We start from the raw sequence: 115,343 nt of genomic DNA on the forward strand, positions 1-115,343 counted from the left end.
TTCTTCGGAGGCGCCGCCGGCATTGTGGCCCTCACGCGGCGCGAGGTCTCCAATGTGGTGCCTGGTGTGGCCATTGCTACCGCACTCATGCCGCCGCTCTGTACGGCCGGCTTCGGTCTTGCGTCGCGCAACCTGAGCTACTTCGGTGGCGCGTTCTATCTCTTCTCCATCAACGCCGTGTTCATCGCGTTCGCCACCTTGTCGGTGGTGAAGCTGTTGCGCCTGCCTTCGCGTGGGGTGGTCGATGACGCGGTACGCCGACGCACCCGGCTCGCCATTGGGGTGGCCGTCACGGCCATGCTGGTTCCCAGCACCTGGCTGGCCTACCGTCTCGTGCAGCAGGAGTTTTTTGCGGCCGCCGCCGGCCGCCTCGTGCGCGATCTGTCGGCCAATCAGTCCATCGTGCTGCTGGCCAGTGATATCGACGCGCGCAGCCGCACGCTCTCACTGACGCTCGGGGGCACGCCGCCACCAGACGACTTTGCCGAGCTCTTGGCGGCGCGGCTCTCGGGACCCACGTCCGGCGCCGCCACGGTGCGCATTCGTCAGGTGGGTGGCGATCAGCTCGACATGGCCTCGCTGCGTCGCGACCTGCAGCGCGACCTGCAGCGCGATCTGTTCAGCAGCACGACACAGGAGTTGCAGCAGCGGGTTCGTGAACTGCAACTCGAGGCCTCCACTGCGCGCACCGCGCAAATTGCACGGGCGCAGTTGCTCACCGAACTCCAGGCGGAGTTTCCGGAGGCGGTGTCGGTGACCGTGGCGCAGGGCGACCAACGTATACCGGGCGATTCACTCTCGGTACCGGTACTCGTGGTGCACTTGCAGGTCTCGCGCGCGGTCACCGCCACCGACGAGCGCCGCTTGCGCGCGCGCCTCACGTCGCGTTTCGCGCCAACGCGCGTCGAACTCGTGATCACGCGTCAGCGCTGACTTCCAGCGCCAAGCGATTGCGCCACACCATCGTCGACCTGCTGCGCTAACTCCCCGCGTAGATGTACCGGCAGCCGCGATCCTGCGCCTGCTGCAGTGTCACAACCATCGACGGGACCACCTCGACGCCGGGCAGCAACCCGGCACGCACCCGTTCGGCAAACGCCGTGCGCGCCGTGGCGTCATCGCGCTGGGGCGACGGGAGGAAGCGCTGCCCCGAGGCCCGAATGGAGTTGCCGCAGGCCAGCAGAATCACGCCACGTTGGGTCAGCGACGCCACCAGCGCGCGTTGCGGATTGCTCGCGCCCGGTGCAGCCATGACTTCGCCAACCGTGCGGTATTCGGACCACAAGGCGTCGCCGAAGAACCAGCCGATCGAGCGCCCGTTGAGGCCCACCACGACGCTGCAATCCGACTCGGCCACCCCATACGTCGTGCGTTGCGTGTCGAGAAAGGTTTGTGCCCAACGCAGCGCCAGGCCCTCGGTGGGCAGGTGCGAATGAAACACCACCCGATGACGGCCCGTGAGCCGCGCGACCCAGGGATCATCACGCCGTGTGCCGGGCAGTTCGGAATCCACCGATGAGGCGTCGGCCCGCGACGCACCGAGGCCCAGCGCCGCAGACAGCGCGGCAAGTCTTGAGAGAAAGGCGCGTCGGTCACGCATGTAGCCCCCTGCGACGTGAGTGAATGGTGTGCGGACTGACGGAGAGCAACGGCGAACGACGTCGATCAGCGGGTGCTTGCGCGTGGTTCGACGCGACGGGGCAGCAGCGGCCGCGTCGCTGGCACGGGCCGACCGGCAGCTTCTGCGGCGCTCGTCGGATACGCGACGTCGGCCGGCGCATCACCCTTTGGCCAGTCACGCTCCATTCCGGGATGATCCTGACGCGGCTGCGTGAGCACAAAGGCGGCGATGTCCGCCGCTTCCTGCTCCGTCAGTGTATCCGAGCGGTCGTAGGGCATGTTGTGGCGCAGGAAGGTCGCCAGCGTGAACTGGCGAGCCATCGCTGCCCCAACGGAGTAGCTGTCTGCTCCCCAGACCGCCGGTGCCACGGCCACCACGCCTTCGCCATTGGCGCCATGACAACGCGCGCATTGTTCGGCGTAGCCGCGCTGACCTTCAGCCGCCCGCCCGTCGCGTGTCACAGGCACGTGGTCCGCCGGACGGGAGCGATCGCGCAGCGTCGCCATGTAGGCCACCATATCGCGCATGTCCTGCCCGTCTTCCGCAATCATCTGGCCGGCAAGACTGCGTGCGATGCATTCGTTGATGCGCTGCTCGATGGATTCGGAAAGGCCGGGCCGCGCGCGGTACTGCGGATACCGCGCCAGTGTACCGAGCCACGGCAGCGCACTCTCGCGGGTTCCGTTGTCGAGATGGCAACTCGTGCAGCGCAGCGCGTTGCCGCTGTGTGTGGGCAGCGAGTCACGGAATGCGTTCAGCAAGGCCAGCCCGCGCTCCGCATTGCCAGCGACGACGTTGCGTGCCGATTCTTCGCGTCGGGTGTCGGCCTTTGAGCCACAGCCGGACAGGCCGATCCACACGGCGAAGACCAGTGCCGTACTCAGATAGCGACTGCCGGACATCCCACGTGCCATGCGCATGCTGAAAGCAAAATCATCGACCGTCAGACGACAATGGCTGCCGATGCACAGTGCATCGGCAGCCATCACATCTGGCGTGGCGCCACGCCGGAGGTTGCTGGTGACGAACCGTCAGCCCGCTCCACCCGAGACGGCCCGCGGTTCCTGCCGCTTGGCACTCGCCACGAGGTAGTCACGGTTCATCCGCTTGATCACGTCGATGCTGATTTCCTTCGGGCAGGCCTCCTGGCACTCTCCCGCCAGGGTGCAGTGACCGAAGCCTTCGAGATCCATCTGCTCCACCATCGCCAGCACGCGCTTCTCGCGCTCCGGCTGCCCCTGCGGCAAAAGACCCAGGTGCGTGATCTTGGCGCCTGTGAACAACGAGGCCGACGCGTTCGGGCAGGCCGCCACGCAGGCACCGCAGCCGATGCATGCCGCGGCGTCCATGGCTTCCTCCACGATGTCCTTGCCGATGAGAATCTCATTGGCATCGCGCGCACCACCGGTGCTGGCCGAGATGTAGCCGCCGGCCTGGATGATGCGATCAAACGCGCCGCGGTTGACCACGAGGTCCTTCACGATGGGGAACGGCGACGCGCGCCACGGCTCCACCGTGATGATGTCGCCGTCCTTGAAGGCCCGCATGTGCAACTGACAGGTCGCGGCGCCCTTCCACGGACCGTGCGCCTGACCATTGATCATCATCGCGCACGAGCCGCAGATGCCCTCGCGGCAGTCATGCGCGAAGGCCACCGGTTCCTTGCCGGTCTCGGTGAGCTGCTCGTTGAGCATGTCGAACATCTCGAGAAAGGACATGTCCGGGCTCACGCCCTCGAGGACATAGGTCTCGAGCTTGCCGGGCGCCTGAGCCGCCGGCTGACGCCACACGTTGAGCGTGATCTTCATTACTTGTAGCTCCGCGTGGAAAGCTTCACGTTCTCGTACTCCAGAGGTTCCTTGTTGAGGATCGGGTCCTTGCCCTCACCGGCAAACTCCCACGCCGCCACGTACGCGTATTCGTCGTCGTTGCGCTTCGCTTCGCCCTCTTCCTGGTACTCCGTGCGGAAGTGCCCGCCGCAGGACTCCTCGCGGTGCAGCGCGTCTCGGCACATGAGCTCTCCGAGCTCAATGAAATCCGCCACGCGTCCCGCCTTCTCCAGCGACTGATTGAGCGACTCGGCGCTGCCCGGCACGTTCAGGTTCTGCCAGTACTCTTCCTTGAGCGTCTGGATGAGCCCGATGGCCTTGGTGAGGCCTTCGCGATCTCGTGCCATGCCGCAGTACTCCCACATGATCTTGCCGAGCTCCTTGTGGAAGGAGTCCACGGTGCGCTTGCCGTTCATGCCGAGGAACTGGGCCTGACGCGCCCGCACCGCCTCTTCGGCTGCGCGGAACTCGGCGTGCGACGTGTCCACCGGCTCGAGCTTCGTGCTCGCCACGTAGTCGCCGATGGTGTACGGCAACACGAAGTAGCCGTCGGCGAGACCCTGCATGAGTGCCGAGGCACCAAGACGATTGGCGCCGTGGTCGGAGAAGTTGGCTTCGCCGGCCACGTGCAGGCCGGGAATGGTGCTCATGAGGTTGTAATCCACCCACAGGCCGCCCATGGTGTAATGCACGGCGGGGTAGATGCGCATCGGCTGCTTGTACGGATTTTCGTCCGTGATGCGCTGATACATGTCGAACAGATTGCCGTAGCGTTCGGCAATGGTCTTTTCGCCCAAGCGCTTGATGGAATCGGCGAAGTCGAGATACACGCCGAGCCCACCCGGACCCACACCACGGCCATCGTCGCAGGCTTCCTTGGCCGCGCGCGACGCGATGTCACGCGGCGCGAGGTTGCCGAAGCTCGGATACTTGCGCTCGAGGTAGTAGTCGCGTTCCGACTCGGGAATCTGCGACGGCGCGCGCGTGTCACCCTTCTTCTTGGGCACCCAGATGCGACCGTCGTTGCGCAGCGACTCCGACATCAGCGTCAGCTTCGACTGATGCTCGCCGTGCACCGGAATGCACGTGGGGTGAATCTGCGTGTAGCAGGGGTTGGCGAAGGCCGCGCCCTTCTTGTGCGCGCGCCACGAGGCCGTGACGTTGGAGTACTTGGCGTTCGTGCTCAGGAAGAACACGTTGCCATAGCCACCCGTGGCCAGCACCACCGCATCGGCGGCGTGCGACGTGATCTTGCCCGTCAGCAGGTTGCGCGTGACGATGCCGCGCGCGTGGCCGTTGATGACCACCACCTCGAGCATTTCCTCGAAGGTGTGCATCTGCACCTTCTTGAGGCCGATCTGCCGCTCGAGGGCCTGGTAGGCGCCCAGCAGCAGCTGCTGGCCGGTCTGCCCACGGGCGTAGAACGTACGCGACACCTGCGCTCCACCGAAGGAGCGGTTGGCCAGCAGACCGCCGTACTCACGCGCGAAGGGCACGCCCTGCGCGACACACTGGTCGATGATGTTCACCGACACCTGCGCGAGGCGATACACGTTGGCCTCGCGGGCACGGAAGTCGCCGCCCTTGATGGTGTCGTAGAACAGGCGCTTGATGGAGTCGCCGTCGTTCTGGTAGTTCTTGGCGGCGTTGATGCCACCCTGCGCCGCGATGGAGTGCGCGCGACGCGGCGAGTCATGGTACACGAAGCAGGACACGTTGTAGCCCAGCTCCGCCATCGTGGCGGCCGCCGAGGCGCCCGCGAGTCCGGCGCCAACGACGATCACGGAATGCTTCCGCTTGTTGGCCGGGTTCACCAGCTTCATCTCGAAGCGGTGCTTGTCCCACTTCTGCTCCAGCGGACCGGAGGGAATCTTGGAATTCAGGTCGAGCATGTCAGTGCGTCTCCGCCGCGGCCGTGTGCGAGTCCGCAGCGCCTTCCACCAGCGCCGGGGCCTCCGGGAACATGCCGGCCAGCGTGGCCAGCGGAATGATGGCAAAGCCACCGGCCACGATGATGGCCAGCAGCAGCGCGACGCGGCGCTTGAGCGGTGAAGCCGACGGACGTGCCACACCCAGCGTGCGCAGCACCGCCCAGCCGCCGTGGTAGAGGTGCAGTCCCAGCGCCGCCATGGCCAGCAGGTAGAATCCCGCCACCAGCGGGCTGGCCAGACCGATGCGCAGGTTGTTGTACGGATCGAGATGCGTGAACTGCGGGTGCACCGTCCCCAGCGTCATGTGCAGGATGTGAAACACGATGAACACCAGCAGCAGCACGCCGCCCCAGCGAATGGTTTTCGCCGCGAGCGTGGTGACCTGCGGATTCTTGACCGCATACCCCTGAGGGCGGGCGGCGCGCGACTGCATGGTCAGCTGATACGCGGCCAGCGCATGCAGCGCCACGGCCGCCAGCAGGCCCAGGCGCACCGCCCAGAGCAGCGGCATGCTGGTGCGCAGGAGGAGCGCGTAGTCATGCATCGCCCCCTGCCCCTTGAACATCAGGAAGTTGCCGGACATGTGGCCGAGCACGAAGAGGATGCCAACGATCCCCGTCACGGCCATCACGATCTTCTTGCCGATCGTGCTCTGCCAGAAACGCGTGAGTGCGTACATAAGCGGGATGTGATGAAGAAACCGGCGCCGGCACCGAAGTGCGGGCGCCGGTTCACCGGATCAGAGAGAGAGCGCAGCCATGGGTTCGCGCACCGCCTGCGCAGACTTCTCGAGCGCAGCACGCTCGTCGGCGGTGAGCTCGATCTCGAGTACCTTCTCGAGACCGTTGCGACCGAGCTTGCAGGGCACGCCGAGGAAGAGGCCCGACATGCCGTACTCGCCTTCCAGCCACGCGGCGCAGGGGAGGATGCGCTTGCGGTCGTGCACGATGGCGTCCACCATCTCCACCGCCCCCGACGACGGCGCATAGTACGCCGAGCCGGTCTTGAGGTACTTCACGATTTCGGCGCCGCCGTCGCGCGCCCGCTGCACGATGGCCGCGAGCTGCTCCTCACCCATCAGCTGACGGATGGGGATGCCGCTGATCGTGGTGTATGACACGAGCGGAACCATCGTGTCGCCATGGCCACCCAGCACCATGGCCTGAATGTCACGCACCGACACGTCGAGCGCCTCGGCGATGAACGAACGGTAGCGCGCCGTATCCAGCACGCCCGCCATGCCAATCACGCGCTCGCGCGGGAAGCCGGTCACGTGCTTGGCCACATGGCACATCACGTCGAGCGGGTTCGACACCACGATGACGATGGCGTTCGGCGAGGTAGCCTTGATCTGCTCCGCCACCGACTTCACGATGCCGGCGTTCGTGTTCAGCAGGTCGTCACGCGTCATGCCCGGCTTGCGCGCGATGCCGGCCGTGATGACGACGATGTCCGAGCCCGCCGTTTCCTCGTAGCCATTGGTGCCGATGACGCGGGTATCGAAGCCTTCCACCGGCGCCGATTCCCACTGGTCGAGGCCTTTCCCCTGAGGGATGCCCTCGACCACGTCGACCATCACCACCGTGCGACCGAGCGACTTCTCGGCGATGCGCTGCGCCGTCGTGGCGCCCACGTTGCCCGCGCCAACGACCGTGATCTTGTTGACCATGTTCTGCCGGATCTCCGAACGGCTCTCGAAGCGAAAACCTGCGCTGTGAAGGATCTGATCCGCGCGGGGCGACGACCGAAAACCCCTTAGCCGGTTACTTGGCCCCGCGTGTCCAGTAGGAGTGTCAGGTGCTCAACTTAGGGTGTGTCCACGCACCGAGCAACACGCGAGTGGGACTAACCGCCCACCTGACTGAGCGCCTTCAATCCGCCGACGCGCATCTGCAGCAGTTCGTGCGCCAGCGGCTTCTCTGCCAGTGCTTTGGTAAACAGCGGCGCCAACGGCTCACCGGCGCGTAGCGCGTCGCGCAGCAGCACTTCGTGGTCGCCGAACAGGCAGGTCCGCAGACGACCGTCCGCGGTGAGGCGCACACGATTGCAGCGCTCACAGTAGGTGTGCGTCATGGGGGTGATGACCCCCACGCTGCCGGGCGCCCCCGGATAGCGGTGATACACGGCCGGCCCGTTGCCGCGCGCGGGCCCGGCAAACGGTTCAAGCGGCCCCGCCGCCGCGAGGCGCGTCAGAATTTCCTCCGACGGCACCACGTGGTCCCAGGTGAGTTCGCGCAATTCGCCCACCGGCATCAGCTCAATGAACCGCACATGCCAGGGATACGCGCGTGTGAGCGCGGCAAAGTCGGCGACCTCGTCGTCATTGATGCCGCGCATGACCACGACATTGATCTTGATGGGGGCGAGCCCCGCCGCCTGAGCGGCGCTGGCAGCGCGCACCAGATCGAAGCCGAGATCACGGCGCGCAATCTCCACCACGCGCTCCGGCCTGAGGGAGTCGGCGCTGATGTTCACGCGGTCGAGTCCCGCGGCCGCCAGGGCGGGCGCCATGTCGGGCAAGCGCACGCCGTTGGTCGACAGGGCGATGTCCTCGATGCCGGGCACGGCACGAAGTTGCGCGACCAACTCCGGCAGATCGGGACGGATGGTGGGTTCGCCGCCGGTAATGCGCAGCCGGCGCAGCCCCAGTGGCGCCAACTCCCGCACGATGGCGGTGATTTCTTCGTAGCGCAGGATGTCCTGCTTGGGCAGCCACGGCAGACCTTCGAGCGGCATGCAGTAGCGGCACCGGAAGTTGCAGCGATCGGTGACGGAGATGCGCAGATACTCGATGCGACGACCGTGCTGATCCTGCATCAGGCGCTCACACGCGCGGCCGTGGGATCCACCCACGTCCAGTCGCCTTCCACGTAGTGCTCGCGCTTCCAGATCGGCACACGCTGCTTGAGCGTTTCGATGATGCGACGCGCCCCATCACAGGCCGGCCCCCGATGGGCATGCGCCGCCACGATGGCCACGCTGACCTCACCCAGTGCCAAGGTGCCGATGCGATGCTCCACACACACCCGCAGACCCGGTGTTTCGGCGCAGGCTTCGGCCGCCACGGCGGCAAGCTCCGATGCCGCCATGGCTTCGTAGGCCTCGTACTCCATGCCGGTCACGCGCCGCCCATCGTTCACGTCGCGCACCGTGCCCAGAAAAATGGACACCGCGCCAACCCCGTCGTGCTGGGCCCGAGCGATCAGCGCGGACAGATCAATGGGCGCCGTGACGATGGCGCAATGCAGCACGCTGCTGAGCAGCACGCCGCTCTTCTGCACGCCGCCGACCTCAGCCACCGGCAACGGGCGGAATAACCGCCACCTCATCCTGCGGGTTGATCATCGTCTCAGCGCCCACCCACTGCCGGTTGACCGCCACCAACGGCGTGGCCGGCAGACGCTCGCCACCGGGAAGACCGCGCATGGCCTCCACCAGCGAGGCGACCGGCAAGGGCGCGGACACGGGCACCTCGAGTCGACGCGAACCGAAGGCGTCGGCATAGGACGCGAAGAGAAGGACCGGAACGCTCATGATACAAACAAGATAGCGCGTGGACGCGAAGGGAGTTCCCGAAAGCAGGGTCCGGGAACAACAACGCCCTGCACCGCGAAGACGATGCAGGGCGTGCGAAGCGGGACGGCTCAGCTGTCGTGCAGATCGTCGCCGTCGTCTTCGAGCATGGAGGCGTCTACACCGGCCACCATGGCGCGCAGTTCCTTGCTGGGCTTGAACACCGGTACCGGACGCGCGGACACTTCGACTGGCGAACCCGTGCGCGGGTTGCGCGCCATGCGTGTCTTGCGCTGCCGGATCTTGAAGGTGCCGAACCCGCGCACCTCAATGTTCTTCTGCTCCTGCAACGCTTCCTTGATCGCATCGAGGAAGGCGTCGACGACGCGCGCACAGTCCTTCTTGGAGATGGTCGGTCCGGCGGTCCGGGCAATGCGAGCCGTGACGTTCTCGACCAGGTCGGCTTTGGTCATGAGGCGGGCGTGGAGAATCAGGGCAGAAACGCGGCGAGCACCCAGCAGTCGCTGTGTGCCCGCGAAGCGAACGTATGGCCTTAGTGCTTATCAGTCAAGCGTTTGGACCATCTCACCCACGACGATTTCTCAGGGCAGTCAGAAACTGGTCGAACAGGGGAACCGCATCGTGCGGGCCCGGCGCGGCCTCCGGGTGGTACTGGACCCCGAAGATTGGCAGGCTGCGGTGCTTGAGTCCCTCAACAGTCTGATCGTTGAGGTTGATGTGGGTCACCGCCAGCTCTGGAGCCCCTTCCACGCCATCAGGCGACCCCGCCACGGCAAACCCATGGTTCTGGGAGGTGATGAGCACCTTGCCCGTCTCCAGGTCCTTGACGGGCTGGTTCCCGCCCCGGTGTCCGTAGGGCATTTTGACCGTGTGGCCCCCAAACGTGAGGCCCAGCAGCTGGTGCCCGAGGCAGATGCCAAAAATGGGCAGCTTCTGCTCAGCCAGCGCCCGGATCGTGGGCAGCGCGTACGTCACCGCCGCCGGATCGCCGGGGCCGTTTGAGAGAAATACGCCATCGGGGTTCATGGCCAGCACGGCGTCGGCCGACGTCTCCGACGGTACCACCGTGACCCGGATGCCATGGGCATCGAACAGGCGCAGGATGTTGCGCTTGATGCCGTAGTCGAACGCCACCACGTGATAGGGGGCTTCCGAATGGCCGAACGGATACGGCTCCCGGGTGGAGACCACCGTGGCCAGATCGAGCCCTTCCATGCTCGGACAGGCGTCGAGGGCTGCCAGCGCCTCGCGGGTGGGTGTCTCACCGGCCGCAATGACGCCGCGCATGACACCCGCGCTGCGCAGGTGCTTGGTGAGGCGACGCGTGTCCACCTCGGTCAGCGCCGGCACGTTGCCGGCTTCCAACCAGTCACGCAAACTGCCGGTGGCGCGCCAGTTGGAGTACGTGGGCGAGAGCTCTCGGCAGACAACGCCCGCCACCTGTGGCTGCGCCGACTCCGGGTCTTCGGCGTTGACGCCGTAATTGCCGATCTGCGGCGCCGTCATGACCACGATCTGTCCGCGGTACGAAGGGTCCGTGAAGACCTCCTGGTACCCGGACATGTTGGTGGTGAACACCACTTCGGCCACGGACGGCGCCGTGGGACCGACCAATCGGCCGGAAAAAAGGGTTCCGTCCTCGAGGAGGAGGAACCCCTTGGGCAGCGACGTGATCACCGGCGTTACGGCTGCGGCGGTGTGGTCGGCTGGCCCGCCGGCTGGCCGGCTGGCTGGCCGGCTGGCTGCGTCAGGGGCGACGCGGGCGCGGCACCACTTGCCGGAGCCGACGGAGCGGCCGGCGCTGCGGCCGGTGCGGCCAGCTTGTCGAGCACCGACTTGGGCGCCGCCGAACGCGACGACATCATCTGCAGGATGAACGCGAGGCCCAGGAAAATGCCACCGCACCACCAGCTGGCCTTGGTCAGCAGGTTGCCGGCCTGACGCGTGCCGATGAGGGAGTCCGCCGACGAGCTCGCGCCGCCGAAGCTGGCAGCCAGCCCACCACCCTTGCCCGCCTGCAGGAGCACGGCGGCGGCCAGGACGAAGGCGTCGAGAATGAGGAGGGTCAGCAGAAACGTGTACATGTCGCGGGTGCGCGGGTCGCCGAGGCGACGTCGGTGAAACGAATCGAGGCTCCGGTCGCTGTGCCGGAGCCCCGAAAAATCATCAATCGACGCGGTAGGTGCAAGTGCTTGGCGGCCCATACTTTGGCCGCGTTTGCCAAATGCCACCTCAGGCGCGCACGATGCTGGCCCAACTGTCGGCATCCAGCGAGGCGCCGCCCACCAGCAGCCCATCCACGTCAGGCGCCGCCAGCAGCTGCGCCGCGTTGCCGCGGTTCACACTGCCGCCGTACAGAATCGGGATGCCGGCCGCCACCTTGTCGCCCACCCGTGAGGCCAGCGCCCGGCGCAGCACGCCATGAATCTCGCTTGCGTCATCGGGCGTGGCCGTCCGCCCCGTGCCAATGGCCCATACCGGCTCATAGGCCAGCATGATGGCTGCCACCTGGGCGTCGTCGAGCTCTGCGAGACCGGCCGTGAGTTGGCGCTCCACCACGGCCGCCGTGCGGCCCGCTTCCCGTTCGTCCAGCGTTTCACCCACACAAAGCATGGGGATCAGACGCGCCTGGGCAATGAGCGCCATCTTGCGCGTGGTCATGACGTCGGTTTCGCCAAACACGTGACGCCGCTCGGAGTGACCCACCAGCACCACGCGAGCGCCGATGTCGCGCGCCATCAGCACGGAGTTCTCACCCGTGAAGGCGCCCTGCGCTTCACTGTGCACGTTCTGCACGCCCACCCACAGGTCGGGACGATCCTTGAGTCCGTCCATGACCGTCGTCACGGTCAGCGCCGAGGGAAAGAAGATGACCGTGCGATCGTTCTGCTTGGGTGACTGCGCAAGGAAGCGCTGCAGAAACGCGCGCGCGTCTGTCGGCCCGTGATTGAGCTTCCAGTTGGCCGCGATGACCGGCTTGAGATACATGGCGAGGTGAGAAGCGGGTGGCGGAATATGTGAGGACTGGCTCAGCGCGAATCGAGTGCGCTGACGCCAGGGAGATCCTTGCCTTCGAGAAACTCGAGTGACGCGCCGCCGCCGGTGGACACGTGCGACATCTGCGACTCGAGCCCGGCCTCCGCCACAGCGGCGGCCGAGTCACCGCCACCGATGATGGTGGTGGCGCCATTGGCGGTCGCGGCGGCCATGGCGAGCGCCACCGCGCGGGTGCCGGCATCAAACGGGGGCTTCTCGAACACACCCATCGGTCCGTTCCACAGCACGGTGCGCGCGCCGGTCACCAGCGCGCGATAGGTGTCCGCGCTGGCCGGTCCGATGTCGAACATGGCCTGGCCCGCAGGAATGGCCTGACGCGACACGTGCGACGCGGCGGCGCCGGCGTCCATGGCCGGTGCAATCGTGGCATCCACCGGCAGCACGAGCTTGTCGCCGGCGCGCGACAACAGATCGCGCGCCATGTCGAGACGGTCGGGTTCCACCAGCGAATTGCCGGTCTCGAACCCCATGGCCTTGAAGAACGTGCAGGCCATGGCGCCGCCAATCAGCAGTTTGTCCACCTTGGGCAGCAGCGCCTCCACCACATCGATCTTGCCGCTGATCTTGGATCCGCCCAGAATGGCCACAAAGGGTCGCGCGGGATTGGCGAGCGCGCCGCCCAGATACGCGAGCTCCTTCTCCATGAGCAAACCGGCCACGGCCGGTCGGCAATAGCGCGCCACCCCGGCCGTGCTCGCGTGCGCACGATGCGCGGCGCCAAAGGCGTCGTTCACGTACACGTCACCCAACTCCGCGAGCTGGCGCGAGAGTGCGTCGTCGTTCTTCTCTTCACCAGGCAGGAAGCGCGTATTCTCGAGCAGCAGCACTTCCCCCGCGGCCAGCGCCTTCGTGGCCGCGACGGCCGCCGCGCCCACGGTCTCGCCCAGGAAGTGCACGGGCCGTGGCAGGAGTTCACGCAGGCGTGCGGCGACCGGCGCCAGCGAATACTTCGCCTCCGGCGCGCCCTTCGGACGCCCGAAATGCGCCAGCAGGATCACGCGCGCACCGGCGTCGAGCAACTGCGTGATGGTGGGCAGGGCGGCCGTAATGCGCGTGTCATCGCTCACCCGCCCGGCGTCATCGAGCGGCACGTTGAAATCGACGCGCACGAGGGCACGCTTGCCCTGCAGCTCGGCGGGGGTGAGATCGCGAATGGTTTTGGTAGCGGTGGACATCGTATTTCCTGCAACCGTGCGTGAAGGCGGAATCCGAAACAGCTCACGCAGAGGCGCGGAGGAAGAAGAGGTCGCAGAGAAGTGTGCCCTACACTCTGCGTTCTCTCTTCCTCTGCGTCTCTGCGTGAGCTGTTCTACCCTGTCAGTGAATTAGAGCCGCGCGCCGACGTAACGCAGCAAGTCCACGCAGCGCGAGGAGTAGCCCCACTCGTTGTCATACCAGCCGCTGATCTTCACCAGCGTGCCGTTGATGACGATCGTGCTCAGCGCATCGAGCGTGCAGGAGTGCGGATCGCCGATGTAATCCACCGACACGAGCGGCACTTCGCTGTAGCCCATGATGCCGGCCAGACCGTTCTCCGACGCCGCCTTGAACGCCGCGTTGACTTCTTCCTTCGTCACCGGACGCTCCACGACGCACGTCAGGTCGGTGAGCGACACGTCGGGCGTCGGCACACGCACCGCCACGCCATCGATCTTGCCCTTCACTTCGGGGAGTACGAGCGCCGTGGCCTTGGCCGCGCCCGTCGACGTCGGGATCATGCTCACCGCGGCCGCGCGCGCGCGGCGCAGATCCTTGTGCGGCAGGTCGAGGATGGACTGGTCGTTGGTGTAGCTGTGGATCGTGACCATGGAGCCGTGCACGAAACCGAAGCTGTCACGAATGACCTTCACCATCGGCGCCAGGCAGTTCGTGGTGCACGAGGCGTTGGAGATGATGTGATGCGACGACGGATCGTACTTGTCGCTGTTCACCCCCATCACCACCGTGATGTCTTCGTTGGTGGCCGGCGCCGAGATGATGACCTTCTTGGCGCCGCCTTCGATGTGCTTGACCGCGTCCTTGGCATCGGTGAAGCGACCGGTCGACTCGAGCACGATGTCGACGCCGAGGTCCTTCCAGGGCAGCTTGGCCGGATCACGTTCGGCGAGAATCTTGACCTTGTCGCCGTCGATGGTGATGCCATCGGCCTCGGCACTCACCTGCCCATCGAACTTCCCGTGCACCGAGTCGTACTTGAAGAGGTGCGCGAGCGTCTTGGTGTCGGTGAGGTCGTTGATCGCGACGAAGTCGATGTCCGCGACGCCCTGCAGCTTGGCGGCCCGAAGCACCTGACGGCCGATGCGGCCGAAGCCGTTGATGCCAACGCGAATGCCCATGTCGTGTCGAATCCGGGTAAAGGAGCGAAGTCAGGAAGCGGTGCGGTCGCCGGGATCCGGCGCCCGTCCGAAGGTCACAGCACTGACGATGCGGGCGCCGCCCGCCACGAGCGCTTCGGCAGCCGCATTGAGGGTCGCGGCGGTCGTGACGACATCGTCCACCAGCACGAGGTGCGCGCCCCGCAGTTGCGCCAGCCGGCCCTGAGGCACGGCGAACGCCCGTGAAACGTTCACCGCCCGCTCCGATGGTGTCAACCGCACCTGCGATTGGGTATCGCGCATTCGCACCAGCACATCCGACCACACCGGGCAGTGCCACATTGGGGCGATCGCGTCGGCCAGACACTGGGCCTGATTGTAGCCACGCTCCCGCAGCCGGGTACGGGACAGGGGGATGGGCACCAGCGCTGCCCGTTCACTCAGCACGTCGTCCGGCCAGGACAAACGCGCCATGCGACGCCCCATGGCGACCGCCACGCCACGCCAGCCCTGATACTTGAGCGCGTGCACGAGCGCCGGCCCGCTACCGTCGTCCATGCGCGTGACGGAGCGCACGGCCCGTATGGCGGGGTGCAAGTGCGGGCACCAGGCGCATGGGGCCGCGCGCTTCGGGCCTGACATGCCCGAGGGCGCGATGCCTGAGGGCGCGGAGCCCGAGGGTGCCTCCTGCGCCAGGGGCACGGCCAGTGAATAGCGGGGATGTCCACAGCGCGCGCACAGCGGCAACGCCAGCGGCACGATGCGGGAGAGGCAGCTCCCGCACACGATACCGTCCGATCCGGGCTCGTGCGGCGCCCGGCAAATGGCACAGGCGGCTGGCAGCAACAGCTGCAGCAGGCCCGCGAGCATCACCGCGAAGGCGCGGCCGCAGCGGGTTGAATCGAACGCGGCTCGTTGAGACTGGGGGCCGGCACACACAACGCGCGCCACATGACATCCCGCGGAGCGCGTTCCCCTGTCCACACCTCAAACGCCGCCGCCCCCTGCTCCACCAGCATGCGCAATCCGTCTTCCGCGCGCTTTCCAGCCGCTTGCGCCGCACGAATCCAGTCGGTGCCGAGCGCAGTGTATACCAGATCGAACAGTGCCGTCATCGGCCCCACCGAACTGAGCGGCAGCGGATGATCTGGACCCTGAAGGCCGATGGGCGTACAGTTCACGACCAGCGCGGCTTCCGCGAGCACCCTTTGCAAGGGGCCGCGGGCCACGCCCGCCGATTGTGGGAGGGCATCATGCGCGTGCACCGTACCGTTGCATGCCAGCCGGGCAAGCAGTGCCTCGGCGCGTGCGCCGTCCCGCACCACCACGTGGATATCGCGCACACCGCGCTGCGACAGCGCGTACAGCACGGCCGCTGCACTGCCGCCGGCGCCCAGCACAACGGCCGGACCAGAGACACCGTCCGGACACAACGCCATAATGCTCGCGTCGGCACCGGCCACATCGGTATTGTGTCCAACGAGATCGTCGCCGTCCCACCAGAACGTGTTCACGGCACCGGTGCGCTCCGCGGGTGGCGTGAGCTGCGTGGCCAGCTGCGCCACCGCTTCCTTGTGCGGGATGGTGACGTTGCCCACGATGCGATGTGCCTGCAGCAAGTCGAAAGCCGACCGGAGTGACGCTGGCGGCACATCGAGCCGCTCATAGCGCTGCTTGGCCCCGATGGCCTCGAGCGCCGCATTCTGAAAAACTGGCGAGAGCGAGTGCGCCACCGGATGTCCCAGAATCACAAAGCCATTCCACGGCAGTTCGCGTAACATGCAAGGCTCCGAGGGCCGTCAGGGAGCGAGCCTGGACCGCTCGGCCACCGCCTTGTCGAGCACGGCACGAATCTCCTGTTCGAGTTCGGCCGCCGTGGCTCGATACACCGACAGGTCGCCGCCAAACGGATCACTCACCGGACGCGGATTGGTGCCGGCATATCCCGTGAGCAGGTGACTGCGCCCTTCGCCGCCCAGGGCTTCTGCGCGCTCGAGATGATGCGGACCCATGGTGAGGATGAGGTCGGCTCCCGCCACCAGTTCCGGGGACAACTGGCGCGCACGGTGCTGGCTCAGGTCCATGCCCTGCTCCATCGCCACGAGCAGCGCACCATCGGACGCCGGGGCATCGGGCCACGCGCTGGTGCCGGCGCTGCCCACTGTCACGGACGACAGACCACGATCGGCGATGAGCCGTCGTGCGATGGCCTCGGCCATCGGGCTGCGACAGGTGTTGCCGGTGCAAACGAACAACAGGTGCATCAGGATTCACTCCGGTGGACCGGCGAGAACAAACCGAGAACAACAGTTGGCATGCGGGCCCCTCCGCGTGCACGGGCCACGACGCCGACGGTGATGCGAATAACATGGCGGCAAAGGACCAGCCATCCAACCGACGGGCGCCAATTCGTGGTGCCGGTCCCGTCAGCTATAGCCAGCTGCGGCACCAGGCGTTCGCCCATGCCACATCAGTGATCACCCACCAGGTCGGGTACCACGTCACGCAGCGTGGCCGCGGACAGCACACCGGGACGGATGACACGTGGCCGGCGTCCGGTGCAGTCGACCACCGTGGATGGCGGTGAAGGGGCGAGTCCTCCGCCATCGAGGACGTGCAGCACGCCGCGGTGGATGGCGTCCGGCCACTGCGCGAGAATTTCGCTGGCCTGGGTGGCAGGGGGAACGCCCGGTCGATTGGCACTGGTGCTGGTGATGGGCTCTCCGTACGCGGCCAGCAATCGCTGCAGGCCCTCATGCGGCGTCCAACGCACCGCCACGCCGCCCTCGGGACCACGCAGGCGCGCGGGCACGCGTCGGTCGCCGCCTGGCAGGACGAGGGTAAGTGGTCCGGGCCAGAAGCGCGCGGCGAGATGCGCGGCGTAGGTGGGCAGATGCAGGTCGAGACGGGCAATCTGACTGGGATGCGCGATGAGCAGCAGAAAGGGTTTGCCTGGCGGACGCCCCTTCAGCTGCACGAGGGTCTCCACCGAGTCGTGATCGACGGCCGTGCCGAAGCCGTACACCGTTTCGGTGGGATAGGCCAGCACGCCGCGTTCGCTGAGATGCAGGATGGCCGGACGAATGGCCGCCTCCACCTCCGCCGGCGACCAGAACGGCGTCGAACGCAGACTGTGCATGCTCATCTCCGCGACTCCGAGACGATACCAGCGCGTGTCAGCACCCTGTCATTCATCGCGCAGCAGGCTGAGCGCGTCGGCGCGCGCAAAGTCCACCTCTTCGGTGATCTTGAGTCCGCGCTCGCTGCCGCGCACCACCACCACCGGCAATCCCAGGCGTTCGCAGAGGGCCGCGTCATCCGTGGCGCCAATGTGATCACGACGCGCCGCCACGTGCGCTTCTTCGATCATGCGACGCGGGAAGGCCTGCGGCGTTTGTGCACGCCAGAGTCGCGTGCGATCCACCGTGCGCAGAATGCGGCCGGTCTCATCCACTTCCTTGAGCGTATCCACCACCGGCAGGGCGGCCACGGCACCATGCCCTTCGCGCGCCGCCGCAATCACGCGATCGATGGTCGCGTCGGTCACCAGCGGCCGTGCCGCATCGTGCACCACCGCGATGGTGACTTCTTCGGGCAGGTCCTCCAGCCCATTCACCACGCTCTCATGACGCTCGCGTCCACCGACACTGACCAGCAACCGATCGACGTCACACTGAAACAGCCAGGGCGGCGGATCCGCCGCGTACGCCTTGGGCAGCACCACCACCACGACCGCCACATCAGGTCGGGCCATGAAGGCCTGCACGCTGTGCAACAGCGCCGGCTTGCCCGCCACCCAGCGGAATTGCTTGAGTTCCGTGCTGCCCGTGCGACTGCCCGACCCACCTGCCACGATCACCACCCCCACATCGCGCACGGTGTCACCGCCAGCACGTGCCGTCTCCGGACGTGATGCCACCACCGGAGGCGGAATGATGCGTCGCGGGGGCTGAGGACGCGCTGCGCCGCTCTCGCCCTGCGTGTTGGACTCGCCGGATGAATCAGTCGTGCTCATGAATCGCTTGCCGCGTTGGTGGTCGTGTTCGTTGCCGCGTAGGCTGACGTGCAGCGTCGCCAGTCATTCCGCGCCCTTGCCCAGCGTGCGCTCGAGCACGTCGCGCAGGGTGCGCACGCCGATCAGCCGCATGTCGCCTGGCACACGGCGCGGCAGCGCCCGATCGGAGAGATAGGCGGTGGTCATGCCCAGCTTGGCCGCTTCGGCCAGACGACGCTCGACCTGCGACACCGGACGCACTTCCCCACCAAGCCCCAGCTCGCCCAGAAAGATCGCCTGTGCCGGAAGTGGACGGTCCACGACACTCGACGCGAGTGCCGCCACCACCGCGAGATCAACGCTGGGTTCCTGCACCCGCATGCCGCCCACCACGTTGCAGAACACATCGAGCTGCGCGCACGAGAACCCGCCGCGCTTGTCGAGCACGGCCAGCAGCAGCGCCAATCGGCGGCTGTCGATACCGTTGGCTACACGTTGCGGCGTGCCAAAGCCCGCCCGCGCCGCCAAGGCCTGCACTTCCACCAGCACGGGACGCGTGCCTTCCATCAGCGCACACACCGCGCTGCCGCTGGCGACATCCCGGCGATCGCCGAGGAAGAGTGCGGAGGGGTTCTCGACGGGCACGAGCCCCGACTCGAGCATCCGGAACACGCCGATCTCGTCCACGCTGCCAAAGCGATTCTTGGTGGCGCGCAGCACACGATGATCGAGCGTACCGTCCCCTTCGAAATACAGGACCGTGTCGACGATATGTTCGAGTGTCTTTGGGCCGGCGATGCCACCACCCTTGGTCACGTGTCCAATCACGAACACGGTGGTGTTGCTGTCCTTTGCAAAGCGCATCAGACGGGCGGCACACTCGCGGACCTGCCCCACATTGCCCGGCGCGCCTTCCAGCAGTTCCGTATGCACCGTCTGAATGGAGTCCACGATGAGCACCTGCGGCCGGCGGCCATCGGCTCCCGCCACTTCAGCAGACGCGATGATCGTTTCCAGCGACGTCTCCGTCAGCAGCGACACCGCGGCCGCGTCTTCGGCCAGCCGTTCCGCACGCAGGCGCACCTGCAGTGCGCTCTCTTCGCCCGATACGTAGAGCGTGGCCAGCCCCGCCTGCTCCAGGCGCGCCGCCACCTGCAGCAGCAGTGTGCTCTTGCCGATGCCGGGCTCACCACCCACCAGCACCATGCTGCCCGGCACGATGCCGCCGCCGAGCACAAAGTCGAACTCGTCGAGGCCGGTTCGCCAGCGCGGTGTGGCCGTGGTGGAGACGCGGCCGAGCGCCACGGTGGGCGCGGCAACGCCTCCGGCCTGCCTGGCCGCGGTGCGCTTGCTCGTGACCACCGGCGACACCACTTCCTCCGCCAGGGTGTTCCACGCGCCGCAGCCTTCGCAGCGTCCCGCCCACTTGGGTGATTCCGCCCCGCACTCCGTGCAGCGATACACCGACCGCGACTTGCCGCCAGCCTTGGCCATCAGAAGGGCGTGCCGCTGAAGTCGTCGTCATCACCGCCCTTCACGAGCTTGGGGCCACCATACCCGCCTCCACCACCTCCTCCATACCCACCGCCGCCATACTCCGGCGGTGGCTCACGATTGGAGAAGTTGTCGAAGCGCGTGTACTGCTTGTGGAAGAACAGTCGCGCACTGCCAATGGGACCATTGCGCTGCTTGCCGATGATGATCTCGGCACGTCCCTCCAGCGACGGATCCTTGAGGCGACCGTTCTCGTCGCGCTCTGCATACACTTCCTGACGGAAGATGAACATGATGACGTCGGCGTCCTGCTCGATGGCGCCCGACTCACGCAGGTCGGAGAGCTGCGGGCGACCCTTGTCGTCACCGGTCCGCTGTTCCGGTGCACGCGACAACTGCGAGAGCGCCACCACCGGCACACCAAGTTCCTTGGCCAGCGCCTTGAGTCCTCGCGAGATCTGCGAGACCTCCTGCTGACGGTTCTCCACGCCGGCCGGTCCCGTCATGAGCTGCAGGTAGTCCACGATGATGAGGCCGAGGTCGTGTTCGGCCTTGAGACGGCGCGACTTGGCGCGCATGTCGAGCAACGTGATGCCCGGCGTATCGTCGATGAAGATGGGCGCATGGCTCAGAATACCAGCGGCCTGCGCCAGACGTGGCATCGATTCGTCGAGCGCCCTACCACCTTTACGCAACGCCTGCGCATCGATCAGCGCTTCCGCCGCCAGCATACGCTGCACCAGCGACTCCTTGCTCATTTCGAGCGAGAAGAAGGCCACCGGCACCTTGGCCGTGATGGCCGCGTGCTGCGCGATGTTGAGCGTGAACGCCGTCTTGCCCATGGACGGTCGCGCGGCCACGATGATGAGGTCGGCCGGCTGGAAGCCCGAGGTCATGTGGTCGAGCTCGGTGAAGCCCGTCGGCACGCCGGTAATGGCCTGATCGCGCTGCGCCAGGAGTTCGAGCTTCTCCATGGCCGGCCAGAGCAGTTCCTTGATGCGCGCGAATCCGCTCTTCTCCTTGCTCTGTCCCAGCGAGAAGATGCGCGATTCCGCGTTGTCCAGCAGATCCGTGGCGGTCGTGCGTCCCTCGAAGGCCTCCTGCACGATCTCGGTGCTGACCTCGATGAGTCGACGCAGCAGCGCCTTCTCCTTCACGATGCGTGCGTGGTACTCCACGTTGGCCACGGTCGGCACCGCATCGAGCAGGAAGGCGAGATACTCGCGTCCGCCCGCATGCTCCAACTCACCACGCCGTTCGAGCTCATCGGCCAGCGTGAGCGGATCCACCACGCTGCCACGCTCGGTAATGGCCACCATGGCGCGAAACAGACGACGATGTCCCTCGCGGTAGAACATCGAGTCATCGACATGCTCGGCCGCGCGCATGATGGCGTCGGCGTCCAGCAGCATGGCGCCCAGCACGGCCTGCTCCGCTTCCTCGGACCAGGGCGGACGGCGTTCCTTGTACGGATCGCGTGATGGGGCGGTGGCAACCACCGGTGCGGCACCGGTGGCGGTGACGGCAAGACTGGTCATGAACGACTCACTCGAACGATCGCTGCGGTTCGGCGGCGCGTGCGGCGTCGAGCACACGACGCGCCAACTTGACGTCTTCCCACGTGGGACGCTTCCACGCTTCATTGCGCAGCAGCGCCGCGGGATGATAGGTGACGATGAGTGGCACGCCGTGGAAGCGATGAATGCGCCCACGCAGCGCGCCAATGGCGGTGCCGGTCTGCAGCAGGGTCTGCGCCGCGAAGCGTCCCAGCGCGAGAATGACGCGCGGACGCACCAGCTCGATCTGCCGCAGCAGATAGGGCTGACACGCGAGCACCTCGTCGGGATTCGGGTCGCGATTTCCCGGCGGACGATGCTTGAGCACGTTGTGGATGAACACGTCGTCGCGCCCCAACTGAATGGCCGCCAGAATCTTGGTGAGCAACTGACCCGCCTCACCCACGAACGGACGCCCCTGCATGTCCTCGTTGGCGCCCGGCGCTTCGCCGACGCATAGCAACTCGGCTCGGGGATGTCCCTCGCCCGGTACCGGATTGCGCGCGGTCTTGTGCAGTCCACAGCGCTGGCATGCCGCGATATGCTGCGCAACGGCCTCGAGGGACGGCAACGCGGACACGTCGGGTGATAGGTCCTGCACACGCGCAGCGCCGGCCTCGAGACCGGCGGGCACACCCAGTGCCGCCAGCCAATCCGGCAGAACCGCAGGCACGCCGGACAGACTCGCGGCGGAGGCCGCGGGGGATACCGGGGCCGGTGAGCTCGTACGCGCCGGGGTGGGCTGAGCCGGCAAGGACGCAGCGCCCGCATCCCCATCCGGGCGTCTCGTGCCCGCCTGTCTCAGCGTCTCACGCCAGTCCGTGCTGGACTGCGCATCGAAGCGCGCATCGGGAGCGGGTGGCGGCGGCGGCGGTGGTGCTGATTGCGCGGCAATGTCCGCATCGTCTGGAGCGGAAGGCGCCACCGGTGCAGCCGGCCGCGAGACGCGAGGCGGCTCGTCTCCCGCAGGCGCAGTGCCCCGGTTACTCCGCACCGATGCATTGGCCGCTCCCCCCCCGCGAACCCCCAACAGGCGCATCGCGTCTTCGACGGACAGCCCATCAAGCACAAACTCGGATTCACCGAGTTCGCGACGTTGCTCCAGGTATCGACGAAGGCGATCTCGGGCGTCCACGCGTGGCGACAATCACGAAGGGAGGTGGGGGCGACACACAGGGGGGAAGAAACGGCGCCGCGCCGGGACCGAAGTCGCGGCGCGGCGCGAGTGCCGAACACTCGGCTCGCGGCAACCAGCACCTTGGCGCTGGTCGCCGCAGCCGCCGGTCAGGCCGAGCGACGCCGCGGCACGACCTTGTAGTCGATCTCCCCGGACGACAGCTCCTCGAGGGCGCGCGTGGTGAGCTTCTTCTCGTGCAGCGAACGATCACGGGGGAACTCGTTCAGCACCCGCGCAAACTTGGCCGCGATGAGCACGCTGAGGTACTTGTTGGCCGCGTGCTTGGTAACGTCGGTCGGTGTGAAAACCTGCATCAGTCGCCCTGGCTGAAGTCGTGAATTTCCTGCTCGAGTTGTGCGATCAGTGCCTCCACCTGCGCCTCCACGGCATGCACCCGATCGTGGCGCAGTCCTTCGGCGTCGATGATCGCACTCACCTGCTCCACGGCCCGCTCGAGATCGTCGTTCACCACCACGTAGTGATAGCGACCGACTTCTCCCAACTCGGCCCGCGCGTTGCGCAAACGCACCAGCAACTTCTCCCGATCCTCACTCTTGCGCGCGGTCAGGCGGGACTTGAGTACCTCACCCGACGGCGGCAGGACAAAGATCAGCACCGTGTCGGGAAACGCCGCGTGGAACTGCCGCGCACCCTGCACATCGATGTCCATCAACACGTGGCGGCCCGTTCCCAGCACCCGCTCGACCTCCGAGCGCAGGGTGCCGTAGTGCTGACCGTGCACCTCCGCCCACTCGGCGAAGTCGCCGCGCGATACGCCATCGAGGAAGGCGTCGCGCGACAGGAACCGGTAGTCCCGGCCGTCCACCTCGCCCTCGCGTGGTGCACGCGTCGTGCAACTCACAGAATAACCCAAATCACTCCGCCGCTCCAGCAGACGACGAGCGATCGTGGTTTTCCCACCGCCACTTGGGGCGGACAAAATGACCGGAAAAGAGCTCACTCGAGGTTCTCGACCTGTTCGCGGATGCGTTCCAACTCCTCCTTGAGCCCCACGACCTCATGGAGAATGGCCGCATCTGCAGCCTTGCTGCCCGTCGTGTTCACCTCGCGCAGCATTTCCTGCAACAGAAATCCCAGACGCTTGCCCACCGGTTCGCCGGCCTGGTCCTCCAGTGTGGCGCGAAACGCGGTCACATGCGATCGGAAGCGGTCCAACTCCTCGGCCACATCCATCCGGTCCGCCAGAATCGCAATCTCCTGCGCCAGTCGGGCCTCATCGACCTGCAAGCCGTCGGTCAACTCCTTGACCGCCAGACGCAGACGGTCGCGGTGAGCGATGAGGCGCTCCGGGGCCCGCTCGGCGATGCGTTGCATGGCCTGCTCCATGAGGGCCAGGCGCTCGTGCAGCACCGCCGCAAGGCGCAGCCCTTCCTCGCTGCGGGACCTGGCCAACCCATCAAGCGCCCGGTCGACAATGGCCAGCAACTCCGCGGACGTGCCGCTGGTGTCGTCTTCACGCGGCGCGGCGAGCACGTCGGGCATGCGCAACACCGTGGCGAGGTCCACTCCACCACTCAAGGCATGGCGCGTGAGCAGGGTGCGCAACTGATCAACGGCCGCGGCAAAGCGGGCTTCGTCGACACCGAGCGCGCTTTCCGTCGTGCGTTCACTGCGCGCGGTCAGCGTGACATGACCGCGGCTCACCTTGAGCCGCATGGCTTCGCGCACGTCCGCTTCCCATCGGCCAAAGGCTCCGGGCAGCTTGATGCTCGGTGAGAAGAAGCGGTGGTTCACCGTGCGCACGTCCACGTGCACGCGCAGGGCGCCCACGGTGCCTTCGGCCTGGCCGTAGCCGGTCATGGAGCGAATCATCGCTGCAAGCTAGGCAGGCCGGGTCAATTCCAGAACTCCCAGCGCACGCCATACATCTGCACGGCCGACGGCATGGTGATGCCGCGGATCTGCTCGTACTGGCCGCCTGTCAGGTTGCGGTACTGGTAGAACAGGATGGCGCGTTGAATGCGGAGCTCCAGCATCCCGGTGACCACCTGGGCCGGCTCGGTGACGCGCAGATCGAGGCCTTCGTCGTTTTCGCCGTAGAAGAACGGCACCCCGCCACGTCGATCGTAAATGAGTCGCGTGTTGACGCTGAACTCACCCTTGGGGAAGCGGCTCAGCCAGTCGCTGATGAGTGCCAACTCCACGCGCACGTGCGTTTGCGGCGTGGTGAACTGGGCCTTGTCCCAGCGAATGGTCTGCACGTCGAGGCGCAGATCCTTGTACAAGCGGCCACGCGCGTTGACCAGCACACCGGTTGATGCGGCGTTGGCCAGCACCCGGGCCGGCGCACCCACGAGCACCAGATTGTCGAATTGCGTGGCGTCTTCGCGCACCAGACCGCCACCCACCCACAACTGGCCAATCCGCACAGCGCCCTCGGCGCGCAGTGCGCTGGACTGTGGTCGGCCCGTGGTGTCGTCGGGCGATCGCGTGCTGTGCGCCGCCGAAAGCTGCAGCCACGGGAATGGCCGGGCACGCAGCCGGAGGTCGGTGCGATCGGTGCTGTCGCGCCCATTGCGCTCCGCATACGCCGAAGCGTCGAAGATGCGCCAGGTGGCACCTACGCGCAGCGCGGGCGCATGCCGCAGTGCACCGTCCATGGGGCGCGCACGATGCGTGTATGACGCGTTCCACCATGAAGCGCGGTACCCAACCGCCACCAGGTGCTGCGTCTGTGAGCGTAGCGTGTCCAGCGAGACCACAGTGGTGTCGGTCTCCGTTGAATCGGCGCCGTCCTCCCCTCCTGCCGATCCGTCATCCGACGACGTGGCGCCACTATCGCCCTGCATGCGCACGCGCAGCGCACCGCTGACGGCCTGCGCCCAGAAGCCCCGCAACGTGTCGCCGTAACCCACGCGCACATAGCCTTCGCGGCGCTGGCCCTTGTAGGACGGCAGACTGTCGAAGTCTTCGCGCGGTGTGTGCGAGTCGCGTTCGCGCGCCACGTTGCTGCCGTAGGCGTCCACGCTCCACTTGTTGCGCGCCCATCCGAAACGACCGCTGAACGACTGCACACTGCCGTCGCTTCGCAACTGTGTGGTCTGTCCGGCTGGTGCGCCAAATGCGGAGACGCGACCGGTCTGCGTGGCGACCTGCTGCCCGCCCAGTTGCAGCATGAGACCGTTGCGCCAGCGTCGGGCAAACAGCCCGCGGAAGCCGTTGGTGTTGAGGTCACCCGTGAAGATGTCGACGCGGGTGAACGGCGTCGTTTTCACGACTGAGGCCGTGCGCATCCACACGCGCACTTCACTGGGCGCGCGCTCGATCACGATCTCGTCGTACGCCCACAGCTGGATGTCGGTGAGATCCACCGCACCGCCATTGCGCACGTCGATGGCATCGACTTCCAGGCCATCGATGAAGAGACGAACGCGACGGGCATCGCCCAGGTAGGTGGCCACGTGCAGGCCGGCCATCCAGCCACTGCGAAAGGTGCTGACACCCGGCACACGATCGAGCAGATCGGCGAGGTTTACCGCCCCACTCGACAGAATCTCGCGCCCTGTGAAGCGCAGACGCTCCTCGGTCTCGCGCATCGGCGTTTCGTAACGCGTCAACGGCGACTTGATGGAGTCCGCAAGAATGGCCTGCCGCACACTGTCGGTGCGTGCGAGGATGCGCGCGCGCACGATGGAATCGGCCACCGCCGCACTGTCAGCCGGTGGACGCGGGGGCGTCTGCCCCTGCGCATGGGCCGTACTTCGGGCAGCGCCGGCCATCGTCACCAGAGCGACGAGAGCCAGCGCGCGGGTCCGCCATGACGTCAAGACACCCGGGCCCGGACGAATTCAACAAAGGTGCCCACCGGCGTACCGGTTGGGCCCCGCGGAATCCAACCCAGATCGGCCTGCGAGTAGGCCGTGCCGGCCACGTCGAGATGCACCCAGGGGAATCCGTCCACGAACTCCTGCAGGAACAGCGCCGCCGTGATGGAGCCGGCGGCGCGGCCACCCGTGTTCTTCACATCGGCCACGTCGGACTTGATCTGCTCGCGGTAGTCATCCCACATGGGTAGCGCCCAACCCGGCTCACCAGCGGCCTCACCGGCCGCCAGGACTTCGTCCACCACTGCCTGCTCCGGCCCGAATACCCCCACGGCATTGTGGCCCAGGCCAATCACGATGGCCCCGGTGAGTGTGGCCGCGTCGATGGCCACCGCCGGATTGAAGCGCCGGGCGTACACGAGCAGGTCGGCCAGGACGAGACGGCCCTCTGCGTCGGTGTTGATGATTTCGATGGTCTTGCCGTTGGACGCACGCACCACGTCGCCCGGCTTCACCGCTTCTCCGCTTGGCATGTTGGTGGTAGACCCCACAATGCCCACCACGTTCACCGGCAGCTGCATCCGACCGATGGCTTCCATGGCGCCCATCACACCGCCAGCGCCCGACATGTCGAACTTCATCCACTCCATCTCGGGAGCGGGCTTGATGGAGATGCCGCCCGTGTCGAAGCACAGCCCCTTGCCGATGAGCACGACCGGCTGCTGATCGGCCGGGCCACCGCGGTGCTCCAGCACCACGAGGCGCGGCTCCTGCGACGTACCCTGCGCGACCGACAGGAACGAGCCCATGCCCGCGTCGGCCATGTCGGATCGGCCCATGACCGTGAGATGCATGCCGTGTCGCGAGGCAATGTCGCGGCCGACTTCCACGAACGTTTCCGGTGTGCAGTAATTGCCCGGCATCTGTCCGAGCCTCTTGGCCAGGTCCTGTCCGGCGGCCAGCGCCTCGCCGGCGGCCAGGGCGCGGCGCGCGTCGTCGGTATCAGCGGTCAGCAGCACCACGCGCTCCACGCGAGCGCGCCGATCCTTTTCCGCCGGTGGCGTGAGCAACTCTGCGTACTGCCAGGACCCGGCGGCGGCGCCAATGGCCAGGCCTTCAATGGCGGCCACGTCACCTTCACTACCGGGTATCCAGCAAGTCATCTCGGGCACGCCCAACTTGTTGACCGCACGCGCGGCCACGGCGGCTGCGCGGCGCGCCACGCTTCGGCTCAGCGGCGCCGCACCGCGTCCCACCAGCAGCACGCGCTGCACCCCCGTGTCGCCGCCGGCAAGCAGCAGCGTTTCATCCCGTCCGCCGCGAAAGTCCCGACGCGTCAGACTGCGCGACAGCGTGCCATGCAGCTGGGTATCAAGTGGCTCGAGGACGGACTGCCACGACGCGTTCCACGACACATCGGATGGCAGCACAATCGCCAGCAGCGATGTCTCGAGCGACGCCGCAGCGGCGTGGGTAAGCGAGAAGGAAAGCGGCATGACGGAGCCAGAGTCGAAAATTCGGAGACGCCGGCACCAGCCGGCGCGCAGGAAACGCGGAAGCTAATGCACAAGGCCCGGCACCGCAGCGCGGTACCGGGCCTTGAGAAGCTGGGGCGGGTGGACTCGAACCACCAACCGTCCGATTAACAGTCGGATGCTCTGCCATTGAGCTACACCCCATCAGAAACCGATGCAGTCCACCAACCGGACGCGCATGGGTTTGCCGCTGTAACGCACCACCCTGCGCAAGCGTTGGTCACCCTCGGTGACTCGTCTCACACATGGCCCCCCAACGGCATGCCCAGAGTGGGGGTCGAACCCACAAGACCTTGCGGTCGGAGGATTTTGAGTCCTCTGCGTCTGCCAATTCCGCCATCCGGGCTCGCGCCAGGTACGGCGCACCACCAAGTGTACACGAACGGGGCAGCGCCCGCTACCGCCGGCCTGCCCCGTTCCGTTCAGTCCATGCTCAGCGTTCGCCAGGCGGCCGTTGATAGCCCCGACGTCGACTGCTGCTGGTATCGCGGCGGTCCCGTTCGTCCTTGCCGTCACCCATGCGACTGTGCTGCATCTCCTGCATGCTCCAGCGCAGTTGTTCCTGCAGGGCAAAGTACCGGGCACGCTGCACCGCGGTGAGAAAGCGCGAGAGCTCCTTGAGTTCCTGCTCCGAAACTTCAAGACGACGGCGCTCCAGCACCGGTACCTGATCGAGCAGCTCCGCCACGCGGGCTTCGTTGGCCTTGTCGCCAGCCATGAGCTCGCGACGCAGCGCCAGACGAATGCGGATTTCTTCGCCACGGAGCGTGCGCCGTTCCTGCTCGGTACGCGAGGCCACTTCACGCAGCCGGCTGTGCTGTTCGTCGGTCAGTTGCAGACGCACCCGCACCAGTGAATCGAGACGCTCACGAAACTGGCGCTCGAGCTCCTGTGCACGCTGCGCCCCGCTGTACCCTGAACGACGCGGCGTGCTTCCGGGAGGTCCTCCGGGCGGTCCGCCCTGCGCCGCAAGCGCCGGTGCCATCAACAGCAGCCCACCGAGGGACGCACCAACGAGCCGGTGCCACATCGTCGTCTTCATCGCGGGCCCCCGCCGAGGGCATTGGCAAGCCCGGACGGCATCGGCTCCGAGTTGGGCGCGCCATCCCAGGCTTCAAGCCGGTCGAGCATGCGCTGCAATTCTTCGTCGGTGTAGTTGCCCAGGTCTCCGTACGACACGGACACATCCGGCGCCGGCAGATCGACCGACGGCTGCGCCACGGCCAGCGACTCGCTGTCCGGCAAGGCGGAGATCGTCATGAGGCTCTCGGCGGCCACCACCGTGCCGGAGCCGTCGAAGGCCCGCACGCCCTGCCGCGCCACGATGACAGACGCCGCGCCAGCCAGCAGCACACCCAGGACGGCGGCGATGCGCAGCGAGGGCACGCGTTCCATCAAACCACGGGCACCACTCACACGGCGTGGGCGAACCGACGGCGTCCGCATGGACGGCGCCGTGCTGATGTCGCGAACCATCGGATCGGCAACCGGATCGACCGCTCGCGGCGGCGCCGGCAAGGCGGCCACGATGCGTGCCACGTCAGGCATGGCCACCACCGGACGCACGCGCTGCACGACCCGCAGTAGCTCCAGATCGTCCGCGCAGGGCGTACACGACGCCACATGCTCGGCCAGCTGCGCCATCTGCGTTTCGTTCAGCAACTCCGCCGCGTAATCGGGGAGCAGGTCCTGCAGCTCGGGGCTGCGACACTCAGTCATCGAGAAACTCCTTTACCGCCCGCATCGCGTTGTGGTAGTGCACCCGGGCCGACCCCTCGCTGGTGTCGAGGATCTCGGCGATATCCCGGTAACTCCGGCCTTCCTGCACGCGCAGCAGGAACACCTCCCGTTGCAGCCGGGTCAGGCGCGAGAGCGCCTGGGTCACCCGTTGCGACAGTTCATCCGCCATCAGCGAGTCGAGAGCGTCGAAGCCCGTCACGGCATCGGCGTCCTGCAACTCCACAGTGCCCGACCGCCTTGCCTCACCGCGTCGCCGGTCGATGATCAACCGGCGTTCGATGGTGAAAAGCCAGGTGCGCAGCGAGCTGTCCGACCGAAACTGGTCCAGCGCAGCAAACGCCCGCACAAACGTGTCCTGCACCACTTCGTCGATCTCATCGCGCACCCCCAGCTTGGCGGCGAAGCGCGCCAACGCCTCAGCGTGCCGCTCCACGAGGAGCGTCGCCGCGCGCTGGTCGCCAGCCTTCCACTGTTCGATGAGCATGCCGTCAAGCCGGGCATCCTCCTGTTGGGTGGCGTCGATCATACCTTGCTGATGGTTGGACGCTGCGGGATCGCCAATGTTAACCTGTGGTCCCAAACCCTGAACACTGGTGACGGACCGATGACGGCCCAGTGCTTGACCGGGCGGGCGGTGAAGCGGAGCTTCGCCTCATGGACAGCACAGAACAGGCCAGAGATGGGTCGTTGATGCCCCCGCGCCACCGCCCTCGTATCGTGGCCCATCGCGGAGCCTCGCGGGACGCCACGGAGAATACCCTGCGCGCCTTTGCGCTGGCCCTTGACCAGGGGGCCGACGGCATCGAACTGGACGTGCACGCCACCCGCGACGGCGTCTGTGTGGTGCACCACGACGCCCAACTGCCTGCCTCAAACGGACGACGGGATGCCATCGCCGACCTGACCTGGACCGAACTCGCCGACCGCCGACTGTCGTCAGGGGATCCTGTGCCCACGTTGGCCGCCGTGTTCGACCTGGTCGGGGCGCGCGCCACCATGTACGTGGAAGTGAAGGGACGAGGCATCGAGGCCCTGGTGGCGTCCGTGCTGGATGCCTATCCGCAGGTGGACAGCGCGGTGCACGCCTTCGACCATCGCATCCCGGTGGCGCTCAAGGCGCGGCGCCCGTCCACACCCATTGGCCTGCTCAGTACGTCCTACCCGCTGTCGCTGGATGGGGTGTTGGCCGGCAGCGCTGCCCGCACGCTGTGGCAGCACGTGGACCAGATCGACGAGGCCCTGGTTCACGCCGTCCACGCCCGCGGTCTCGAGCTCATGGCTTGGACGGCAAACGACATCCCCCACGCGCGCCTGTTGGCGGCGTGGGGGGTGGACGGTCTGTGTACGGACCTGCCGGGCGCTATGCGTGCGGCGTTGGCGGGCTAGCCTCGGCCCCGGCCGACGGCGGGGGCGCCGTGGGGCCTGTGGACGCCGGTGACGGGGCGCTGGGATCGGCCGGCGGCGGCGGCGGGCTGCCCGGCGAGGCCCCCGCGCTGGCCGCGGCCTTGGCGTTCGCCAGATCCGTTTCGAGACGCCGCGCCTCGTTGTCCTTCTGGCGGAGGGCGTCCATGAGCCGGGCCCGCGCGTCCGCCTCAAGTTCCCCGCCTGCCTCGAGGGCGCGGAATACCGCATACCCCAGGGCCTCGGCCGCCTTGTCCGCCTGCTCACGCACGCGATAGGCGTCGACGCGCAGCTTCCCCTCGTCGAACACGTCCTGCGCGGCCTTGCCGGCCTTGTCGATGCCCTGCTTGACCTTGTCCCACAGTGCCATGGTATCCGTCCTTGCTGGTGGAGTGGCGTGTGGAGACCCTACGGTTACCGGCCTCCGGAAGTTGCGGGCCCAACGCAAAAGAGCGCCCCCTTGCGGGGACGCTCCATGCACGCCGGTGAGCCGGGAGGCTTACGCCTCGACCGTCTGCTCGGAGTCTTCTTCGACGTACTCCACGGGGAGCACGTTGACCTTGTAGGCCTTCTTGCTCTTGTGTGCGAACTGCACCACGCCGTCCACCAGCGAGTAGATGGTGTAGTCCGTGCCCATGCCCACGTTGGCGCCCGGGTGCCACTTGGTGCCGCACTGACGCAGGATGATGTTGCCAGCCGTCACGAACTCACCGCCGTACTTCTTGATTCCCCGGTACTTCGGATTGGAATCGCGGCCGTTGCGTGAGGAGCCGACGCCTTTCTTATGTGCCATGACGAATACTCCGGAAAGGCAGCGCACCGCGAGGCGCGCCGCCGATGCTCAGCCGAGGGTGATGTCCTTGATGCGGACTTCCGTGAACTTCTGCCGGTGGCCCTGCTTGCGGGCGTAGTTCTTCCGGCGCTTGAACTTGAAGACGATGATCTTGTCTTCGAGGCCGTGCTTCACGATCTCCGCCGTGACCTTGGCGCCGGAGAGCGTGGGCACGCCCAGGCGGACCTGCGAGCCGTCGGAGCCGAGCAGCACGTCGTTGAATTCGACGGCGGTGCCCGCCTCGCCAAGCAGCGAGGGGATCCGAAGGGTCTTGCCCGGCTCGGCACGGTACTGCTTGCCGCCGGTGCGGATGATCGCGTAGCTCATGGGTGATTCCAGGTAGATGCGTTCCAAACGTAGCCTAGAAGCTTACCGGAACACGGTTTAGGTGTCAACTGGCTGAAGGCAGCCGAGTCGGGGAATATTGCGGGGAACGTGATGGGGCGTTTGCCCAGGCTGAAGTCTTTGCGACTCAGGCCAGGGCGTACTGCTGGGTGATGTCCCGCTGGGCGCCCCGCACCACGAGTTTGATCTCGTCGGGCTTGAGCAGCGGATCGTCGCGCAATTCGAGCGGGAACCCGGCCAGTTTTTCCAGCCGCTTCACGAACTCGTGTTCCTGCTCCAGCACGTGGAGCGCCACCTCCGGGTGCAGCCGGAGGGTGACCGACTCCTTCCGCCCCTCGGCCGCCATGCGCCGCACGGCCCGCTCGGTGCGCCGCACGATGGTCTCGGGCGTGAACACGCGTCCGGTGCCGCTGCAGGTCGGACAGGCCTCGGTCATGCTCTGGTAGTGGCTCTGGCGCACCCGCTGGCGCGTCATCTCCACCAACCCCAGTTCGGAGACGGCAAAGGCTTTGGTGCGTGCGCGGTCGCGACCCAGGTGGGTGCGGAGCTCGTGCAGCACCTTGTCGCGGTTGGCCTGCGTCTCCATGTCGATGAAGTCGCAGACAATGATGCCGCCCACATCGCGCAGCCGCAGCTGCCGCGCAATTTCCCGGGCGGCTTCGGTGTTGGTCTTGAAGATGGTCTTCTCGGGGTCACGTTTGCCCGTGTATCGCCCCGAGTTCACATCGATGGAGACCAGCGCTTCCGTTTGCTCGATGATGATATAGCCGCCGCTCGGCAGATCGCAGCGGCGCTTGAACAAGTCACGGATTTCGGTCTCGATGCCTTCCTTGTCGAACAGGGGCACCGTGGCTTCATACAACTTGACCCGCTCCACCAGCTCGGGCGCGATGCCCTGCAGGTATTCGGTGATCTCGTTGTACACCTGCTTGGAATCGACCGAGACGCGCTCCACCTTGGCGCTGAACAGGTCGCGCACGAGGCCGCGCGTGACGTTCGTTTCGCGGTGCACGAGGGCCGGCGCGCGCAGGAACTGGGTTTTGCGCTTGATGCGCTTCCAGTTGTTCATGAGCGTGTTGAGTTCACGCTCGAACGTTTCCTTGGTGGCGTCTTCCGACACCGTACGCACGATGACGCCGCCGGCGTCGTCGGGCAGCATTTCCCCGACCATGGCGCGCAGGCGCTGACGCTCGCCCCGCTCGTCGATCTTGCGGCTCACGCCCACCTTGGACGCAAAGGGCATGTACACCAGGAAGCGACCGGCCAGCGAAACCTGGGCCGTGACCCGGGGCCCCTTGGTTGAGATCGGCTCCTTGGTGATCTGCACCAGGATGTCCTGGCCGCGCTTGAGCAGGTCCTGAATGGGACGAACCTCTCGGCGCCCGCGGCGACCACCGCCGCCGCTGTCGTCCGACGAATCCTCGTCGTCGTCATCGTCGTCGGAGACCTGTTCGTTCTCCACGACCACGTCGGCCGCGTGCAGAAACGCGGACTTTTCGGTACCGATGTTGACGAAGGCGGCTTGAATACCGGGCAGCACGGCTTCGACCTTCCCGAGATAGACATCGCCCACCATGCGGCGGGCATCGGGCCGATCGACCAGCAACTCCACCAGTTGGCCGTCCTCGAGAATGGCGACCCGCGTTTCGCGCGGTGTCGCATTCACCAGGAGTTCTCGCTTCATTGACGCATACCACGTTCGCAGGGCGCCTGGCGACTCCAGGCACCGAGGCCGCGGTGCAACACGGTGAACCTACGGGATGGCCCGCGCGCGCCGGAGGAGGGGGCCGCGGCACGGACAAACGTCACAGGGCTCCCCCACCAGACCGACCGATCGGACGGACACCTCGCGCCCGCCAACGCGGCCATCCAGCGCGTCGGACTGACCGACCGCAGCAGGAGGCGCAGAACACGGGAATGAACACGGGCATCCGCGATCGACGCACACGAGGTGTGTCGGGCGGTGAGACGCGTACGTGGGTCGGTCGGCGGCGCGCTGGCCCCGGCCGGCCCTCCGCACAAACGCAAACGGCCCGCGAGTCGCGCGGGCCGCCGGCGCCTGAAGCGACGGCTAAAGGAACGGCGTAAGCTACCGTGGGGTGAGGGTTTCCCGCAATGTGGCTGAAGTCGATACTCAAAACTCCTCACCCAAACGCAAAACCCGGAACTGATCAGTCCCGGGTTCTGCGTTCAGGTCGCGAGTCCCGAGTACCTCAGGCCGCCAATCCCTTCAGCAGGTGCCGCGCGATGACCAGACGCTGGATCTCGCTCGTGCCCTCGCCGATTTCACAGATCTTCGCGTCGCGCATGTAGCGCTCCACCGGGTAGTCCTTCGTGTACCCGTAGCCGCCATGGATCTGGATGGCCTTGATGGTGGCGCGCATGGCCAACTCCGAGCAGAACAGCTTGGCCATGGCCGCTTCCTTGCCGAACGGCTTCCCGTTCTGCGACAGCCAGGCGGCATGGTACATGAGGTGACGGCCCGCCTCGATTTCCGTGGCGATGTCACTCAGCTGGAACTGTACGCCCTGGAAGCTCGCAATGGCCGAGCCGAACTGCTTGCGCACGCTGGCGTACTTGAGCGACTCATCGAGCGCCCCCTGGGCGATGCCCAGCGACAGCGCCGCGATGCCGATGCGACCGGCATCGAGCGTCTTCATGAAGTTGATGAAGCCCAGGCCTTCGGTGCCCAGCAAGTTCTCTTCGGGCACTTCCACGTTGTCAAACAGCAGTTCACGGGTGTCCGACGCACGCCAGCCGAGCTTGTCTTCCTTCTTGCCGGCCTTGAAGCCCGGCATGTTGGGCAGCGTGTCGTCATGACCCACACCGAGCACGCGGCAGGCGTCGACGTCCACCGATTCCTTGGTGAGAATGAAGCTCGAGATGCCTTTCGTGCCCGCCGAAGGGTCAGTCACGGCCGTGACCACGAAGACCTCACCAACGCCCGCGTGCGTGATGAAACGCTTGCTGCCGTTGAGGATGTAACGGTCGCCCTTCTTCACGGCCGTGGTACGCGTACCGCCGGCGTCGCTGCCTGCCGCTTCCTCGGTGAGGCCGAAGCCGCCGAGCACCTTGCCGCTGGCCAGGAGTGGCACATAGCGCTCGAGCTGCGACTTCGTACCGAAGTTGACGATGGGCGAGGTGCCCAGCGTGGTGTGGGCGCTGATGGTGATCGAGTGCGACGCGCAGACCTTGGCCAGCTCTTCGATGGCGATCATGAAGCTGATCGTATCGAAGCCGGCGCCGCCAAGCTCTTCGGACCACGGCACACCAAGCAGACCAAGCTCGCCCATCTTCTTCACGTTCTCCCAGGGGAACGTCGAGGCTTCGTCATGCTGCGCCGCGACCGGCGCCACATGCTCGCGCGCGAAGGCGCTGACCATGTCACGAACAGCGAGATGCTGCTCGGAGAAGTACAAACTGTCGTCCATTGCCGACGGTGGGTTCAGGGCAGGTAAAGGAGGGCAACTGCAGGTGGGACCGGTGCCCGCACGTGGCACGCGTCCCCCGCAAGGCTACGCACGAGGCCGGGTGCGCGTTCGCGCGGGCCGTGAACTCTCAAGGGCCGCGGGCGCATTGCTCGTTCCCAGACAGCGATCACAGGCACCGCACGAGGCGCGGGCCTCAGGGTCTCCGAAATAGCGCAGGACGAACGCTCTTCGGCAATAGCGGGTTTGCGCATACCGCTGCATGGCATCGAGTCGACCGAGGTCGGCCTGACGCCGACGCTCCAGCAGCGCCCAGTCCACCGGAATGGTCTGCCCGGTCTGGACTCGTGGATCGATGCGCATGCCACCGCCCGTTGCCGTCCACGTGACGAACTGCTGCGACTCGAGTCGCTCCAGGACCGGGACCAGACCCATCGCACCGCCAAGTCCAGGCGGCAAACCGTCGAGATCCACACTCGCACCAGTCTCCAGACGTTTGCCCACCGCGCGCCAAAGCGCGCGCAGCACTTCCCGATCAAACTCGCGCTCTCCCACCAGTTCGCGCGTGATGCGCGCTGGTGTGGCCAGGAGCCGCACGAACACGCGGCCCGGCGCTGGCGGTTCGATGGTGCACAGGCCATGCGCCATCAGCACTCTGAGCGCGGCGCCCACTTTGCGGTCGCCCACCTTGGGCGGCACGCGCTGCACGAGGTCTTCCAGCGTGAGCGGCGCGAAGCCCGTCGGATCGGCCGCCTGCTGCATCTGCTTCCACACCAGTTCCACCACGCTGCGCTCGGGATGTGCGTTGGCGATGAAGAACTCGTGCGTGAATCGATCGGGATAGCTGTGCAGCAACACACAGGTACTCTGCTTGCCGTCGCGCCCTGCCCGCCCGGCTTCCTGGTAGTACGCTTCCAGCGTACCCGGCATGGCGTGATGCACGACCAGACGCACATCGGGTTTGTCGATGCCCATGCCGAAGGCACTGGTCGCGACGATGACCCGCGCGCGTTCATTCATGAAGGCGTCCTGCGCGCGCTGACGCAGACTGTCGTCGAGGCCCGCGTGATAGGCGGTGGCGCGAATGCGACCGCGCACCAGAGTGGCCGTCACGCGCTCCACCGCCTTGCGGGTGGGCGCATACACAATGGCCGGCCCCTCGGCCTCGCGCAGCCACTGCACCGCCGTGCTGTCCTTGTCGTGCTGCGTGCGCGTGGGCACCACGTGATACGTGAGATTGGTGCGGTCGAAGCCGGCCACCACCACCTCGGGTTCGCGCAGTGCCAACTGCTTGACAATGTCCTGTCGCACATCCGGTGTGGCCGTCGCGGTCAGCGCCACCGTCTGCGGTCCACCCAGCCCGTCGCGAATGCGACCGATGCGCCGGTAGCTGGGCCGGAAGTCATGACCCCACTCACTGATGCAGTGCGCTTCATCCACAGCCAGCAGGGCCACACCAATGTCGGCCAGGCGCTGCATCGTGCGGCCCGCGTCCATGCGCTCCGGCGCCAGATACAGCAGCTTGAGTGAGCCATCGCGCGCCCGCGCCATGCGATCGGACACTTCGTTGCTGCTCAGCGTGCTGTTGATGTAGGCCGCACTGAGTCCGCGTCGCTCGAGCGCCTCCACCTGATCTTTCATGAGGCTGATGAGTGGACTGACCACAATGGTCAGCCCCTCGCGCATGAGCGCCGGCACCTGATAACACAGGCTCTTACCGCCGCCGGTGGGCAGCACCACCAGCGCGTCGCGACCCGACAACACCGCCTGCACCGCACGAACCTGCGGCGGACGGAACTCCGGATAGCCGAAATGCTGCCGCAGCGTGGCGCGCGCCTGATCGAACGCGGCGGACACGTCAGTCTGCGGTATGGAAGTGCGCGAAGCGGACATGCCGCATGCTAAGCACGGGACACGAACGATGCGACATCAATTTGACGCATGCGCCGCGACGTGCCGGTTGTGACGCGAAGGTCGCGAACCGAAGGTCGCGAACCGAAGGTCGCGAACCGAAGGTTGCGACGCCCGCGCGTCACACCGCCCGCGCAAAATGTCCGCGCGTAAACTCGCCGTTGAGCAGGGTCCGCACGGCCATGGCGTCGGCCGACTCGCCAGCCGCCAGCGCATCGAGCTGCTGGCGATAGCCCCGTACGATGGCCTCTATGGGGTCGCCCGGCACGTTGAACAGCAAGTGATAGCCACGCACGCCCTGCGCCCACAGCGCGGGGAGATGCTCACTGCCATCGATGGGGCGCGAATGCAGCAGACGGTTGCGGCAGTTGCTGTCGGTGGCCACCGCGAACGTGTAGCCTGCCGGATCGGTGAGGGACACGTTCGTGTGCTTCTGCACGCAGAGGTCGCGGCAGGTGGTCGGCTCACGCTCGAAGGCCGCACTTAGCACACAGTGCTCAATGGTCATGCCCTCGGTGCGACCATACACCAATACATCGAACCCGCGCCCCTGCCATGGACTCATCACGTCGAGCATTTCGGCCGTGGTGAGCTCAATGGACGCCGTGAGCCTTTGCGCCCCGAGTTCGAACAGCCAGGCGGCCGTGTGCTGATTGAACACGTTGGTAGCGTAGTCTCCAACTACGTGCACGCCCGCCTCGGCCAACTCGGCCAGCAGCCCGACGTGGCCCGTAAGCACCGGCAATCCCAGAGCCAGCCACTTGTCGAGGCGCTTGCGTTCTTCCGGGCGCACGATGGTGGGCGTGCGCAAACGAAGCCCGACGCCCTGCGCCGCCAGTTCATCGCGCAGCGCGGTGACCCGCGTAACCGGGGGCATCGGGTGCCGGAGAAACGGATCGAGCACCACCTCCGTCGCGCCGCCTGCCGCGGCGGCGCGCGCACCGTCGAGATCGTACACAATCGCACGCAGCGCGAGTGGCTCGTCCGCGCGTTCGCTCGCAGCCATCCCGCCCTTCTCGTAAACGGTTACGGCCTCAATGCGCGCCACCTGCTCGGCAATTTGTGATTCGCGAACGGCTTGCTCACTCATGGCCGCCCAACTGCGCTGCTCAAGCAACTGCTCGGTGGCCTGCTGACGCAGCTGGTTGAGCTCACTCACCGGAAGAAAGAGTCCGGCGGCGAGCCCGCTGATGTCCACACTCCCCAGCTTGAACGGCGTCTCGCCGAGGCGGCCGAATTGCTCGCGCAACTGGGTCATGTCGAGCGCGCGCTTGCTGGCCGGTGCCAGCGCCACATCGCCACGCACCGTGACTTCATGCTCGCCGCACTGCCACACCGTCTTGAGCGGCCCACCGGCATGTCCGAAGCAGCGCACATCCACGCGCGTGAGGCCCACGCGCGTTGGAAGCGGTACCGCCGCGTAGCTGGCCTGCGCCGCCGCAAGCAGCGTGGCGTCGCTCGTGCGCACCACCCGCCAGCCTTCGGACACGCGCACCACCCGCGGCCCACTGCGCACATGGACTGCCTGACGGAATACACCGGCACGCGAAGACAGGGTGCGCACCTGCTGTACACTGCCCCCGAGCGACGCTGCAGACCCCTCCTCCGGCGCTTCGAAACCGACGCCGTCGCCAACCGCGAGAGCGCGGGACACTTCGACAATGAGATCCTGTCCCTCCTGCCCCACCACCATGCCAAGTGGCAGACCACGATTGTCGGGCTGCGTGCGCGTGATGTACTCCCGACCCTGACGCCCGCCGTACATGCCGCCGGTGTTGCCGCGGCTGAAGATCTGCACCAGCGGTTCCACAGCATCCGGCGACGGCGCCTGTCCCCGTTCTCCCCGCGCGATGGCGTCGAGCCACCCGCGATAGGCCTTGGTTACGGTGGCCACGTACTCGGGCTTCTTCTTGCGACCTTCCACCTTGAGGCAGCCGACACCGAGATCTGCAATGGCTTCCAGGTGATCGTGCGCCGCCAGATCCTTGGTGCTAATGAGGTAGCCGCGGTCGAGCGTGGCGCCGGTGATCTCATCGTTCAGCGTGTAATCCTTGCGACACGACTGGGCACAGGACCCGCGATTGGCTGAGCGCTCGCTGATCATGCCAGACATGAAGCACTGACCGGAGTACGAGATGCACAGCGCGCCGTGCACGAATGTCTCGAGACTGAGGTCGGGCACTTCCGTGCGGATGGCCCGGATGTCCTCCAGGGTATTCTCCCGCGCCAACACCACGCGCTCAACGCCGAGCCGCTGCATGACGCGTGCACCGGCCACGTCATGAATGGTCATCTGCGTGGAACCGTGCACCTCAAGCTGCGGATACACGCGTTGGATGAGCCGCACCACGCCAAGATCCTGCACAATGGCCGCATCGATGCCGCGGTCCACGCACTCGCCGAGATAGCGCAGGGCTTCGACGAGCTCGTGGGGCTTGATCAGCACATTGAACGTGAGGTACACGCGCACGCCGCGCCCGTGGGCAATGGCGCAGGCCTGTTCCAGCTCGTCGAGGGACAGCTGCGCGCCCTCGTCGCGCGCGTTGTACATGGACGCGCCGAGGTACACGGCATTGGCGCCATTGGCCACGGCGGCCCGTACGGCGTCCAGCGTGCCGGCGGGGGCGAGAAGTTCGGGAACCTGCGACGAGCGGGGCATTCGGAAAATCTAACCACCCCCGAGCGAAGACCGAAGATTTCGCGAGTCTCAATTCCGATTGCGAGAGCCGAATTGACCCTGCACTTTGCAGAAGTCGGACGGCTCCGCGGGTTTCCAGCGCGGGCGGAACGGGTTCACGTCAATGGAGGAGTACATGGCGGTTACGCTCTACCGGATGCGCAGCGGCAAGGTGCACAGCTTCAACCGTATGGCGTACGGGATCGAGAATACCAGTCTCATTCCCGCGACACCGGCCGCGGATGGCAGCAAGCGACGCTATCTGTTCAGTGAGGACGGCGTTGGCATCTACCCGGTGCTCATTCGCGGTGATTCTTCAAAGGAGATCGTGGCCTGGCTGGCGCAAGCCAAGGGGGTGCGGTTCACGATCAAGGGCCGTGAGATCGTCGAGGATGAGGACGATTTTGATGCCATGCTGACGCGGGAGCTGGAGGAGAAAACCGGCGCCTACAGCTACAAGGCCACGAACACCATGGAAGGGTTCACCATCTGCTGCAAATGGCACATGCATCGCACCACCAGCAAGGCCATCGAGATTCACGACGGCGGCATGGACGCCTTCAAGAGCATGGCGTTGTTCACCGGCGGCATGCTCGGTGGGGGCATCAGCAATCTCGTCAGCCCCGCGTCGTCCGGTGTGCCGTCGAACGCCAAGGTGGGCATCGAAGTCACCAAAGGCCTCGTGGGCTCGGCGCCTGATGTCTATGACATCGGCAGCACGCTCAAGGGCGGCGGTGGTGGCAAGTCGGACGTCGGCTTCATGGTGTCGTACTTGCCGCTCAAGGGGGGTACCAACACCGGCAAGAGCAGCATCGCGGCGCGGAGTCTCGCGCGCATTGCCGACCGCATCTGGCCCGGCTGAACGCGGCCTTCGCCAGGTACGGCACCAGGTACATTGCCAGGTTCATCACAGCACAGCAGCGCGCCCCGGGGACCAGCAAGGTTCCCGGGGCGCGCTGTCTTGTGGTGCATCGTTTCCGGTGGCTGACCGGAATGTGTGGCCGGAACGTGTCAGGACACGCGTCAGGAGCGGTTGAGACGCCGGAGGAATCGCAGACCCAGCGCAATGAGCACCAGCGCGATGCCCAGCCAGCGCAGCCACTCCTGCCCCGTGCGCTGAGCCATGGTGAAGGCCACCACGCCCCCCACAATGAGCACGAGCCGAAGACGGAGAATCACCGCGCGATCAGCCCGCGTAGGCCGGAAGGCCGGCCGCCGATGCTTCCGCATCGGGAACGGTGATCACCAGGCGCAACAACGCCGTGGAGTACACCTTGCCCTGTGCATCGGTCTTGAGTGACAGCGTGCCACCGCCATCGAGCGCACCATGCAGCAGAAAGTTGAGCGCCCCGAGATTGGGCAACTCGAAGCGCACCACGTCACCCGTGATCTGGCCGGCGAAGTGCGCGGCCACGGCATCACGCGTCACGTAGCGATCGAGGATGGGATACCACGCCGGCTTGAGGGCAATGAGGCCCACGTTGGCGGTGTCTCCCTTGTCGCCGCTGCGGGCGTGGGCGATGTCCAGCAATCGAACCTGCATGCTCACTCCACGATGGTGACAGCGGTGGACACGGCGCGCTTGTCGAGCAGCGCGGGCCAGTAGGCCACGATTTCTTCAACCTTGGGGCGACCACCGGCAAAGCCGGTCACACTCGGCGGACCGTTGAGCACGAGTGGCGCAATCTCGCGCGTAAAGCGCTCGACGGCCGCGCGGTCGCTGCCACGCACGCCAATGCGATACTGCACTTCCGGCGCCTCACGTCCATCACCCGCCAACGGACCATGCGTGGCCGTGGCACCAACGAACTCGCTCAACACCTGATCGAACTTGAGACCGAGGTTGTCGAGACGCTCACGCAGTACGCGGTCGGCCAGCTGCGCCTTCTCCATGGCGTCGGGCCAGGAGTACACCAGCGTGCCCACGGCCTTGTAGCCCGAGCGATAGGCAATGGACACCTTGAGGAAGGGCGTCGGCGGCCCACCGGTGATACCGTGCACCCGCACCCGATTCTCACCGGCGTCTTCGAGACGGATGCTGGTGAAATCGGCCACCACGTCGGGCGTGATGTACGCGTTCGGATCGCCCATTTCGTACACCAGCTGCTCCGTCACGCTGGGCACACTCACGCGGCCGCCGGTGTTGGCGTGCTTGGTGATGACAAACGTGCCATCGGCCTGCGCCTCGGCAATGGGATAGCCGACGTTGGCCAGATCGGGGATGTTGCGCCAGTCGTGCAGGCAGTTGCCGCCCGAGCACTGCGCGCCACACTCGAGAATGTGGCCGGCCACAATTCCTGCCGCGAGCCGGTTCCAGTCGTCGGCGGCCCACCCGAACTCGTGACGCAGCGGCGCCATGGTGAGCGCGGTGTCGGTGCTGCGACCGGTGACCACGACGTTGGCGCCCTGCTGCAGCGCCTCCACGATTGGCGTAGAGCCGATGTACGCGTTGGCCGAGAGCACGCGGTCACGGATGTTCGCGAGCGGCTCGTTGGTGTCCATGTTGCGCAGCTCGTGACCCGCCGCGAGCAGCTCATCGAGGCGATCGAGAATGTCGTCGCCGGTGACCACGCCGATGCGAATCTTGCCACGCACGCCATGCTTGCTGGCCGCTTCGAGGACGGCGTCGGCGCAGGCCATCGGGTTCACCCCACCAGCGTTGGCAATGACCTTCACGCCGCGCTCGGCCACGGCCGGAAACACACTCTCCATCGCGCCAATGAAGTCCCGCGCGTATCCCATGCGGGGATCGCGCTCCTTCTGCTTCTGCACGATGGACATGGTGACTTCCGCGAGGTAGTCCAGCATCAGGTAGTCCACCTGACCGCCTTCCACCTGACGGCGGGGGGCTTCCAGCCAGTCCCCCCAGAATCCCTGTCCGCTGGCCACGCGCACGACGCGCGACCCGTTCTGTTGCGACTCCGACATCACGAAGCTCCGAAGGTGGGCATGGGCGGCAGCACAAAGGCGCCAAGGTGCGGTCCGTGATTCTGGCTGGCCGCGCGCAGCGCGAGCGCCAACAGATCCCGCGTATCTTCCGGGTACACGATGGCGTCGACAAAGCCGCGCGCCGCCGCGTACCGCGCATCGAGCTGGGTTTCGTAGTCCGCGCGCATCTGTTCAACCGCTTCCAGCACTTCCGGCGCCGGCGTGGTACCGGCCTTCTTGGCCGCGTCGAGCGCCGGACCGTGCACGGCCTGTACAGCGGCTTCGCCTTCCATCACGGCCATGCGACCCGTGGGCCACGACAGGATGAAGTCGGGATCGAAGCCCTGCCCGGCCATGGCATAGTAGCCCGCGCCGCTGGCGTGGTTGACCGTGAGCACGATTTTGGGGACGCGGGCGCAGGCCATGGCCTCCACGAAATGTGCGCCCGCGCGAATGATGCCTTCGTGCTCCGCGTCCGGCCCGACCATGAAGCCCGACACGTCCTGCACAAAGAGCAACGGGATGCCCTGCTTGTCGCAGCGCTCGATGAAGTAGGCCACCTTCTCGGCGCTTTCGGCGTAGATGATGCCGCCGAAACGCGGACGTTCACCGGGCCGTCCCTTGATGAGGCCACGCTGATTGGCGATCACGCCAACGGGGATGCCTTCGATGCGCGCATCGCCGCAGATCATCTCCTTGGCGAGGTTGGGCTGGAACTCGTCAAGTTTGCCCTCGTCGAGCACCGCGCGCAGCAGCGCGTGCATGTCGTAGGACATGCGGTGATCGGCGGGCAGCAGGTCATAGAGTGACGTGGGCGGTTCGGCAGGCGGGCGCCACGCCGAGGCCACCGCGCGCGACGGCGCGGGCAGTCGGGACACCAGCTCACGCAGCTTGTCGAGGCAGGCCGGATCGTCGTCGAGCGCATAGTGCGCCACACCCGAGACTTCGGTGTGTGTCACGGCGCCGCCGAGCGTTTCGCCATCCACGGTCTGCCCCGTGGCGCCCTTCACAAGATTCGGGCCGCCGAGGCCCATGAAGGACGTGCCCTTCACCATCAGGATGACATCGCTGAGCGCCGGCAGATATGCACCGCCCGCCACACACTGTCCCATCACGGCCGCGAACTGCGGAATGCGCAGATACCGGCGCATGATGGAGTTGTAGTAGAAAATGCGGGCCGCGCCGTACTGTCCCGGAAACACGCCGCCCTGATAGGGCAGATTCACGCCCGCCGAGTCGACGAGGTAAATGATCGGGATGCGGCAGCGCATCGCCACTTCCTGGGCGCGCAGCGTCTTCGTGATGGTCTCGGGCCACCACGAACCGGCCTTCACGGTGGCATCGTTGGCCACCACGACCACTTCCCGACCTTCAACCACGGCAATGCCCGTGATGACGCCGGCGCCAGGCGCCTGCCCATCATACTTGTCGTGGGCCACCAGCAGGCCGATCTCGAGGAAGGGCGTGTTGGGATCGCGCAAACGGTCCACACGCTCGCGCGCCGTCAGTTTGCCGCGCTTGTGCTCCTTCGCAATCTTGTCCGGTCCCCCACCCAAACGCAGGCGGGCCTCCAACTCGCGGATTTCGTCGGCGAGTTCACGCAGGCGACCGCTCATGCGTCCTGCTGCTGGCGCGACGCGAACCACTCACGGATGTAGTCCACGAGTTCCTGCGTGCTGGTACCGGGGCCGAAGAGGCGCGCCACCCCCTGCGCCTGCAACTGGTCCATGTCCTCCTTCGGGATGATACCGCCGCCCGTGAGCAGGATGTCGTCGCGTCCTTCCTCCACGAGCAGGTCGCGTACCCGAGGGAACAGCGTCATGTGCGCGCCGGAGAGAATCGACAGGCCCACGACATCTACGTCTTCCTGAACGGCGGCCGTGGCGATCATCTCGGGGGTCTGGTGCAAGCCGGTATAGATCACTTCCATGCCGGCGTCGCGGAGCGCGGCGGCCACGACCTTGGCGCCACGATCGTGTCCATCAAGGCCGGGCTTGGCGACCAGCACGCGAATTGGTCGAGTCATCGGATCGGAGGAGCAGGAGGAAAAAGTCGGCGCCCGGCGGCCTGGGCCACTCCGGGACAGCCTTGAACTTACCTAGTGGTCTTTACGCGCCACCAGCATCATCTCGCTGGATCGGCGGGTGAGCGGCTTGGCGCTCCAGGCGTCGTAGGCGGCTTCCACCACCAGCCCCACGTCCCGGAGGCGATGCGCCAGCTCGGACGCCGTGTACAGGCGAATGCGGTGCGAGCGCTCACCATGTCCCTTGGGGCCACGCCAGGTGGACGTGATGTCGAGGAAACCCGAGAGCGGATCGAAGCGACGCTCCTGACCGAACACCGTGCCGTCGGCCGAGGACCACCAGTCGCGCGAGAGGAACTTGGCCATCACGCCGTCACGCGCCCCGCCGTGCCACACCAGCATTCCGCCCGGCTTGAGCACCCGGGCAAACTCTTCGAGCACCGTGAGGTCATCGTTCGGATCGTCAAAAAATCCGAACGAGGTAAAGAGGTTGACCACGGCATCGAAGCGGCCGCTCCAGCGCGCCGGGAGACGGCGCATGTCCCCCTGGGTGTACCGCAACTGCTTCCCGGTTCCCCGGCGCCGTGCAACCTCCAGCAGGTCCTCGGAGTAGTCGAGGCCGTCCACATCAAAGCCGGCTTCCGCCAGGAGATGCGCGTGACGACCCTGCCCGCAGGGACAATCGAGCACCCGCGCGCCTGACGGCAGCGCGAGCACGTCGATGAGGCGTGCGACCTCATGGCGGTCCTGCACGAGATCGAACAGCGGCTCGTACTCGTGCAGGTACTGCGCGTCGAACTGCGTCGCCCACCACGGCGCCGCGGCGGTTGCCCCGCCAGCCTTGGCTTTGCGAGCCGGGCTCAGAAGAACACCGGTTCGCGATAGGCGCCGAACACATCCTCGAGGGCGGCGCGAATCTCGTACAGCGTGCAGTAGGAGCGCGCGCAGTCGAGAATGCGCGGTACCACGTTCTCGCTGCCACGCGCAGCCTGACGCAGTGCGTCGAGATTGCGCTCGCAAAGGGCGTTGTCGCGTCCGGCACGCATGGCTGCCATCTTGGCGCGCTGCTCGGTCTCCGCCTCCTCACCGATGCGGAGAATCGGAATGGTGAGTTCCTCTTCCTCGGTGACGAATTCGTTGACACCCACCACCAGCTTGCGGCGCTGCTCGATTTCCCACTGCTGCCGCGCTGCACTTTCGGCGATACGCTTCTGGAACCAGCCGTCTTCGAGGCCCTTCACCACACCGCCGATGTCGGCAATCTGTGCGAAGAGGTCTTCGGCTTCACGCTCCAACTGATCGGTGAGCGCTTCCACGTAGTACGAGCCGCCGAGCGGATCCATGACATTCGGCACGCCCGTCTCGTACGCGAGAATCTGCTGCGTGCGCAGCGCCACCTGCACCGCCGCCTCGGTGGGCAGCGACAATGTTTCGTCCATCGAGTTGGTGTGCAGCGACTGCGTGCCACCCAGCACGGCGGCCAGCGCCTGATAGGCCACGCGCACCGTGTTGTTCATGGGCTGCTGCGCCGTGAGCGTCACACCCGCGGTCTGCGAGTGGAAGCGCATCATCCACGAGCGCGGATTCTTGGCGCCGTAGCGCTCCTTGAGGTGACGCGCCCAGATGCGACGCGCGGCGCGCAGCTTGGCAATTTCCTCGAAGAAGTCGTTGTGGATGTCCCAGAAGAACGAAAGGCGCGGCGCAAAGTCATCGACATCGAGGCCTCGCGCGATGCCACGCTCCACGTAGGTGAAGCCGTCCGCCAGCGTGAACGCGAGTTCCTGCGCAGCCGTCGAACCGGCCTCGCGAATGTGGTAGCCCGAGATCGAGATGGTGTTCCAGTTGGGCGCGTGCTGCGCACACCACTCGAAGCCGTCCACGATCAGACGCAGCGCCGGCTCGATGGGGAAGCACCACGCGTGCTGCGCCATGTACTCCTTGAGGATGTCATTCTGCACCGTCCCCTGGAGCTTGTCCGCACTCACACCCTGCTTCTCGGCCGCCGCGATGTAGAAGCACAGCAGAATGATTGCGGGCCCGTTGATCGTCATGCTGGTGGACACCTTGTCGAGCGGAATGCCCTCGAACAGGGTCTCCATGTCCGCCAACGACGAAATGGCCACGCCACACTTGCCGACCTCGCCTTCCGAGCGCGGATGGTCGCTGTCGTAGCCCATCAGCGTCGGGAAGTCGAAGGCCACCGACAACCCGGTCTGGCCCTGCGAGAGCAGGAACTTGTAGCGCTGGTTGGTTTCGCGGGCCGTGCCGAAGCCGGCAAACTGGCGCATGGTCCAGAGCTTGCCGCGATACCCGGTGGGGTGAATGCCGCGGGTGAACGGCCACTGCCCCGGCACCTCGAAGGCGCTACCGGCCGAGTCGGCCAGGTCGAGCGCCGTGTAAAGCGGCGGCACTTCGACGGCCGAGTTCGTGAAGGCCACATCGCGCTTGCGTCCGCCGTCATACTGCTGTCGCCAGCGGGTCACCTCGGCGCGCAGGGACTCGAGCTCGTCCTGCTGCTGTCGCACTACGTCTTCGAGTTCGCGAATCGTCGTCATGCGCTCATCCGTGCTGTAGCGGCGCAAAGCTCGCGCCGGTGAGTAGCTCTTCACTGCGCGCCCGCAAGGCATCCGCCACTGCGAACGGAACCAACGTCCCTGCTTCCAGCCCATCGAGCTGGTCATCGATCCACGCCAGCGTCCCGGCATCGCGCCAGAGGCGTTGACGCACCTGCTGCTCCACCACTTCCATGACGCGTTCCCGCAGGCGGGCTCGCCGACGTGAGCGCAGCTCGCCGCTGCGTTCAAGATAGCGGAAATGCCGATCGAGAGCGTCCGCGATCTCCGTGATGCCTTCCTGCTGTGCAGCAATGCTGCGCAGCACCGGCGGCGTCCAGTGATCGGTGGGCTCCCCCTGCGCCGCGGCCCGGGCTGCACGGGCCGGATTCATGGCGTCGCGCAGCGCATCCCGGTCCGGGGCGCTCCGTAGGTCTACGCCGTGGTGCGCCGGGACGTTCTGCAGCGCCGCCCCCGCGCGAAGCCCGAGCATGAGCTCGATATCGTTGCGCAGCCGATCCGCACCCGGCCGGTCCGCCTTGTTCACAGTGTATACGTCGGCGATTTCCATGACCCCGGCCTTGAGGGTCTGAATGGAGTCACCCGACTCCGGAACCAGCACCACCAGCGTGGAGTCGGCGGCGCGGGCCACATCAAGTTCGCTCTGACCCACGCCCACCGTCTCGATGAGGATGACGTCCATGCCAAAGCCATCGAGCACGTCGCAGACCTCACGCGTGGCCGTGGCCAGGCCGCCCAGCGAGCCGCGCGTGGCCATGGAGCGAATGAAAACGCCCGGATCGAGCGCCACTTCCTCCATGCGGATGCGATCGCCCAGCAGCGCGCCGCCGGTGAATGGTGAGGTGGGGTCGACGGCCACAATGCCGACGCGCTTGCCCTGCTCGCGGTAGAGACGCGCGAGTCGCGTGGTGAGCGTGCTCTTGCCCGCGCCTGGCGGTCCGGTAATGCCGATGCGACGCGCGCGACCCAGCAAGGCGTGCTGGGCGGCCAGCACCTGCTCAAAGCCAGGGCGATGGTTCTCGACAATGCTCACGGCGCGTGCAAGCGCGGCCGGCTTGCCAGCACGGAACTGTTCCAGCAGGCGGCCCAGCGCCGATTCCGTGGACGCGGCGGTGGTGCTACTCGCTGCTGTCGTCATGCTCATCCCGAATGTCTCCGACCAGCTCTTCCAGGAGGTCCTCCAGTGTCACCAACCCGATGACCGTCGCCTCCTCACGAACAATCGCCAATTGGCGCCGCGAGCGCAGCAGCTCGAAGAGCAGATCTTTCGCCGGCTTGTCACCCGTGGTGAATGGCACCGGTCGCACCACAGGCCACGACTCACCCCGCCGACGAAACACGTCGAACACGTGGATCATGCCCACCACCTGGTCGGGCTGCTCGCGGTACACGGGCACGCGGCTGTAGCCGGCCGTCGCCACCTCACGCGCCACTTCGGCCGCACTGAGGCCGTCGCGCAGCATGAACATGTCCTTGCGTGGTGTCATGACGTCGCGCACGACCTTGTCGCCGAACTGCACCACGCCGGAAATGATCGCGAGCTCTTCGGTGTTGCCGATGTCGGCGAACGCCCCGTCCCGCAGCAGCTCCTCGAGGCCATCGCGCATGTCGGCTTCACTGCCCACCGGCACCGGTCGGGCCACCTTGCCGCGCACCGCGTGCGAGATGACGTGAAACGGCGTGAGCATGAGATCCACGACGCGCAGAATGGGGACCGTGACGGGCACGAGCGATGCCGCCCATCGGCGCGCCAACGCACGGGGCAGCGCCTGCCCCAGCACGAGCAGCAAGAGCAAAAAGAGCAGCACGCGCGCGAGAAACCCCCAGGCCTGCAGCCCGTAGGCCATGGCCAGCCACGCGCCGGTTGCAAATACCACCAGCATCATGGCGGTACCTGCGGCATGCACCAGTCGCATCGGGCGTTCGAGGTAGCGCGCCATCACGCCCACCCCACCAGTGCGGTGCTCGATCCAGTGCCGGAGCCAGAGGCGACTCACGGCGCGCACGGACGAGGCGGACAGCGTAAGCAGCGCCACCAGCGACACGGCAAGCGCCAGCACGAGCGCCGTCATGCTCCACGCTCCGTGTTCTCGCCGCTGTCGTCCGGTCGCTCCATCCGCTCGAGAAACACCCGCTCGATCTTTCGACGCACCACCCGCTCCACGATCACGCGGAAGGGGCCGATGGTCAGTGTCTCACCGGCGCGAGGCACCCGGCCGAGCAGCTCCAGCACCAGGCCGCCCACGGTGGACACATCGTCGCGCGTGAAGTCGTGCTGCAACGCGTCCGACAAGTCGTCAAGCGTGAGTCGACCCGTCACCCAGTAGCGCTGATCATCCTCGTTTTCAATCAGACGTTCTTCATCGTCGTATTCGTCGCGAATCTCGCCGACGAGCTCTTCGAGCACATCTTCGATGGTCACCAGCCCGGCCGTGCCACCATACTCGTCGGCCACGATGGCAATGTGCCGGCCCGCCTGTCGGAACTCGCGCAGCAGATCGGCGATGCGCTTGGAGGCCGGAATGAACACGGGGGGACGCATGAGCGTCGGCCACCCGCCCTCGGGCTCTTCATCGGCCAGCACAGACGGCAGCAGATCCTTGACGTACAGGATACCAACGATCTCATCGATGGTTTCTTCGTATACCGGCACACGCGAGTGCTGGATGCTGCGTACCCGATCCACCATCTCGGACCACGGCGTCTCGCGCTCGATGCCCAGCATGTCCACCCGCGGCACCATCACTTCTTCCGCGGTGGTCTCGCCAAACTCGAAGACGCCAAGCAGGAGATCGCGCTCGTCGCCGCTCACGTCGGGCTCGCTGGTGACCACATCGCGGAATTGTGCGGCGGCTTCATCGCGTCGCTCCTGCGTGGCCTCCGCTTCGGTCACGACCTCGGCAACGAGCCGGTCCACCCAGTTCCCCAGTGCCACCACGGGCGCAAAGAGGCGCTCGATGAGCGCCGTGAAGCCGCGCAGTCGTGTGGCGGCATTGTCGCCCATGGCGTCGCCGGCCACACGCGCCACGCTCTCCGCCACCAGCACCGTCAGCAGGCCCAGCCCCACCAGCGCCACGCCCTTGGTTGCACTGGCTTCGTCGGCAAGGTCGAGTGCCACTGCCAATCCGCAGCCCGCAGCCAGGTGACCCAGCACACGGGCAAAGGCCAGGGCCCGGTGCGTCTGCTCACGACCCGACACGGCGCGACTCACGCCCGGAGACGGCGGGTCATAGTTGCTGCGATCGGGTACCGCCGACGGCAGCGGAGACTCGGCAAACAGCGCGCCATCCGCGACCGCCGCCAACGCGGCGAGGGTGGCACCCGCTGCTGCCAGTCCCCACGCGAGACTACTCATGCGCCAGGGGTCGGCGTGATCCAGAAGCGTTGCAGCAATTGCTCCTGGCGTCGCCACATTGGCGACGAGGTCCGGCGTTCGTCTTCCGGGTGTTCGAATCCGCAGGCGTGCAGCGTACCGTGCACCACAAGGCGCGCGAGTTCTTCACGTACGCCTACGCCATGGCTCTTGGCCTGCGCGCGCGCGACATCCGGGCAGATGTAGATGTCGCCCGTGACGCCGTTCACCGGGTCGGTGCCCAGCGCAAACGTGATGACATCGGTGGGACCTGAATGCCCGAGGTGCCGCTTGTTGAGCGTCGCCATGCGCCGCGACGTGACGAAGGTGACGGACAACATGGCCTTCGGTACACGCAGCGCACGAAGCACCGACAGGGACAGCGCCTCGAGACGCGCGGTAGCCACCGGCAGTCGCACACCGTCGAGGCTGATGTCCACCACCCGTGTCGGCGGTGCCGCGCGCCGAACCGCCGGGCTCATCCGCCCCCCGCGGCGTCTTCGTTGTACGCGCGGATGATGTCTCGCACCAGCCGGTGTCGTACGACGTCGGCCTCATTGAAATAGTGAAACGCGATGCCCTCGATGCCATGAAGGATGCGCTCCACCTGCATGAGCCCCGAGTCTTCGCGTCGGGGCAGGTCCACCTGCGTCTTGTCGCCGGTGATGACGATCTTGGAATTCACACCAAGACGCGTGAGGAACATCTTCATCTGCATGCCGGTGGCGTTCTGCGCTTCGTCCAGGATGACGAAGGAGTCGCCGAGCGTGCGGCCGCGCATGAACGCCAGTGGAGCCACTTCGATGGTGCGCGACTCGATGAGCTTCTGAATGCGCTCGAAGGGAATGAGGTCGTCGAGTGCGTCGTAGAGCGGCCGCAGATACGGGTCGACCTTGGCCTGCATATCACCCGGCAGAAAGCCCAGGCTCTCACCGGCCTCCACCGCGGGACGAGCCAGCACGATGCGCCGCACGCGCTTGCGCATGAGGGCGTCAACAGCTGCTGCCACGGCAAGATAGGTCTTGCCGGTACCAGCAGGTCCGATACCAACCACGATGTCGTGCTCGGCAATCTTGCGCAGATACTCGGCCTGCCCCGGCGTCTTGGCCTGCACACCGCGCCGCGCTCCCGGCAACACGAGCGCACCGGACACGGCACCCGGCGTATCGGCCGGCCGCTCGCTGAGCGCGAGACGCAGCACGTCATCAGCGCTGACCGTGTGCCCGTCACGCACGAGGGTCACGAGGGCGGCCGCGACGGCTTCCGCCTTGGCCACCGCGTCGGCTTCGCCGGTGAGCGAGAGATGATCACCGCGCAGGGCCACGCGTGCACCGGTGGCGCGACCCAGCTCCACGAGATTGCCATCGTTGACCCCGGCCAGCATCTGCAGGTCGGCGCCCTCCACCGTTACGCGGGCCGTGGTGATGTCGCCGCGCTCCCCCCGTGGGTCACTCACGCTGTCGTCTCCGCTGCCGACCTTTCCGATGCTTCGCGCACGGCAATGTGCAGTTCGGCCAGGTCGTCGGCCGGCACCGCGACCGGCGCGCCTTCGAACAGCGAACGCGCGGCCGTGGTCTTCGGGAACGCAATCACGTCGCGCAGCGACGGAGCGCCGGAGAGCAGCATGGCGATACGGTCAAACCCGAACGCGATGCCACCGTGCGGCGGAGCACCGGCGCGCAGACCCTCGAGCAGGAAGCCAAAGCGCCGCTCCTGCTCGGCCACGTCGCCAATACCCAGCAGCCCGAACATGCGGGACTGCACGGCCGGATCACTGGTGCGGATGCTGCCGCCACCCAGCTCGGTGCCGTTCAACACCACGTCATAGGCCAAGGCGCGCCAGCGCGCGGGCTCGTCGGGGTGCGCCGCCATGTCCTCGGGATGCGGCGCCGTGAACGGGTGATGCACCGCGGCCAGCGCGCCGCTGTCCGGATCCTGCTCGAACATCGGGAAGTCCATCACGATGAGGAATCGCTGCGCCGTCTCGTCAACCAGTTCGAGGCGGCGCGCGCATTCCTGACGCACGCGATCGAGCGCGGGGCTGCTGATGCGATCAGGGGCCGCAACAAACAACGCGAGATCGCCATCGGCCAGGCCGAGTGCCGTCTTTGCGTCATCGGTGAGGAACTTGGCCACGGGTCCGTCATAGGCACCATCGGCGCGGCGCAGACGAAGCAGGCCCCCTGCCCCGGCGCCCTTGGCGAGCGCTTCCAGTTCGTCCACCTGCTTGCGACTCCACGCCGCGCCGCCGGGCACGATCAACCCGCGGACGCGATGGCCAGCGGCCAGCGCCGTACGCGTCACGGCAAAATCGAGCGGGGCAAAAATGGCGCTGACATCGCGCAGCCTGAGGTCGTAGCGCAGGTCCGGACGGTCGCAGCCGTAATACTCCATCGCATCGGCATAGCTCATGCGCTCGAAATGCGCGGGAATTTCATGCCCGGCCTCGCGCCACAAGGACCCAATGAGCCCCTCGGCCAGCGCCAGAATGTCTTCCCGCTCCACGAACGAGGCTTCGATGTCGATCTGTGTAAACTCCGGCTGACGATCGGCTCGCAGGTCCTCATCGCGGAAGCAGCGTGCGATCTGGAAGTAGCGATCGTAGCCGCAGCACATGAACAGCTGCTTGTAGATCTGCGGCGACTGCGGCAGCGCGTAGAACTCACCCGGATGCACGCGGCTCGGTACGAGATAGTCGCGCGCACCCTCCGGTGTGGGCTTGGTGAGAATGGGCGTTTCGAGTTCGAGATATCCCCGGTCGCTCAGATAGCGCCGCGTCACCTGCATGAGGCGATGCCGCAGCACGAGGTTGGCCTGCAGCTCCGGACGACGCAGGTCGAGGTAGCGATGTCTGAGGCGCAGCTCCTCGGCCGGCATCTTTTCGCCGCGTCCGCGGGCCACCGGCAGCGCCGGGGTCACAGCGGGTCCAACGATGCGCAGCGCCGTCACGCGTACCTCGATCTCACCCGTCGGCATCTCGGGATTGACACGATCGGTCTCGCGTGCGATCACCTGCCCTTCGATCAGCACCACTGACTCGACGCCAACGGCTGCGGCCTGCGCCTGCACCTCGGCCGAGGTCCAGGCCGGTCCAAACGCCAACTGCACCAATCCGGTCCGATCGCGCAGGTCGATGAATACCAGCCCTCCGAGATCGCGACTGCGATGCACCCATCCTCCCAAGCGGACCGTGCGCCCCACATCACTGCGACGCAGCAGGCCGCAGGGATCCGAACGCAGCGAGGTGGCAAGGACGGAAGGCTCCGAGGCGGACGACATCGAGACGAGTACTCCGGATGTGGAATGGGTGGGGCAGAAAACGGCGACCAGGCAGACGCCCGGACCAGCCTGGTCCCGAGACGTCTCTGCAAGACGCAAACGATGGAAGCTACTCGGCTTACAGCATCGTTGGTAGCAGAGCGCAGCGATCGAGCGCGTGTGACCGGGCCGCCCCAAACCGGCCGCTTTCGCTTGACCGGTGCTCCGGGCGGCGTTTAGGATCCGCCATGCGCCGCGTGCTCGTAGGCGGGCTTGCTGCGTTGCTGTGGTCGTCTGTTGGCCGCGCGCAGGGAGTACCCGCGCGTGATCTGTGGGAATTTCCGCTGGGGGCTCTGTTTGAGCCGCCGGCCTTGGCTGTCGAGCCCGGCGCCGGGCTGTGGAACCCGGCCACCATGTCCCTGTCGGCCGATGCGCGCTTCAAATTCGGCGTGGCTTCGCTGTCGGCGGGTGCGGCACAAAGCGTCGATGGCCAGTTGCTCAGCGGGGCGTGGCGTCGCCCTTCGGGGGTGACCTGGGGGCTGTCGGTGGCGCGCGCTGCCGTGGCTGGGCTCGTTCGCACCGATTCCGACCCGCAGAGCCTCGGTGACATTCCCTACCAGACCACGCTGGTGAGCCTGTCTGCTGCCCGGCAGATTGTGCCCCACCTCACGGCTGGTGTCGCCGTGCGCTGGCGCCACGGTCGGGCCGACCAGGTTGGCGGCGATGCCGTCGCGGCGGATGTTGGCGCGGTGCTGCATGACCTGCCGTTCCGCCACGCCCGCGTAGCGGCCTCCAGCTTTCTCTGGCGCCCGGGACGGGAAATCACCGACCGCCCGGCCGTGTTGTTGGCGGCAGATTTCCGCGTAGTGGGCCCGAGCGACACGCGCGAGCTGCGCCTCGGTGTCGCGCAGCAGGCCGTCAATCGCGGAGCGCGGGAACGGGGGCCCTTCGTGTCGGCCCGGCTCGATCGGCTTGAGGCTCGCGCTCAGTTTCTGCGTGTGTCCGCCGGGGCGCGGACCATCTCCCGTGTGCGCTCAGGTCTGGCGCTGCACTATGCGCGCTATACCGTCGGTGTGGCGCGGGAGGAAGGACTCTCCGGCCTCGGACCGGTGTATCAGTTCACGCTCAGTTCGCTGGTCCGCTAGCCACGTTCTGCCAGGCTCCCGTGTCTGCCCCGTCGGCTCGCGCCGTGAGGCAACCGCCCATTCTACGCGTCATGACCACCTCTGCGATCGTTTCCGACTCCCGTCCCGATTTGCTCGACCTCGAGCCTGACGCCGCGCTATCGGTGTTGCGCGCGTGGTTCGCCGAGCGCGGCGAGCCGGCCTATCGCGCCACGCAGGTGCTGGGTCGATTGTGGCAGAAACCGGTGGCGGCGTTTGCCGAGATGAGCGAGCTGCCCATGGCACTGCGTGATGCACTCGACGCGTCGTTCCGGCTGACCAATCTCGAACTGGCCACGCAGCAAACGTCCAAGGACGGAACGCGCAAGTTTCTCTTCCGACTTGAAGACGGGCAGTTCATCGAAACCGTGGCCATCCCCGATGGCGACCGCCTCACCTTCTGCATCTCGTCGCAGGCTGGCTGCGCGCTGCAGTGCGCGTTCTGTGCCACGGGCGCCATGGGGTTTCAGCGCAATCTCCGTCCCTCGGAGATTGCCGGTCAGGTGCGGGCGCTGCGCATGCTGGAACCGCCGCTCATTCCAACGAACATCGTGTTCATGGGCATGGGCGAGCCCTTGATGAACTGGAAGGCGGTGAGTCCCACGCTCACGTTGCTCAACGATCCCCGGGCATTGGGCATCGGCGCGCGTCACATCACCATCTCCACGGTGGGTGTGCTGCCTGGCATTCAGGCGCTTGCCGAACGTCCGGAACAGTTTCGACTTGCCATCTCCATCCATGCGCCCAGCGATGAGCTCCGTCGCTCGCTCATGCCGGTCAACATCAAGTATCCGCTCGCGGACGTGATTGATGCCGCCAAGGCTTTTGACCGCCGCGTGACCTTCGAGTACGTCATGCTGGGTGGCGTGAACGATCAGCCGGAGCACGCCGCGCAGCTCGGGCAACTCGCGCGCGAGTGCCGGGCTTTCGTGAACCTCATTCCGCTGCACCCGGGTGGGAGCATGGGCTTCGTGCCCACGGCGCAGCCCGTCATCGCGTCGTTCGCACGTGCGCTGCGTGATCGTGGTGTGGAGACGGCGGTGCGCCGAAGCCGCGGCCTCGACATCGCCGCGGCTTGTGGTCAACTACGGACGGAGCGTGTCGGCCGGCGGCTGCCAGTCACGCCCCAGCACGACGGTGAGGTCCACGTAGCGCAGTGAGTCAACGGACGCCGCAGTCACGCGTCCGACCCCGAGGGCGCGCTGCAGCCTGACACCAAGTGTGCTGTCGCGTCCATGCACCACGACCTCACTGCTGTCGCGTGTCGGGCCGCGGTCGCTGTCGAAGTCCACGACATCGTAGCCCATGCTGCGCAGATAGAACGTGGCCCGCCGCGCGAGACCACGCACCCCGGTGGCGTTGAGCACGCGCACCGTGACCCGCTGATCGCGCGGGGCCATGGCCAGGGTATCGGGCTCTGCCGGCGTGAGCACAGGCTGACCACTCGCGTCGAGCGCGGGCAGCGCGCGACCGCGAGATGTGCTCCACCAGGCAGCCAGCGAGCCCAACACCACCACCGCGACCAAACCTGCGGCCGCCCAGCGTTTGGCCCCCGCGCTCAGCACACGCTGTTCCACAGCGCCACGGTTGGCGCGTGCAAGGTCTTGCCTTCGCGCAGCGTCCACTCGAGACGCAGACGCACCACCTGGCGAAAGGTGTCATCAAAGGCGCTCGCCACACGGTCCGCCAGATACGCGCGATCGGCCTGCATGAACGCGCGGCCGGGCTCGAGGAAATCGGCCATGTACAGCGCACGTCCCGTACGGGTCCACTCGGCATGCCCCACAGTGTGCCAGCGTACGGCGCTCAGCACCGCAGCACGCGACTCCCCCTCGCGCGCGAGTTGATCGGCCGCCGCCGGCCCATGCAGCAGGCCCACGGGACTCGCCGCATCGCCGGTGGCGCGGCGCAGCACCTCTTCCGTCGCATCCCGGAGCGCATCGTGCCAGCGCCCCGCGTCAAGCCACGCCTGGTGCTCATCGGCGGGCAGTGACATCTCGCGGCTCCAGCGTTCGAGCAGCGCGACCACCCGCGCGATGTGCGCGTGACGTTTCGGGGAGACCACCGCCCAGTCTGGCAGTGCGACGTCGGACATCAGCGGTTCAGTCAGTCCCCGTGAGATCACGACGCGTGCGGCAGTTCATCCATCGCCGCCCGCATCGATGCGGCCAGCGCGATGGCCGAGTCCACGGACTCACCCGCGGCGCGCACCAGCGCACTGCCCACCACCACCCCATCGCCGAGTCGCGCCGCCTCGCGCGCCTGTTCCGGCGTGGAGATGCCGAAGCCGATGCACAGCGGCAACGTGGTGGACGCGCGCAGACGCGCCACCGTTTCCGGCAGGTCGTCCGCCAGCGCTGCGCGTTCGCCTGTCACGCCGAGTCGGCTGATGAGATACACAAACCCACCGCCGTGCCGGCCGATTTCTTCCATGCGGGGCGCGGGTGTCGTTGGCGCCACCAGTCGCACAAAGTCGAGGCCACTGGCACCGAACCACGCCTCGCGCGACGGGTCAGCGCCGACAGGCAGATCGGTGACCAGCACGCCGTCCACGCCGGCTTCGCGCGCACGTTGCAGCACGCCGTCGCCGCCCGCCAACAGCGGATTGAGATAGCTGAACAGCACCACAGGAATGTCCAGCGCCGCTTCGCGAATGAGATCGAAGGTGCCGGCCAACGTCATGCCCTGATCGAGCGCGATCTGCGAACTGCGCTGAATGACCGGACCGTCGGCCATGGGATCCGAGAACGGCACGCCGACTTCCAGCACATCCGCGCCAGCTGCGGCGAGTCCAAGCCAGAGACGAATGCTTTCCGATGGCGACGGATGGCCGGCGGTGACATAACAGACGAGGGCCTTGCGGCCCGACGCGGCCAGCGAGGCAAAGCGCGCCTGAAGCCGCGAGGTCACGGGCGAAGTGGCAGTGGTCACGAGAGGGGAGGCAGAGGACACGGTTCAGATTTCCGGCAGGGTGTGCTGACTGATGGTGCCGACATCCTTGTCGCCGCGCCCACTCAGACAGAGCAGTACCGGTTCATCCTCCTTCCAACGTCCGGCTTCGCGCTCAATCCATGCCATCGCGTGCGCCGTCTCGAGTGCCGGAATGATGCCCTCCAGTCGGCTCAGCAGCGCGACACCACGCAGCGCTTCGTCGTCGGTGACCGAGACATACTCCGCGCGGCCGCTGTCGTGCAGCCAGGCGTGCTCCGGTCCGACGCCCGGATAGTCGAGGCCCGCAGAAATCGAATGGGCCGGATGCACCTGCCCATTGGCATCCTGCAGCAGATAGCTCAGTGAACCATGCAGCACGCCAGGCGCCCCCTTGCTGATGGACGCGCTGTGTCGATCCGTGCTCAAGCCTTCACCCGCGGCCTCCACACCCACGAGATGCACGGAGGCATCGTCGACAAACCCGGCAAACATGCCCATGGCGTTGGAGCCTCCACCCACACAGGCCACGACCGTATGCGGCAGACGCCCCGCCTTCTCCAGCATCTGCGCACGCGCCTCGATGCCGATAACCGACTGGAACTCCCGCACCATGCGCGGATACGGCGCCGGGCCGACCACCGAGCCGATGATGTAGTGGCTGTCGTTGACGGTGGTCACCCAATCGCGAATGGCTTCCGTGGTGGCGTCCTTGAGGGTCCGCGTACCCGACGTGACGGGGATGACCGTGGCTCCCATGAGTCGCATGCGGAAGACGTTGAGCGCCTGGCGCTGCATGTCTTCTTCGCCCATGTACACCACACACTCGAGACCGAAGCGCGCGCAGATCGTGGCCGTCGCCACGCCATGCTGGCCGGCGCCGGTTTCGGCGATGATGCGCCGCTTGCCCATGCGACGGGCGAGCAGCGCCTGCCCCACGGTGTTGTTGATCTTGTGCGCGCCCGTGTGATTGAGGTCCTCACGCTTGAGCCACACCGGCGCACCAACGCGCGCACTCAGGCGCGGCGCGTAGGTAAGCTGCGTGGGGCGACCCACGTATTCGCGTAGCAGGTGATCCAGCTCCTGCTGAAAGGTGGCGTCGCGTCGCGCCGCTTCGAACGCAGCTTCCAGCGTATCGAGTGCGGGAATCAGCGTCTCTGGCACGTAGCGCCCGCCGTAGGGTCCGAATCGCCCGGTGTCAGACACCGTCGCGGCCATCGTCATGGTGCAGTCTCCGCAGCGCCGTGCGCTGCCTGAACGAAATGATGCACGAGCGTCGCGTCTTTTTCACCGGGCGCGCGCTCCACACCGGAAGATACGTCAACCACGGTGGGGGACAGCAATTGGACCGCGGCCGCGACGTTGCGCGGATTGAGGCCGCCGGCCAGCACCAGGGTGGCGGCAGGATGCCGTTCGCGCCACGCCCCGACCGCATCGGCCAGTCCGGACCAGTCCAGCGCCACACCCGTGCCACCCAACTGGCCCACAACCAACGCGTCCAGCACCAGCGCGCCGGCCTCAGCGGTCCACTCGTCAACGTCTGTCGGCAGACTGCTGCCCGACACACGCGCTACGGGCCACACGGTGCACGCAGTTTCCCTCTGCAACCAGGCAATCTGTTCGACACTGGGCGCATGATGCAGTTGCACGATGTCGAGATCCAGCGCAGCGGCCATACGCACGATGTCGGCGTCCGTCTGTTGACCGAACACTGCGGCCCGCTGGATGCCAGCACGACGCGGGCCGAGCACGGCGGCCGCCTGCTCGAGGCTCACGAGACGCGGTCCACCGGCGAGAATGGTGCCGAGATAGGCGGCCCCGGCCGCCTCAGCCACAGCGGCGTCGTCCGGCCGCACGAGACCGCAGATCTTCACCGCCACGCGGTGTGCGGTCACGGCGCGGCCGGTCGGGCGCGACGCGGAATGCTGGCGAGTGCCCGCACGTCGTCGCTGGGCGATGCGGAGGCGGAGATGGCACTACCCACGAGCAGCGCATCGGCACCCGCATCCGCGGCGGGCTGGGCGTCGGCCGGCGAGCGCATGCCGCTTTCCGCCACGGCCACGATGTGCGGCGGCATTTGGCGAATGACACGCGGCGCGGTGGCGGGGTCGATGACCAGGGTCTCGAGATTGCGGTTGTTGACACCGATGACCGGCGCGTGCACCGCCAGCGCGCGTTCCAGTTCGGCCTCGTCCCGCACTTCCACGAGCAGGGCGAGCCCGGCCTCCTGCGCCGCCTCCACGAGACGGGGCAGCAGATCCGGGCTCAGGGAGCGCACAATGAGCAGGGCGGCCGATGCGCCCGACGCCCGTGCTTCCCAGAGCTGCACGGGATGCACGAGAAAGTCCTTGCGAATGACCGGCACCGGCACCGCCTGCGACACCGACTGCAGGTCCGCCAGCGTGCCCCCGAAGCGCGTCGGTTCGGTGAGCACGGAAATGGCCGCGGCTCCACCGGCGACGTAAGCCGAAGCCTGAGCGGCGGCATCGAGGCCAGGCGCGATGTCTCCCTTGCTGGGAGACGCCCGCTTGACCTCGGCAATGACGGCGAGGCAGTCCCGGCGCAGCGCGCTGGCGAAGGCCTTGGCCGGGGGCAGGTCGCGCGAGGCGGCGCGCAGCTCCGGGAGGGTGGAGGCCACGAGGGCGGCGCGCTCATGGGCGGCCTCGGTCAGGCTCCCCAGCGTCCCGGTCGGGGGTGTCCATACGGCTGACGAAACAAATCCTTGCACTTCGGCCTGTCTTCGGTTAACGTGGCGGATGGCGGTCTTCGGCCTGTTTTCGGGACGCGACCTGTCTCTCACACTCTGGAGTGACCATGCCGCTTACCAAGCGCCAGCGGGAAATCCTGTCGTTCCTGTCGGAGTACAACGAGGTCAACGGGTTTGCGCCGAGCTTCGAGGAGATTGCCTCGCGCTTCAACTATAACTCGCTGGCCACGGTGCACGAGCATCTCACGAACCTCGAGCGCAAGGGCTACATCAAGCGCTCGTACAACGAGAGCCGTGCCATCGAGATTCTCCCCTCGGAGGTGTACCAGCGGTCAGTGGAGTTGCCGCTGCTGGGTTCCGTAGCGGCCGGTGCGCCCATCGAGGCCATCCATGCCGGAGAAACCATGGCGGTGCCCGATGGGTTCCTGCGCAAGAGCGGCAGTCACTATGTGCTGCGCGTGCGGGGGGACTCCATGATCGAGGAGCACATTCGCGACGGCGACTTTGTCGTCATCAACGACAAGCAGGCAGCCGACAACGGCGAGATGGTCATTGCCCTCGTCGATGGCGGTGGCGCCACGGTCAAGCGCTACTACCGCGAGCGTGATGGGCGCATTCGCCTGCAGCCGGCCAACGAAGCCATGCAGCCGCTGTTTGTGCACGAAGACGACGTACGCATCCAGGGCATCGTCGTGGGTGTGCTGCGGCGCTACTGAGCGGCGGTGCGTCGACGCCGGAGCGCAACGGCGGCGTTACGGCGTTACGGCGTTATGGCGCGGCGTGAGGCGGTGCGCAGCCGCTCCAGAGCGGCATAGCCCACCCCGTTGCGCAGCGCGGTGCGGGTGTGCGCCACCGCATCGCCATAGGTCAGGTCATCGCGGCTCACATACAGCGCAGCGGCCGCGTTGAGCAACACGGCAGCCTGGGCGCCGGGCAATCCGCCCCCCTGCAACACCGCTTCAATGGTGCGCGCGTTGTCTTCCGGTGCCGCGCCATCCAGGTCGGACGAGGGCAAGGCGAAAAGGCCATAGTCGGCCGGTTCAATCTGCCAGTCGGCGGTGTGCCCATCGCGGACCTCGCGCACCGAGGTCACACCAAGCGGCGAGATCTCATCGAGCCCCGGTTCGCCGTGCACCACCATGGCGCGGTGTGACCCCAATCGGGCCAGCGTGTCCGCCAGCAGCGGCAACCGCGCGGGCTCGGCGACGCCCACCACCTGACGTCCGGCGCGAGCCGGGTTGGCCAGCGGCCCCACCACATTCATCACCGTGGGGACGGCCAGCTCACGGCGAATCGGCCCCACGTGACGCAACGCGGGATGCATGAGCGGCGCAAACATGAACACAATGCCCGCCTCCTCGAACGTGCGCTGCATGGCCTGCGGAGTCATGTCCACGACCACCCCCAGCGCCTCCAGCACATCGGCGCTGCCAGAGCGCGAGGTGAACGAACGGTTGCCGTGCTTGGCCACGGGCACACCCATCCCGGCGGCCAGCAAGGCCGCGGCCGTGGATATGTTGAAGGTGGTCAATGTCCCACCGCCCGTACCGCAGGTGTCCACGAGTTGCTCAGGCGACGCCAGAGGCAACACCACCATGGCATCGCGCAGCGCCTGCACGACACCGGCAATCTCCTCGGCCGTTTCCCCCTTCACACGCAGCGCCATCAACAGGCCCGCGACCTGCGCCGGCGTGCCCTCGCCGCGCATGATCACACCAAAGGCCTGACGCAGCGCATCCGAGTCCACCGGCTGGTGCAATGCCAGCCGGCGAATGACGTGCAGCAACGCATCAGCGGACATCCAGTGTCTCCAACAGGCGTTCAGACAAACCGTTCCGCGACGCAATGAGCGAAATCACCAGGCCCAGCAAACGCACCCGTTCCACGTCTTCTTCCGTGTAAATGCCGCGCTGCGCGCGATTGGTGAGATTCAACACGCCAACCAGTTCGTCATGATACACGAGCGGGAAACTGATGAAGCTGCCCGTCGTGAAATATTGATCGCGCAATAGCGGATGCTGCGCCGCTTCGCGGACATCCTGCACCAGCAGCGGTTCACGCGCGGCCGCGACGCGGCCGGCCACGCCTTCGCCAATGCGGATGCGCATGCCCTCCACCACGTTGGGCGCAATGCCGCGGGCTGCCGCGAGATACAGGTGATCAGGCTCCGGCGCGCGCAACATGAGCGAGCAGCGCTGAGCCTGCATGTCGTCACCAACCAGCGACAGCAGACCATCCACCAGGGCCCGGGCTTCATGCGCCTGTGCGTCCAGCGTCAGCGCCCGGTCCACCAGGTACAAGGTGCGCGTGCGCTGACGCAGCGCCTCACTGCGACGGTGCAGCTCAATGTGCGCCTGTTCGAGTTGCGAGACCGCCGCACCGAGCTGCTGCTCCGCCAGTTCGGCCTTGCGCGTGGAGCGACGTGCCTCTTCCACGGCGCGCGCGGCGTCGGCCTGGAGCGCAATGGCTTCGGCGGGGTTCAGGGCCACGACATCGCGCGGCGTGTTGCGTACGACGCGCAACTCGGCCTCGAGTGCCGAGAGTTTGCGCACGTACTCGCCGTGCACGCGCTGCGTGATGTCTTCGAGCGTCTTGACGGCTTCGAGTCGCGCATCCCGCTCGGCCAATCGCACGAAGGCCAGATCAAACAGGGCCAGCGCGGGCGCAAGGCGCTCTGTGGTGCGGGTGCCAAAGATCTTCCGCGGTTCGTACAGCGCCAGCACCGCACCGAGTTGGCCTTCCACCTTCATGCCCCGGACCGCGAGCACGCCCCCTTCGAGCTGGGTGGAGAACCCACAGAGCCGCGCATAGTCCGCCGACCGGTCGGTCACGTCTACAAACGGTCCGCCTGCCAGAATGCGCTGACGCACCGGCTCCGGCAGGTGATCGAAGGTCGTCTCCATGGCCGTGCGCACCACCCGCGCTCCAACGGGGGCCAGGCGCTCCGCAAGCATGTCGCGGCGCGCATTGTACTGAATAAGCGCAAGCGATGCGCCGCGGTCGAGCTCGAGCAGGCATTCCCCCATGGCAACGAGGGCGTGCTCGAGATCGGGCGCGGCGGCCAGGGCGTGGGCGAGGGAGGCGAGAGAGCGAGGCGGCATGACGATTTCGTAAGACGTGGACAAAACGTCGAAGGCGCGTGGGACGCAATGCCTGCCGGGTTCTCAACCATCAGCCGCCCGCCGGTCCGGCGAGTTGAATGGGCCCCCCTGAATGCCTAGCTTCCCCCGGGCATGGACCTGCGATCGATCCTTCTGGTAACCCAATACGACGGCGTTCGCTTCGCCGGCTGGCAGCGTCAACCCGACGCCCGAACGGTCCAGGGGGACATGGAAGCTGTGCTCCGCCGACTCTGTGGCGACCAGCCCATTTCGGCGGTCGGCGCCGGCCGCACAGACGCCGGGGTCCATGCCCACGGCCAGGGCGTTGGGGTGCGGGTCCCGGCCCGCTGGACCCCTGAGTCCCTGCGCCGGGCCCTCAATGCCCTGCTGCCGGACGACATCTGGGTGGCGGACGCCCATGAAATGACCGCGGATTTTCATCCGCGACGCAGCGCAACCGCCCGCCGATATGGTTATCTTGTGGGGACGGATGAGGGAGCCCGGTCTCCCTTTCGCCGACGCTACGAGTGGGCCGTGCGCCAGCCGCTCGATGCCGCGGCGCTGGCCGACGAAGCGGCCAGCCTGATGGGGGAGCACACGTTCCGGGCGTTTGCCGTGGCCAATACGGCGCCAATCGACGATCACCATCGCTGCGTGATTCAACACGCCGCCTGGGTGCCTCGCGATGGCGGCTGGGTGTTCGAAGTGGCGGCGAACCGGTTTCTCCATCACATGGTACGATTTCTCGTGGGCACCATGATCGACGTGGCGCAGGGGCGCCGACCGCGCGGTACCATCGCGCGGCTGCTTGTGACACCTGACAATCACGAGACCTCCGCACCCGCCCCGGCACACGGGCTGTCGCTGCGGCAGGTGGTGTATCCGGCCTCATGCTACGTGGTGCCGCCGGCATGAGGTCGCGCGCCACTCTGGTGGGCGCCATGGCACTGGTGCTGCTTGGCTGCGAAGGCGCCAACCCGTCGCGCTCGGAAGCGCAAAGTCGCACCCTGCCCCAGGCCCCGCCGCGTCCCGCGGGCCCCGTGCCAGCCGCCAGTGTCGACGCCTCGCGGCGCACGGCCATCACCACCGCCGTGGAGCGCGTGGCGCCGGCCGTGGTCACGGTGCAAACGGAAACCGTCGAACGCTACCCCGTCGACTTCCTCGAGTATTTCATGGGCGGGCGCACTGGCGAGCGACGCAACGCCGGCATCGGCTCCGGGTTCATCGTGCGCGGCGACGGCATCATTGTCACCAATGCGCACGTGGTCGCCGGCGCATCACGGGTATCGGTGGCCATGCGCGACGGGACGCGCTACGAGGCCGAGGTGGTGGGCCTCGATGAATCCAACGACCTGGCCGTCGTGCGCATCAAGGCCAGTGCGCTGCCCACCGCCCCGCTTGGTCGCTCGTCAGACCTCATTGTCGGTGAGTGGACCATCGCCATCGGCAATCCGTTCGGTTTTGTTCTGGGCAACACCGAACCCAGTGTGTCGGTGGGTGTGGTAAGCGGCGTGGGTCGCAATCTTGCGGGTCGCGGTGACGCGGGCGGCGCATCGCTCGACATGATTCAGACCGATGCCGCCATCAACCCCGGCAACTCCGGCGGACCACTGGTCAACGCCTCCGGCGAAGTCATTGGTGTGAACAGCTCCATCTACACGCCGAGCGGCGGCTCGGTGGGTCTCGGTTTTGCCATCCCCATTGATCGCACCAAGCGCATCGTCGAGGATCTGCTCGAACACGGTGCCGTGCGTCAGCCCTGGGTGGGCATTCGCCTGCAGACGCCGCAGGTGCAGACGGCGCGTGAAGTCGCGTCCGTGGGTGCGGTGGTGGCGCGCGTGGTGCCTGGGTCACCCGCCGAGAAAGCCGGCGTGCAGGTAGGCGACCAGTTGGTGGGCGCCGGTACACGGCCTGTGCGCAATCCCTTCGAGTGGGAAGCGCGCCTGCTCGATCTGCGAGTGGGTGAGCAACTGCCCATCACCGTGCGGCGCGGTTCACGCGACCTCCGGCTCACGCTCACGGTGGCCGACGCGCCCGAAGTCACGGCACGCAAGGTCACCGTTTTGCAGGAGCTGCAGTTGGTCACGCTCACCGATGCCATTCGGCAGGAGCGTGGCGTGGCGTCCAACATGGGCGCCCTCGTGTACCGCAGCTCCGACCGCATTCGCGAGGAGATCGGCCTGCAGGAAGGTGACGTGATCGCTCAGGTGGGTCAGACACGCATCAACTCCGCCGAAGCCGCATCCGCGGCCATCGAGCGCTACGGTGCGCGTGGCCCCGTGTTTCTCGTCTTCGAACGCAATCGCCGGTTCTATCAGACCTCTTTCTACCTGCGATGACGGATTCCACGCTCGTCAGCGCGCTGCATTCTTCAGCCCAGTCCCGTGTCCGCACCTGACCGTACGTCGTACCAGTCGCCGCTCGCTGATCGTTATGCCTCGCGGGCCATGCTTACGCTCTGGGGCCCGCAAACCCGCTATGGTCTGTGGCGGCGCCTGTGGTTGGCGCTGGCCGAGTCACAGCGGGCGCTGGGCATCGACATTCCGGAGGCGGCCATTGCCGACATGCGCGCGCACCTCGACGACATCGACTTCGATGCGGTGGCCGAGTACGAGCGCAAGTTCCGGCACGACGTCATGGCGCATGTGCACGCCTTCGGCGATGTGGCGCCGGCGGCACGCAAGTTCATCCATCTTGGAGCGACGAGCTGCTACGTCACGGACAACGCCGAGCTGATTCTCATGCGTCGCGGTCTGGCGCTGTTGCGCGAGAAGCTGCTCGACACACTGGCCGCACTCGACGGGTTTGCACGTGAGTGGCGCAACGAGCCGGCCTTGGGATACACGCATTTGCAGCCGGCGCAGCTCACCACGGTGGGCAAGCGCGCCACGTTGTGGATGCAGGACATTCTGCTGGACCTGGCCGACCTCGAGTACCGCATGGAGACCCTGCCTTTCCGCGGCGTGAAGGGTACCACGGGTACGCAGGCCAGTTTTCTCACCCTGTTCGAGGGCGACCACGCCAAGGTGCGCGAGCTCGACCGAATGGTGTGCGAGAAGATGGAATTCGCCGCCAGCATTCCGGTGAGCGGCCAGACCTACTCGCGCAAGGTGGATGCGCAGGTGCTGGGTGTGGTGGCCGGCGTGGCCGCCACGGCCTCCAAGTTCTCCGGCGACATCCGCATGCTGCAGGCCTTCGGCGAAATCGAAGAGCCATTCGAGAAGAATCAGATCGGTTCGTCGGCCATGGCCTACAAGCGCAATCCCATGCGCTCCGAGCGCATTGCGGCGCTGGCGCGCTTTGTGTTGTCGCTCGAGCCCAACGCCAACCAGACGCATGCGGTGCAGTACTTCGAGCGCACGCTCGACGACTCGGCCAACCGCCGTCTCGCCATCCCGGAGTCCTTTCTCGCCACCGACGCCATTCTGGTGCTGATGCAGAATGTGGTGCGTGGCCTCGAGGTGCATCCGGCGCGCATTCGCCGCCGTGTCGATGACGAGTTGCCCTTCATGGCCACCGAAGAACTCATTGTGCGCTTCGTGCGCGCCGGCGGCGACCGTCAGGAAGCGCATGAGATCATCCGTGGACACAGCATTGCCGCGGCGCGCGCCGTGAAGGACGGCGCTCCGCGTAACGACATGCTGGAGCGTCTCGCCGCCGACCCGGCGTTCGGTGTGCCGCTCGAGGATCTGCAGGCCGTCGCCGAACCCTCGCGTTTCGTGGGCCGTTCAACGGAACAGGTGGATGAGTTCCTCGCCGAACATGTCGCACCGTGGCTGGCCAAGCCGCGCACGCCTCTGGAAGTCGAGGAGGTGCGAGTATGAGCGCCAGCGCGCTGACTCACACGGATCTTCCGCTCGAACTGGTGCGACGCGGCAAGGTACGCGATGTATACGCGGTCGATGCCGACCGGCTCCTGCTCGTGACTACCGATCGCATTTCGGCGTTCGATGTCGTCATGCATGAGGCCATCCCGTACAAGGGCGTGGTGCTCACGCAACTGACGGCGTGGTGGCTGGGTCAGCTCACCGGCAAGATTGCGCATCACCTCATTACGGCGGACACCGACGCCATCGTGCGTGAGGTCCCGGCGCTCGCGCCGCACCGCGAGGCCCTGGCCGGGCGCGCCATGCTCACCTGGCGCGCCGATGTGGTCCCTATCGAGTGTGTCATTCGCGGCTACATCACCGGCTCGGCGTGGAAGGAGTACAAGGCCACGGGGACATTGGCCGGTGAGGCCCTGGCTGCGGGCCTGCGCGAGAGCGATCGGCTCGACCCGCCCATCTTCAGTCCGGCCACCAAGGCCGAGACGGGGCACGACGAGAACATCACCGTGAGTACGGTGGTGCAGCAGGTGGGGGCCGACACGGCGGCCGAGCTCGAACGGCTGGCGCGGCTGGTGTACACGTTTGGCCGTGACACTGCCGAACCACGTGGAATCATCGTGGCCGATACCAAGTTCGAATTCGGCTGGCGCAACGGTTCGCTGCTGCTCATCGATGAAGTCCTGACGCCGGACAGCTCGCGATTCTGGCCGGCCGACCAGTACCAGCCCGGTCGTGGGCAGCCGAGCTTTGACAAGCAGCCGCTGCGCGACTGGCTGGACGTCGAGCGTCAGGCCGGACGGTGGAATGGCGAGGCGCCGCCCCCCACACTGCCGCCGCAGGTCATCGACGCCACCAGTCTGCGCTATCGCGACGCGTTTGCCCGACTCACCGGCGCACCGCTCGACTACCACCGCCTCGGCCTACCGGTCCCCGCGTGAACGCGCTCTCCGCGTCCCTGCCTCTGGTGGCCCTTGTGGGCCTGGCCACCCTCGCGCTCTTCGCGGGGGCGTTGTGGCGGCGGTCGTGGATTCTCTGGTTGCTGGCCTATGCCGGCGCCATCCTTACCCTGCTGGTGGCCTGGCCATGATGGACGACGTCAAACCCCGTCGCCGCCTCCGTCCGCGGCAGGCAGCCGCCATCGCGCTGCCCAACGGATTCACGCTCGCCAATCTGTTCTTCGGCATCTTCGCCATCGTGTCGGCGTCACGCGGCAACTTCGATGCGGCGGCACGCTTCATCGTGTTTGGTGCGATCGCCGATTCCCTGGATGGGCGGATTGCGCGTGCCACCAAGACGGGCTCGCGTTTCGGCGAAGAGCTCGATTCGCTGGTCGATGCCATTTCGTTTGGCACCGCGCCGGCGCTGATCATGTACTTCGCGGTGTTCCAGAGCTCGCGGTGGGAGTGGATCTTCTGCTTCTTCTTCACCGCCTGCGCCGTCATGCGACTGGCGCGGTTCAACGTGGAGCAGGCCGGCCGGAAGACCACGCACTTCATGGGCTTGCCGAGCCCCGCTGCGGGCATGACGCTGGCCACGTATTACTGGTTCAGTCAGACCCCGCTGTATACCGAAACGCTGATCGGTGACCTGCCCTGGCATCAGATGCTGCGCTGGGTCATGCTCGGCCTCGGCATGCTGATGATCAGCAATGTGCAGTACGCCAAGGTACCCACGGTCAACTTCCGCACCATCAAGGGCATTCTCGGCTTTCTGCTCGTGGTGGGCACCTTCATTGGCGTGATCTTTCTGCCCAAGAAGTTCTTCTTCCCGGCGCTGATGGGCTATGTGCTCTTCGGCATCGGGCGCACCGTGTTTCTCGGTCTGCTCGACCGTCTGCCTGGCCGCGAGGATGCGGAAGAGGACGACGAGGAGGAGCCACAGGGGCCGAGCACACCCCGCCGTCGCCGTCGGCGTCGGCGTTCCCAACGTCCCCCTTCCGGTCGTGAGACCGGTTCTGAGGAGTCTTCCGCATGAGCCGTTTCCGTTGCGCCATCCACATCGTTCCGCGGCGCGGCATCCTCGATCCGCAGGGCAAGGCCGTCGCTGATGCTCTGCACTCGCTGGGCTTCGCCGCCGTTGGCGATGTGCGTGTTGGTCGCTACGTGATCGTGGAGACGGAAGCTGCCTCGGCCGACGAGGCGCGTCAGGCCGTGCGCACCATGTGCGACAAGCTGCTCGCCAACCCCGTCACGGAAGATTACGACATCGCCAGCGTGGAGCCCGCGTGAAGGCCGGTATCGTTCGCTTCCCGGGTTCGAATTGCGACGAGGACGCCTTCCACGCGGTAGCCGACCTGCTCGGCCAGAAGGCGGTCTATCTGTGGCACAAGGACCACGATCTGCAGGGCGTGGACCTCGTCATCCTGCCGGGTGGCTTCAGCTACGGTGACTATCTGCGTGCCGGAGCCATCGCGCGCTTCAGCCCCATCATGCAGGAAGTGGTGGCGCACGCAAAGCGCGGTGGTCTCGTGCTCGGCATCTGCAACGGTTTCCAGATTGCCTGCGAAGCCGGTCTTCTGCCTGGTGCGCTGCTCCGCAACGACTCCCTGCGTTTCGTGAGCGCGCCGGTCACGCTGCGCGTGGAGAGCATCGCCACACGCTTCACGGCGCAGTATCACGTGGGGCAGCTGGTACGCATTCCGGTGGCGCATGGTGACGGTCGCTACACGGCCGACGGCGACACGCTCGCGCGACTCGAGGGCGAGGGCCAGGTGGTCTTCCGTTACGTCGACGAACACGGCGAGGCCACACCGGCGTCCAATCCCAATGGGTCGCTGCGCAACATTGCGGGCATCGTCAGCGCCGAGGGCAACGTGCTGGGCATGATGCCGCACCCCGAGCGGGCCATGGAAAATCTGCTCGGCAGCACCGACGGTCTGCCGCTCTTTCAGTCCATCCTCGACACACTGCAGGGAGGCGTGTCGGCATGAGTCAGTCTTCGACCACGTCTCCAGCCCCAACATCTGTGTCCCAGGTTGCGCCCCGCCCCGGCGATCCGGCCATCACGCCGGCGCTGGTGGCCGAACATGGCATCACCGAGTTCGAGTACGAGCGTCTCGTGAACATGCTGGGCCGCACGCCCACGTTCACCGAAATCGGCGTCGTGAGTGCGCTGTGGAGCGAGCATTGCTCCTACAAGCACTCGCGGCCCATGCTCAAGACGCTGCCCACCAAGGCGCCCTGGGTGCTGCAGGGCCCCGGCGAGAACGCCGGGGTGATTTCCGTGGGCGATGGTTGGGCGGTGGCCTTCAAGATCGAATCGCACAATCATCCCTCGGCGGTTGAGCCGTATCAGGGTGCGGCAACCGGCGTCGGTGGCATTCTGCGCGACGTGTTCACCATGGGCGCGCGCCCCATCGCCCTGCTCAACTCGCTGCGCTTTGGTCCGCTCACGAGCCCGCGTGTGCGCTGGCTGTTCGCCGGTGTGGTCAAGGGCATCGGCGACTACGGCAATTGCGTGGGCGTGCCGACCGTGGGTGGTGAGGTCGTGTTCGACCCATCCTACGAGGGCAATCCGCTCGTTAACGCGATGTGTGTGGGCCTCATGCGCGAGGACGAACTCATGCGCGCGGTGGCCAGCGGTGTTGGCAATCCCATCATGGCGGTGGGTGCGCGTACGGGACGTGACGGCATTCATGGCGCATCGTTCGCCTCGGAGGACCTCTCGGAGGCCAGCGACGCCAAGCGCCCCATGGTCCAGGTGGGCGATCCGTTCACTGAGAAGCTGCTGCTCGAAGCGTCGCTGGAACTCATTCGCAGCGGTCACATCGTGGCCATTCAGGACATGGGTGCCGCTGGCCTCACGTCGTCTTCGGCTGAGATGGCCGAACGCGGGGATGTGGGCGTCACGATTGATGTCACCAAGGTGCCCGTGCGTGAACAGGGCATGACGCCGTACGAGATTCTGCTGTCGGAGTCCCAGGAGCGCATGCTCGTGGTGGCCAAGCAGGGCCACGAGGACGAAGTGCGCAAGATTCTCGCCAAGTGGGATCTCGAAGCGGCCGTGATTGGAGAAGTCATCGCGGAGCCCGTATATCGCGTCACCGAAGGTGATCGTGTGGTGGCGGAATTCCCCGGTTCGCGCCTCGTGACCGAGTGTCCGCAGTATGTGCTCGAGCCGCGTGAGAGCGAAGCGCTCAAGGCGGCGCGCGCGCAGGATCCGCACGAGGTCACGCCACTGGACGAGGAGCGTGACCACACCTGGACGCTGGAGCGTCTGTTGGCGTCGCCCACCATTGCGAGCAAGCGCTGGGTGTGGCAGCAGTATGATTCCACCGTGCGCACCAGCACGGTGCGTGGCCCCGGCAGTGATGCGGCGGTGGTGCGTCTGCGTGGGACGGACAAGGCCATTGCGCTCTGCATTGACGGAAACGGCCGGCATGTGGCGCTCTCGCCGCGCAACGGTGGGCGTGCGGCGGTGTGTGAAGCCGCACGCAACGTGGCCTGCACCGGCGCCCGCCCCAAGGCCATCACCAACAATCTCAACTTCGGCAACCCCAAGAAGCCCGAGGTGTACTACCAGCTGAGCGAAGCCATCGCCGGCATGGGTGAGGCGTGCACGGTGCTCGAGACGCCGGTCACCGGTGGCAACGTCTCGCTCTACAACGAGAATCCGCAGGGCGCCATCCACCCCACGCCAACCATCGGCATGGTGGGCCTCGTCGAGTCGCTGGCGCACGTCACGCCGTCGGCCTTCCAGCAGGTGGGTGACGAGATCGTGCTGCTCGGCGAGTGCACGGATGAACTGGGCGCCAGTGAGTATCTGCTCACGGTGCATGGGCTCACCATCGGTGCACCGCCGGTGTGCGATCCCGCCGTCGAGCGTCGGCTCATCGACGCGCTGCTCGAGTCCATCCATGCCGGGGTCGTGCGCTCTGCGCACGATTGCAGCGACGGTGGTCTTGCGGTGGCGCTGGCGGAATGCGCCATGCTCGATCGTTCGCGGCAGTTCGGTTTCTCGGTGGATCTCTCGCCGTGGGCCCTGTTGCCGCATCGTGCGGTGCTCTTCGGTGAAGCACATGGCCGCGTCGTGCTCTCCACGGCGGACAGCGCGGCGGTGCTGCGCATCGCGGCGCAGCACGGCGTGCCGGCCCGCGTCATCGGCCGCGTCACCACCGCCGATGCCGGCGCGCAGTTCACCATTTCCGACGACACCTTCCGCGCGCCGGTGGCCTGGTTGGCCAAGGCGTTTCACGAGGCCATTCCGCAGGCCATGGACGGCGAGACGCCGGCCGAGCATGCAGTGTCGGCCTCGCACGCGCCGGCCACCGACTGAGCAGGAGCTACACACACATGTGCGGAATTTTCGGGATCTATGGCCACCGCGATGCGGCGGCTCTCACACAGTTGGGTCTCTATTCGCTGCAGCATCGCGGGCAGGAATCGGCAGGAATCGTGGCCGTGGACGACTCCTCGGGCGCTCGCGTCGTGCGCGCCATGGGCCTCGTCTCGGAGGGCTTTGACGACGAGGAGATGGAGTCGCTACAGGGCCCCATCGCCATCGGCCATACGCGCTACAGCACCGCCGGCGCGTCGGCCATTGAGAACGCGCAGCCCATTCTGGCCCGTGTTCGGCGTGGACACATCGCGCTGGCGCACAACGGCAATCTCACCAACGCCGTCGAGTTGCGGCGCGACCTCGAGGATGGTGGCGCCATCTTTGCCAGCACCATGGACTCCGAGGCCATCGTGCATCGCATCGCCCGCGCCACGGGTGACACGCCGGAAGCGCGCGTCGCGGAAGCCCTGCATGGTGTGGAGGGCGCGTACTGCCTGCTCGTCGTCATTGATGAAACGGTAATCGTGGCACGCGATCCGCATGGCTGGCGTCCGCTCGTCATGGGACGCCTTGCAGACGCCTGGGTGTTTGCCTCGGAAACCTGCGCGCTCGATATCGTGGGCGCGGTCGTGGAGCGTGAAGTGCAGCCGGGTGAGATCATCGCGGTCGATCGGCACGGCGTCCGTTCGCTCAAGATGTCGGAAACGTCGCCGGTCACGCGCTGCGTGTTCGAGCATGTGTACTTCGCGCGGCCCGACAGCAAGGTGTTTGGCGGGTCGGTCGATCGCTCGCGTCGCGCGCTCGGTCGTCAGCTCGCGCGCGAGTGCCCGGCTCCTACGGCCGATGTGGTGTTCGCCGTACCCGACTCCTCCAACTCGGCCGCTCTCGGCTTTGCCGAGGAGTCGCGCCTGCCCTACGAACTCGCGCTCATTCGCAACCACTACGTGGGGCGCACTTTCATCCAGCCCACCCAGGCCGGTCGCAACGCCAAGGTGAAGGTCAAGTACAACCCGGTGCGCGAGATCATCGAGGGCAAGAGTGTGGTCATGGTGGACGACTCCATCGTGCGCGGTACCACCACACGCGGCCTGGTGTCCCTGGTGCGTGCCGCCGGGGCCCGCGAGGTCCACATGCGGGTTTCCAGTGCGCCAATCATCAGTCCGTGCTACTATGGCATCGACACGCCGCGCCGCGAAGAGCTCATTGCGGCGCAGATGACGCACGAGGAACTCACCCGCCATCTGGGCGTTGATTCCCTCGGATACCTCTCGATCGACGGCATGCTTTCGGCCATGCCGGAAGGGCCAAAGGGGTATTGTCATGCGTGTTTCTCGGGGCAATACCCTACCGCCACGCCGGCGGAGCCCGAGTTGTTGCGCGCCGGTAGTGCCGCGGGACTCCCCAGAGGTCGCTGACCTCACCCATTCACCCTGACGTCTGCGAGTGTCCCTGATGCAACGCTCTGTCTACTCCTTCGGCAATGGCAGGGCAGACGGCACACGGGACATGAAAAAAACACTGGGAGGCAAGGGCGCCAATCTCGCCGAGATGACAAATCTCGGGGTGCCCGTGCCTCCCGGTTTTACGATTGCCGCCGACCAATGCATGACCTACCTGGCCAACAGCCAGGTGACTGAAGAGCTGCGGCAGGAAGTGGCCACGGCGCTCTCGCAGCTTGAAGAGGCCTCCGGCAAGCGCTTTGGCGATGCGTCCAATCCCCTGCTGGTCAGCGTGCGGTCTGGCGCGGCCGTGAGCATGCCCGGCATGATGGAGACCATTCTCAACCTCGGGCTCAACGACGCGACCGTGGCTGGGCTGGCGGCGGCGAGCAGCAACCCGCGCTTCGCCTGGGACTCGTACCGGCGCTTTGTGCAGATGTACAGCGATGTGGTCATGGGCGTCCCCATCCATCGCTTTGAGCAACTGCTGGCCACCAAGCGTCTGGTGACGGGCGCCGCGTCTGACGCCGAGTTGTCGGCCGAGGCGCTGCAGTCGCTGGTGGGCGAGTATCACCAGCTCGTACACGCGGTCACCGGCCAGCCCTTCCCACACGATCCGCAGGTGCAGCTCTGGGGGGCCATCGAGGCGGTCTGGCAGTCGTGGACGCTCAAGAAGGCCGTGGACTATCGGCGTGTGAACAGCATTGCCCACGATCTGGGCACGGCCGTCAACATCGTGTCCATGGTGTTTGGCAACATGGGCGACGATTCCGGCACAGGCGTGGCGTTCACGCGTGATCCGAGCACCGGGGAGCATCGCTTTTACGGCGAGTTTCTCGTCAACGCGCAGGGTGAAGATGTGGTGGCCGGCATTCGCACGCCGCTGCCCATTGAAGAGATGGCGCAGCGACTGCCTGGGGCGTACGAGCAGTTGCTCGAAACGCAGCATCGCCTCGAGCAGCATTTCCGCGACATGCAGGACATCGAATTCACCGTCGAACGTGGCAAGCTGTATCTGCTGCAGACGCGCACGGGCAAACGCACCACCCCGGCGGCGCTGCGCATTGCACTCGACATGGTGGACGAGGGGCTGATCACGCCACGCGACGCCGTGAAGCGCATTCAGCCCGCCCAGCTCGATCAGGTGCTGCATCGTGTCATTGCCGCGACGGCACACGCCACGCCCATTGCGGTGGGGCTGCCGGCCAGCCCCGGTGCGGCCAGCGGCATGGCGGTGTTCGATCCCGACGTGGCCGAGCAGCGCGCACAGCGCGGCGAACAGGTGGTGCTGGTGCGTGAGGAAACTACGCCGGAGGACTTTCACGGCATCGTGGCAGCACGCGCGGTGCTGACGGCGCGTGGCGGCATGACGAGCCACGCCGCCGTGGTCGCGCGTGGCATGGGGAAGTGCGCCATCGTGGGCTGCGCGGCCCTCGAGATTTCGCACGAGCAGCGCAGCATGAAGGTGGGCGACGTGACGGTCACCGAAGGCGAGTGGCTGACGCTCGATGGCGGGACCGGCCGCGTGTTCCTCGGCGATCTGCCCACGCAGCCCAGCGAAGTCATGCGCGTCATCAACGGTGCGGTGGCACCCGAGGACGCTCCGTCGTATCAGCGCTTTCACCGCCTGATGACCTGGGCCGACGAGGACCGGCGACTGCGCGTGCGCGCCAATGCCGACACGCCGCGTGATGCGCGGGTGGCGCGCAATTTCGGCGCGGAAGGCATTGGCCTCTGCCGCACCGAACACATGTTCTTCGAGGGCGATCGTATCACCGCCATGCGCGAAATGATTGTCGCCCGCGATGAAGGCGGACGGCGACGCGCGCTCGACAAGTTGCTGCCCATGCAGCGTGCCGACTTCGAAGGCATCTTCCAGGCCATGGACGGATTGCCGGTCACCATCCGCCTGCTCGATCCGCCACTGCACGAGTTCCTGCCGCATGGCGGCGAAGAGTCGTCGTTGCTGGCCGCGTCGCTCGGTCTCTCGCGGCAGGAGCTGCAGCGTGTGGTGTCGGCACTGCGCGAAACCAATCCCATGCTTGGGCACCGTGGCTGCCGACTCGGCATCGTCTTCCCGGAGATCACCGAGATGCAGGCGCGTGCCATTTTCGAGGCGGCGGTGCGTGCGCAGCGCCGTGGTATCGATGTGCGACCGGAGATCATGGTGCCATTGGTGTCCGATGTGTCGGAACTCCGACACCAGCGCGCGATTATCGAGCGCGCCGCGGAACAGGTCATGGGCGTCATGGGCGATCAGGTGCAGTACCTGGTGGGCACCATGATCGAGTTGCCGCGCGCGGCGCTCACGGCCGACGAAATTGCCACCGAGGCCGACTTCTTCTCCTTCGGTACCAACGACCTCACGCAGACGACCTTTGGTCTGTCACGTGATGACGCCGGGCGCTTCCTGCCCCACTATCTCGACCGCGGTCTGCTGCCCGATGACCCCTTCCAGGTGCTCGACGTCAAGGGGGTGGGCAAGCTCATCCGCATGGCGGTGCGAGACGGACGGGATACCACGCCGGGGCTCAAGGTCGGCATCTGTGGTGAACACGGCGGCGATCCGCGTAGCGTGACGTTCTGTCATGAATCGGGTTTCGACTACGTGTCGTGCTCGCCATTTCGCGTACCGGTGGCCCGATTGGCGGCTGCGCACGCGGCGCTGGCATCCTAGCGCGTCGTGCGCTATCGTCGCGCCATGACACTCCCCATTCTTTCGCTCCCCATGTCCGAACCGTCGCTTCGCGGAGTGGTCCGCCGCAGAGCCGCGGTATGCGTGCTCGGCGCCCTGCTCCTTCCGGCAGGTGCCGCGCTCCACGCGCAGACCACTCAGGCCAGCGCCCCCACAACCGCCGCAGCATCAATGCCGGCGCCGCCACCGGCCGCGCGTCCGGCCGACGTGGGCTCACTCGACGCCATTCTGGCCGCGCTCTATGACGTGATCTCCGGTCCAGCGGGACAGAAGCGCGACTGGGATCGTTTCCGCTCGCTGTTCATACCCGGTGCACGGCTCATACCCACCGGCGGCCCGGCCGGCCAACCGGCGCGGGCGGTGGTCTGGAGCCCGGATGAGTACGTCCAGCGCGCCGGGACCAATCTTGAGCGTGACGGATTCTTCGAACGCGAGATCGGACGTTCGGTGGACACGTTCGGCCGAATCACACAGGTGTTCAGCGTCTACGATTCCAAGCGCACCCTGGCCGACCCCAAGCCGTTTCAGCGCGGCATCAACAGCATTCAGCTGTTGAACGACGGGACGCGCTGGTGGGTGGTCTCCATCTACTGGGATTCGGAGCGACCGGACAATCCCATTCCGGAGCGCTATCTCAAGAAGTGAAAAACACGAAGGGCCCGGATTGCTCCGGGCCCTTCGTGCTGAGTGGAGGTGAGGGGAATCGAACCCCTGTCCGAGACTAGATCCACCCCAGATTCTACGTGCGTATCCTGTTGCTTGAGGTCTCCATCGGCTGGCCAACAGGAAGCCCACCTCAGGACAAGCCTTCTAGAGTTTCGCCTCGGCGCGGAAGGCGCACACCGAGGCTAGCCCAGATTTGCGATACTCACGTGCCGCCCCGGGCGGGCTGCCGCGTGAGCACTGCTACGTAACCCGAAGGTTAGGCAGCGAGCGCGAGGTTGTTGTTCGCGATTGTGGTTTTCCCGAGTGTTTTACCAGGTGCTCGAGTACCTGGGCACGCTACCAGAGATTCACCAACCCCGTCGAAGCCAGTCACCCCCGGTTCGAACGGTCCAGCCACTACACCACGCCGTACACTACACCGGCCAGCAGGGTTCCGGCAACCAGCCAACCCTCAGGCCGCGTCAGGCCGCTTCAGGCCGCCTCGCAGGTCAGGTCGGACACATCCGGGTCCCGCGCGGGCACGCCGCGGGCCGCGTACTCGTCGTAGAACGCGAGGTACTCCGTGAAAATGCGCTCGACCTCGGCAAAGTCGCGCACCTGATGCAGGCGGGCACGCAGATCGGCCGAATTGGGCAGTCCCTTCACGTACCAGCCCAGGTGCTTGCGGAACTCGAGGGCGGCGCCCACGGCGTCCACCTCATACGACTGCACCATGCGCGCGTGATCCAACGCCACCGCAAAGCGCTCGGCCACCGGCGGTGTCTCCGGCATGGGTTGACCGTCGAACAGCGCACGCGCCTGCCGGAAGATCCACGGCTGGCCGTACGACCCGCGTCCGATCATGATGCCGTCCGCGCCCGTGTGGTCCAGCATGCGTTTGGCATCCTGCGGCGTCTTGATGTCGCCGTTGCCCAGGACCGGGATGTCGAGCGCCTGCGCCACCATGGCGATCTCGTCCCAATTCGCGCTGCCACTGTACATCTGCGTACGGGTACGGGCGTGCAGCGCAAAGACCCGCGCGCCGGCGTCCTGCATGCGGAGGGCGATGCCCACCGGATCGCGCATCTCCTCGTTCCAGCCGCTGCGCGTCTTGACCGTGACGGGCAATGGTGTGGCCTTGGACACGGCGCGGATGATGTCCTCCACCAGGTCCAGATCCTTGAGGCAGCCGGACCCGCCGTTGCGACGCACCACCTTCTTGACCGGGCAACCGAAGTTGATGTCGACGAAGTCCGGTGCGAACAGGTCGGTGACCATGGCGGCCGCGTCAGCCATGGCCTTGGGGTCGGCCCCGAAGATCTGCACGCCGATGGGCCGCTCTTCGGGCGCGAAGCGCAGCTTGCTGATGGTGGCCTGGTTCTCCCGGCGGATGCCTTCTGCCGACAGGAACTCCGTCACGACCACGTCCGCCCCGTGCTGGTGACACAGGCGACGGAACGGGGACTCTGATATCCCGGCCATCGGGGCCAGGTATAAAGGAGTCCGATTGGGGACGGAAAACGGGAACGTCTTGCGGGCCATGGAGTTGAAGCTACCACAGCCGGTTGGGACGGGCAACGCGTGCCGGGCGGGACTGTTTGACTCAGGGCGTCCGTGTGTTACCATACGAGGCTATGGAACTGCGCGAGTTCTTCTCCGAAGACGCTGTCCAGCTTGAGCTGCAAGGCACGAGCAAGGACGAAATTCTCAAGGAACTCATCGGGCTGCTCAAGCTCGATGAGAAGTCCGAGGGCATGCTGTTCAAGATGCTCAAGCGACGCGAAAACCTCGGCTCTACGGGGATCGGTCGTGGCATCGCGATCCCGCATTGCCGGTCGCTGGTCGTCAACCGCCTGCGTGTGGCCTTTGGTCGCAAGCGCGATGGCGTGGACTTCAAGGCCATCGACGACAAGCCGGTCAACTTCTTCTTCCTCATCGTCGCGCCGCCGCTCGAGGTCTCCAACCAGTACCTCCCGGTGCTAGGCAAGATCGCGCAGTTCAGCAAGGAGAGCGATGTGCCGGGACGCTTGCTCGAGTTGAACGACCCGGCGCAGTTCATGGCGTTGCTCGAAGAGAAGCGCGTCTAACGCCAGCACTCCACATTGGTGAGTCGGTACGACGCGGCGTTCACGATCCTACGTGGACGCCGCGTCGAGTATGCGCCGTATCGTTCCCAGTAGTTCACTGGCACTGAATGGCTTGGCGACCAGCGCGAGCTCACGCGCCGCGACCCCGCGCATGACGGCATCGTCGTCCGCGAATCCGCTCATGAAGACCACGCGCATGTCCGGATAACGCTGCTCGACACGCGCTACGAGCTCAGGACCTGACACCTCGGGCATGACGACATCGCTGAGCAGCAGATGTGGTGGCGCGTCCATGGACACGAGCGCGGCCTCGGCCTCGGCGGCACCAGACGCGGACGACACCTGATAGCCGGCCCGTGCCAATAGGGCCACGGTGGCTGAGCGCACGGCCGGATCATCCTCGACCACCAGAATGTGTTCACGCCCGCGCATGGACGCCGCGGGCTGATTGACGCGCGACTCACGCGCAATCGCCTGCGCAGCCACCGGGAAGGTCAGATGAAACGTCGTGCCGGCCCCGGGGGCGCTGGTGACTCGAATGTCGCCGCGGGATCCGGTCACGATGCTGTACACCATGGCCAGACCGAGTCCGGTTCCGCGGTCGCGCGATTTGGTGGTGAAGAACGGCTCGAAGATGCGCGGCAGCACGTCGGCAGCAATGCCCTGCCCACTGTCTGACACGTCGAGTGTCACCCGATCATCGCCGCGTTGACGCGTGGTGAACGTCAGGCGACCGCCCTGCGGCATCGCGTCGCGGGCATTGGCGGCCAGGTTGAGAATGACCTGCTCGAAGCGTTCGGGGGAGAACATCACGGCGGGAAGGTCGGGCGCACCATCGATCTCGACCGTCACCGCATCACCAACCAGTCGGGCCACGAGATGCTCGAGCTCGCGCAGTTCCGCGTTGATGTCGAGCGGTTCTTCCTGCACGACCTGGCGCCGGCTGAACACCAGAATCTGTCGCGTGAGATGCGACGCGCGCTGCGCCGCGGCAAGAATCTCGGAGGCTTCTCGTCGTTCCCCGTCATCCAAGGCCGCGGCATCACGCAACAGCTCGGCATTGGTGGCAATGGCCGACAGATAGTTGTTGAAGTCGTGGGCAATGCCGCCGGCAAATGCGCCGAGCGCTTCGAGCTGCTTCGCCTGCTGCAGTGCTGCGCGAGACTGGTCGAGTGCCACCTCCGCGCGCAGACGATCAGTAACGTCGAGCAGCACGCCCATGGCCAACGTCTGGTCTTGACGTTCCAGTCGTCCGATTTCGAGCTCCATGGTACGTATGTCACCGCGCGCATCAGGTACCTGCCAGGCTCCGGCGCGCAGCGTGCTGGATTCAAGCGGCAAGGGCAGCGCGGCAAACCGATCATGCTCCCCTTCGACAAACAGATCGAGAATGCGTGTGCGTCCCTCCACCTCGACTCGTTCGCCGAAGAAACTGCGCGCCGCATCATTCATCTGCTCGAGTCGTCCGTCGACCAGTCGCCAGATCACGGTGGGCAGGGGACTGGTGGCAAACAGTTGCCGATATCGCGCTTCACTGCGGGCCAGTGCCTGCTCACGGTCCGCAACGGCGTCCGCCATGGCGTTCATTGCGCGGCCAAGCTCTGCAACTTCCGTGACGCCGTGCACCGTGGCGCGACGACCTGACTCGCCTTGCGCGAGTGCCGTCGCTACCGAGGTCACCTCTTCAATGGGGCCCGCAATGCGCGATGCGAACACCAAGGCCAGCGCCGACATGCCGCCGATGAGGAGGAGACCAAGCAGCAGATCCACACGCAACCGCCGCTGCACTTGCGCCAGCGTGGCCGTAACCGGCACACCAACATAGGCCATGGCGGCAAGCGTTCGCATGGGTTGCTGCGCCACGATGCGATTCGTACCATCGAGTGAACGAAGCTCCCAAAGCGTGGAGGGCAGCTTGGGATCGTCCTTGAACGCCGTGGATTCCGCGAAGTTGCGGTCGATCCAGTGTTCGAGATCGAGACTGCGCAGGAACACGCGCCCGTCTGCGCGCAGCACGGTCAGGACCGAATTGGGTGGCAGGTCCCGCATGAATCGCATGGCCGCCATAGAATCCACGCGAAGGCCGGCCCCCACATAACCCAGCAGGGTGTTCGTACCGGCCTCCCGCACCGGCTGCATGAAGGGAATGACCCACTGCGCTCTGGAATCGATAGTCGAGCGCACCGGCTGGCTGATGGTGAACTGCTTCGATTGCTCGACATCGCGAAAGAAGTCCGTGGTCGCAAGCGACGCCGCACGTCGGAACTGCGTGAGTGGCACCAGCGATCCGCGTACGTTGCCCTGCACGTCCGACAGCCAGATGTTGCTGAACCCACTCGAGGCGTCACGAAAGAGCGCGAGGATGAGCGAGTCGCTGCGCGTCGTCTGATCGCGCGGATCGAGAACGCGCGAGGCACCGGCGAGCAGCAGCCGGGCGCGGGTCACGTCGTCATCGAGCAGCTGCGTGGCGCGAATGGCTGCCTGCCTGCCCTGCTCCGCCAGATCACGCCGCTCACGTTGCGCGCGCTCGAAGGCCCGTACCACTGCCAGAACGGCCAGGGGAACAGTGAGGGCCACCGCCAGCAGTGCAAGCTGCCGACGGATGCCGGGGCGAAAGGGGCTCGAGAAGCCAGGCATGCCGCTCGTACGCTAGGGCTTCATGTGGGGAGCGTCCAGAGGGAATTGCAGTCCCGCCCCATTATCCGGTGTCGACCCTGCCCCGTTCTTGGCGGGCGCCCGCCCTGCGCGTGCCTTAGTGGTCTACCACCACACGGCGAATGGGCGCTCGAAGACGCAGCCAGACGCGGGCGCTCTGCAACAGCGCCGCCGCCGCCAGACCAGCCACCAGGCCGATCCAGAGCCCGCGCTCCCGGTAGCCGGTGTGGAAGCCCAGGACATAGCCCAGCGGCACGCCGATGCCCCAGAAGGCCACCATGTGCAGGACAGCCGGAATGCGGGTGTCACCCACGCCACGCAACACTCCACTGGTGACGGCCTGGAGTCCGTCGAAGATCTGGAACCAGCCAGCGAGTGGAATGAGGGCCACCGCCACTGCCACCGTTGCCGACTCGGTGGTGTACCGGGTGGCCAGCCACTCCGGGGCAAGGATGAACACGATCGCGCTGATGCACATGAAGCCCACACCGCACACAATGGCGGCGACGGCATCGCTGCGCGCCGAGGACAGATCGCCGCGGCCGATGGCGCGACCCACCACGGCTGCTGCCGCCCCGCTGATACCAAGGGGCACCATGAACGTCATGGCCGCCATGCTGAGCGCAATCTCGTGGCCTGCGAGGGCCGCCGTGCCCATCCAGCCCATGAACAGGGCCGTGAGCCCGAACGCAAAGCTCTCGAAGAACCACTGCGTTCCGATTGGCGCCCCAATGCGAAGCATGCGCCGCATCGGGGCTGCATCCCACACTGCGGCGCGCCATGGCCTGAGGGTCGGACGGAGCAGCGGCCAGGCCAGCCAGCCGAGCACGATGCACATCACCCACATGGATATGGCCGTGGCGTAGCCCGCACCCTCCACTCCAAGGGCCGGAAATCCCCCACGGCCCTCGATGAGCAGCCAGTTGGCCAAGGCATTGACCAGATTGGCGACCAGTGCCGCAGCAATAATGGGGCGCGTTGGCCCCATGGCCTGCAGCGTCTGGCGAAACACATTGAACACAAAGAACGGCACGGCGCCCAGCAAGCGCCGACGCGCGTAGACGGCCGTTTCGCTCACCACCTCGGGCGGTTGGCGCAGTGAACTCAGCACCCACTCGCCAGGCAACAGCGCGAGCATCACCACCACGGCCACTGCGCTGGCCATGAGGAGACCGCGCTGCACGCCACGCGCCACGGCCTCGGAGTCCCCGGCCCCAACAGCCTGCGCCACCACCGGATCGAGTGCGAAAAGCAGGCCGATGCCGAAGACGCTGACATTGAAGAAATAGAAGTTCCCCAAGGCCACGGCGGCGATGGCCGCGCCGCCGAGGCGACCAACCATGAGCGTATCCACGAGGCCCATGGCCTGGATGCCCACGTTGATGAGCACGATGGGCGCGGCCACCTGCGCCATGTCACGCAGGTCCTGCTGCCACCCGCGCGCGCGTCCCGTCGTGCTCATGGCCTGCCGCGATTCATCGCGATGGTTTCGCCCCGGTGTTCTGCTTCGCGTTCAGCACCAGCTCACGCACCTCACGCAACAGACGCGGTGCGTCATAGGGAATGCCATCCTTGATGGTCCAGGCCACACCGCCACCCGGCCCTGCCGCCGCATCGGCACGCGGCGGATAGAAGACCTTGAGGTCCTCCAGTGGGTTGCCGTTCACGACCACGAGGTCCGCCAGATAGCCCGGGCGAACACGGCCGAGCCGCTGTCCCTCTCCGAGAATCGCGGCGTTGTTGGCGGTGACGTGCTGCAGCACCTTGAGCGGCTGGAATCCCGCTTCCTGATGCAACTCGAGTTCGCGAATGAGACCGAAGCCGTAAATCTGATAGATGAAGCCTGCGTCCTCCCCTGCCCCGATTACTCCGCCAAGTCGCTCGAAGTCACGCACGGCCTGAAACCAGATCCGGTAGTTCTCTTTCCAGTAGGCTTCATCGGTGCTGCTCCAGTTGGCGAAGTACGACCCGTGGTTGGCCGGGTCCGGCTTGAAGAACTTCTCCAACGTTGGATGCAGATACTCGGCGTACCACGGCTGCGTTTCGGCGCGCTGGAGGTCGCGGCTGGCCTCGTAGATGTCGAGGGTGGGGTTCCACGCCACGCCGCCCTTCACCATGGCCTTGAGCACATCCTGCAGGCGCGCCGGATCGGCTTCACGCCAGAGGCGACCCGCCAGACGAAAGCGCATGCCCTCGTCGGCATAGTTGAAGTTGGACGGGAAGTGCTGCACGCCATCGGGAATCGCGGCATCCGGCACACCGTACCAATGCTCGATGGACGTGAGGCCGTGCGCGGCCGCATCCAGCGCATTGGTTTCGTCCACGGCCATGTGATGCGCCACACGCAGGCCCTGCTTGCGCGCTTCGTCGAGCACCGCACCATACACGTCCTTGTCCATGCCAAACAGCTTGAGACCGTCCACACCCTGCGCCTTGAGATCGCGCACGCGCTGCCGCGCGTCGGCCTCGTTCTGCGGTACCGGCATGTAGGCGTAGCGCGCATACACGTAGAAGCGCGGCGCCATGACCTCCCCGTTCAGACTGCGCGCCCTGAGCGCCAGCGTCTTTGGCGTTTCGCTGGACACATCACGCACCGTGGTCACGCCCATGCCCAGCCACAACTTGAACTGATAGTCGAGAGGCTGCGCGATACCGCCGCGCTCGTCCTGCACGTGACCGTGCAGGTTGATGAGGCCCGGCACCACGTACTTGCCGCGCGCGTCGATTTCGACGTCGGCGGGTGGACGGCGCGCCGTCCCGCTTTGCATGGCCACCGGATCGAGACTCACGATCTGCACGATCCGATTGCCTTCAATGATGATGTCCTTGGGCCCCTCGGCCGGGGTGCCGTTGCCTTCCACCACCATGGCGCCGCGAATGGCCAGACGGCGCGGACGGACGCCGTGCGTCGGTGCCGTACCTTGCGCGGCCGTCTGCGCCTCAAGCACACTCGTGAGCGGTCCAGCCACGCTGAGTGCGACGAGCAACGGCAGGACGGACACGCGGCACCAACTCATGCCGACGGATGGGACGCAACGGCGCAGGCTCATCGGATCACTCCCACTCGATGGTGGCGGGGGGCTTGGAGCTGACGTCATACACCACACGATTGACGCCGTCCACTTCGTTGATGATGCGACTGGAGATTCGGCCCAGTACTTCGTGCGGGAAGGCATACCAATCGGCCGTCATGCCGTCGGTGCTCGTCACGGCGCGCAACGCAATCACGTGCTCGTACGTGCGACCATCGCCCATCACGCCAACCGAACGCACGGGGAGAAATACGGCAAACGCCTGCCAGATATCGGGGTACAATCCCGCCGCGCGGATCTCCTCGAGGTAGATGGCATCGGCGCGGCGCAGCATGTCGAGTGCCGCCGGCGTGACTTCACCCAGCACACGAATGGCGAGCCCGGGGCCCGGGAACGGATGACGGCCCACCATTTCCTCGGGCAGCCCCAGCTCGCGTCCCACGTTGCGCACTTCGTCCTTGAACAGTTCACGCAGCGGTTCGATGAGCGCGAACTTCATGTCCTTGGGCAGACCACCGACGTTGTGATGGGTCTTGATGGTGGCCGAGGGACCACCCTTGGCGCTGACCGACTCGATGACATCGGGATAGAGCGTGCCCTGCACCAGAAACGCCGCATCCTTGCCGGCTTCGGCCGATGCGCTTTCGAACACACGAATGAAGTGCTCGCCAATGATCTTGCGCTTGCGCTCGGGCTCGCCCACACCGGCCAGCGCGGAAAGGAAGCGCTCTTCGGCGCGCACCGTGATGAGCCGGATGCCAAGATGCGCGCCCATGGTGCGCTCCACCTGTTCACGCTCATGCAGGCGCAGCAGGCCCGTATCCACGAAGATGCAGGTGAGCTGATCGCCGATGGCCTTGTGCACGAGAGCCGCCGCCACACTGGAGTCCACACCGCCGGACAGACCACAAATCACCTGTCGGTCGCCCACCAGCTCGCGGATGCGCGCGACTTCCTGATCAATGAAATGCCCCGGCGTCCAGTCCGGCGTGCAGTGACATACCGTGAACAGGAAGTTCTCGATGATTTCCGCACCACGTGCGCTGTGGTGCACCTCGGCGTGAAACTGCACCGCATGAATCGGCTTGGTGGCATGACGGAATCCCGCACAGGTGCTGCCGCTATGCGCTGTGGCCACGTAGCCAGGCGGCACCGTCTCCACATGATCGCCGTGGCTCATCCACACGGTGGTCTTTTCGCCCGCGGTGAAGCCCGCAAACATGCCGGCGGCTTCGTCGATCGTGACCTCGGCCCGTCCATATTCCCGGCGGCCGCCCCCGACCACCGCGCCACCCTCGAGATGGGCAATGAGCTGCATGCCGTAGCACACCCCGAGCACGGGCGCGATGTCGAGCAGCTCGCGCGGGACCGTCGGCGCGTCGGCGTCAGTCACGGAACTCGGGCCACCCGAGAGAATGATGCCGGTCGGCTTCCACGCGCGAATCCAGTCGAGAGACTTGGTCGGCGGGTGAATCTCCGAATACACGCGGGCTTCACGGACGCGGCGCGCAATGAGCTGCGTGAACTGTGAGCCGCAGTCGAGAATGAGGATGCGGCTGTCGGTTGCGTGCGCCATCAGGACTTCCACTCCGGTCCGGTGAGCTTGAGGAATTCCACCGCCTTGGTCTCGAGATCGAGAATGGCGCCGGTGGGCGCGCCGTGCAGCCAGCCGCAGCCTTCACCGGGGTTGACCAGCAGCGAATCGCCGCGCGACTTCATCTCGGGGATGTGCGTGAAGCCGTGGACGATGACCTCGTGGCCGTCGATGCTGCGCTGATGCACATCGGCGAGATCGTGAATGAGCAGCACGGACTTGCCGCCCAGATCAAAGCTGTGCGGCGACTCGTACAGCTCGGCAGCGCCGAAGCCGGTGCGCGCCGCGGCCACGAGTGCATCACGGTCGCCGTCGTTGCGGCCAAACACGCCAAGCAACGGCAGTGACAGATCCTGAAACGGTTGCAGCGAAAACGGGGAGCAGTAGTCGCCAGCGTGCATCACCAGCGACACGCCGCCAGCCAGCATCTGCTCCAGCAGGGCCCGCACAGCGGGCACACGGTCGTGCGTGTCGGACAGCAGGCCAATGCGCATCAGACGGATCTCCACTCTGGGGAAAGACGCTCGCGGCGAACGAGGTCGTCGAACGTTTCGCGTGCGCCCACCACCGCGAAGCGCTCACCATCAACGAGCACTTCCACCGGTCGCGGGCGGGTGTTGTAGTTGGATGCCATCGAAAAGGCGTACGCGCCGGCGGTCTGCAGCACGAGCAGATCCCCCGTGCGAACCGCGGGCAGTTCGCGGTCCTTGGCGAAGAAGTCGCCCGATTCGCAGATGGGGCCGACGACGTCAGCCGTGAGGCGTTCCGCAGACTCGTGCACGGCCTCAATGCCATGATAAGCCTGGTACAATGCCGGCCGGATGAGATCACTCATGCCGGCGTCCGTCACCACGAAGTCCTTGCCGGCGGCGTGCTTGCGGTAGAGCACCGTGGTCAGCAGCACACCGGCTTCAGCCACGAGAAATCGACCGGGTTCCAGCAACAGCGTGAGTCCGGTCCCCGCAACCGCGGCGCGAACGGCTGTCGCGTAGTCCGGCAAATCGACCGGCTGCTCACCCGGTGCATACGGAACCGACAGGCCACCGCCCACGTCGATGAATTGCAGCGCGTGCCCCAGGGCGCGAGCCTGCGCCACCGCCTCGAGCAGGCGCGGCAGGGCGTCACGCAGCGGCACGGCATTGCTGATCTGCGAACCCAGGTGCATGCCGAGACCGCGCAGGGTCACATGCGGACGTTCGGCAATCACGCCGAGCAGTCGCGTGACGTCGTCGCGTGGGATGCCGAACTTCTGGCCCTTCTCGCCGGTCTTGATGTACGCGTGTGGCGTATCCACCGTGACTTCAGGATTCACGCGGATGGCAATGGGCGCCACCACACCACGCAGCGCGGCACGCGCGTTGACCACCTCGAGCTCGGCTTCCGACTCGATGTTGATGAGGCGGACGCCGGCAGCCAGCGCCATGTCGATTTCCTCGACGGTCTTGCCAACGCCGCTGAACACGACGTCCGCGCCGCGAAAGCCGGCAGCCAGCGCGCGCTGCAGTTCGCCGCCCGACACGATGTCCACACCCGCACCGAGTTCACGCAACAGTCCGAGCACGGCCAGATTGGAGTTGGCCTTGACCGCAAAGTGGATGTGATGATCCACACCCGCGAAGGCCTCGTCGAGGACCCGATAGCGTGCCCGGATGGTTGAGGCGCTGTATACGTAGGCCGGGGTGCCCTCAGCCGCCGCGATGGCGGGCAGCGGCACCTGCTCCGCGTGCAGCACGCCGTCGCGGCGTACGAAGCCGCTGGCCGTCACCGACGGGGCGCCGTCGGCGGGCGTCAGTACGAGCGCGCCCACACGACCTCGTACTTGGCCGGCTCGCCGGTCACCATGCAGGTGGTGGGAGCGACCGGTGAACGGAACTCCGCATCGGGAATGCAGCGAATGGTGGCCTTGGTTTCTTCCTTGACCCGCGCCTCGACGGCCGGATCACCGTTCCAGCCGGCGTACACAAAGGCGCCCGGTCCTTCCATGACTTCCTTGAACCGCTCGTAGCTGATGGGCTCGCGGATGCTGTTGGCTTCAAGACGGGCACGCGCGGCGGCCAGCATGTCGGCCTGAATCTGCTCGAGCACCACCGGCAGTTCCGTGCGCAGGGTGTCCAGCGCAATCGCGCGCTTCTCGCGCGTGTCGCGCCGCACCAGCATGCCGCTCTGCTGCGCGAGATCACGCGGACCGATTTCCATGCGCAGCGGGATGCCGCGCAGTTCCCAGTGGTAGTACTTGGCGCCTGGCTTGATACCCACGCGGTCGTCCACGTGCACGCGAATGCGCTCGTGGTCCGGACGCTTGAAGCTGCCAAGGTCCTCGGCGATGCGCTTGGCCGCTTCAATGGTGGCCGCACGTTCCTCGTCGGTCTTCCAGATGGGCACGATGACCATCTGGATGGGGGCGAGACGCGGCGGCAGACGCAGCCCCGCATCATCGCCATGTGTCATGACGAGTCCGCCGATCATGCGCGTGGACACGCCCCACGACGTGTTCCACGCATGATCCATCTGGCCGGCCTCGTTCTGGAAGGTCAGATCGAAGGCCTTGGCGAAGTTCTGCCCCAGGTTGTGCGAGGTGCCGGCCTGCAGCGCCTTGTTGTCCTGCATCATCGCTTCGGTGCAGTAGGTGCGCAGCGCGCCCGCGAACTTTTCCGCGTCGGTCTTCTGACCGGTGATCACGGGCATGGCCATGTACTCCTCCATGAACGTGCGGTACACGCCGAGCATGCGACGCGTCTCCTCTTCCGCCTCATCGTGCGTGGCGTGCGCCGTATGGCCCTCCTGCCAGAGGAACTCCATGGTGCGCAGGAAGAGGCGCGTGCGCATTTCCCAGCGCACCACGTTGGCCCACTGATTGTATAGCAGAGGCAGATCGCGGTAGCTCTGCACCCACTTGGCGAACATCGAGTAGATGATGGTCTCCGAGGTGGGGCGCACCACCAGGCGCTCCTCGAGCTGCTTGCCACCGCCGTGTGTCACCACCGCGCATTCGGGCGCGAAGCCCTCCACGTGCTCGGCCTCCTTGGAGAGGAAGCTCTCGGGGATGAACAGCGGGAAGTACGCGTTCACGTGGCCGGTGGCCTTGAACATGTCATCCAGCGCGCGCTGCATGCGCTCCCAGATGCCGTAGCCCAACGGACGAATGACCATGCACCCGCGCACCGGCGAGTAGTCTGCCAGCTCGGCGCGCAGCACCAGTTCGTTGTACCAGTCGCTGAAGTTTTCAGCGCGTGGGGTCAGCTTCTTGTCGTCACTCATGGCTGGACTCGTGAGGCATGGATGCCCAGGCCACGAGGGCCTCGAGCGAGGAAAAAACCAGATCGTCGTGCGCCGAGCGCCGAACCCGCCACGGGGCCTCAGTGGACGACGGGTCAACGATCACGAAGGCGCGGGCATCGGCCTTGCGGCCCGCTTCCAACTGCTTGTCGAGCTTCTGACTGCGCAGCGCATACTCCACCGCGCAGTCGGCGTCGCGCAGCGCCCGTGCAGTTCGCAGCGCGGCGTGTGGTGCGTCGCCGGTATCGGGCGACTGTGCCACCCAGAACGCTGGTGTCGCCGGCGCCGCCTGCAGCAGACCACGACTCCGCAGCAATTCACCAATGACAACATCACCCATGCCAAAGCCAAGGGCTGGGAGATCGGTGCCACCAAGGGACTTGAGCAGGTTGTCGTAGCGCCCACCACCACAAATGGCACGGAACTCACCCACGTTGTCGAAGAGCTCGAAGACAATGCCCGTGTAGTACGCCAGACCACGCACGATGGTGAGATCGAACTGCACCCACGTGGCCACGCCCAGCGCATCGAGATGCGCGAGGTACTGACGGAAACGCTCGACATGCTCCCGTACCGCGGGGGCGTCGCCATACCGTGCCGCCACGGTCGCGAAATCCAGGGTGCCGAAGCCAAGCACCGTGTCCACGATGTTGGCGTCGAGTCCGGCCGCTGCAAGCTTCTCCGCTGAGACCTCGCGCGGCTGCCGCTCGAGTTTGTCGAGTACCGCGTACACGGCCGCCCACGAGGCCTCGCCAATGCCGAGGTGCGTGAGCAGACCGTTCAACAGCCGTCGGTCACTGACACGTGCGCGTACGTCGCGATCGCTCAGACCAAACGCGCGCATGATCTCGATCGCGATGGACACGAGCTCGGCGTCGGCCAGCACGTCGGCTTCGCCCACGATGTCCACGTTCAACTGGAAGTGCTCGCGCAGCCGCCCCTTCTGCGTGCGCTCGTAGCGGAAAAGCTGCGGAATGGCAAACCAGCGCACCGGCTTGCGCAGCGCCTGCGCCTTCGCACCCACCATGCGCGCAAACGTCGGCGTCATTTCCGGACGCATGGCGACGGCGCGCTCACCCTTGTCGGTGAAGTTGTACAGCTGGGTCACGATCTCCTCGCCGCTCTTTTGCGTGTACAGCTCGAGTGGCTCGAGCGGCGGACCATCGTACTCCTGAAACGCATAGCGCCGCACGACGCGGCGCCAGGTATCGAAGATGTGGGCTCGTTCGGCGAACTGGTCTGGATAGAAGTCGCGAAATCCCGGGAGCGGCTTTTGTGACATCCCGGAAAGTTACCGAGCTACCGGAGGCACCTGCAACCGTTCCATGGCATCGCCCACCGTGTGGAAGGAGCCCGTCACCAACACGGTCGCCGCCTCGGCACGAGCCTCGGCCAGCGCGCTCGAAAAGTCATCCACGCGTGTCACGGGCAGACGCTCGGCCTCGGCCCATGCCGCCACCTCGTGCAGGTCCCAGCAGCGACTGACCGGTGCCGTGGGCGCCATCGTGACAACGATGCGTTCCGCCACGCGTGATACGGCCTGCAGGATGCCCCGCCAGTCCTTGTCGCGCAGGACGCAGACAACCGCCGTCACCGGGTGCGGCACGCCCACGGCCAGCAGATTGTTGACCACCGTGGCCGCCCCGTCCGCATTGTGCGCCACGTCAAACAGCCAGGGGGGCGCGTGGTGGAAGCGACCAGCCAGCCGTACGCCACGAAGGGCTTCCTGCGGATGCTCGGCCAGCTCTGCCCACGGCGATCCGGCGCTGCGCAGCATGGCCAGTGCCACGGCGCAGTTATGGGCCTGGAACTGCCCCACCAATGGCGTGAGCAGCTCACGGGATTGGCCGTTCATCGTCAGCGTGAAGCGCGTGCCCACCGACTCCACACTCACCTGCTCCACCTGCCAGTCACGGCCCGTCACCAGGATCGGTGTACTGCTGGCCGATTCGGCGTGCGCTTGCAGCGCCGCACGAATGGCGGGGTCCGTTTCGCCGATCACCGCCGCGCAACCGGCCTTGTAGATACCCGCCTTCTCGCTGGCGATGGCTTCGAGTGTATCGCCCAGAAACTCGAGATGATCGAAGCCGATCTGTGTCACGCCCGCCGCAACGGGATGCACGAGATTGGTCGCGTCCAGTCGCCCGCCAAGCCCCACCTCCACGACGGCCACCTCGACGCCGGCCTGCGCAAAGTAGTGCAAGGCCATGGCCGTGGTCGCCTCAAAGAACGTGGCGCCCAATTCCGCCACCAGTGGCTCATGGGTCTCGAGCCAGCGCGTGACCTCGGCATGCGCAATGGGCACACCGGCCACCATGATGCGCTCACTGAAGTCGACCAGATGCGGGGAGGTGTACTTGCCAACGCGACGTCCGCTGTGGCGCAGGATGGCGTCGAGTGTGGCTACGGTGCTCCCCTTGCCATTGGTGCCGGCGACATGGAACACCGGATACTGGCGCTGGGGATTGCCGAGTGCCTCGAGCAGGGCGGCCATGCGCTCGAGGCCGAGGCGCCAGGCACCACCGGTGCGCGAAAACAAGCGTCGGAGTGCGGCATGGTAGGCCGACTCCGACGCGCGACTGCCGGCCTCCTCCAAGGGAGGCGGTGCCAGCGGATGGCTCAGGGGATCACCCAAGGCCGCTCGGTCAGGTTTCCTGCTGGGAATACCCCGCTGCAGCGGCCGGCTTGCCCGTCATGTGGCGAAGCAGGCGCGAGAGCGTGCCCTTGAGTTCCTTGCGGTGCACCACACGATCCACCATGCCCTTCTCGAGCAGAAACTCTGCCGTCTGGAAGCCTTCGGGCAGGTCCTGTCCAAGCGTCTGCTTGATGACGCGCGGACCGGCAAAACCAATCACGGCGCCCGGTTCGGCAATGATGGCGTCACCCAGCATCGCGAAGCTCGCACTTACGCCACCAGTGGTGGGGTTGGTGAGCACCGAGATGTAGGGGATGCGCCGCTCGGCGAGCTGCGAAAGCACGGCCGAGGTCTTGGCCATCTGCATGAGCGACAGAATGCCCTCCTGCATGCGCGCACCGCCCGAAGCCGACACCACCACGAGTGGGTGCTTCTTCTCCAGCGAACGCTGACCGAGGCGGGCAATCTTCTCACCCACTACCGAGCCCATGGAGCCGCCCATGAAGGCGAAATCCATGATACCGATGCCCACGGGCATGCCTTCGAGCTGACCGGTGACAGTGAGAATCGCGTCCGTGTCGCCAGCGTTGGTCAACGCCTTCTTGAGGCGACTCGGATAGTCCGGGAATCCGAGTGGGTCGACCGAGCGCAGTTCGCCACCGACTTCGAGCATCGTGCCCTCGTCGAGGAGGAACGACGCGTAGTCGAACGCCCTGAGCCGGCGATGGTAGTCGCACGCCGGGCAGACGTTGAGATTGCGCAGGAACTTGTCACGGATATCCGTGTGATCGCAGGCCTCGCACTTCTCCCAGGTATCCCGTGGGATTTCGAGCCGCTCGCGGAGCGGCTGGCGGGGCTTCTTTTCCTTCCGGAACCAGGCCATAGACCGTGAAAGATCGAAAGACGTCGGTCGGAAGGCTAGGCCTTGCGTCCCGGCTTCTCAGTACTTGGGACGGTCAGAGACCGAGGGCGTCCGGCTGCCCCCGACCTTCGGCCGAAATGCGAAGCAGTACGGCCACAGCCAGCCAGCTCACCATGAGGAATGAGCCGCCGTAGCTGAAGAACGGCAGCGGGATGCCCGTGACAGGCATCAGGTTGAGCGTCATGCCCACGTTCACCATGACGTGCACGAACCAGGCCGACATGAGCCCGAAGGCCACCAGACTCGGAAACATGTCCGCCGCACGGCTTGCCACCCGCGTACTGCGGAGGAAAAGCGCCAGAAAGAGGCCGAGGGCCAGCGACACGCCAATGAACCCCAGCTCTTCGCCGACAATGGAGAAAATGAAGTCGGTTTGGCGTTCCGGGATGAACTCGAGGCGCTTTTGCGTGCCCATGGTGAAGCCCTTGCCGAACAGGCCACCGGAACCAATGGCCACCTTGCTCTGCGTCACGTTCCAGCCCGAGCCCTGGCTGTCGATGGACGGGTCCAGGAACACCAACAGGCGCTTCTGCTGGTAGGGCTTGAGCGTATCCCAGAGCAACGGGGCCACCACGCCCATGACCACGTTGGCCACGACCAGCGCCACGCCTTCCACGAGGTAGGGGCGATACCAGAATACGAGGGCCACCAGCACGAGGAACCAGGCGCCCCACACGCCGGTGCTGAACGCCAGAATGAGACTGATGCCGGGACTGGCCAGCATGAGCAGCAGGGGCCAGGGCACGCCGGCCCAGAACAGCATGGCGAACAGAATGCCAATGAACGTGAGGGCCGTGCCGAGGTCCTTGGTGGCCAGCACCAGCACCCAGGGTACCGCCACCACCATGATCGGCTTCCAGAGCTCGCGCAGCGTGGTCACGGTATCGCGCTGCGCCGCCAGTACACGCGCCAGCATGAAGGTCGTGGCCAGCTTGGCCAGCTCAGCGGGCTGCCCGAGACGCACGCCACCGATGGTGAGCCATTGCTTGGTACTGGCGGCAGTGCCGGCGCCGGTGCCTAGAAACTGCAGCGCCACCAGCATCACGCAGGCAAGGACATAGAGCGGCCAGGCACTCCACTCGATGAGCCGCACGGAGCCCTGCATGACCACCCAGGCCACCACAAGCGACACGCCAAAGAACAGGGCCTGCTTCTGCCACAGCGTGGCGACACCCGCTCGCGGCGTTTCCACCTGTCCGGCAGAGTACACCATGGCGACGCCAAAAATGCTGAGCAGCAGCGCCGTGATGAGCAGCGGAATGTCGATGGACTGGCGCCGGAGAATGGAGGTCGGCATGCCGTCAGTCGGTAATGGTGTTGGCGATGGTCAGCGACGTCTTGAGATATCGCTCCATCAGCTTGGTGGCCACGCGAGCCGCCGACGAACCATGCAGCCCCTCTTCCACGATGATGGCCACGACGATCTTGGGATTGTCTGCCGGCGCGTAGCCTACAAACCAGGCGTTGTCCTTCTGACCGTTGACCTGCGCCGTGCCGGTCTTGCCGGCAATCGTGAGGCCCTTGATCTGTGCGCCAGCCGCGGTGCCGCGGGAGACCACGTCGGACAACGCGTCCTTGATGCCCTGCAGTTGCTCCGGCGTGAGATTGAGGATCTTTTCGCGCTGCGGTTCGCGGGCTACGATCTGCGGCGTGGCGGCGTAGCCATCGGTGGCCAGTGCCGTGTAGAACTTGGCCATGTTGATGGGCGTCTGCGCGTTGTCGGCCTGGCCGATGGACAGGCTGAGCACCACGGACGGATTCCAGCCGCGTGCTCCGTACTGCCGGTCGAAGTACTTGCGCGTATCCGGCCACGTGGACGTCTTCTCGAACGGCAGGTCCACGCCTGACTTGCGGTCAAAGCGCAAGCGCACGCCACCTGCCAGCAGGCTGTCGAGCCCGATGCGCAATCCAAGCTGATAGAAGTACACGTCGCAGGACTTGGCGATGGCCTCCGCCAGTGTGATGTCGCCGTGACCCTTCTTGTCCCAGCACTTGAACACGCGGCCCATCCAATAGCCGCCTGTGCAAGGCTGCGGCATGCGCGTGCCCATTGTGACCAGGCCGCGCTCCATGCCGATGATGGCTGTCGCCAGCTTCCAGGTGGATGCGGGCGCATACGTGCCGGCCACCGCACGATTGTACAGCGGCGTATGCTTGTCGCCGAGCAACTGGTTGTAATACGACGCCGGAATGCCGCCGATGAAGCGGTTGATGTCGTAGCTCGGCGCTGAGTACAATGCCAGCACGCCGCCGGTCTTGGGGTCGAGCGCCACAACCGCGCCACGCAGCGAGTCGCCGTAGTACTCGTGTGCGTACCGCTGCAGATCGATGTCGATGTTGGTGCGCAGTGGTGGTGGCGCCTCGGGCTGCACTTCGGGACGCACCCCGTTGTCCCGCACGACACGATTGCGCGCGTCAACTTCTACAAAACGTTGCCCCTCGCGGGCACGCAGCAGTTCTTCGTATTGTGCCTCGAGTCCCTGCTTGCCGATCTGCTGGCCGGCCTTGTACGACTCGTAACGCTCCTTCGCGAGATCGGCGTCGGAAATCTCACCGGTGTAGCCCACAAGCGCGGCAACCGCGGGCCCGTCGGGATAGTAACGCTTGGGTGAGTTCTGAATGATCAGCCCGGGGAATTCGGCGCGACGCTCCTCCAGCACCGACACGATCTGAAACGAGGCGTCGTTGAAAATCACGGCCGGTCGCGTGCGCGCCTTGCGGAAGCGACGCACGGCGAGCTCCTGCTGCGCCGAGTCGATGTCCACGACCGTGGCGAGCGTACGGAGCGCGGAGCGCAGCGAATCTTCCGTGGGACTCAGAATGGATACCGAGTAGCCCGGCAGATTCTCGGCAATGATTTCGCCGTTGCGATCGTAGATGATGCCGCGGGCACCGGGCAGTGGCACCTCGCGCAGACGATTGGACTCCGACGCCAGCAGATAGGTCTCATTCTCCAGCACCTGCGCGCGGAAGAACGCGCCCCCGAGCAGGAGGAAGAGACCGATCAGCAGCCCACGCGCCACGCGGGCCCGGCGCAGCACCGCATTGGGATGGTTACTCATGGTGGCTCACCTGCCGACACTCCTCGGCCGCCCGATGGCGGCCGGCAACACGTCAGCGCCCTGGTGGGCGGTACAGCGGACGGAACAGCACGAGCAGCAACACCGCCACCACCGCAGTCAGCGCCGCAGACAGCGGGGCCCACACCAGCAGAGAGACCGCCAGTGACGTGCCCAGTGCCGCGCCCATGAGCAGGGTGGTCGCGATATCAAATACCCACTTCCCCACAAAAACGAACAGGCCCGTCAGGCCCACGTGGTCGGCGAAGAATACCGCCTTGAGCCACGAGGCTCCAAAGGCGATAAGCGTCAACGCCAGCGTGCTCGCACCAAAGCTGTCGGGGGCCAGCGCATCCACCGCGAGCCCCACAAGAAACCCGGTGAGCGCCGCTACGCCGGGCCGGAGGCGCACGGCCGCGAACAACACGGCGATGAGTGCAAAGTCCACGGCCACACGGCCGGGAAAGAGCGGCCGCACGCCGAACTGCGCGAGCATGAGCAACACAAAGCCAGCAAGCCCCCGCAGAGCGCTGCCCAAGCCGGAACTACCTCCAGGTGTTGGGCGCACTAGCGCAGACCTCCCGGAGGCGGCCCCACCCGCTTGGTCGAATCAGGGCGGGGCATGGTTCCGCCACCGATGGTGTCAGCGCGCGCCAGACTGTCCGCCCGCAACGAGTCCAGCACGGCGCGTCGTGCCGTGAGTTCGTCGAAGGCGGCCTTGCGTGCGATGGAGTCGCCGGCAACGGCCACGGCGCGTGCGGCGCTGTCGGCAGCCGCCACGCTGGTCCACACGCCGTTCACGCCCTGTTGCGCACGCGCCGACTTGAGCACCAGCACCGGCCCAATGGCGTCCGGCAACACGACGGGACGCAGCAAATAGGTGCGCGCCCACTTCTCCGGCGTGGAGAGTTCACCAATGACCACGCCAACCGGTATCCCGCGCGGATAGGTCGCGCCGAGCCCGGAGGACACCACGAGGGTGCCTGTGTCGAGCTTGGCACGAAATGGCACGCCACGCATCTCCAGCAACCAACGTTCGGCGCCACTCGCCAGATGCGGCTGCACGATGCCAAACGCCGACTGATCCACACTCATGGCGCTGACGCGAAAGTCGGGGTGCGCCCAGGTGATGGCGCTGCTCGTGTACCGGTCGGTGCTGGCCACCATGCCCACAAGACCGTTCGCGGTCACGACCGGCGAGAACGTTTCCACGCCGACATCGCTACCGGCCGTAAGCGCGATCGTGAATTCGTCGCCGGGACGCTGCGGCAGCAACTCGGCGGGCACGAAGCCATCCTGCAGTCGCGCAGACAGGCCGAGCAATCCGCGCAGCGTGGCGTTCTCCTCGCGCACGGCGCGCATGGAGAACGTGTCCACCACGGCAGAGCCGCGGGCCTGCAACACATCGTTGCGCGACACGACGGCGGCACGCACGGTGGATGCACGCGCTTCGAGTTGCACCAGCGGCATGAGTACGGTGGCGCGCAGCGTGGCTGCCACCTGCTCGCGCACTCGACGCGGTGACACGAGCGCAATCAACCCCAGCACCAGACACACCAGCACGAGGCCGGTGTCGAGACGACTGTCTCCGCGGGCGTTCCGCGCCACGCTGCTGCTCCCTTACGTGGTGAGGACCGACCAGTACTTCTCTTCGTCGTCGAGGATCTTGCCCGTGCCGCGTACGACGCAGGTGAGCGGATCCTCGTCCACGTGAATGGGCAGCCCCGTCTCCTGACTGAGCAATACGTCGAGGCCGCGGATGAGCGCCCCGCCGCCCGTCATCACGATGCCACGATCGACAATATCCGACGCGAGTTCAGGCGGCGTGATTTCGAGCGCACGACGCACCGCATCGACGATCTGCTGGATGGGCTCCTGCACCGCTTCGCGAATTTCGCTCGAGTGCACGCGCACCGTCTTGGGGATACCCGACACGAGGTCACGACCCTTCACTTCCATCTCGCGCTCTTCGCCCACCGGATACGCCGAGCCGATCTGAATCTTGATCTGCTCCGCCGTGGGCTCACCAATCAGCAGGTTGTAGTTCTTGCGCATGAACTGCACGATGCTGATGTCGAGCTCGTCGCCACCCGTGCGAATGGACGTGTCGCTGACAATACCACTGAGCGCGATGACGGCGATTTCCGTGGTGCCACCACCGATGTCGATGACCATGTTGCCCGTGGGAGATTCCACCGGCAGGCCAACACCGATGGCCGCTGCCATGGGCTCGGTCACCATGAACACTTCCTTCGCGCCAGCACCCAGCGCCGAGTCACGCACGGCGCGCTTTTCGACTTCGGTGATGCCGGAGGGCACGCACACGATGACGCGCGGCTTCACCTTGAAGACGTGCTTGTCGATGACGAGCGTGAGGAAGTAGCGCAGCATTTTTTCCGTCACGTCGAAGTCGGCAATCACGCCGTCTTTCATGGGACGCACGGCCATGATGCCGTCGGGCGTACGGCCGAGCATACGCTTCGCCTCGAGGCCGACGCCCTTGATCTTCTTGGTCTCGCGATCGAGCGCCACAACGGACGGCTCGTTCAGCACGATCCCTTCGCCCTTGACGTAGATCAGCGTGTTGGCGGTGCCAAGGTCAACGGCGATGGCATTCGCCGGAAAAAACGAATTGGACTTGCTAAAAGGCCAGAACATCCAGGGGGCTCGGGGTGGCGCGCCCAGAAACGGGGCAGCGCCTCGATGAAAGACGGGCAGCGGCGGCTAGCGGTAAAGTATCGGTGCACGCGAAAGCGGACAAGCTATTGGCATTACGTGATCTAGACCACGTTATCCGCCTCCGGCTTCGGCTCCGCCTCAGGCTGCGGGCCCGAGACGGCAGCGGCCCCCCTGCCCGGCTGGACAGGGGGGCCGCTTCGGTCCGTCTTCGATCAACCGACGAAGCTGGCCGCGTCCACGAGGTCCATGCCGAAAGCCTCGGCCACCCCACGGTACGTGACCTGACCCTGCGACATGTTGAGCCCCTTGAGCAGCGCCGGATTCTCCGACAGCGCCCGCTTCCAGCCCTTGTTGGCCAGCTGCAAGGTGTAGGGGAGCGTGGCGTTCGTGAGGGCCAGCGTGCTGGTGCGCGGCACGGCGCCCGGCATGTTGGCCACGCCGTAGTGGATGATGCCGTCCACCGTGTACGTCGGGTTCTCGTGCGTGGTGGGCTTGATGGTCTCCACACAGCCACCCTGATCCACCGCCACGTCCACAATCACGGCGCCCGGTCGCATGCGCGCCAGATCCGCGCGGCGCACGAGCTTGGGCGCCTTGGCCCCCGGAATGAGCACGCCACCGATGACGAGATCGGCGGTGCTGATCTGCTCGAGGATATTGTGACGGTTCGAGTGAATGAGCTGCACGTTGGCCGGCATCACGTCGCTCAGGTAGCGCAGACGCTCGAGCGAGAGGTCCAGCACCACGACCTTGGCGCCGAGACCGGCGGCCATCTTGGCGGCGTTCACGCCGACAATGCCACCGCCAAGAATGACCACCTTGGCCGGCGCCACACCCGGCACGCCACCCAGCAGCACACCGCGGCCGCCAAAGAGCTTCTCGAGGTACTTGGCGCCTTCCTGCACCGCCATGCGGCCGGCCACCTCGGACATCGGGATGAGCAGGGGCAGGTCGCGATTGGGCAGTTCTACCGTCTCGTACGCAATGCACGTTGCGCCGCTCGCGAGATGCGCCTTGGTCAGCGCTTCATCAGCGGCGAAGTGGAAGTACGTGAAGAGCGTGAGGTCGGAGCGCAGATGCTGCCACTCGCTGGCAATGGGCTCCTTGACCTTGAGCAGCAACTCGGCCTTGCCCCACGCCGTCGCGGCATCGGGCACGATCTGCGCGCCTACAGCGCGGTAGTCGTCATCGTCGAACCCGCTGCCGATGCCGGCGCCGGTCTCGACAAACACTTCATGACCCAAGGCCGTCAGCGCTTCCGCACCTGCCGGCACCAGCGCCACGCGGTTCTCGTTCGTCTTGATCTCTTTGGGAACCCCGATACGCATATTCAGCTCGTGTAGAGTGGGGAGTGTCGCAGGGGATAACCGTTCGTTCAGCGCACGGCCTGGGGACCCAGGCTCACCAGCACATGGCGATCGGGGTTGAAGTACTCACGGGCGACTTCGCGCACCGTGTCCTCGTCGATGGCCTCAACCAGGGCCATCAGCTGGTCAACCGTGCGAAACGGCTCACCGTAGAGCGCGGTCGTGGCTGCACGATACATGCGCGACGACACGCCCTCCATGGACAGCACCAGTTGTCCGCGCAACTGCCGCTTGCCGGCCGCCAGCTCCTCGCTGGTGAGGCCGTTGGCCGCCACCTCATGCATGACCTCGCGTACGGCGTCGAGCGCCTCCTGCGCGGTGTCTGGCGCGCTGGCCAGATACACGCCGTGGGCGCCCGTGTCGGCGAAGCTGCTGTTGAACGTGGACACGCTATAGGCCAGTCCCAACTCTTCGCGTACACGCTGAAAGAGCTTGGAACTCATGCCACCACCAAGCAGCATGTCCACCACCGCGAAGGCGAAGCGGCGCGGATCGCCATAGGCGATGCCCTGCCCGCCCAACACGATGTGCGTCTGACCGATGTCGCGGCGCAGCACATGTTCGGCATGTGCACCGGCCGCTTCCACGGGATCCACCGCAAACGGTGTCATGTCGCCGCGCGGGCGCTGCGTCCAGCCGGCACGATCGAGCACATCGAGCAAGTGCTCGTGGTCCACGCGGCCACTGGCGGCCACCACCAGACGCCCCGGGTGATACGCGCGCGCGTGCAGTGCCTGCAAGTCGTCGACATCGAGCGCCCGCACGGTGTCACGCGTGCCGAGAATGGCGTAGCCGTGCGGATGATCACCCCACAACGCACGATTGTGCACGTCGAAGATGATGTCGTCTGGCGTGTCCTCCACCATGCTGATCTCTTCGAGGATGACCTTGCGCTCAAGCGCGAGATCATCGAGACGCAGCATGGGTTCGAACACGAGCTCACCAATCACCGTCGCCGCATCGGCGAGGTGTTCATCGAGCACGCGGGCCTGATACGACGTATGCTCGCGCTCGGTGTACGCGTCGAGCGAGCCGCCGAGTGTTTCGAGCGACAGCGCAATGTCCTGCGCGGAATACGAGCGGGTGCCCTTGAACACCATGTGCTCGAGCAGATGCGATACACCCATTTGCTCGGCCGACTCGTGCAACGTGGCCGCGCGCACCCAAGCCCCGAAAGCGACGGACCGCGCCCCCGGAACATGTTCCGAGAGCACGGTCAGTCCATTGGGCAGGTCCGTGCGTTGCAGCGTGGGCGCCGCAGCGCCCGAAGCATCAGCGCCGATCGCGACCACCGCCGTTCCGTCCACCGCGTCCACCGCGGTCACCACCACGTTCGCCACGCTCGCTGTCATCACGACGCGGGCGCTCGGCCGGCTCGTCGGGCATGCCTTCCGGCTTGGGCAGCAGCGCCTTCATGCTGAGGCGCAGGCGGCCACGCTCATCGCGGTCCACCAGCTTGACCGTGACACGATCGCCCTTCTTGCAGACGTCTTCCGGCTTCTCGACGCGTTCCCACTTCATCTCGGAGACATGCAGCAGCGCTTCGGTGCCGGGCATGATTTCGACGAAGGCGCCGAAGGCGGTCACCGTCTTCACCGTGCCTTCGTAGGTCTCGCCCACCACCGGCTCGGCGGTGATGGCCATGACCATCTGCTTGGCGCGCTCCATGCTCTCGCCACCGACCGCGGCGATGGTGACCGTACCGTCGTCGTCCACCGTGAGCTCGGCACCCGTCTCTTCCTGGATGCCGCGGATGTTCTTGCCCTTGGGGCCGATGAGCTCACCGATCTTGTCGACCGGGATCTGCACCGTCACGATACGCGGCGCGTACTTGGACAGTTCGGTGCGCGGAGCGGCCAGCGCCTTGTCCATTTCACCGAGGATGTGCAGGCGGCCTTCCTTGGCCTGCGACAGCGCCTCTTCCATGATCTTGAGGTCGAGCCCCTCGATCTTGATGTCCATCTGGATGGACGTGATGCCATCCTTCGTGCCCGCGACCTTGAAGTCCATGTCGCCGAGATGATCTTCGGTGCCAAGGATGTCGGTGAGGATCGCGTACTTCTTGCCTTCCTTGATGAGACCCATGGCCACACCGGCCACGGCCGCCTTCATGGGCACGCCAGCGTCGAACAACGCGAGCGAACCACCGCACACCGAGGCCATCGACGACGAGCCGTTGGACTCGAGCACATCGGAGACGATGCGGATGGTGTACGGGAACTCCGCGAAGTCGGGCAGCACACCCTGCAGCGCGCGCTCGGCCAGGTTGCCGTGGCCAATTTCGCGGCGGCTGGTGCCACGCATCGGGCGCACTTCACCCGTCGAGAACGGCGGGAAGTTGTAGTGCAGCATGAACGAGCGCGTGACTTCACCCGCCTCCTTGATGGAGTCGAGACGCTGCGCGTCCTTGGCGGTGCCAAGCGTGGCGGCCACGAGGGCCTGCGTCTGTCCACGCGTGAACAGCGACGAACCATGCGCACGCGGCAACACACCATTGTCGATGCTGATGGCGCGCACTTCGTTGGGCTTGCGGCCGTCGACGCGCAGACCGGTGTCGAGCACCTGCGCACGCAGCTCGTGATACTCCACGTCGCCGAGGATGGTGTGGATGTCCTTGGCGTTGTCGGGGAATTCGGCCAGCAGGCCTTCGGCCAACTCCGTCTTGGTGCGCTCCACGGCCTCGATGCGCGTGTGCTTGTCCTTCTGATTCAGCGCCTCGCGAATGCGGCCCGAGGCCAGCTCCTTGACGCGCGTGCTCACGCCTTCCGGCGTCTCCGCCTTGGTCCAGGCCATCTTGGGCTGCTGCACCTTGGCGAGCAGCTCTTCCTGCGCGGCGATGAGCTCACGGATGCCGTCGTGCGAGAGGCGCAGCGACGCGAGCACGTCCTCTTCGGACACCTCGAGTGCGCCACCTTCGACCATCACGATGGAATCCTTCGAGCCGGCCACGACGAGCTCCATGTCGGAGAACGCGAGCTGCTGGAAGGTGGGGTTGAGCACCCAGTGACCCTGCACACGACCCACACGCACACCGGCGATGGGGCCGAGGAAGGGAATCTTGGACGCATTCAGCGCAAAGGACGCGGCGACGAGCGCCAGCACATCGGCGTCATTCTCCTGGTCGGCGGAGATGACGTAGATGAAGACCTGTACTTCGTTCTTGAAGCCTTCCGGGAACAACGGCCGGATGGACCGGTCGATGATACGCGCGGCGAGGATTTCGTGATCGTGCGGGCGGCCTTCACGCTTGATGAAGCCCCCCGGGATCTTGCCGGCGGCGTAGGTCTTTTCCTTGTACTCGACCGTCAGGGGAAAGAACGGGAGAGGGCTCTGGTTGTCACTCACCGTGACAGCGGCGAGCACCATGGTCTCGCCGAAGGTGACCACGGCCGAGCCGGCCGCCTGCTTGGCCATGCGGCCCGTTTCGATCACCAGGGGGCGGCCCGCGAAGGTCCGCTCGATGCGATGCATCATTTGCTGTAGTGCCTCATGAGAACGCAAATCGCGCGGAAGGCATGATTGCCCCCGCGCGACAACGCGACGTAAGCCGGCTTAGTACCGGAGTCCAAGGTCCTGCACGAGCGTGCGATACTGCTGCACGTCCGTACGCTTCAGGTAGTCAAGCAGCCGGCGGCGCTTGCCCACCAACTTGAGAAGGCCACGGCGGCCGTGGTGATCCTTCGCGTGCGTGCGGAAGTGACCCGTGAGATAGTTGATCCGCTCAGTGAGGAGCGCGATCTGAACGCGGGTGGAACCGGTATCCCCTTCGTGGGTCCGGAACTTATCGATCGTGGTAGCCTTGTCGAACGCCATCGTCGTAGTATTCTCAGCCGTTACAGGCGCGTTCTACGCGCCGCGGGTCCTTGCGCCCAATTGCCGGTAGCACGGTAGCTTACACCACTCCGCCCCGCCTGTAAAGGACTAAAGCGTGCCTGAAAGATATCTGGGGCGAATCGTCAGCAAGTATCGGGTCACCCGCCATCTCGGCACGGGGGCCTTCTCGTGGGTCTACGAAGCCATCGACCAGGACCTTGAGATCCCGGTCGCCCTCAAGATTCTGCGTCCGGAGTTTGCCGGACAGCCTGAGGCCGAATCGCGCTTCCGACGGGAGGCGGCCACCGCCGCCAAGCTCCGTCATCGCCATATCGTGTCGGTGCGGGACGTGGGGCTGGTGGACGGCGCGGTCTTTGTCGCCATGGACCTGTACCCCAGCACCCTGGGCCGGCGCCTGGCCCTGGTCGGACGCTTGAGCGAGCCCGACTGTGTTCGACTTGGCATCGATGTCGCGGCCGGCCTCAGCCACGCGCACGCCAGCCAGATCGTGCATCGGGACATCAAACCCGACAACATCCTGCTCGACGATCAGGGCTCCGCGGTGCTGGCAGATTTCGGGCTGGCCCGCGCGCTCACCACCATCACCGCCGAGCATGCGACGGCGGCCGTGCAGGGCACGCCCCACTACTTCAGCCCCGAACAGGCCCGCGGCGCCGACGTGGACGGTCGCAGCGACTTGTATGCACTTGGTGTCACGCTGTTTCGCGCGGCCACCGGTCGCCTGCCCTTCGAAGGCGACGATTGGTACGCGGTGTCGCGGCAGCACATTGAAGAACCCGCGCCGTCGGCACGCGAGTTGGTACCCGAGTTGAGTGAAGAATTTGATGCGGTGCTGCAGCGCCTGCTCGCCAAGGCGCCAGAGGCACGTTATGCCAGCGCACTGCAATTGGTCGATGCGCTCGCGGCCCTGCCCTCTGCCCCCGCGTCGGCCGCGCCCTCGCTGCGTTCGGCATCACACACCATCGAGGCCTGGCCCACCGCGCAAACCGCGCCAACCCCCGTTGCATCAATGCGGCGTTGGGTGCGGCCAGCGTTCGGCGTCGCTGCCGTGCTCACGTTGCTTTCGGTTGGACTCTGGCTTGCAGGACCTGAGCGCTGGGGATTGGCCGGACTCGGCGGCCCAGGTGTCACGCCACCGATCGACAGTCTGGGAGCCGCGCAAACGGATACCACGCGCGTCGCGCAGGCGACGCCACGGCCAGTTGGTGCCGATACGCTGGCCGCAGGCGACAGCATGACCCGTGACAATACCGGCAACACCGCTGGCAATACGCGTCCAACGGGTACGGCGTCGGGCAACCGCGACCAGGGCACCGGCACCAAACCGTCACGTGTTGTACAGTGGCAAATCAGCAGCAGCGACAGCGCGCAGCTCTTCATCGACAATCGCGCCGTTGGGGTTGGTGCATTCACGGGTGAGCGCGCGCTCACACCGCGCACCACGGTACGTGCGGTGTTGCCGTCGGCCGCCGCGACGTGTGCGTGGGCGTCGCGCGACACGGTGCTGACGGGACTTCGAGCGGGTCAGACCGTCATGCTCTCGCTGCCCGTACGTCACTGCGTGGCGGTGCAGTTCGATATCGAGCCTCGCGACGCGCGGGTGCTCATCCTGCCGCTCGACGGTGGCCTGCGTTTCGAAACGCGTGCCGACAGCGCTGCGATGCTGGAGTTGCCGTCGGGACGCTACGAAGTGCGCACTTCGGCGCGTCGTTGCTTCACCATTACCGACACCATGACGGCCATGCGGCCCGCTGATGGATCGCCAGTGAGTCGTCGCCTTCGGTTGCTCTGCAACTGAGGCGACAGGCCGGGCATCAGAACGCCGTCGTGACGAGACTGCCGACGGCGGCGCCCAGCACAGTGCCCCACCAGAAGCGGCTGGATTTCCACCATGGACGAACCGGCTCGAGCACCAGCAGCATATGCTCCCGCTTGACGCGAGCCACTTGCGATGTCACCAGCGCCGTCGCGGTATTGCTGTCGCGCGACACAATGGTCAGCCGAGCGACGAGGGCATCACGCTGCGCGCCATCAACCGCGTACCCCTGCATGCCCGCACGAATCCATCGCGATTCCTGCACGCGAAAGATCGCCGTGCTGTCGGTGACCGAGTCGATTTCGAAACGCGGGGCATCGCGCGGAATGCGCGGCAGCACCGGCTCCGGCGCACTCAGCTTCGGTGACGCACGGCGACAGGCGTGAAGCGTCGGCACGACGACACACAGCGCGCCCACGACCATCTGCCGCGTGCGTCGCGCGTGGTGTGTCACCTGGTAAAGACCGCGCGGAGATCGTTGAACGTGACGAGCAGAATGAGCGCGAGCACCGCCAGCACACCGACGCGCGCAAAGGCCTCACGCGTGCGCATGCTGAACTCGCCACCCTTGATGCGCTCGGCGATCACCATGAGAATCTGTCCGCCATCAAGCACCGGAATGGGCACGAGATTCAGGATGGCGATGTTGAGGCTGAGAAAGGCAATGAGGGACCACAGCGTTTCGGCGCCGTTCTTTGCGGCCTGCACCGAGGTGCGCGCAATGGCGATGGGCCCACCCAGCTGATCGGCAGACACGCCGCCTGTCACCAGCCCACCAATCACGGAGACCACCTGCTCCGCCATCATCCACGACGCGCGCGTGCCTGAGGCAATCGCGGTGCCGAGCCCGACGGGTTCACGCACAACCGAGTCGCGCACCATGACACCAATGCGGCCCACGGTCCGCAGTTCACCGCTGATCGGGTCCTTCACTTCGGCGGGCTGTGGGGCAATGCTGCGCGAGACACGGGCACCGTTGCGCTCCACGTCCACGGTCACCGAACCACTGGTGACCGGTGATACCTGCGCAACGACCTCGTCCCACCCACGCACGCTCTTGCCATTGATGGCCACAATGCGATCACCCGACTGCAGGCCGGCCACCTGCGCCGGTGCTCCCGCCACAACCGAGTCCACCACGGCCGGCAGGTACTGGCGGCCATAGGTGTAGTAAATGCCGCTCGACACGCCAATCGTCAGCAGAATGTTCATGATGACGCCAGCCGACAGGATGAAGACGCGCGCCAGCGTCGACTTGCTCTCCACCCACCGATCTGCCGGAACCGCCTTGGGGCCGAACGGTGCCATGGCCTCGTTGTCCCACAAGTCGGCTGGCACATTGTCGGGCCGCTCGCTGCCGGTGTCGAGCGATCCGCGCTCCCCGGCCCCGCCCTCGATGCCGGCCATGCTTTCGTCGTCGCGCGACGCCATGCGCACATAGCCGCCCAGCGGAATGAGCGACACGCGATAGTCTGTCTCACCGCGGCGCCATCCGAACAGCCGGCGACCCCAGCCCAGTGAGAACACGGGGGCGTACACGCCGCACATCTTGGCGGCCACAAAGTGCCCCAGCTCGTGCACGAACACGACCAGACCAAACACCAGCAACGGTGCGATGTAGACTGACACAGCCGTCATCGATTCACTCCCCTGGATGATCCTGCACGTGGAGGCGTGCCGCCTGATCGGCTGCCTGCAACTCGTCGAGCGTGTGGCCTGGTCGGTCGGCCAGCGTTTCGAGGGCACTGGCCACGCACCGGGCTATACCCGCGAAACGCAGCCGGCCGTCAAGAAATCGCGCCACCGCCGCCTCGTTGGCGGCGTTATACACCGCCGGGGCCGCCCCGCCCAGGCGACCGGCCTCGATACCCAACTGCAGCATCGGGAAGGCGTCGTGCCGCACGGCTTCGAACGTCAACGCGCCCTGTGCTACCGGATCGTAGGATGGTACGCCGGAATCCGGCACCCGTTCCGGCCAGGTGAGGGCGTAAAGAATGGGCAGCTCCATGGACGGCACACCCATCTGGGCCAGCACACTGCCGTCCACAAACTCCACGAAGGAGTGAATGATGGACTGCGGGTGCACCACCACGTCAATGCGGTCATAGGGCACACCGAACAGGTGATGGGCCTCAATGACTTCGAGCGCCTTGTTGGCCAGCGTCGCGCTATCGATGGTGATTTTGCTGCCCATCTGCCAGGTCGGGTGCTTGAGTGCATCCGCCACGGTGGCTTCGGCAATACGCTCCGCACTCCAGCTCCGGAACGGGCCGCCTGATGCCGTGAGAACCAGACGACGCACCTCGTCCGGCCTGCGACCCGCGAGGCATTGCAGAATGGCCGAGTGCTCGCTGTCCACGGGCACCAGCGCGCCGCCGAATTGCGTGGCCGCTTTGGTCACGAGGTGCCCCGCCATGACCAGCGTTTCCTTGTTGGCCAGTGCGACTCGCTTGCCGGCTCGCAAAGCCGCCAGGGTGGCGTCCAGGCCCGCTGCGCCCACCACGGCGTTAATGACGACCTGCACATCCGGATGCGTGGCGGCCGCAACGAGACTGGTCGGACCCCGGCCCCAGTGTGCCGGCGCCTCCACGTCCTCCTGCACCAGGCCCAGGTAGGCGGGCGACCAGATGTCTTCGAGTTGCGCGAGCGCCTGCTGATTGCCGTTGGCCGTCAGCGCCACCGCCGCAAACCGATCACGCTGTCTCTCAAGAACTCGCAGGGCGCTCGTGCCAATCGAGCCGGTGGCGCCGAGCAGCGCGACCCCCATGCGATGCGCGGACGTTACCATCAGGATGCCCCCGGCGCAGGCAGCAGCAGCACGTCGTACAGGGCGTACACCACCGGCAACACGAAGAACAGCGAGTCGAGACGATCCAGCACGCCACCGTGTCCTGGGAAGATGGAACCGCTGTCCTTCACGCCGCCCTCACGCTTGATGAGCGACTCCGCCAGATCACCAATCTGTGCAACCACACTCACCACGCACGCAAACAACACGAGCCCGAGTGGCGAAAAGGCAAGTTGAGCGCGCGGCACGAGCACCAGCGGCACAAACGCCGTAGCCACCGCGACAGTCAGCACGACACCACCAACGGCACCGGACACGGTCTTCCCGGGGCTTACGGATGGCATGAGCTTGCGACCGCCAATGGCGCGACCGGCAAAGTACGCGCCCGTATCGCTGGCCCAGGTGAGCACCAGCGGCAGCAGCACCAGCAGGGCGCCGGCGGTGTCGCCAATGGCAAAGCGGTGATAGCGGAGACCATACACGAAGGCGAGCGCGCCACCGGTATAGAGCACGCCGAACAGCGTGGTGGAGACCGCCGCCACCGGACCGCCGTCCACACCCCGCAACCAGATGGTGAGGGCAAACAGCGCCAGTACCACCAGCATGGGCAGCACCAGCGGAATGCGCAGCACGCCCAGGGTCTGACCATGTACTGCCAGCGGAATGAGTGCCGACAGCACAATGCCGACGCCGCTCAGCGGTTTGGCACCGGCCCCGCGCGCAATGCGATAAAACTCCCACGCCCCGATGGCTGAGAGTGCGGCGGCCAGGGTGGCCAGTGCGGCGTCGCCAAACCAGATGATTCCAACGGCAAGCGGCGCGCCGATGAGCGCCACGACGACACGACGACCGAGTTCGCTCACGAGGGGATGGGAGGGGTGAGGCGGGACAAGCGATGACACGGCGCCGGATGGGCACCGCCCGGCGCTTCAGGGGCGCGGCTCAGGTACGGGGCTCAGGTACTGACGCGACCGAAGCGACGATCACGACGCTGGAAGTCGCAGATGGCTTCGTAAAGCGCCGCGCGGTCGAAGTCCGGCCACAGCACACTCGAGATGTACAACTCGGCGTAGGCCACCTGCCAGAGCAGGAAATTGGAGAGACGCTGTTCGCCCGACGTGCGAATGAGCAAGTCGGGATCGGGACAGCCCGCCGTGTACAGGCGACTGGCAATGGCGTGTTCGTCGATGTCCGCCGCACGAAGGGCGCCGGACTCGATGTCGGCGGCCAGGAGCCGCGCAGCGCGCACGAGCTCGGCGCGACCGCCATAAGAGATGAACAGATTGAGCCCGAGGCGTTGCCCGCCCGACGTCTCACGGCGCACTCGTTCGACGGCAGCGGCCGCAGCCGGTGAGAGCCGTGTCAGGTCGCCATGTACGTGCACACACACGCCCTGGGACTGCAGCTCGGCCGCTTCGCGGGCGATGTACTCCTGCAGCAGCGCCATGAGCGCCGAAACCTCGGTCTCCGGTCTTTGCCAGTTCTCCTGCGAGAACGCAAACAGCGACAACCACTCCACACCGGCTTCGAGACAGGCTTCGACGGTCTCGCGCACCGCCTTCATGCCAGAGCGGTGGCCGAACGGTCGTGGCATGTGGCGCTCGCGCGCCCAGCGGCCATTGCCGTCCATGATGATGGCAATGTGCCGCGGCACCGCCCCGTGCACGCGAATGCGCGCCAACAGGTCCGACGCGGAGTCAGTCATGCGGAAACGGGACGGTGCGGTACGGCACGGGGGAGACAGGTCCGCAAGGCGGACTCAAACCTCCATGACTTCAGCTTCTTTGGTCTTCAGGAGCGCCTCGAGCTTGCCGATGGCGTCATCGTGCACCTTCTGCAGGTCCTTCTCGGCCTGCTTCTTGTCGTCCTCCGACACGCCGTCGAGCTTCTTGACCTTGTCGCGGGCGTCCGTACGCGCATGACGGATGGCGATCTTGCCGTCCTCCGCCAGCTTGTGCAGCACCTTGACCAGCTCCTTGCGACGCTGCTCGGTCATGCTGGGCAGCGGCACGCGGATGATGCCGTTCTGGTGGGCCGGATCGAGGCCAAGGTCCGACTCACGAATGGCCTTTTCGATGACCTTCGCCTGACCCTTGTCAAACGGGGTGACGAGAAGAATGCGGGGCTCCGGCGCCGACACCGAGGCCACCTGATTGAGCGGCACCAGCGAGCCGTAGGCTTCGACCTTGATGGTGTCGAGCATGTTGGGCGAGGCCTTGCCCGAACGAATGCCCGCGAACTCGCGCTTGGAGTTCTCGATGGCCTTGTCCATGCCGGCCTTGGCGTCCTTCACGATCTGCGCAGTTGTGCTCATGAAACCAGTGTCCCTACGCGTTCGCCCCGAACGGCGCGAACGATCGCACCAGGGCGGTGAATGTTGAGGACCACCAACGGCAACTGATTCTCCTTGCAGAGCGTGATGGCCGTCTGGTCCATCACACGCAGCTCTTCGAGCATCACGTCGCGATAACTGATGGTCTCGTACAGGGTGGCGTTCGGGTCCTTCTTGGGATCCGCCGAATACACGCCGTCCACGCTGGTGGCCTTGATGATGACGTCCGCCTTCATCTGGATGGCTCGCAGCACGGCCGCGGTATCGGTGGAAAAATACGGGTTGCCCGTGCCGGCGGCAAAGATGACGGTCCGCCCCTTCTCGAAATGCCGCAAGGCACGACGCCGGATGTAGGGCTCCGCCAACTCTTCCATGCGGATGGCCGTCATGACCCGCGTATCCAGGCCGCGCTTCTCCAGCACGTCCTGCAGCGCCATGGCGTTGATGACCGTGCCGAGCATGCCCATGTAGTCGGCACCCACGCGGTCCATGCCCATCTGCGAGAGCTGGGTGCCGCGCACGATGTTGCCCCCGCCGATGACCATGCCGAGTTGCACGCCAAGACGCGCCACCTCGAGAATCTGGTCGGCAAAGAAGCCAATGCGGTCAAAATCGAAACCCACCCCACGCTCCCCGGCGAGTGCTTCGCCGGAGAGCTTGAGGAGAATGCGCTTGAACTTGAGGTCGCCCCCGTCTGCCACGGGCTCCCCCACGAGCGGCGGGTGGTCGTGAGCGTTGTCGCTCATGACCGCTTACTCAGCGCCGAGCTGCAGACGCGCGAAACGGTCCACGGTGATCGTGCCGCCGGCGCGCTTGGCGTGCTCGGCCACCAGCTGCGTGATGGTCTGGCCCGCGTCACGCACCCAGGGCTGGGGCATGAGGGTCACGTCCTTGAGGTACGCTTCCACCTTGCCGGTGGAGATCTTCTCGATCATGGCTTCGGGCTTGCCGGCCTCACGGGCCTGCGCCTCGGCCACACGCTGCTCGCTCTCGAGCTTCTCGGCGGGCACGCCGCTGCGGTCGACGGCGATGGGCGCCGCAGCCGCCACGTGCTCGGCCAGGAACTTCACGAGCTCCTTGGTGGCTTCGTGCTGCGCCACTTCGGGCGACGACGCCGTGACCTGCACCAGCGTGGCCAGCTTGCCGTTGTGGTGGCGGTACATGCCCACCTGACCGTTTGCGTCAGCGTCGAAGCGCACGGTGCGCTTCACGTTGACGGCCTCACCAGTCTTGGCGGCCGCTGCCTTCACGTACTCGGCCACCGACTCCGCCGCGTTGCCGTTCATCGGCTCGGCGAGGAACGTGTCGATATCCGCGGCGCTGGAGCGCAGGCGCTGCGCCACAAGGGCGGCCACGATTTCGCCGAAGGCGTCGTTGCGTGCCACGAAGTCGGTCTCACACGCGACTTCGACGAGGCCCGCCGACTGGCCGTTGTTGAAGACTTCTCCACCGACGATGCCTTCGCTGGTGGAGCGATCGGCGCGCTTCTCCGCCTTGGCGATGCCCTTCTTGCGGAGATACTCGACGGCCGCGTCCATGTCGCCGTTGGTCTCCTCGAGCGCCTTCTTGCAGTCCATCATGCCGGCGCCGGTGCGCTGGCGGAGTTCCGAGACGGCCTTGGCCGAAATCGCGGTAGTCATCGTCCAGTCCTGGGAAAAACGGTCTATGTGTACGGAAAAATTGCAGCGAAGCTGGGCCCTGCACACGAACGCCGCCGGAGTGGCCGGCGGCGTTCGCGATCCTGCATCCGGTCGCCGGGGCTAGTGCCCGGCAGCGGATTTCGTGCGTCCGACCGCGCGCTTACTCGGCGTCGGCTGCACCCGCGTCGTCGCCAGCGCCCGCTTCGGGCGCCGCGGCTTCCCCACCCTTCAGACGGGCCGCAATGGCCTCGGGCTTGGCCCGACGGCGACGCGGACGGCGATCGTTGCTGCCGCCGCCACGGTTGTCGCCGCCACCACGGTTGTCACCACCACGACCACGATCGCCGCGATCGGCACGCTCCGCGCCACGATCCGACGAGAAGGTGTACGTCTCGGCCTCTTCCTCGACCGGACGCGCGGGCGCCTCGCGGCGCGCCTCTTCGATCGTGTCGGAGACCACCTTGGTGATCAGCTCGACCGAACGGATGGCGTCGTCGTTACCCGCAATGGGCACCGTGATGAGATCCGGATCGGCGTTCGTGTCGACGATGGCCACGATGGGCACGCCGAGCTTGTTGGCCTCGGAGACGGCAATGCGCTCCTTCTTGGAGTCGATGATGAACAGCAGCCCCGGGAGGCGGTTCATCGTCTTGATGCCGGCGAGGTACTTGGACAGCTTCTCGCGCTGACGCGACATGAGTAGCTGTTCCTTCTTCGTGTAGTTCTGCAGCGAGCCGTCTTCGACGCCGGCCTCGAGCTCCTTGAGCTTCTTGACCTGCTTCTTGACCGTCTGATAGTTGGTCAGCATGCCGCCGAGCCAACGCTCCGTGACGAACATGGCGCCGCAGCGCGCGGCCTCGTCGCGCACGATGGAGGCCAGCTGGCGCTTGGTGCAGACGAAGAGTACGCTCTCGCCGCGCAATACGACCTCGCGGACGAGCTTCTGCGCCAGTTCGATCTGGCGGAGCGTCTTCTGCAGGTCGATGATGTGAATGCCATTGCGCTCAGCGAAAATGAAGCGGCGCATCTTGGGGTTCCACCGACGGGTCTGGTGCCCGAAGTGAACGCCCGCGGCGAGCAGTTGCTCGAGTGACGGAGTCGACATGTTGATGTGTCCTGGGGTTTTGATTCGCGTCCGTGATTGTCAGCGTCGGTGGCGACTGTCCCGCAGAGCGAAACGTCAGGCGGGACAGCACCCGCCACCAACTCGAACCACGTGTGAGATAGGCTGGTCGAGCCGTCGGTGCCCGAAGGCACCGACCACGCTCGATTAACGCTTCGAGAACTGGAAGCGCTTACGGGCGCCAGCGCGGCCCGGCTTCTTGCGCTCGACCTCGCGCGCGTCGCGCGTGAGCAGGCCGAACTCGCGGAGCTTCTTGCGGTTGCTCTCGTCGATCTTGACGAGGGCACGGGCAACGGCGAGCCGCACCGCGCCCGCCTGACCCGACATGCCGCCGCCGTTGAGCACGCACTTCACGTCGAAGTTGCCGAGCGTGTCCGTGAGCGTGAACGGCTGCTGAATGGCCGACACCAGCGTGGGGCGCGGGAA

General features: G+C 66.2%; 109 protein-coding genes, 2 tRNA genes and 1 other RNA gene (2 of these 112 running past the window's edge). 20 read left to right on the forward strand and 92 right to left on the reverse strand.

Annotated elements, in window-relative coordinates:
- Positions 1-933, forward strand: partial view of a DUF389 domain-containing protein gene (locus B2747_RS19315; protein WP_291164922.1) — the 3' portion only. 405 nt of this gene lie to the left of the window's left edge; only the last 933 of its 1,338 coding nucleotides appear in the window; its start codon lies beyond the left edge, outside the window; it ends in the stop codon at positions 931-933.
- A gap of 46 nt (positions 934-979) precedes the next feature.
- Here the strand turns inward: B2747_RS19315 and B2747_RS19320 are convergent, their stop codons facing one another.
- From B2747_RS19320 to B2747_RS19480, 33 genes are all read right to left on the reverse strand, one after another.
- Entirely contained in the window at positions 980-1,600 is a 621-nt protein-coding gene (locus tag B2747_RS19320; RefSeq protein WP_291164924.1) for a hypothetical protein, read from the reverse strand.
- Between the two features lie 65 nt (positions 1,601-1,665).
- A complete protein-coding gene (locus B2747_RS19325; protein ID WP_291164926.1) occupies positions 1,666-2,541 on the reverse strand; it encodes a c-type cytochrome in 876 nt (291 codons plus the stop codon).
- A 111-nt stretch (positions 2,542-2,652) separates the two neighbouring features.
- Complete coding sequence (locus tag B2747_RS19330; protein WP_291164928.1) at positions 2,653-3,429, reverse strand: succinate dehydrogenase/fumarate reductase iron-sulfur subunit; 777 nt, start codon at positions 3,427-3,429, stop codon at positions 2,653-2,655.
- Positions 3,429-5,342: a fumarate reductase/succinate dehydrogenase flavoprotein subunit gene (locus B2747_RS19335; RefSeq protein ID WP_291164930.1), complete on the reverse strand. Its 1,914-nt coding sequence runs from the start codon at positions 5,340-5,342 to the stop codon at positions 3,429-3,431. The genes B2747_RS19330 and B2747_RS19335 overlap by 1 nt, the downstream gene beginning before the upstream one ends.
- Position 5,343: 1 nt before the next feature.
- The gene (locus B2747_RS19340; RefSeq protein WP_291164932.1) at positions 5,344-6,060 is read right to left on the reverse strand and encodes a succinate dehydrogenase cytochrome b subunit; all 717 of its coding nucleotides are present in this window, start codon (positions 6,058-6,060) and stop codon (positions 5,344-5,346) included.
- A 60-nt stretch (positions 6,061-6,120) separates the two neighbouring features.
- Positions 6,121-7,050, reverse strand: a complete 930-nt coding sequence (mdh, locus tag B2747_RS19345) for a malate dehydrogenase (protein WP_291164934.1) — start codon at positions 7,048-7,050, stop codon at positions 6,121-6,123.
- Between the two features lie 176 nt (positions 7,051-7,226).
- Positions 7,227-8,198 carry a GTP 3',8-cyclase MoaA gene (moaA, locus tag B2747_RS19350; protein WP_291164936.1) on the reverse strand — a complete coding sequence of 324 codons (972 nt, stop codon included), beginning with the start codon at positions 8,196-8,198 and terminating at the stop codon, positions 7,227-7,229.
- Positions 8,198-8,680: a molybdenum cofactor biosynthesis protein MoaE gene (locus B2747_RS19355; RefSeq protein ID WP_291164938.1), complete on the reverse strand. Its 483-nt coding sequence runs from the start codon at positions 8,678-8,680 to the stop codon at positions 8,198-8,200. The genes moaA and B2747_RS19355 overlap by 1 nt, the downstream gene beginning before the upstream one ends.
- Complete coding sequence (locus B2747_RS19360) at positions 8,673-8,915, reverse strand: MoaD/ThiS family protein (protein WP_291164940.1); 243 nt, start codon at positions 8,913-8,915, stop codon at positions 8,673-8,675. The genes B2747_RS19355 and B2747_RS19360 overlap by 8 nt, the downstream gene beginning before the upstream one ends.
- Before the next feature lie 110 nt (positions 8,916-9,025).
- Positions 9,026-9,367 (reverse strand): HU family DNA-binding protein, encoded by a 342-nt coding sequence (locus B2747_RS19365; protein WP_291164942.1) that lies wholly within the window; start codon positions 9,365-9,367, stop codon positions 9,026-9,028.
- Between the two features lie 112 nt (positions 9,368-9,479).
- Positions 9,480-10,589: a glutamine-hydrolyzing carbamoyl-phosphate synthase small subunit gene (carA, locus tag B2747_RS19370; RefSeq protein WP_414652211.1), complete on the reverse strand. Its 1,110-nt coding sequence runs from the start codon at positions 10,587-10,589 to the stop codon at positions 9,480-9,482.
- Between the two features lie 8 nt (positions 10,590-10,597).
- Positions 10,598-10,999: a preprotein translocase subunit SecG gene (gene secG, locus B2747_RS19375; protein ID WP_291164946.1), complete on the reverse strand. Its 402-nt coding sequence runs from the start codon at positions 10,997-10,999 to the stop codon at positions 10,598-10,600.
- A gap of 148 nt (positions 11,000-11,147) precedes the next feature.
- Positions 11,148-11,903, reverse strand: coding sequence for a triose-phosphate isomerase (tpiA, locus tag B2747_RS19380; RefSeq protein WP_291164948.1), 756 nt, complete (start codon positions 11,901-11,903; stop codon positions 11,148-11,150).
- A gap of 41 nt (positions 11,904-11,944) precedes the next feature.
- Complete coding sequence (locus B2747_RS19385; RefSeq protein WP_291164950.1) at positions 11,945-13,147, reverse strand: phosphoglycerate kinase; 1,203 nt, start codon at positions 13,145-13,147, stop codon at positions 11,945-11,947.
- 150 nt (positions 13,148-13,297) lie between these two features.
- A complete protein-coding gene (gene gap / locus B2747_RS19390) occupies positions 13,298-14,308 on the reverse strand; it encodes a type I glyceraldehyde-3-phosphate dehydrogenase (protein ID WP_291164952.1) in 1,011 nt (336 codons plus the stop codon).
- 30 nt (positions 14,309-14,338) lie between these two features.
- Positions 14,339-15,157, reverse strand: coding sequence for a ComF family protein (locus B2747_RS19395; RefSeq protein WP_291164954.1), 819 nt, complete (start codon positions 15,155-15,157; stop codon positions 14,339-14,341).
- Positions 15,157-16,068 carry a shikimate dehydrogenase family protein gene (locus B2747_RS19400; protein ID WP_291164956.1) on the reverse strand — a complete coding sequence of 304 codons (912 nt, stop codon included), beginning with the start codon at positions 16,066-16,068 and terminating at the stop codon, positions 15,157-15,159. The genes B2747_RS19395 and B2747_RS19400 overlap by 1 nt, the downstream gene beginning before the upstream one ends.
- A gap of 18 nt (positions 16,069-16,086) precedes the next feature.
- A complete protein-coding gene (locus B2747_RS19405) occupies positions 16,087-16,551 on the reverse strand; it encodes a low molecular weight protein arginine phosphatase (RefSeq protein WP_291164957.1) in 465 nt (154 codons plus the stop codon).
- Between the two features lie 206 nt (positions 16,552-16,757).
- Complete coding sequence (locus tag B2747_RS19410) at positions 16,758-17,432, reverse strand: L-threonylcarbamoyladenylate synthase (protein WP_291164958.1); 675 nt, start codon at positions 17,430-17,432, stop codon at positions 16,758-16,760.
- Positions 17,433-17,474: 42 nt separating this feature from the next.
- A complete protein-coding gene (ispD, locus tag B2747_RS19415) occupies positions 17,475-18,302 on the reverse strand; it encodes a 2-C-methyl-D-erythritol 4-phosphate cytidylyltransferase (protein ID WP_291164960.1) in 828 nt (275 codons plus the stop codon).
- Positions 18,303-18,365: 63 nt separating this feature from the next.
- The gene (gene radA / locus B2747_RS19420) at positions 18,366-19,775 is read right to left on the reverse strand and encodes a DNA repair protein RadA (protein ID WP_291164962.1); all 1,410 of its coding nucleotides are present in this window, start codon (positions 19,773-19,775) and stop codon (positions 18,366-18,368) included.
- Positions 19,775-21,313 (reverse strand): replicative DNA helicase, encoded by a 1,539-nt coding sequence (gene dnaB / locus B2747_RS19425; protein ID WP_291164964.1) that lies wholly within the window; start codon positions 21,311-21,313, stop codon positions 19,775-19,777. Before dnaB ends, radA begins: the two co-directional genes overlap by 1 nt.
- 7 nt (positions 21,314-21,320) lie before the next feature.
- Positions 21,321-22,256 (reverse strand): uracil-DNA glycosylase, encoded by a 936-nt coding sequence (locus B2747_RS19430; RefSeq protein WP_291164966.1) that lies wholly within the window; start codon positions 22,254-22,256, stop codon positions 21,321-21,323.
- A gap of 359 nt (positions 22,257-22,615) precedes the next feature.
- Entirely contained in the window at positions 22,616-22,822 is a 207-nt protein-coding gene (locus tag B2747_RS19435) for a DNA-directed RNA polymerase subunit omega (RefSeq protein ID WP_291164968.1), read from the reverse strand.
- Positions 22,822-23,469, reverse strand: a complete 648-nt coding sequence (gmk, locus tag B2747_RS19440; RefSeq protein WP_291164970.1) for a guanylate kinase — start codon at positions 23,467-23,469, stop codon at positions 22,822-22,824. Before gmk ends, B2747_RS19435 begins: the two co-directional genes overlap by 1 nt.
- Positions 23,466-24,341, reverse strand: a complete 876-nt coding sequence (locus B2747_RS19445) for a YicC/YloC family endoribonuclease (protein ID WP_291164972.1) — start codon at positions 24,339-24,341, stop codon at positions 23,466-23,468. Before B2747_RS19445 ends, gmk begins: the two co-directional genes overlap by 4 nt.
- A 23-nt stretch (positions 24,342-24,364) precedes the next feature.
- Positions 24,365-26,248, reverse strand: coding sequence for a TonB-dependent receptor plug domain-containing protein (locus B2747_RS19450; protein WP_291164974.1), 1,884 nt, complete (start codon positions 26,246-26,248; stop codon positions 24,365-24,367).
- 44 nt (positions 26,249-26,292) lie between these two features.
- Positions 26,293-27,789 (reverse strand): leucyl aminopeptidase, encoded by a 1,497-nt coding sequence (locus tag B2747_RS19455; RefSeq protein ID WP_291164976.1) that lies wholly within the window; start codon positions 27,787-27,789, stop codon positions 26,293-26,295.
- 111 nt (positions 27,790-27,900) lie between these two features.
- Positions 27,901-27,972: transfer RNA gene (locus B2747_RS19460), tRNA-Asn, on the reverse strand.
- A 118-nt stretch (positions 27,973-28,090) separates the two neighbouring features.
- A tRNA-Leu gene (locus B2747_RS19465) sits at positions 28,091-28,174 on the reverse strand.
- A gap of 87 nt (positions 28,175-28,261) precedes the next feature.
- The gene (locus tag B2747_RS19470; RefSeq protein WP_291164978.1) at positions 28,262-28,870 is read right to left on the reverse strand and encodes a hypothetical protein; all 609 of its coding nucleotides are present in this window, start codon (positions 28,868-28,870) and stop codon (positions 28,262-28,264) included.
- A complete protein-coding gene (locus tag B2747_RS19475; RefSeq protein WP_291164980.1) occupies positions 28,867-29,547 on the reverse strand; it encodes a zf-HC2 domain-containing protein in 681 nt (226 codons plus the stop codon). The genes B2747_RS19470 and B2747_RS19475 overlap by 4 nt, the downstream gene beginning before the upstream one ends.
- On the reverse strand, positions 29,540-30,094 hold the full coding sequence (locus B2747_RS19480; RefSeq protein WP_291164982.1) for an RNA polymerase sigma factor: 555 nt from the start codon (positions 30,092-30,094) through the stop codon (positions 29,540-29,542). The genes B2747_RS19475 and B2747_RS19480 overlap by 8 nt, the downstream gene beginning before the upstream one ends.
- 191 nt (positions 30,095-30,285) lie before the next feature.
- Here B2747_RS19480 and B2747_RS19485 point away from each other — a divergent pair, with 191 nt between their 5' ends.
- The gene (locus B2747_RS19485) at positions 30,286-30,954 is read left to right on the forward strand and encodes a glycerophosphodiester phosphodiesterase (protein WP_291164984.1); all 669 of its coding nucleotides are present in this window, start codon (positions 30,286-30,288) and stop codon (positions 30,952-30,954) included.
- On the opposite strand, the gene B2747_RS19490 is transcribed toward B2747_RS19485, so the two are convergent.
- The 7 genes from B2747_RS19490 to B2747_RS19520 all read right to left on the reverse strand — a co-directional run bounded on the left by B2747_RS19490 (position 30,929) and on the right by B2747_RS19520 (position 40,144).
- Positions 30,929-31,339: a hypothetical protein gene (locus B2747_RS19490; protein ID WP_291164986.1), complete on the reverse strand. Its 411-nt coding sequence runs from the start codon at positions 31,337-31,339 to the stop codon at positions 30,929-30,931. The two genes, B2747_RS19485 and B2747_RS19490, sit on opposite strands and share 26 nt — an antisense overlap.
- A gap of 129 nt (positions 31,340-31,468) precedes the next feature.
- Positions 31,469-31,762 (reverse strand): 50S ribosomal protein L27, encoded by a 294-nt coding sequence (rpmA, locus tag B2747_RS19495; RefSeq protein WP_291164988.1) that lies wholly within the window; start codon positions 31,760-31,762, stop codon positions 31,469-31,471.
- Positions 31,763-31,810: 48 nt separating this feature from the next.
- Positions 31,811-32,128: a 50S ribosomal protein L21 gene (gene rplU, locus B2747_RS19500; protein ID WP_291164990.1), complete on the reverse strand. Its 318-nt coding sequence runs from the start codon at positions 32,126-32,128 to the stop codon at positions 31,811-31,813.
- Positions 32,129-32,273: 145 nt separating this feature from the next.
- A complete protein-coding gene (locus tag B2747_RS19505) occupies positions 32,274-33,830 on the reverse strand; it encodes an Rne/Rng family ribonuclease (RefSeq protein WP_291164993.1) in 1,557 nt (518 codons plus the stop codon).
- A 529-nt stretch (positions 33,831-34,359) separates the two neighbouring features.
- Positions 34,360-35,577 (reverse strand): acyl-CoA dehydrogenase, encoded by a 1,218-nt coding sequence (locus B2747_RS19510; protein ID WP_291164995.1) that lies wholly within the window; start codon positions 35,575-35,577, stop codon positions 34,360-34,362.
- A gap of 84 nt (positions 35,578-35,661) precedes the next feature.
- The gene (locus B2747_RS19515; protein WP_291164998.1) at positions 35,662-37,431 is read right to left on the reverse strand and encodes a RecQ family ATP-dependent DNA helicase; all 1,770 of its coding nucleotides are present in this window, start codon (positions 37,429-37,431) and stop codon (positions 35,662-35,664) included.
- A 175-nt stretch (positions 37,432-37,606) separates the two neighbouring features.
- Positions 37,607-40,144 carry a U32 family peptidase gene (locus B2747_RS19520; RefSeq protein WP_291165001.1) on the reverse strand — a complete coding sequence of 846 codons (2,538 nt, stop codon included), beginning with the start codon at positions 40,142-40,144 and terminating at the stop codon, positions 37,607-37,609.
- 154 nt (positions 40,145-40,298) lie between these two features.
- On the opposite strand from B2747_RS19520, the gene B2747_RS19525 reads away from it, so the two are divergent.
- The gene (locus B2747_RS19525) at positions 40,299-41,024 is read left to right on the forward strand and encodes a hypothetical protein (RefSeq protein WP_291165004.1); all 726 of its coding nucleotides are present in this window, start codon (positions 40,299-40,301) and stop codon (positions 41,022-41,024) included.
- Positions 41,025-41,185: 161 nt separating this feature from the next.
- Here the strand turns inward: B2747_RS19525 and B2747_RS19530 are convergent, their stop codons facing one another.
- The 13 genes from B2747_RS19530 to aspS form a co-directional block, all read right to left on the reverse strand.
- Entirely contained in the window at positions 41,186-41,341 is a 156-nt protein-coding gene (locus B2747_RS19530) for a hypothetical protein (protein ID WP_291165006.1), read from the reverse strand.
- A 7-nt stretch (positions 41,342-41,348) separates the two neighbouring features.
- Positions 41,349-41,705 carry an AtuA-related protein gene (locus tag B2747_RS19535; protein ID WP_291165008.1) on the reverse strand — a complete coding sequence of 119 codons (357 nt, stop codon included), beginning with the start codon at positions 41,703-41,705 and terminating at the stop codon, positions 41,349-41,351.
- 2 nt (positions 41,706-41,707) lie between these two features.
- The gene (locus B2747_RS19540) at positions 41,708-43,090 is read right to left on the reverse strand and encodes an acyclic terpene utilization AtuA family protein (RefSeq protein ID WP_291165011.1); all 1,383 of its coding nucleotides are present in this window, start codon (positions 43,088-43,090) and stop codon (positions 41,708-41,710) included.
- Entirely contained in the window at positions 43,090-44,706 is a 1,617-nt protein-coding gene (locus tag B2747_RS19545) for an acyl-CoA carboxylase subunit beta (RefSeq protein ID WP_291165014.1), read from the reverse strand. The genes B2747_RS19540 and B2747_RS19545 overlap by 1 nt, the downstream gene beginning before the upstream one ends.
- Positions 44,703-45,116 (reverse strand): cobalamin B12-binding domain-containing protein, encoded by a 414-nt coding sequence (locus B2747_RS19550; protein WP_291165017.1) that lies wholly within the window; start codon positions 45,114-45,116, stop codon positions 44,703-44,705. The genes B2747_RS19545 and B2747_RS19550 overlap by 4 nt, the downstream gene beginning before the upstream one ends.
- A gap of 72 nt (positions 45,117-45,188) precedes the next feature.
- Positions 45,189-45,866 (reverse strand): class I SAM-dependent methyltransferase, encoded by a 678-nt coding sequence (locus B2747_RS19555; RefSeq protein ID WP_291165020.1) that lies wholly within the window; start codon positions 45,864-45,866, stop codon positions 45,189-45,191.
- A 107-nt stretch (positions 45,867-45,973) separates the two neighbouring features.
- Entirely contained in the window at positions 45,974-47,668 is a 1,695-nt protein-coding gene (locus B2747_RS19560; RefSeq protein WP_291165023.1) for a methylmalonyl-CoA mutase family protein, read from the reverse strand.
- Between the two features lie 4 nt (positions 47,669-47,672).
- Positions 47,673-48,830, reverse strand: coding sequence for a methylmalonyl Co-A mutase-associated GTPase MeaB (meaB, locus tag B2747_RS19565; RefSeq protein WP_291165026.1), 1,158 nt, complete (start codon positions 48,828-48,830; stop codon positions 47,673-47,675).
- Positions 48,805-49,758, reverse strand: coding sequence for a CBS domain-containing protein (locus B2747_RS19570; RefSeq protein WP_291165030.1), 954 nt, complete (start codon positions 49,756-49,758; stop codon positions 48,805-48,807). The genes meaB and B2747_RS19570 overlap by 26 nt, the downstream gene beginning before the upstream one ends.
- Entirely contained in the window at positions 49,755-51,041 is a 1,287-nt protein-coding gene (locus B2747_RS19575) for a hemolysin family protein (protein WP_291165034.1), read from the reverse strand. The genes B2747_RS19570 and B2747_RS19575 overlap by 4 nt, the downstream gene beginning before the upstream one ends.
- On the reverse strand, positions 51,038-51,520 hold the full coding sequence (ybeY, locus tag B2747_RS19580; RefSeq protein ID WP_291165037.1) for an rRNA maturation RNase YbeY: 483 nt from the start codon (positions 51,518-51,520) through the stop codon (positions 51,038-51,040). Before ybeY ends, B2747_RS19575 begins: the two co-directional genes overlap by 4 nt.
- Positions 51,517-52,494, reverse strand: coding sequence for a PhoH family protein (locus B2747_RS19585; RefSeq protein ID WP_291165040.1), 978 nt, complete (start codon positions 52,492-52,494; stop codon positions 51,517-51,519). Before B2747_RS19585 ends, ybeY begins: the two co-directional genes overlap by 4 nt.
- Entirely contained in the window at positions 52,491-54,317 is a 1,827-nt protein-coding gene (gene aspS, locus B2747_RS19590; protein ID WP_291165043.1) for an aspartate--tRNA ligase, read from the reverse strand. The genes B2747_RS19585 and aspS overlap by 4 nt, the downstream gene beginning before the upstream one ends.
- Before the next feature lie 227 nt (positions 54,318-54,544).
- On the opposite strand from aspS, the gene B2747_RS19595 reads away from it, so the two are divergent.
- Together B2747_RS19595 and rlmN are read left to right on the forward strand one after the other, a co-directional pair.
- Positions 54,545-55,441: a hypothetical protein gene (locus tag B2747_RS19595; RefSeq protein ID WP_291165047.1), complete on the forward strand. Its 897-nt coding sequence runs from the start codon at positions 54,545-54,547 to the stop codon at positions 55,439-55,441.
- A gap of 71 nt (positions 55,442-55,512) precedes the next feature.
- Positions 55,513-56,619, forward strand: coding sequence for a 23S rRNA (adenine(2503)-C(2))-methyltransferase RlmN (gene rlmN, locus B2747_RS19600; RefSeq protein ID WP_291165050.1), 1,107 nt, complete (start codon positions 55,513-55,515; stop codon positions 56,617-56,619).
- On the opposite strand, the gene B2747_RS19605 is transcribed toward rlmN, so the two are convergent.
- Genes B2747_RS19605 through B2747_RS19630 form a run of 6 tightly spaced genes read right to left on the reverse strand, consistent with a single transcriptional unit; the run spans position 56,545 to position 61,067 of the window.
- The gene (locus B2747_RS19605) at positions 56,545-57,036 is read right to left on the reverse strand and encodes a LytR C-terminal domain-containing protein (RefSeq protein ID WP_291165053.1); all 492 of its coding nucleotides are present in this window, start codon (positions 57,034-57,036) and stop codon (positions 56,545-56,547) included. The genes rlmN and B2747_RS19605 overlap by 75 nt on opposite strands.
- On the reverse strand, positions 57,018-57,554 hold the full coding sequence (locus B2747_RS19610) for a hypothetical protein (RefSeq protein WP_291165056.1): 537 nt from the start codon (positions 57,552-57,554) through the stop codon (positions 57,018-57,020). The genes B2747_RS19605 and B2747_RS19610 overlap by 19 nt, the downstream gene beginning before the upstream one ends.
- Before the next feature lie 26 nt (positions 57,555-57,580).
- Positions 57,581-58,390: a tryptophan synthase subunit alpha gene (gene trpA / locus B2747_RS19615; RefSeq protein ID WP_291165059.1), complete on the reverse strand. Its 810-nt coding sequence runs from the start codon at positions 58,388-58,390 to the stop codon at positions 57,581-57,583.
- Between the two features lie 24 nt (positions 58,391-58,414).
- Positions 58,415-59,611 carry a tryptophan synthase subunit beta gene (gene trpB, locus B2747_RS19620; RefSeq protein ID WP_291165062.1) on the reverse strand — a complete coding sequence of 399 codons (1,197 nt, stop codon included), beginning with the start codon at positions 59,609-59,611 and terminating at the stop codon, positions 58,415-58,417.
- Entirely contained in the window at positions 59,608-60,282 is a 675-nt protein-coding gene (locus B2747_RS19625; protein ID WP_291165065.1) for a phosphoribosylanthranilate isomerase, read from the reverse strand. Before B2747_RS19625 ends, trpB begins: the two co-directional genes overlap by 4 nt.
- Positions 60,279-61,067, reverse strand: a complete 789-nt coding sequence (locus B2747_RS19630; RefSeq protein ID WP_414652212.1) for an indole-3-glycerol phosphate synthase TrpC — start codon at positions 61,065-61,067, stop codon at positions 60,279-60,281. The genes B2747_RS19625 and B2747_RS19630 overlap by 4 nt, the downstream gene beginning before the upstream one ends.
- 134 nt (positions 61,068-61,201) lie before the next feature.
- Here B2747_RS19630 and lexA point away from each other — a divergent pair, with 134 nt between their 5' ends.
- Positions 61,202-61,810: a transcriptional repressor LexA gene (gene lexA, locus B2747_RS19635; RefSeq protein ID WP_291165071.1), complete on the forward strand. Its 609-nt coding sequence runs from the start codon at positions 61,202-61,204 to the stop codon at positions 61,808-61,810.
- Between the two features lie 44 nt (positions 61,811-61,854).
- Here the strand turns inward: lexA and trpD are convergent, their stop codons facing one another.
- Together trpD and B2747_RS19645 are read right to left on the reverse strand one after the other, a co-directional pair.
- Entirely contained in the window at positions 61,855-62,895 is a 1,041-nt protein-coding gene (gene trpD / locus B2747_RS19640; RefSeq protein ID WP_291165074.1) for an anthranilate phosphoribosyltransferase, read from the reverse strand.
- Positions 62,885-64,195 (reverse strand): GAF domain-containing protein, encoded by a 1,311-nt coding sequence (locus B2747_RS19645; RefSeq protein WP_291165078.1) that lies wholly within the window; start codon positions 64,193-64,195, stop codon positions 62,885-62,887. Before B2747_RS19645 ends, trpD begins: the two co-directional genes overlap by 11 nt.
- 132 nt (positions 64,196-64,327) lie before the next feature.
- On the opposite strand from B2747_RS19645, the gene truA reads away from it, so the two are divergent.
- From truA to B2747_RS19705, 12 genes are read left to right on the forward strand one after another with little or no spacing between them, the layout of a single operon-like run.
- Positions 64,328-65,110, forward strand: coding sequence for a tRNA pseudouridine(38-40) synthase TruA (gene truA, locus B2747_RS19650; RefSeq protein ID WP_291165081.1), 783 nt, complete (start codon positions 64,328-64,330; stop codon positions 65,108-65,110).
- Positions 65,107-66,534, forward strand: a complete 1,428-nt coding sequence (locus B2747_RS19655; protein ID WP_291165083.1) for a S1C family serine protease — start codon at positions 65,107-65,109, stop codon at positions 66,532-66,534. The genes truA and B2747_RS19655 overlap by 4 nt, the downstream gene beginning before the upstream one ends.
- A 45-nt stretch (positions 66,535-66,579) precedes the next feature.
- Positions 66,580-68,019: an adenylosuccinate lyase gene (purB, locus tag B2747_RS19660; RefSeq protein ID WP_291165086.1), complete on the forward strand. Its 1,440-nt coding sequence runs from the start codon at positions 66,580-66,582 to the stop codon at positions 68,017-68,019.
- Positions 68,016-68,960 (forward strand): phosphoribosylaminoimidazolesuccinocarboxamide synthase, encoded by a 945-nt coding sequence (locus tag B2747_RS19665; protein WP_291165089.1) that lies wholly within the window; start codon positions 68,016-68,018, stop codon positions 68,958-68,960. The genes purB and B2747_RS19665 overlap by 4 nt, the downstream gene beginning before the upstream one ends.
- A complete protein-coding gene (locus B2747_RS19670) occupies positions 68,957-69,109 on the forward strand; it encodes a hypothetical protein (RefSeq protein WP_291165092.1) in 153 nt (50 codons plus the stop codon). Before B2747_RS19665 ends, B2747_RS19670 begins: the two co-directional genes overlap by 4 nt.
- Complete coding sequence (gene pssA, locus B2747_RS19675; protein WP_291165095.1) at positions 69,106-69,996, forward strand: CDP-diacylglycerol--serine O-phosphatidyltransferase; 891 nt, start codon at positions 69,106-69,108, stop codon at positions 69,994-69,996. Before B2747_RS19670 ends, pssA begins: the two co-directional genes overlap by 4 nt.
- Positions 69,993-70,250 (forward strand): phosphoribosylformylglycinamidine synthase subunit PurS, encoded by a 258-nt coding sequence (purS, locus tag B2747_RS19680; RefSeq protein ID WP_291165098.1) that lies wholly within the window; start codon positions 69,993-69,995, stop codon positions 70,248-70,250. Before pssA ends, purS begins: the two co-directional genes overlap by 4 nt.
- A complete protein-coding gene (gene purQ, locus B2747_RS19685; protein ID WP_291165101.1) occupies positions 70,247-70,951 on the forward strand; it encodes a phosphoribosylformylglycinamidine synthase subunit PurQ in 705 nt (234 codons plus the stop codon). Before purS ends, purQ begins: the two co-directional genes overlap by 4 nt.
- Entirely contained in the window at positions 70,948-73,296 is a 2,349-nt protein-coding gene (gene purL, locus B2747_RS19690) for a phosphoribosylformylglycinamidine synthase subunit PurL (protein ID WP_414652208.1), read from the forward strand. The genes purQ and purL overlap by 4 nt, the downstream gene beginning before the upstream one ends.
- Before the next feature lie 17 nt (positions 73,297-73,313).
- A complete protein-coding gene (purF, locus tag B2747_RS19695) occupies positions 73,314-74,714 on the forward strand; it encodes an amidophosphoribosyltransferase (RefSeq protein WP_291165107.1) in 1,401 nt (466 codons plus the stop codon).
- 37 nt (positions 74,715-74,751) lie between these two features.
- Positions 74,752-77,415 carry a pyruvate, phosphate dikinase gene (gene ppdK, locus B2747_RS19700; RefSeq protein WP_291165110.1) on the forward strand — a complete coding sequence of 888 codons (2,664 nt, stop codon included), beginning with the start codon at positions 74,752-74,754 and terminating at the stop codon, positions 77,413-77,415.
- A gap of 24 nt (positions 77,416-77,439) precedes the next feature.
- Complete coding sequence (locus tag B2747_RS19705) at positions 77,440-78,078, forward strand: hypothetical protein (protein WP_291165114.1); 639 nt, start codon at positions 77,440-77,442, stop codon at positions 78,076-78,078.
- Positions 78,079-78,118: 40 nt separating this feature from the next.
- On the opposite strand, the gene ssrA is transcribed toward B2747_RS19705, so the two are convergent.
- Together ssrA and dusB are read right to left on the reverse strand one after the other, a co-directional pair.
- Positions 78,119-78,476: a transfer-messenger RNA gene (ssrA, locus tag B2747_RS19710) on the reverse strand.
- Positions 78,477-78,570: 94 nt separating this feature from the next.
- Positions 78,571-79,704, reverse strand: coding sequence for a tRNA dihydrouridine synthase DusB (gene dusB / locus B2747_RS19715; protein WP_343125933.1), 1,134 nt, complete (start codon positions 79,702-79,704; stop codon positions 78,571-78,573).
- Positions 79,705-79,712: 8 nt separating this feature from the next.
- On the opposite strand from dusB, the gene B2747_RS19720 reads away from it, so the two are divergent.
- On the forward strand, positions 79,713-80,165 hold the full coding sequence (locus B2747_RS19720; RefSeq protein ID WP_291165119.1) for a PTS sugar transporter subunit IIA: 453 nt from the start codon (positions 79,713-79,715) through the stop codon (positions 80,163-80,165).
- A 48-nt stretch (positions 80,166-80,213) separates the two neighbouring features.
- Here B2747_RS19720 and B2747_RS19725 read toward each other — a convergent pair whose 3' ends face one another.
- The 19 genes from B2747_RS19725 to rpsO form a co-directional block, all read right to left on the reverse strand.
- Positions 80,214-82,802 (reverse strand): ATP-binding protein, encoded by a 2,589-nt coding sequence (locus tag B2747_RS19725; protein WP_291165122.1) that lies wholly within the window; start codon positions 82,800-82,802, stop codon positions 80,214-80,216.
- A gap of 115 nt (positions 82,803-82,917) precedes the next feature.
- A complete protein-coding gene (locus tag B2747_RS19730) occupies positions 82,918-84,282 on the reverse strand; it encodes an MATE family efflux transporter (protein WP_291165124.1) in 1,365 nt (454 codons plus the stop codon).
- Between the two features lie 13 nt (positions 84,283-84,295).
- Positions 84,296-85,822 carry an amidohydrolase family protein gene (locus B2747_RS19735; RefSeq protein ID WP_291165127.1) on the reverse strand — a complete coding sequence of 509 codons (1,527 nt, stop codon included), beginning with the start codon at positions 85,820-85,822 and terminating at the stop codon, positions 84,296-84,298.
- A 52-nt stretch (positions 85,823-85,874) separates the two neighbouring features.
- Positions 85,875-87,428 carry a glutamine-hydrolyzing GMP synthase gene (gene guaA / locus B2747_RS19740; protein ID WP_291165130.1) on the reverse strand — a complete coding sequence of 518 codons (1,554 nt, stop codon included), beginning with the start codon at positions 87,426-87,428 and terminating at the stop codon, positions 85,875-85,877.
- Positions 87,428-87,940 (reverse strand): metallophosphoesterase family protein, encoded by a 513-nt coding sequence (locus B2747_RS19745; protein WP_291165133.1) that lies wholly within the window; start codon positions 87,938-87,940, stop codon positions 87,428-87,430. Before B2747_RS19745 ends, guaA begins: the two co-directional genes overlap by 1 nt.
- Positions 87,940-89,253: a diaminopimelate decarboxylase gene (gene lysA / locus B2747_RS19750; protein ID WP_291165135.1), complete on the reverse strand. Its 1,314-nt coding sequence runs from the start codon at positions 89,251-89,253 to the stop codon at positions 87,940-87,942. The genes B2747_RS19745 and lysA overlap by 1 nt, the downstream gene beginning before the upstream one ends.
- Positions 89,235-90,704 carry a proline--tRNA ligase gene (gene proS, locus B2747_RS19755; RefSeq protein ID WP_291165138.1) on the reverse strand — a complete coding sequence of 490 codons (1,470 nt, stop codon included), beginning with the start codon at positions 90,702-90,704 and terminating at the stop codon, positions 89,235-89,237. Before proS ends, lysA begins: the two co-directional genes overlap by 19 nt.
- Positions 90,697-92,004, reverse strand: a complete 1,308-nt coding sequence (gene hisS / locus B2747_RS19760) for a histidine--tRNA ligase (RefSeq protein WP_291165141.1) — start codon at positions 92,002-92,004, stop codon at positions 90,697-90,699. The genes proS and hisS overlap by 8 nt, the downstream gene beginning before the upstream one ends.
- 9 nt (positions 92,005-92,013) lie before the next feature.
- The gene (locus tag B2747_RS19765; RefSeq protein WP_291165145.1) at positions 92,014-93,261 is read right to left on the reverse strand and encodes a bifunctional folylpolyglutamate synthase/dihydrofolate synthase; all 1,248 of its coding nucleotides are present in this window, start codon (positions 93,259-93,261) and stop codon (positions 92,014-92,016) included.
- A gap of 106 nt (positions 93,262-93,367) precedes the next feature.
- Positions 93,368-94,240 carry an acetyl-CoA carboxylase, carboxyltransferase subunit beta gene (gene accD, locus B2747_RS19770; protein ID WP_291165148.1) on the reverse strand — a complete coding sequence of 291 codons (873 nt, stop codon included), beginning with the start codon at positions 94,238-94,240 and terminating at the stop codon, positions 93,368-93,370.
- Positions 94,241-94,313: 73 nt separating this feature from the next.
- Positions 94,314-95,576: a rod shape-determining protein RodA gene (gene rodA / locus B2747_RS19775; RefSeq protein WP_291165151.1), complete on the reverse strand. Its 1,263-nt coding sequence runs from the start codon at positions 95,574-95,576 to the stop codon at positions 94,314-94,316.
- A 4-nt stretch (positions 95,577-95,580) separates the two neighbouring features.
- Positions 95,581-97,341, reverse strand: coding sequence for a penicillin-binding protein 2 (gene mrdA / locus B2747_RS19780; protein WP_291165154.1), 1,761 nt, complete (start codon positions 97,339-97,341; stop codon positions 95,581-95,583).
- A gap of 52 nt (positions 97,342-97,393) precedes the next feature.
- Positions 97,394-97,876, reverse strand: a complete 483-nt coding sequence (gene mreD, locus B2747_RS19785; RefSeq protein ID WP_291165157.1) for a rod shape-determining protein MreD — start codon at positions 97,874-97,876, stop codon at positions 97,394-97,396.
- A gap of 29 nt (positions 97,877-97,905) precedes the next feature.
- Positions 97,906-98,946, reverse strand: a complete 1,041-nt coding sequence (gene mreC / locus B2747_RS19790) for a rod shape-determining protein MreC (protein WP_291165161.1) — start codon at positions 98,944-98,946, stop codon at positions 97,906-97,908.
- Between the two features lie 12 nt (positions 98,947-98,958).
- Positions 98,959-99,996, reverse strand: a complete 1,038-nt coding sequence (locus tag B2747_RS19795) for a rod shape-determining protein (RefSeq protein ID WP_026850734.1) — start codon at positions 99,994-99,996, stop codon at positions 98,959-98,961.
- Between the two features lie 233 nt (positions 99,997-100,229).
- On the reverse strand, positions 100,230-101,345 hold the full coding sequence (gene ald, locus B2747_RS19800; protein WP_291165167.1) for an alanine dehydrogenase: 1,116 nt from the start codon (positions 101,343-101,345) through the stop codon (positions 100,230-100,232).
- A gap of 47 nt (positions 101,346-101,392) precedes the next feature.
- The gene (locus tag B2747_RS19805) at positions 101,393-102,736 is read right to left on the reverse strand and encodes a M16 family metallopeptidase (RefSeq protein WP_291165371.1); all 1,344 of its coding nucleotides are present in this window, start codon (positions 102,734-102,736) and stop codon (positions 101,393-101,395) included.
- Positions 102,657-104,855 carry a polyribonucleotide nucleotidyltransferase gene (locus tag B2747_RS19810; RefSeq protein ID WP_343125939.1) on the reverse strand — a complete coding sequence of 733 codons (2,199 nt, stop codon included), beginning with the start codon at positions 104,853-104,855 and terminating at the stop codon, positions 102,657-102,659. The genes B2747_RS19805 and B2747_RS19810 overlap by 80 nt, the downstream gene beginning before the upstream one ends.
- A gap of 81 nt (positions 104,856-104,936) precedes the next feature.
- Positions 104,937-105,197, reverse strand: coding sequence for a 30S ribosomal protein S15 (gene rpsO / locus B2747_RS19815; protein WP_291165173.1), 261 nt, complete (start codon positions 105,195-105,197; stop codon positions 104,937-104,939).
- Between the two features lie 115 nt (positions 105,198-105,312).
- Between rpsO and B2747_RS19820 the strand changes: the two genes are divergently transcribed.
- Complete coding sequence (locus B2747_RS19820) at positions 105,313-107,016, forward strand: serine/threonine-protein kinase (RefSeq protein WP_291165175.1); 1,704 nt, start codon at positions 105,313-105,315, stop codon at positions 107,014-107,016.
- Between the two features lie 16 nt (positions 107,017-107,032).
- Here the strand turns inward: B2747_RS19820 and B2747_RS19825 are convergent, their stop codons facing one another.
- The 10 genes from B2747_RS19825 to rpsI all read right to left on the reverse strand — a co-directional run.
- Positions 107,033-107,488 carry a hypothetical protein gene (locus B2747_RS19825; protein WP_291165178.1) on the reverse strand — a complete coding sequence of 152 codons (456 nt, stop codon included), beginning with the start codon at positions 107,486-107,488 and terminating at the stop codon, positions 107,033-107,035.
- Positions 107,485-108,672 carry an RIP metalloprotease RseP gene (rseP, locus tag B2747_RS19830; protein ID WP_291165180.1) on the reverse strand — a complete coding sequence of 396 codons (1,188 nt, stop codon included), beginning with the start codon at positions 108,670-108,672 and terminating at the stop codon, positions 107,485-107,487. Before rseP ends, B2747_RS19825 begins: the two co-directional genes overlap by 4 nt.
- Positions 108,673-108,676: 4 nt before the next feature.
- Positions 108,677-109,822, reverse strand: coding sequence for a 1-deoxy-D-xylulose-5-phosphate reductoisomerase (dxr, locus tag B2747_RS19835; RefSeq protein ID WP_291165183.1), 1,146 nt, complete (start codon positions 109,820-109,822; stop codon positions 108,677-108,679).
- Entirely contained in the window at positions 109,822-110,685 is an 864-nt protein-coding gene (locus tag B2747_RS19840; RefSeq protein WP_291165186.1) for a phosphatidate cytidylyltransferase, read from the reverse strand. Before B2747_RS19840 ends, dxr begins: the two co-directional genes overlap by 1 nt.
- Before the next feature lie 92 nt (positions 110,686-110,777).
- Positions 110,778-111,488 (reverse strand): isoprenyl transferase, encoded by a 711-nt coding sequence (locus tag B2747_RS19845; protein WP_414652213.1) that lies wholly within the window; start codon positions 111,486-111,488, stop codon positions 110,778-110,780.
- Between the two features lie 93 nt (positions 111,489-111,581).
- The gene (frr, locus tag B2747_RS19850) at positions 111,582-112,136 is read right to left on the reverse strand and encodes a ribosome recycling factor (RefSeq protein ID WP_291165197.1); all 555 of its coding nucleotides are present in this window, start codon (positions 112,134-112,136) and stop codon (positions 111,582-111,584) included.
- On the reverse strand, positions 112,133-112,900 hold the full coding sequence (gene pyrH / locus B2747_RS19855; RefSeq protein WP_291165200.1) for a UMP kinase: 768 nt from the start codon (positions 112,898-112,900) through the stop codon (positions 112,133-112,135). Before pyrH ends, frr begins: the two co-directional genes overlap by 4 nt.
- Positions 112,901-112,906: 6 nt before the next feature.
- The gene (gene tsf / locus B2747_RS19860; protein WP_291165203.1) at positions 112,907-113,794 is read right to left on the reverse strand and encodes a translation elongation factor Ts; all 888 of its coding nucleotides are present in this window, start codon (positions 113,792-113,794) and stop codon (positions 112,907-112,909) included.
- A gap of 160 nt (positions 113,795-113,954) precedes the next feature.
- Positions 113,955-114,899 carry a 30S ribosomal protein S2 gene (gene rpsB, locus B2747_RS19865; RefSeq protein ID WP_291165206.1) on the reverse strand — a complete coding sequence of 315 codons (945 nt, stop codon included), beginning with the start codon at positions 114,897-114,899 and terminating at the stop codon, positions 113,955-113,957.
- Positions 114,900-115,064: 165 nt separating this feature from the next.
- Positions 115,065-115,343 carry the 3' portion of a 30S ribosomal protein S9 gene (rpsI, locus tag B2747_RS19870; RefSeq protein ID WP_291165208.1) on the reverse strand. 111 nt of this gene lie beyond the right edge of the window, so 279 of the gene's 390 nt are visible here — the last part of the coding sequence; the start codon falls outside the window, past its right edge — the gene reads right to left on this strand; it ends in the stop codon at positions 115,065-115,067.

This window comes from Gemmatimonas sp. UBA7669 (assembly GCF_002483225.1).
GTDB lineage: Bacteria > Gemmatimonadota > Gemmatimonadetes > Gemmatimonadales > Gemmatimonadaceae > Gemmatimonas.

What these genes read in the sequence shown, in the direction of transcription:
- B2747_RS19320 (WP_291164924.1), bottom strand. Translation starts at nt 1,600, where the DNA reads ATGCGTGACCGACGCGCCTTTCTCTCAAGACTTGCCGCGCTGTCTGCG.
- B2747_RS19325 (WP_291164926.1), bottom strand. Translation starts at nt 2,541, where the DNA reads ATGCGCATGGCACGTGGGATGTCCGGCAGTCGCTATCTGAGTACGGCA.
- B2747_RS19330 (WP_291164928.1), bottom strand. Translation starts at nt 3,429, where the DNA reads ATGAAGATCACGCTCAACGTGTGGCGTCAGCCGGCGGCTCAGGCGCCC.
- B2747_RS19335 (WP_291164930.1), bottom strand. Translation starts at nt 5,342, where the DNA reads ATGCTCGACCTGAATTCCAAGATTCCCTCCGGTCCGCTGGAGCAGAAG.
- B2747_RS19340 (WP_291164932.1), bottom strand. Translation starts at nt 6,060, where the DNA reads ATGTACGCACTCACGCGTTTCTGGCAGAGCACGATCGGCAAGAAGATC.
- mdh (WP_291164934.1), bottom strand. Translation starts at nt 7,050, where the DNA reads ATGGTCAACAAGATCACGGTCGTTGGCGCGGGCAACGTGGGCGCCACG.
- moaA (WP_291164936.1), bottom strand. Translation starts at nt 8,198, where the DNA reads ATGCAGGATCAGCACGGTCGTCGCATCGAGTATCTGCGCATCTCCGTC.
- B2747_RS19360 (WP_291164940.1), bottom strand. Translation starts at nt 8,915, where the DNA reads ATGAGCGTTCCGGTCCTTCTCTTCGCGTCCTATGCCGACGCCTTCGGT.
- B2747_RS19365 (WP_291164942.1), bottom strand. Translation starts at nt 9,367, where the DNA reads ATGACCAAAGCCGACCTGGTCGAGAACGTCACGGCTCGCATTGCCCGG.
- secG (WP_291164946.1), bottom strand. Translation starts at nt 10,999, where the DNA reads ATGTACACGTTTCTGCTGACCCTCCTCATTCTCGACGCCTTCGTCCTG.
- tpiA (WP_291164948.1), bottom strand. Translation starts at nt 11,903, where the DNA reads ATGTATCTCAAGCCGGTCATCGCGGCCAACTGGAAGCTCAATCACGGG.
- B2747_RS19385 (WP_291164950.1), bottom strand. Translation starts at nt 13,147, where the DNA reads ATGTCCACCGCTACCAAAACCATTCGCGATCTCACCCCCGCCGAGCTG.
- gap (WP_291164952.1), bottom strand. Translation starts at nt 14,308, where the DNA reads ATGGGCATTCGCGTTGGCATCAACGGCTTCGGCCGCATCGGCCGTCAG.
- B2747_RS19395 (WP_291164954.1), bottom strand. Translation starts at nt 15,157, where the DNA reads ATGCTCGCGGGCCTGCTGCAGCTGTTGCTGCCAGCCGCCTGTGCCATT.
- B2747_RS19400 (WP_291164956.1), bottom strand. Translation starts at nt 16,068, where the DNA reads ATGTTACGCGAACTGCCGTGGAATGGCTTTGTGATTCTGGGACATCCG.
- B2747_RS19405 (WP_291164957.1), bottom strand. Translation starts at nt 16,551, where the DNA reads ATGCACCTGTTGTTCGTTTGCACCGGCAACACCTGTCGCAGCCCGATG.
- B2747_RS19410 (WP_291164958.1), bottom strand. Translation starts at nt 17,432, where the DNA reads ATGAGCATGCACAGTCTGCGTTCGACGCCGTTCTGGTCGCCGGCGGAG.
- ispD (WP_291164960.1), bottom strand. Translation starts at nt 18,302, where the DNA reads ATGAGCACGACTGATTCATCCGGCGAGTCCAACACGCAGGGCGAGAGC.
- radA (WP_291164962.1), bottom strand. Translation starts at nt 19,775, where the DNA reads ATGGCCAAGGCTGGCGGCAAGTCGCGGTCGGTGTATCGCTGCACGGAG.
- dnaB (WP_291164964.1), bottom strand. Translation starts at nt 21,313, where the DNA reads ATGACCAGTCTTGCCGTCACCGCCACCGGTGCCGCACCGGTGGTTGCC.
- B2747_RS19435 (WP_291164968.1), bottom strand. Translation starts at nt 22,822, where the DNA reads ATGCAGGTTTTCACACCGACCGACGTTACCAAGCACGCGGCCAACAAG.
- B2747_RS19445 (WP_291164972.1), bottom strand. Translation starts at nt 24,341, where the DNA reads ATGATTCGCTCCATGACCGGCTACGGCCAGGCCGAAGGCACCGTGGGC.
- B2747_RS19450 (WP_291164974.1), bottom strand. Translation starts at nt 26,248, where the DNA reads ATGGCCGGCGCTGCCCGAAGTACGGCCCATGCGCAGGGGCAGACGCCC.
- B2747_RS19455 (WP_291164976.1), bottom strand. Translation starts at nt 27,789, where the DNA reads ATGCCGCTTTCCTTCTCGCTTACCCACGCCGCTGCGGCGTCGCTCGAG.
- B2747_RS19470 (WP_291164978.1), bottom strand. Translation starts at nt 28,870, where the DNA reads ATGAAGACGACGATGTGGCACCGGCTCGTTGGTGCGTCCCTCGGTGGG.
- B2747_RS19475 (WP_291164980.1), bottom strand. Translation starts at nt 29,547, where the DNA reads ATGACTGAGTGTCGCAGCCCCGAGCTGCAGGACCTGCTCCCCGATTAC.
- B2747_RS19480 (WP_291164982.1), bottom strand. Translation starts at nt 30,094, where the DNA reads ATGATCGACGCCACCCAACAGGAGGATGCCCGGCTTGACGGCATGCTC.
- B2747_RS19490 (WP_291164986.1), bottom strand. Translation starts at nt 31,339, where the DNA reads ATGGCACTGTGGGACAAGGTCAAGCAGGGCATCGACAAGGCCGGCAAG.
- rpmA (WP_291164988.1), bottom strand. Translation starts at nt 31,762, where the DNA reads ATGGCACATAAGAAAGGCGTCGGCTCCTCACGCAACGGCCGCGATTCC.
- rplU (WP_291164990.1), bottom strand. Translation starts at nt 32,128, where the DNA reads ATGAGCTACGCGATCATCCGCACCGGCGGCAAGCAGTACCGTGCCGAG.
- B2747_RS19505 (WP_291164993.1), bottom strand. Translation starts at nt 33,830, where the DNA reads ATGAAGCGAGAACTCCTGGTGAATGCGACACCGCGCGAAACGCGGGTC.
- B2747_RS19510 (WP_291164995.1), bottom strand. Translation starts at nt 35,577, where the DNA reads ATGGACGACAGTTTGTACTTCTCCGAGCAGCATCTCGCTGTTCGTGAC.
- B2747_RS19520 (WP_291165001.1), bottom strand. Translation starts at nt 40,144, where the DNA reads ATGCCCCGCTCGTCGCAGGTTCCCGAACTTCTCGCCCCCGCCGGCACG.
- B2747_RS19525 (WP_291165004.1), top strand. Translation starts at nt 40,299, where the DNA reads ATGGCGGTTACGCTCTACCGGATGCGCAGCGGCAAGGTGCACAGCTTC.
- B2747_RS19535 (WP_291165008.1), bottom strand. Translation starts at nt 41,705, where the DNA reads ATGCAGGTTCGATTGCTGGACATCGCCCACGCCCGCAGCGGCGACAAG.
- B2747_RS19540 (WP_291165011.1), bottom strand. Translation starts at nt 43,090, where the DNA reads ATGTCGGAGTCGCAACAGAACGGGTCGCGCGTCGTGCGCGTGGCCAGC.
- B2747_RS19545 (WP_291165014.1), bottom strand. Translation starts at nt 44,706, where the DNA reads ATGAGCGGTCGCCTGCGTGAACTCGCCGACGAAATCCGCGAGTTGGAG.
- B2747_RS19550 (WP_291165017.1), bottom strand. Translation starts at nt 45,116, where the DNA reads ATGACTCGACCAATTCGCGTGCTGGTCGCCAAGCCCGGCCTTGATGGA.
- B2747_RS19560 (WP_291165023.1), bottom strand. Translation starts at nt 47,668, where the DNA reads ATGACGACGATTCGCGAACTCGAAGACGTAGTGCGACAGCAGCAGGAC.
- meaB (WP_291165026.1), bottom strand. Translation starts at nt 48,830, where the DNA reads ATGAGCATGACGACAGCAGCGAGTAGCACCACCGCCGCGTCCACGGAA.
- B2747_RS19570 (WP_291165030.1), bottom strand. Translation starts at nt 49,758, where the DNA reads ATGACGGCGCTCGTGCTGGCGCTTGCCGTGTCGCTGGTGGCGCTGCTT.
- B2747_RS19575 (WP_291165034.1), bottom strand. Translation starts at nt 51,041, where the DNA reads ATGAGTAGTCTCGCGTGGGGACTGGCAGCAGCGGGTGCCACCCTCGCC.
- ybeY (WP_291165037.1), bottom strand. Translation starts at nt 51,520, where the DNA reads ATGAGCCCGGCGGTTCGGCGCGCGGCACCGCCGACACGGGTGGTGGAC.
- aspS (WP_291165043.1), bottom strand. Translation starts at nt 54,317, where the DNA reads ATGTCGTCCGCCTCGGAGCCTTCCGTCCTTGCCACCTCGCTGCGTTCG.
- B2747_RS19595 (WP_291165047.1), top strand. Translation starts at nt 54,545, where the DNA reads ATGCGCCGCGTGCTCGTAGGCGGGCTTGCTGCGTTGCTGTGGTCGTCT.
- rlmN (WP_291165050.1), top strand. Translation starts at nt 55,513, where the DNA reads ATGACCACCTCTGCGATCGTTTCCGACTCCCGTCCCGATTTGCTCGAC.
- B2747_RS19610 (WP_291165056.1), bottom strand. Translation starts at nt 57,554, where the DNA reads ATGTCCGACGTCGCACTGCCAGACTGGGCGGTGGTCTCCCCGAAACGT.
- trpB (WP_291165062.1), bottom strand. Translation starts at nt 59,611, where the DNA reads ATGACGATGGCCGCGACGGTGTCTGACACCGGGCGATTCGGACCCTAC.
- lexA (WP_291165071.1), top strand. Translation starts at nt 61,202, where the DNA reads ATGCCGCTTACCAAGCGCCAGCGGGAAATCCTGTCGTTCCTGTCGGAG.
- trpD (WP_291165074.1), bottom strand. Translation starts at nt 62,895, where the DNA reads ATGTCCGCTGATGCGTTGCTGCACGTCATTCGCCGGCTGGCATTGCAC.
- B2747_RS19645 (WP_291165078.1), bottom strand. Translation starts at nt 64,195, where the DNA reads ATGCCGCCTCGCTCTCTCGCCTCCCTCGCCCACGCCCTGGCCGCCGCG.
- truA (WP_291165081.1), top strand. Translation starts at nt 64,328, where the DNA reads ATGGACCTGCGATCGATCCTTCTGGTAACCCAATACGACGGCGTTCGC.
- B2747_RS19655 (WP_291165083.1), top strand. Translation starts at nt 65,107, where the DNA reads ATGAGGTCGCGCGCCACTCTGGTGGGCGCCATGGCACTGGTGCTGCTT.
- B2747_RS19665 (WP_291165089.1), top strand. Translation starts at nt 68,016, where the DNA reads ATGAGCGCCAGCGCGCTGACTCACACGGATCTTCCGCTCGAACTGGTG.
- pssA (WP_291165095.1), top strand. Translation starts at nt 69,106, where the DNA reads ATGATGGACGACGTCAAACCCCGTCGCCGCCTCCGTCCGCGGCAGGCA.
- purS (WP_291165098.1), top strand. Translation starts at nt 69,993, where the DNA reads ATGAGCCGTTTCCGTTGCGCCATCCACATCGTTCCGCGGCGCGGCATC.
- purL (WP_414652208.1), top strand. Translation starts at nt 70,948, where the DNA reads ATGAGTCAGTCTTCGACCACGTCTCCAGCCCCAACATCTGTGTCCCAG.
- purF (WP_291165107.1), top strand. Translation starts at nt 73,314, where the DNA reads ATGTGCGGAATTTTCGGGATCTATGGCCACCGCGATGCGGCGGCTCTC.
- ppdK (WP_291165110.1), top strand. Translation starts at nt 74,752, where the DNA reads ATGCAACGCTCTGTCTACTCCTTCGGCAATGGCAGGGCAGACGGCACA.
- B2747_RS19705 (WP_291165114.1), top strand. Translation starts at nt 77,440, where the DNA reads ATGACACTCCCCATTCTTTCGCTCCCCATGTCCGAACCGTCGCTTCGC.
- dusB (WP_343125933.1), bottom strand. Translation starts at nt 79,704, where the DNA reads ATGGTAACACACGGACGCCCTGAGTCAAACAGTCCCGCCCGGCACGCG.
- B2747_RS19720 (WP_291165119.1), top strand. Translation starts at nt 79,713, where the DNA reads ATGGAACTGCGCGAGTTCTTCTCCGAAGACGCTGTCCAGCTTGAGCTG.
- B2747_RS19725 (WP_291165122.1), bottom strand. Translation starts at nt 82,802, where the DNA reads ATGCCTGGCTTCTCGAGCCCCTTTCGCCCCGGCATCCGTCGGCAGCTT.
- B2747_RS19730 (WP_291165124.1), bottom strand. Translation starts at nt 84,282, where the DNA reads ATGAGCACGACGGGACGCGCGCGCGGGTGGCAGCAGGACCTGCGTGAC.
- guaA (WP_291165130.1), bottom strand. Translation starts at nt 87,428, where the DNA reads ATGGCGCACGCAACCGACAGCCGCATCCTCATTCTCGACTGCGGCTCA.
- B2747_RS19745 (WP_291165133.1), bottom strand. Translation starts at nt 87,940, where the DNA reads ATGCGCATTGGCCTGCTGTCCGACACGCACGACCGTGTGCCCGCTGTG.
- proS (WP_291165138.1), bottom strand. Translation starts at nt 90,704, where the DNA reads ATGAGTGACGACAAGAAGCTGACCCCACGCGCTGAAAACTTCAGCGAC.
- hisS (WP_291165141.1), bottom strand. Translation starts at nt 92,004, where the DNA reads ATGTCACAAAAGCCGCTCCCGGGATTTCGCGACTTCTATCCAGACCAG.
- accD (WP_291165148.1), bottom strand. Translation starts at nt 94,240, where the DNA reads ATGGCCTGGTTCCGGAAGGAAAAGAAGCCCCGCCAGCCGCTCCGCGAG.
- rodA (WP_291165151.1), bottom strand. Translation starts at nt 95,576, where the DNA reads ATGCCGACCTCCATTCTCCGGCGCCAGTCCATCGACATTCCGCTGCTC.
- mrdA (WP_291165154.1), bottom strand. Translation starts at nt 97,341, where the DNA reads ATGAGTAACCATCCCAATGCGGTGCTGCGCCGGGCCCGCGTGGCGCGT.
- B2747_RS19795 (WP_026850734.1), bottom strand. Translation starts at nt 99,996, where the DNA reads ATGTTCTGGCCTTTTAGCAAGTCCAATTCGTTTTTTCCGGCGAATGCC.
- ald (WP_291165167.1), bottom strand. Translation starts at nt 101,345, where the DNA reads ATGCGTATCGGGGTTCCCAAAGAGATCAAGACGAACGAGAACCGCGTG.
- B2747_RS19805 (WP_291165371.1), bottom strand. Translation starts at nt 102,736, where the DNA reads ATGACAGCGAGCGTGGCGAACGTGGTGGTGACCGCGGTGGACGCGGTG.
- B2747_RS19810 (WP_343125939.1), bottom strand. Translation starts at nt 104,855, where the DNA reads ATGCATCGCATCGAGCGGACCTTCGCGGGCCGCCCCCTGGTGATCGAA.
- rpsO (WP_291165173.1), bottom strand. Translation starts at nt 105,197, where the DNA reads ATGGCGTTCGACAAGGCTACCACGATCGATAAGTTCCGGACCCACGAA.
- rseP (WP_291165180.1), bottom strand. Translation starts at nt 108,672, where the DNA reads ATGACGGCTGTGTCAGTCTACATCGCACCGTTGCTGGTGTTTGGTCTG.
- dxr (WP_291165183.1), bottom strand. Translation starts at nt 109,822, where the DNA reads ATGGTAACGTCCGCGCATCGCATGGGGGTCGCGCTGCTCGGCGCCACC.
- frr (WP_291165197.1), bottom strand. Translation starts at nt 112,136, where the DNA reads ATGAGCACAACTGCGCAGATCGTGAAGGACGCCAAGGCCGGCATGGAC.
- pyrH (WP_291165200.1), bottom strand. Translation starts at nt 112,900, where the DNA reads ATGAGCGACAACGCTCACGACCACCCGCCGCTCGTGGGGGAGCCCGTG.
- tsf (WP_291165203.1), bottom strand. Translation starts at nt 113,794, where the DNA reads ATGACTACCGCGATTTCGGCCAAGGCCGTCTCGGAACTCCGCCAGCGC.
- rpsB (WP_291165206.1), bottom strand. Translation starts at nt 114,899, where the DNA reads ATGTCGACTCCGTCACTCGAGCAACTGCTCGCCGCGGGCGTTCACTTC.